Origin of the sequence: Haloferula sp. A504 (assembly GCF_044385805.1) — a bacterium.
Classification (GTDB): Bacteria; Verrucomicrobiota; Verrucomicrobiia; order Verrucomicrobiales; family Akkermansiaceae; genus Haloferula.
Map to the genome: position 1 here is coordinate 1 of NZ_JBISBU010000009.1, position 115,343 is coordinate 115,343.

General features: G+C 64.8%; 91 protein-coding genes (1 of these 91 running past the window's edge). 42 read left to right on the forward strand and 49 right to left on the reverse strand.

Annotated elements, in window-relative coordinates; translation table 11 throughout:
* Positions 1 to 53: 53 nt before the first annotated feature.
* Positions 54 to 536, reverse strand: a complete 483-nt coding sequence (locus ACG2LG_RS06555) for a hypothetical protein (RefSeq protein WP_396257423.1) — start codon at positions 534 to 536, stop codon at positions 54 to 56.
* 9 nt (positions 537 to 545) lie between these two features.
* On the opposite strand from ACG2LG_RS06555, the gene ACG2LG_RS06560 reads away from it, so the two are divergent.
* A complete protein-coding gene (locus tag ACG2LG_RS06560) occupies positions 546 to 1,145 on the forward strand; it encodes a hypothetical protein (RefSeq protein ID WP_396257424.1) in 600 nt (199 codons plus the stop codon).
* 28 nt (positions 1,146 to 1,173) lie between these two features.
* Here ACG2LG_RS06560 and ACG2LG_RS06565 read toward each other — a convergent pair whose 3' ends face one another.
* The 5 genes from ACG2LG_RS06565 to mutL form a co-directional block, all read right to left on the reverse strand.
* A complete protein-coding gene (locus tag ACG2LG_RS06565) occupies positions 1,174 to 2,211 on the reverse strand; it encodes a hypothetical protein (RefSeq protein WP_396257426.1) in 1,038 nt (345 codons plus the stop codon).
* On the reverse strand, positions 2,208 to 2,759 hold the full coding sequence (locus tag ACG2LG_RS06570) for a hypothetical protein (RefSeq protein ID WP_396257427.1): 552 nt from the start codon (positions 2,757 to 2,759) through the stop codon (positions 2,208 to 2,210). The genes ACG2LG_RS06565 and ACG2LG_RS06570 overlap by 4 nt, the downstream gene beginning before the upstream one ends.
* Before the next feature lie 23 nt (positions 2,760 to 2,782).
* Positions 2,783 to 3,703, reverse strand: coding sequence for a hypothetical protein (locus ACG2LG_RS06575; RefSeq protein WP_396257428.1), 921 nt, complete (start codon positions 3,701 to 3,703; stop codon positions 2,783 to 2,785).
* A gap of 276 nt (positions 3,704 to 3,979) precedes the next feature.
* A complete protein-coding gene (locus ACG2LG_RS06580) occupies positions 3,980 to 4,756 on the reverse strand; it encodes a hypothetical protein (protein ID WP_396257430.1) in 777 nt (258 codons plus the stop codon).
* A 445-nt stretch (positions 4,757 to 5,201) separates the two neighbouring features.
* Complete coding sequence (gene mutL, locus ACG2LG_RS06585) at positions 5,202 to 6,920, reverse strand: DNA mismatch repair endonuclease MutL (RefSeq protein ID WP_396257431.1); 1,719 nt, start codon at positions 6,918 to 6,920, stop codon at positions 5,202 to 5,204.
* Between the two features lie 237 nt (positions 6,921 to 7,157).
* On the opposite strand from mutL, the gene ACG2LG_RS06590 reads away from it, so the two are divergent.
* Together ACG2LG_RS06590 and ACG2LG_RS06595 are read left to right on the forward strand one after the other, a co-directional pair.
* Positions 7,158 to 7,532 (forward strand): HesB/IscA family protein, encoded by a 375-nt coding sequence (locus tag ACG2LG_RS06590; RefSeq protein WP_396257433.1) that lies wholly within the window; start codon positions 7,158 to 7,160, stop codon positions 7,530 to 7,532.
* Positions 7,532 to 8,275 carry a hypothetical protein gene (locus ACG2LG_RS06595; protein ID WP_396257435.1) on the forward strand — a complete coding sequence of 248 codons (744 nt, stop codon included), beginning with the start codon at positions 7,532 to 7,534 and terminating at the stop codon, positions 8,273 to 8,275. Before ACG2LG_RS06590 ends, ACG2LG_RS06595 begins: the two co-directional genes overlap by 1 nt.
* A 6-nt stretch (positions 8,276 to 8,281) precedes the next feature.
* Here ACG2LG_RS06595 and asnS read toward each other — a convergent pair whose 3' ends face one another.
* Entirely contained in the window at positions 8,282 to 9,649 is a 1,368-nt protein-coding gene (gene asnS / locus ACG2LG_RS06600) for an asparagine--tRNA ligase (protein WP_396257436.1), read from the reverse strand.
* 152 nt (positions 9,650 to 9,801) lie between these two features.
* On the opposite strand from asnS, the gene ACG2LG_RS06605 reads away from it, so the two are divergent.
* The 5 genes from ACG2LG_RS06605 (at position 9,802) to ACG2LG_RS06625 (ending at position 25,162) form a co-directional block, all read left to right on the forward strand.
* A complete protein-coding gene (locus tag ACG2LG_RS06605) occupies positions 9,802 to 11,127 on the forward strand; it encodes a UDP-glucose dehydrogenase family protein (RefSeq protein WP_396257438.1) in 1,326 nt (441 codons plus the stop codon).
* Between the two features lie 119 nt (positions 11,128 to 11,246).
* Entirely contained in the window at positions 11,247 to 12,464 is a 1,218-nt protein-coding gene (gene rsmB, locus ACG2LG_RS06610) for a 16S rRNA (cytosine(967)-C(5))-methyltransferase RsmB (protein ID WP_396257439.1), read from the forward strand.
* A 112-nt stretch (positions 12,465 to 12,576) separates the two neighbouring features.
* Positions 12,577 to 17,961, forward strand: coding sequence for a hypothetical protein (locus ACG2LG_RS06615; RefSeq protein ID WP_396257440.1), 5,385 nt, complete (start codon positions 12,577 to 12,579; stop codon positions 17,959 to 17,961).
* Between the two features lie 107 nt (positions 17,962 to 18,068).
* Positions 18,069 to 21,380: a hypothetical protein gene (locus tag ACG2LG_RS06620; RefSeq protein ID WP_396257442.1), complete on the forward strand. Its 3,312-nt coding sequence runs from the start codon at positions 18,069 to 18,071 to the stop codon at positions 21,378 to 21,380.
* 110 nt (positions 21,381 to 21,490) lie between these two features.
* The gene (locus ACG2LG_RS06625; protein WP_396257444.1) at positions 21,491 to 25,162 is read left to right on the forward strand and encodes a hypothetical protein; all 3,672 of its coding nucleotides are present in this window, start codon (positions 21,491 to 21,493) and stop codon (positions 25,160 to 25,162) included.
* Between the two features lie 445 nt (positions 25,163 to 25,607).
* Here the strand turns inward: ACG2LG_RS06625 and ACG2LG_RS06630 are convergent, their stop codons facing one another.
* The 9 genes from ACG2LG_RS06630 to ACG2LG_RS06670 form a co-directional block, all read right to left on the reverse strand.
* Positions 25,608 to 27,761: a polyribonucleotide nucleotidyltransferase gene (locus ACG2LG_RS06630; protein ID WP_396257445.1), complete on the reverse strand. Its 2,154-nt coding sequence runs from the start codon at positions 27,759 to 27,761 to the stop codon at positions 25,608 to 25,610.
* 173 nt (positions 27,762 to 27,934) lie between these two features.
* Positions 27,935 to 28,192, reverse strand: a complete 258-nt coding sequence (gene rpsO / locus ACG2LG_RS06635) for a 30S ribosomal protein S15 (RefSeq protein ID WP_396257447.1) — start codon at positions 28,190 to 28,192, stop codon at positions 27,935 to 27,937.
* A 99-nt stretch (positions 28,193 to 28,291) separates the two neighbouring features.
* A complete protein-coding gene (locus ACG2LG_RS06640; RefSeq protein ID WP_396257449.1) occupies positions 28,292 to 29,512 on the reverse strand; it encodes a 1-acyl-sn-glycerol-3-phosphate acyltransferase in 1,221 nt (406 codons plus the stop codon).
* A 75-nt stretch (positions 29,513 to 29,587) separates the two neighbouring features.
* On the reverse strand, positions 29,588 to 29,815 hold the full coding sequence (locus ACG2LG_RS06645) for an SsrA-binding protein (RefSeq protein ID WP_396257451.1): 228 nt from the start codon (positions 29,813 to 29,815) through the stop codon (positions 29,588 to 29,590).
* A gap of 349 nt (positions 29,816 to 30,164) precedes the next feature.
* Positions 30,165 to 31,061: a hypothetical protein gene (locus tag ACG2LG_RS06650; RefSeq protein WP_396257453.1), complete on the reverse strand. Its 897-nt coding sequence runs from the start codon at positions 31,059 to 31,061 to the stop codon at positions 30,165 to 30,167.
* A 14-nt stretch (positions 31,062 to 31,075) separates the two neighbouring features.
* On the reverse strand, positions 31,076 to 36,349 hold the full coding sequence (locus ACG2LG_RS06655; protein ID WP_396257455.1) for a hypothetical protein: 5,274 nt from the start codon (positions 36,347 to 36,349) through the stop codon (positions 31,076 to 31,078).
* A gap of 193 nt (positions 36,350 to 36,542) precedes the next feature.
* Positions 36,543 to 37,001 (reverse strand): SsrA-binding protein SmpB, encoded by a 459-nt coding sequence (gene smpB / locus ACG2LG_RS06660; RefSeq protein WP_396257457.1) that lies wholly within the window; start codon positions 36,999 to 37,001, stop codon positions 36,543 to 36,545.
* 43 nt (positions 37,002 to 37,044) lie between these two features.
* Entirely contained in the window at positions 37,045 to 37,251 is a 207-nt protein-coding gene (locus ACG2LG_RS06665) for a DNA-directed RNA polymerase subunit omega (RefSeq protein ID WP_396257458.1), read from the reverse strand.
* 162 nt (positions 37,252 to 37,413) lie between these two features.
* Positions 37,414 to 37,809 carry a DUF3147 family protein gene (locus ACG2LG_RS06670; RefSeq protein WP_396257459.1) on the reverse strand — a complete coding sequence of 132 codons (396 nt, stop codon included), beginning with the start codon at positions 37,807 to 37,809 and terminating at the stop codon, positions 37,414 to 37,416.
* Positions 37,810 to 37,852: 43 nt separating this feature from the next.
* Between ACG2LG_RS06670 and ACG2LG_RS06675 the strand changes: the two genes are divergently transcribed.
* From ACG2LG_RS06675 to ndk, 6 genes are read left to right on the forward strand one after another with little or no spacing between them, the layout of a single operon-like run.
* Entirely contained in the window at positions 37,853 to 38,677 is an 825-nt protein-coding gene (locus ACG2LG_RS06675; RefSeq protein ID WP_396257461.1) for a hypothetical protein, read from the forward strand.
* A gap of 5 nt (positions 38,678 to 38,682) precedes the next feature.
* Complete coding sequence (locus ACG2LG_RS06680; RefSeq protein ID WP_396257463.1) at positions 38,683 to 39,339, forward strand: paraquat-inducible protein A; 657 nt, start codon at positions 38,683 to 38,685, stop codon at positions 39,337 to 39,339.
* Complete coding sequence (locus ACG2LG_RS06685) at positions 39,336 to 39,950, forward strand: paraquat-inducible protein A (RefSeq protein WP_396257465.1); 615 nt, start codon at positions 39,336 to 39,338, stop codon at positions 39,948 to 39,950. Before ACG2LG_RS06680 ends, ACG2LG_RS06685 begins: the two co-directional genes overlap by 4 nt.
* Positions 39,947 to 41,584 (forward strand): intermembrane transport protein PqiB, encoded by a 1,638-nt coding sequence (locus tag ACG2LG_RS06690; protein ID WP_396257467.1) that lies wholly within the window; start codon positions 39,947 to 39,949, stop codon positions 41,582 to 41,584. The genes ACG2LG_RS06685 and ACG2LG_RS06690 overlap by 4 nt, the downstream gene beginning before the upstream one ends.
* 42 nt (positions 41,585 to 41,626) lie before the next feature.
* Positions 41,627 to 42,244, forward strand: a complete 618-nt coding sequence (locus ACG2LG_RS06695; protein WP_396257469.1) for a membrane integrity-associated transporter subunit PqiC — start codon at positions 41,627 to 41,629, stop codon at positions 42,242 to 42,244.
* A 58-nt stretch (positions 42,245 to 42,302) separates the two neighbouring features.
* Positions 42,303 to 42,734 (forward strand): nucleoside-diphosphate kinase, encoded by a 432-nt coding sequence (gene ndk / locus ACG2LG_RS06700; protein WP_396257471.1) that lies wholly within the window; start codon positions 42,303 to 42,305, stop codon positions 42,732 to 42,734.
* Positions 42,735 to 42,795: 61 nt separating this feature from the next.
* On the opposite strand, the gene ACG2LG_RS06705 is transcribed toward ndk, so the two are convergent.
* The 4 genes from ACG2LG_RS06705 to ACG2LG_RS06720 all read right to left on the reverse strand — a co-directional run bounded on the left by ACG2LG_RS06705 (position 42,796) and on the right by ACG2LG_RS06720 (position 48,667).
* Positions 42,796 to 43,749 (reverse strand): bile acid:sodium symporter family protein, encoded by a 954-nt coding sequence (locus tag ACG2LG_RS06705; RefSeq protein ID WP_396257473.1) that lies wholly within the window; start codon positions 43,747 to 43,749, stop codon positions 42,796 to 42,798.
* Positions 43,750 to 44,190: 441 nt separating this feature from the next.
* On the reverse strand, positions 44,191 to 46,605 hold the full coding sequence (locus ACG2LG_RS06710; protein ID WP_396257475.1) for a CapA family protein: 2,415 nt from the start codon (positions 46,603 to 46,605) through the stop codon (positions 44,191 to 44,193).
* Positions 46,602 to 47,945, reverse strand: coding sequence for an NADase-type glycan-binding domain-containing protein (locus ACG2LG_RS06715; protein WP_396257477.1), 1,344 nt, complete (start codon positions 47,943 to 47,945; stop codon positions 46,602 to 46,604). The genes ACG2LG_RS06710 and ACG2LG_RS06715 overlap by 4 nt, the downstream gene beginning before the upstream one ends.
* Before the next feature lie 185 nt (positions 47,946 to 48,130).
* The gene (locus tag ACG2LG_RS06720) at positions 48,131 to 48,667 is read right to left on the reverse strand and encodes a class I SAM-dependent methyltransferase (protein WP_396257479.1); all 537 of its coding nucleotides are present in this window, start codon (positions 48,665 to 48,667) and stop codon (positions 48,131 to 48,133) included.
* A 143-nt stretch (positions 48,668 to 48,810) separates the two neighbouring features.
* Here ACG2LG_RS06720 and ACG2LG_RS06725 point away from each other — a divergent pair, with 143 nt between their 5' ends.
* Together ACG2LG_RS06725 and ACG2LG_RS06730 are read left to right on the forward strand one after the other, a co-directional pair.
* Entirely contained in the window at positions 48,811 to 49,581 is a 771-nt protein-coding gene (locus ACG2LG_RS06725; RefSeq protein WP_396257481.1) for a hypothetical protein, read from the forward strand.
* A 218-nt stretch (positions 49,582 to 49,799) separates the two neighbouring features.
* Entirely contained in the window at positions 49,800 to 51,431 is a 1,632-nt protein-coding gene (locus ACG2LG_RS06730) for a fumarate hydratase (RefSeq protein ID WP_396257483.1), read from the forward strand.
* A 54-nt stretch (positions 51,432 to 51,485) separates the two neighbouring features.
* Here ACG2LG_RS06730 and ACG2LG_RS06735 read toward each other — a convergent pair whose 3' ends face one another.
* Both ACG2LG_RS06735 and ACG2LG_RS06740 read right to left on the reverse strand, forming a co-directional pair.
* On the reverse strand, positions 51,486 to 52,736 hold the full coding sequence (locus ACG2LG_RS06735; RefSeq protein WP_396257485.1) for a Gfo/Idh/MocA family protein: 1,251 nt from the start codon (positions 52,734 to 52,736) through the stop codon (positions 51,486 to 51,488).
* A 42-nt stretch (positions 52,737 to 52,778) separates the two neighbouring features.
* Positions 52,779 to 53,522, reverse strand: a complete 744-nt coding sequence (locus tag ACG2LG_RS06740; RefSeq protein WP_396257487.1) for a DUF1080 domain-containing protein — start codon at positions 53,520 to 53,522, stop codon at positions 52,779 to 52,781.
* 199 nt (positions 53,523 to 53,721) lie between these two features.
* Here ACG2LG_RS06740 and rpmI point away from each other — a divergent pair, with 199 nt between their 5' ends.
* Together rpmI and rplT are read left to right on the forward strand one after the other, a co-directional pair.
* Positions 53,722 to 53,931, forward strand: coding sequence for a 50S ribosomal protein L35 (gene rpmI, locus ACG2LG_RS06745; protein ID WP_396257489.1), 210 nt, complete (start codon positions 53,722 to 53,724; stop codon positions 53,929 to 53,931).
* A 149-nt stretch (positions 53,932 to 54,080) separates the two neighbouring features.
* Positions 54,081 to 54,458 (forward strand): 50S ribosomal protein L20, encoded by a 378-nt coding sequence (gene rplT, locus ACG2LG_RS06750; protein ID WP_396257491.1) that lies wholly within the window; start codon positions 54,081 to 54,083, stop codon positions 54,456 to 54,458.
* A 187-nt stretch (positions 54,459 to 54,645) separates the two neighbouring features.
* On the opposite strand, the gene ACG2LG_RS06755 is transcribed toward rplT, so the two are convergent.
* The 9 genes from ACG2LG_RS06755 to ACG2LG_RS06795 form a co-directional block, all read right to left on the reverse strand.
* Positions 54,646 to 55,053, reverse strand: coding sequence for a PIN domain-containing protein (locus tag ACG2LG_RS06755; protein ID WP_396257493.1), 408 nt, complete (start codon positions 55,051 to 55,053; stop codon positions 54,646 to 54,648).
* Positions 55,040 to 55,294: a ribbon-helix-helix protein, CopG family gene (locus ACG2LG_RS06760; protein WP_396257494.1), complete on the reverse strand. Its 255-nt coding sequence runs from the start codon at positions 55,292 to 55,294 to the stop codon at positions 55,040 to 55,042. Before ACG2LG_RS06760 ends, ACG2LG_RS06755 begins: the two co-directional genes overlap by 14 nt.
* Before the next feature lie 102 nt (positions 55,295 to 55,396).
* The gene (locus tag ACG2LG_RS06765; protein ID WP_396257496.1) at positions 55,397 to 56,251 is read right to left on the reverse strand and encodes a hypothetical protein; all 855 of its coding nucleotides are present in this window, start codon (positions 56,249 to 56,251) and stop codon (positions 55,397 to 55,399) included.
* Entirely contained in the window at positions 56,245 to 56,643 is a 399-nt protein-coding gene (locus ACG2LG_RS06770) for an SUMF1/EgtB/PvdO family nonheme iron enzyme (protein WP_396257498.1), read from the reverse strand. Before ACG2LG_RS06770 ends, ACG2LG_RS06765 begins: the two co-directional genes overlap by 7 nt.
* Positions 56,644 to 57,684, reverse strand: a complete 1,041-nt coding sequence (locus ACG2LG_RS06775) for a reverse transcriptase domain-containing protein (protein ID WP_396257500.1) — start codon at positions 57,682 to 57,684, stop codon at positions 56,644 to 56,646.
* On the reverse strand, positions 57,681 to 57,896 hold the full coding sequence (locus ACG2LG_RS06780; protein ID WP_396257502.1) for a type II toxin-antitoxin system HicA family toxin: 216 nt from the start codon (positions 57,894 to 57,896) through the stop codon (positions 57,681 to 57,683). Before ACG2LG_RS06780 ends, ACG2LG_RS06775 begins: the two co-directional genes overlap by 4 nt.
* Positions 57,874 to 58,092, reverse strand: coding sequence for a type II toxin-antitoxin system HicB family antitoxin (locus ACG2LG_RS06785; RefSeq protein WP_396257503.1), 219 nt, complete (start codon positions 58,090 to 58,092; stop codon positions 57,874 to 57,876). The genes ACG2LG_RS06780 and ACG2LG_RS06785 overlap by 23 nt, the downstream gene beginning before the upstream one ends.
* A 69-nt stretch (positions 58,093 to 58,161) precedes the next feature.
* Positions 58,162 to 58,443, reverse strand: a complete 282-nt coding sequence (locus ACG2LG_RS06790; protein ID WP_396257505.1) for a GIY-YIG nuclease family protein — start codon at positions 58,441 to 58,443, stop codon at positions 58,162 to 58,164.
* A 145-nt stretch (positions 58,444 to 58,588) separates the two neighbouring features.
* On the reverse strand, positions 58,589 to 59,530 hold the full coding sequence (locus tag ACG2LG_RS06795) for an SUMF1/EgtB/PvdO family nonheme iron enzyme (protein WP_396257507.1): 942 nt from the start codon (positions 59,528 to 59,530) through the stop codon (positions 58,589 to 58,591).
* Between the two features lie 216 nt (positions 59,531 to 59,746).
* On the opposite strand from ACG2LG_RS06795, the gene pheS reads away from it, so the two are divergent.
* From pheS to pheT, 3 genes are read left to right on the forward strand one after another with little or no spacing between them, the layout of a single operon-like run.
* Positions 59,747 to 60,763 (forward strand): phenylalanine--tRNA ligase subunit alpha, encoded by a 1,017-nt coding sequence (gene pheS, locus ACG2LG_RS06800; protein ID WP_396257509.1) that lies wholly within the window; start codon positions 59,747 to 59,749, stop codon positions 60,761 to 60,763.
* A 45-nt stretch (positions 60,764 to 60,808) separates the two neighbouring features.
* Positions 60,809 to 61,192, forward strand: a complete 384-nt coding sequence (locus ACG2LG_RS06805) for a GxxExxY protein (RefSeq protein ID WP_396257511.1) — start codon at positions 60,809 to 60,811, stop codon at positions 61,190 to 61,192.
* A gap of 52 nt (positions 61,193 to 61,244) precedes the next feature.
* On the forward strand, positions 61,245 to 63,620 hold the full coding sequence (pheT, locus tag ACG2LG_RS06810; RefSeq protein ID WP_396257513.1) for a phenylalanine--tRNA ligase subunit beta: 2,376 nt from the start codon (positions 61,245 to 61,247) through the stop codon (positions 63,618 to 63,620).
* A gap of 169 nt (positions 63,621 to 63,789) precedes the next feature.
* Here the strand turns inward: pheT and ACG2LG_RS06815 are convergent, their stop codons facing one another.
* From ACG2LG_RS06815 to ACG2LG_RS06830, 4 genes are all read right to left on the reverse strand, one after another.
* Positions 63,790 to 64,023: a hypothetical protein gene (locus tag ACG2LG_RS06815; protein ID WP_396257514.1), complete on the reverse strand. Its 234-nt coding sequence runs from the start codon at positions 64,021 to 64,023 to the stop codon at positions 63,790 to 63,792.
* A gap of 72 nt (positions 64,024 to 64,095) precedes the next feature.
* Positions 64,096 to 64,359 carry a 30S ribosomal protein S20 gene (gene rpsT, locus ACG2LG_RS06820; protein ID WP_396257515.1) on the reverse strand — a complete coding sequence of 88 codons (264 nt, stop codon included), beginning with the start codon at positions 64,357 to 64,359 and terminating at the stop codon, positions 64,096 to 64,098.
* A gap of 93 nt (positions 64,360 to 64,452) precedes the next feature.
* A complete protein-coding gene (locus ACG2LG_RS06825) occupies positions 64,453 to 65,085 on the reverse strand; it encodes a L,D-transpeptidase family protein (protein WP_396257517.1) in 633 nt (210 codons plus the stop codon).
* Positions 65,086 to 65,115: 30 nt separating this feature from the next.
* On the reverse strand, positions 65,116 to 66,612 hold the full coding sequence (locus ACG2LG_RS06830; RefSeq protein WP_396257519.1) for a cellulose synthase family protein: 1,497 nt from the start codon (positions 66,610 to 66,612) through the stop codon (positions 65,116 to 65,118).
* Between the two features lie 243 nt (positions 66,613 to 66,855).
* Between ACG2LG_RS06830 and ACG2LG_RS06835 the strand changes: the two genes are divergently transcribed.
* The gene (locus ACG2LG_RS06835; protein WP_396257521.1) at positions 66,856 to 67,692 is read left to right on the forward strand and encodes a hypothetical protein; all 837 of its coding nucleotides are present in this window, start codon (positions 66,856 to 66,858) and stop codon (positions 67,690 to 67,692) included.
* A gap of 24 nt (positions 67,693 to 67,716) precedes the next feature.
* Positions 67,717 to 68,529: a YgfZ/GcvT domain-containing protein gene (locus ACG2LG_RS06840; RefSeq protein WP_396257523.1), complete on the forward strand. Its 813-nt coding sequence runs from the start codon at positions 67,717 to 67,719 to the stop codon at positions 68,527 to 68,529.
* A gap of 30 nt (positions 68,530 to 68,559) precedes the next feature.
* On the opposite strand, the gene bamA is transcribed toward ACG2LG_RS06840, so the two are convergent.
* Complete coding sequence (bamA, locus tag ACG2LG_RS06845) at positions 68,560 to 70,920, reverse strand: outer membrane protein assembly factor BamA (protein ID WP_396257525.1); 2,361 nt, start codon at positions 70,918 to 70,920, stop codon at positions 68,560 to 68,562.
* Positions 70,921 to 71,128: 208 nt separating this feature from the next.
* On the opposite strand from bamA, the gene tig reads away from it, so the two are divergent.
* The 4 genes from tig to ACG2LG_RS06865 all read left to right on the forward strand — a co-directional run bounded on the left by tig (position 71,129) and on the right by ACG2LG_RS06865 (position 75,739).
* Positions 71,129 to 72,466, forward strand: a complete 1,338-nt coding sequence (gene tig, locus ACG2LG_RS06850) for a trigger factor (protein WP_396257527.1) — start codon at positions 71,129 to 71,131, stop codon at positions 72,464 to 72,466.
* Positions 72,463 to 73,158: an ATP-dependent Clp protease proteolytic subunit gene (locus tag ACG2LG_RS06855; RefSeq protein ID WP_396257529.1), complete on the forward strand. Its 696-nt coding sequence runs from the start codon at positions 72,463 to 72,465 to the stop codon at positions 73,156 to 73,158. The genes tig and ACG2LG_RS06855 overlap by 4 nt, the downstream gene beginning before the upstream one ends.
* 74 nt (positions 73,159 to 73,232) lie before the next feature.
* Positions 73,233 to 74,495, forward strand: a complete 1,263-nt coding sequence (gene clpX, locus ACG2LG_RS06860; RefSeq protein WP_396257530.1) for an ATP-dependent Clp protease ATP-binding subunit ClpX — start codon at positions 73,233 to 73,235, stop codon at positions 74,493 to 74,495.
* Between the two features lie 35 nt (positions 74,496 to 74,530).
* Positions 74,531 to 75,739, forward strand: a complete 1,209-nt coding sequence (locus ACG2LG_RS06865) for a S41 family peptidase (RefSeq protein ID WP_396257532.1) — start codon at positions 74,531 to 74,533, stop codon at positions 75,737 to 75,739.
* A 13-nt stretch (positions 75,740 to 75,752) separates the two neighbouring features.
* Here the strand turns inward: ACG2LG_RS06865 and ACG2LG_RS06870 are convergent, their stop codons facing one another.
* From ACG2LG_RS06870 to ACG2LG_RS06880, 3 genes are all read right to left on the reverse strand, one after another.
* Positions 75,753 to 76,496, reverse strand: coding sequence for a hypothetical protein (locus ACG2LG_RS06870; protein ID WP_396257534.1), 744 nt, complete (start codon positions 76,494 to 76,496; stop codon positions 75,753 to 75,755).
* An 87-nt stretch (positions 76,497 to 76,583) separates the two neighbouring features.
* Positions 76,584 to 77,573, reverse strand: coding sequence for a DUF4405 domain-containing protein (locus ACG2LG_RS06875; RefSeq protein ID WP_396257536.1), 990 nt, complete (start codon positions 77,571 to 77,573; stop codon positions 76,584 to 76,586).
* Positions 77,570 to 79,378: an FAD-dependent oxidoreductase gene (locus tag ACG2LG_RS06880; RefSeq protein ID WP_396257538.1), complete on the reverse strand. Its 1,809-nt coding sequence runs from the start codon at positions 79,376 to 79,378 to the stop codon at positions 77,570 to 77,572. Before ACG2LG_RS06880 ends, ACG2LG_RS06875 begins: the two co-directional genes overlap by 4 nt.
* A 227-nt stretch (positions 79,379 to 79,605) precedes the next feature.
* On the opposite strand from ACG2LG_RS06880, the gene tsaD reads away from it, so the two are divergent.
* From tsaD to nrdD, 5 genes are all read left to right on the forward strand, one after another.
* Positions 79,606 to 80,637, forward strand: a complete 1,032-nt coding sequence (gene tsaD / locus ACG2LG_RS06885) for a tRNA (adenosine(37)-N6)-threonylcarbamoyltransferase complex transferase subunit TsaD (protein WP_396257540.1) — start codon at positions 79,606 to 79,608, stop codon at positions 80,635 to 80,637.
* 58 nt (positions 80,638 to 80,695) lie between these two features.
* Entirely contained in the window at positions 80,696 to 81,331 is a 636-nt protein-coding gene (locus tag ACG2LG_RS06890; RefSeq protein ID WP_396257542.1) for an HAD hydrolase-like protein, read from the forward strand.
* Between the two features lie 50 nt (positions 81,332 to 81,381).
* Positions 81,382 to 82,668 carry an OmpA family protein gene (locus ACG2LG_RS06895; RefSeq protein ID WP_396257544.1) on the forward strand — a complete coding sequence of 429 codons (1,287 nt, stop codon included), beginning with the start codon at positions 81,382 to 81,384 and terminating at the stop codon, positions 82,666 to 82,668.
* A 472-nt stretch (positions 82,669 to 83,140) separates the two neighbouring features.
* A complete protein-coding gene (locus ACG2LG_RS06900; protein WP_396257546.1) occupies positions 83,141 to 83,629 on the forward strand; it encodes a 4Fe-4S cluster-binding domain-containing protein in 489 nt (162 codons plus the stop codon).
* A gap of 95 nt (positions 83,630 to 83,724) precedes the next feature.
* Positions 83,725 to 85,485, forward strand: coding sequence for an anaerobic ribonucleoside-triphosphate reductase (gene nrdD, locus ACG2LG_RS06905; protein WP_396257548.1), 1,761 nt, complete (start codon positions 83,725 to 83,727; stop codon positions 85,483 to 85,485).
* A 22-nt stretch (positions 85,486 to 85,507) separates the two neighbouring features.
* Here the strand turns inward: nrdD and ACG2LG_RS06910 are convergent, their stop codons facing one another.
* From ACG2LG_RS06910 to ACG2LG_RS06930, 5 genes are read right to left on the reverse strand one after another with little or no spacing between them, the layout of a single operon-like run.
* Entirely contained in the window at positions 85,508 to 87,022 is a 1,515-nt protein-coding gene (locus ACG2LG_RS06910; RefSeq protein ID WP_396257550.1) for a sulfatase-like hydrolase/transferase, read from the reverse strand.
* Between the two features lie 49 nt (positions 87,023 to 87,071).
* Positions 87,072 to 87,362: a putative quinol monooxygenase gene (locus ACG2LG_RS06915; RefSeq protein WP_396257552.1), complete on the reverse strand. Its 291-nt coding sequence runs from the start codon at positions 87,360 to 87,362 to the stop codon at positions 87,072 to 87,074.
* 54 nt (positions 87,363 to 87,416) lie between these two features.
* Positions 87,417 to 88,097 carry an SGNH/GDSL hydrolase family protein gene (locus tag ACG2LG_RS06920; RefSeq protein WP_396257554.1) on the reverse strand — a complete coding sequence of 227 codons (681 nt, stop codon included), beginning with the start codon at positions 88,095 to 88,097 and terminating at the stop codon, positions 87,417 to 87,419.
* 30 nt (positions 88,098 to 88,127) lie between these two features.
* A complete protein-coding gene (locus ACG2LG_RS06925; protein WP_396257556.1) occupies positions 88,128 to 88,298 on the reverse strand; it encodes a hypothetical protein in 171 nt (56 codons plus the stop codon).
* A gap of 35 nt (positions 88,299 to 88,333) precedes the next feature.
* Positions 88,334 to 89,509, reverse strand: coding sequence for a prepilin peptidase (locus ACG2LG_RS06930; RefSeq protein WP_396257557.1), 1,176 nt, complete (start codon positions 89,507 to 89,509; stop codon positions 88,334 to 88,336).
* A 231-nt stretch (positions 89,510 to 89,740) separates the two neighbouring features.
* On the opposite strand from ACG2LG_RS06930, the gene ACG2LG_RS06935 reads away from it, so the two are divergent.
* From ACG2LG_RS06935 to ACG2LG_RS06945, 3 genes are all read left to right on the forward strand, one after another.
* A complete protein-coding gene (locus ACG2LG_RS06935) occupies positions 89,741 to 91,051 on the forward strand; it encodes a CCA tRNA nucleotidyltransferase (protein ID WP_396257559.1) in 1,311 nt (436 codons plus the stop codon).
* Between the two features lie 144 nt (positions 91,052 to 91,195).
* Entirely contained in the window at positions 91,196 to 93,145 is a 1,950-nt protein-coding gene (gene acs / locus ACG2LG_RS06940) for an acetate--CoA ligase (RefSeq protein ID WP_396257561.1), read from the forward strand.
* An 11-nt stretch (positions 93,146 to 93,156) separates the two neighbouring features.
* On the forward strand, positions 93,157 to 94,026 hold the full coding sequence (locus tag ACG2LG_RS06945) for a hypothetical protein (RefSeq protein ID WP_396257563.1): 870 nt from the start codon (positions 93,157 to 93,159) through the stop codon (positions 94,024 to 94,026).
* Between the two features lie 21 nt (positions 94,027 to 94,047).
* On the opposite strand, the gene mpl is transcribed toward ACG2LG_RS06945, so the two are convergent.
* From mpl to ACG2LG_RS06960, 3 genes are read right to left on the reverse strand one after another with little or no spacing between them, the layout of a single operon-like run.
* Positions 94,048 to 95,430: a UDP-N-acetylmuramate:L-alanyl-gamma-D-glutamyl-meso-diaminopimelate ligase gene (gene mpl / locus ACG2LG_RS06950; RefSeq protein ID WP_396257564.1), complete on the reverse strand. Its 1,383-nt coding sequence runs from the start codon at positions 95,428 to 95,430 to the stop codon at positions 94,048 to 94,050.
* A gap of 3 nt (positions 95,431 to 95,433) precedes the next feature.
* Positions 95,434 to 96,315: a haloacid dehalogenase-like hydrolase gene (locus ACG2LG_RS06955; protein WP_396257566.1), complete on the reverse strand. Its 882-nt coding sequence runs from the start codon at positions 96,313 to 96,315 to the stop codon at positions 95,434 to 95,436.
* A gap of 52 nt (positions 96,316 to 96,367) precedes the next feature.
* Complete coding sequence (locus tag ACG2LG_RS06960; RefSeq protein WP_396257568.1) at positions 96,368 to 97,252, reverse strand: TIGR01777 family oxidoreductase; 885 nt, start codon at positions 97,250 to 97,252, stop codon at positions 96,368 to 96,370.
* Between the two features lie 83 nt (positions 97,253 to 97,335).
* Here ACG2LG_RS06960 and ACG2LG_RS06965 point away from each other — a divergent pair, with 83 nt between their 5' ends.
* The 6 genes from ACG2LG_RS06965 (at position 97,336) to ACG2LG_RS06990 (ending at position 107,043) form a co-directional block, all read left to right on the forward strand.
* On the forward strand, positions 97,336 to 99,834 hold the full coding sequence (locus ACG2LG_RS06965) for an LPS-assembly protein LptD (RefSeq protein WP_396257570.1): 2,499 nt from the start codon (positions 97,336 to 97,338) through the stop codon (positions 99,832 to 99,834).
* 121 nt (positions 99,835 to 99,955) lie between these two features.
* Positions 99,956 to 100,594 carry an NAD(P)H-dependent oxidoreductase gene (locus ACG2LG_RS06970; RefSeq protein WP_396257572.1) on the forward strand — a complete coding sequence of 213 codons (639 nt, stop codon included), beginning with the start codon at positions 99,956 to 99,958 and terminating at the stop codon, positions 100,592 to 100,594.
* Between the two features lie 82 nt (positions 100,595 to 100,676).
* Positions 100,677 to 102,374 carry a hypothetical protein gene (locus ACG2LG_RS06975; protein ID WP_396257573.1) on the forward strand — a complete coding sequence of 566 codons (1,698 nt, stop codon included), beginning with the start codon at positions 100,677 to 100,679 and terminating at the stop codon, positions 102,372 to 102,374.
* Between the two features lie 46 nt (positions 102,375 to 102,420).
* Positions 102,421 to 103,326, forward strand: coding sequence for a 30S ribosomal protein S6--L-glutamate ligase (gene rimK / locus ACG2LG_RS06980; RefSeq protein WP_396257575.1), 906 nt, complete (start codon positions 102,421 to 102,423; stop codon positions 103,324 to 103,326).
* A 118-nt stretch (positions 103,327 to 103,444) separates the two neighbouring features.
* Positions 103,445 to 104,518 carry a succinylglutamate desuccinylase/aspartoacylase family protein gene (locus ACG2LG_RS06985; protein WP_396257577.1) on the forward strand — a complete coding sequence of 358 codons (1,074 nt, stop codon included), beginning with the start codon at positions 103,445 to 103,447 and terminating at the stop codon, positions 104,516 to 104,518.
* A 113-nt stretch (positions 104,519 to 104,631) separates the two neighbouring features.
* On the forward strand, positions 104,632 to 107,043 hold the full coding sequence (locus ACG2LG_RS06990; protein WP_396257579.1) for a glycosyl hydrolase family 95 catalytic domain-containing protein: 2,412 nt from the start codon (positions 104,632 to 104,634) through the stop codon (positions 107,041 to 107,043).
* 75 nt (positions 107,044 to 107,118) lie between these two features.
* On the opposite strand, the gene ACG2LG_RS06995 is transcribed toward ACG2LG_RS06990, so the two are convergent.
* Complete coding sequence (locus ACG2LG_RS06995) at positions 107,119 to 108,012, reverse strand: amidohydrolase family protein (protein WP_396257581.1); 894 nt, start codon at positions 108,010 to 108,012, stop codon at positions 107,119 to 107,121.
* A 53-nt stretch (positions 108,013 to 108,065) separates the two neighbouring features.
* Here ACG2LG_RS06995 and ACG2LG_RS07000 point away from each other — a divergent pair, with 53 nt between their 5' ends.
* A complete protein-coding gene (locus ACG2LG_RS07000; RefSeq protein WP_396257583.1) occupies positions 108,066 to 109,436 on the forward strand; it encodes an MBL fold metallo-hydrolase in 1,371 nt (456 codons plus the stop codon).
* On the opposite strand, the gene ACG2LG_RS07005 is transcribed toward ACG2LG_RS07000, so the two are convergent.
* Positions 109,421 to 115,343, reverse strand: the 3' portion of a protein-coding gene (locus tag ACG2LG_RS07005) for an SDR family NAD(P)-dependent oxidoreductase (RefSeq protein ID WP_396257584.1). It continues 2,423 nt past the right edge of the window; only the last 5,923 of its 8,346 coding nucleotides appear in the window; its start codon lies off the right edge, out of view — the gene reads right to left on this strand; the stop codon is at positions 109,421 to 109,423. The genes ACG2LG_RS07000 and ACG2LG_RS07005 overlap by 16 nt on opposite strands.

The following is a 115,343-nucleotide window of genomic DNA, read 5'->3' on the forward strand; positions in this document are numbered from 1 at the left end:
CAGCAGGGTGTAGCCACCCCGCCCTTTCCGTGTTCCGTCTGGTGCGTGGTTCCTCATTGCGATCTCACCACCGTCCGGCTCTTCACGTAGTCACGGCCGCCGATCTCGTAGACCAGCAGGCTCTGAAAGTTCCACACCCTCATTCCCGCCGGGTTGTCCGCCGTCGTTCCGCTGCCACCATCCACGGGAAAGTTGTCCGAGTTGGGGACCCGGGTGCGGATCACCCGCCCCTCGACCGGAGCCCCCCCCGGCAGCTTGCCCAGCGAGACCATCAGCTCGCTTTTGTCCGGGTAGGCCGGCCAAGGGGAGTCTTCGTCCAGCAGGTCGGCGAAGGGAAGGCGTTGGGCCAGGGCCTTCTCGTAGGTCAGGTAGGCGTCGGTCACCGTCTGCTGCAACGTCCACTGCCGGGGCGCGGTGATGTTGATCGACAGCTTCAGCAGCACCAGCGACAGCGCCGTCAGGAAACTCAGCGCATACGCCGCCTCCATCATCACCCAGCCGCGGCGACGCTTGTTTCGCCGTCGATTTGCAGGCATGTTGCCCGCATGTCCAAAGCCCTGCTTCTGCTGTGGCTCCTGCTGGCTTCTCCGCTCGCCGGTCAGGCCGTGCTGGAGCCCCCGTTCGGATTGAAGTGGGGCGACTCGCCCGAACGGCTCCTCACCTGGGCCGACCGGCACAAGCTCGACATCCACATCGACCTTCCCGCAAAGGCTCCCGCGATCCGGATTTTCCGGATCGACCGCAAGGGAGCCCCGCTGCCCGACTCTCCCGCCCGCGCGGTCGAGGCGCGCTTCCACGACGGACGGCTGATCGAGGTCACCGTCCACTACGGCATGCCCGGCGACAAGGCCGAGACGGTCGAAGCCGACTTCAACCGGCTGAAACGCGAGCTGGGAAAGGAACACGGAAATCTCTCCGCGAACCAGCAGGAGCGGAGCGTCGAGGACAACTTCTCCACCCGTACCCTCTCCTTCCATCGCGAGCCCGTGAGGGGGCTGTTCCTCCTCATGGCCTTCACCGAAATCGAAGACCTGCTGCGAAAATCCCGCCGCGCCACCTTCTCGGTGATCTACCGCAACGACAACCTTCGGATAAGGCTCGAAAATGCGGCCCGCCCTTCCGGCGGACCATCCCTGGGGGAATGACGGCCGGATTTTCATCATGGGATTGGGATTACTCGACGGTGGTCACGCTGCCGTTGACCTCGATGTCGCGGTTGATGTTGAAGGTGACGTAGTCGAGCCGGTCGACGCCGAAGGGCGTCGCCGTCAGCAGTTCCATCGTGTAGTCGCCGCTGGCGGTGATGATGTTGCCCCAGTCGTCGATCACGAGCGTCTTGTCGTGCGGCACCGAGTCGTAAACCACGTAGCCCGAGCCGGGAATGACCGTTCCCTCGGTGCCCAGTGACGGTCCCCCGGGGTAGATCTGCACATAAGTCCGCGAGTCGGGATAAAGGTCGTTGAGGGTGATGGTCAGGTTCGGCGTGCTGAACCGCAGCTTGTCACCCTCCTCGATCCCGCTGATCGCGCCATCCGCCACCGGCCAGATCTGCACGAACATCGATGCAAGCTGTGAAGCCGGGGCCTGGTAATCGTCCAGTGAGAAGACCGAGAACCGCTCCTCGCCCCGCACCTTGGACCGGTCGGGCCCGGGGATCGAACTCACCGTGTAGCTCAGCCGGTGGATCGCGTTGTCCACCAGCGAGACCTGATGGAAGAGGGTCGCCTGGGTGCGGTCGATGTTCTCGCCGGTCCCGCCCTCGCCGTAGGACTGCACGTGCCGGAGCAGGTTCACGCTCTTCGACGCGACGGGATCGTCCTCGCCGTTGAGCAGGCCGGAAACCTCCACATCCACGATGAAGGGCTGGTCGGCCCGGGTGCGGGGAATTCCTCCGGTGTACTGGTAGGAGTCACCGGTGCGGATCATCACGTTCGCCACCGGGACGTAGGTGCCGACATACCTGGTATCGAGCAGATAGACCTGCAGCGGGTCGTTCTGGATCGTCCAGAGCTCGAATCGGGCACCGCCGGGATCGATCGGGAGCGGGGAAAACTGCTCGCCGGCCGGGTCGATCGTAACGTCCCAAACCACGCCGCTGGGCAACTGGACCTGGCGCAGGAAATTGGTGAAGTAGTCCTCGGCCTGGCCACGGACATCCGACGCGGTGCCGAGCAACAAGAGCAGAAGGGAGAGTGAATGATGCGTTTTCATGGCTGTTCCTGGTCGGCGATGGAAGGTTCCTCGGGTTGTTTGAGGGGCAGCACCGAGATCGGCCCGCCCCGGTGGGTGGCGACGATGAGATTGGAGCTTTTCGCAATCTGCTCGCTGGTTTCCTCGGGTAGCGGCTTGTTGCCCTCGGCCTCGATCCGGCTCACCTCGATGGTGGAAATCCACCCCCGGTTGCGGGACAAGAAGTCGGCCCAGCCGATGATGCGGGCCTTGGGATCGAGCGTCATGTAGCGCCGGTAGTTGTCCGGCACCGAAAGAATCGCCCGCTTCGGCACCAAGGTGGCGAAGCCTCCGAAGCTGATGATGTCGGACTGCTCCAGCAGATCGACGGGGCGGTTGACCTTCGAGGGATCCTCACCCGTCACCGCCTCCCGGTTTTTCATCGGATCGCGGTTCTGCATCTTCCGCAACTCGAGCGCGAGTTGATCATGCGTGGCCGCATCCCGGTAAACCGGCTTGTCCTTCTCCGCGGCTCCCGCGATCGAGATGCACCCGGCGATCAGGCAGGCATGTCTGATGATTGCTTTCATGATGGTGGTCAGGTCCCGGGATTTCACGGATTGCTCGGTGCCGCGCCGCCGCCGGAGCCCTCGTCATCAACATTGGGGTCGGTGTCGAGGTTGATGAAGGGCGCGCTGCCCGGGTTGCTCGAGTCGATCCCGTCGATGTTGTTTCCGTGTCCGTTGTTGGTCCGGGCCTTGGACTTGAAGGTGCACAGGATGACCATGTCCTGCAGGTCGTAGCCGGGGTCCGACTTCTGGGAGTCGTAGTGCGTCAATTCCATGAACACGATAACGTCCATCGGACCGATGTTCACCCGTCCGTCCGGCCGCAGGTAGGGCTGGAGGAAACTCTCCAGCGACGGCGCGCCGTAGTCGGGAACCTTGTCCGGCGGGATGTCGCCATTGACCAGCGTCCGCACGTTGTCGCCGCCGCTGTCGGACCAGAAAAACGGCCCCCACCCGTTGTAATAGTAGCGCCCGCCGAACTTCAGCTCTTCATTCTTCCTGAGCGTGAAGGACTCGACGACCTGATTCGGGTTGACGTCGAGGTTGGTGCCCCAGAACAGACGATCCCAGCCGTCGATGTACATCCATGCCTCGGTCGGAACGAACTCGAATCCGGCCTGGTTCGAGCGGGTGACGGTCACGCCGGCACCGAGGATGCGGATCTCGCACTCGATGTCCTCGTCCGCCTGGATCGTCGCCGGCTCCTCGATCGTCACATAATCTTCGACGATCGAGGGATAGTTGATCCCCCAGGTCAGGGTTGGGTGGGTTCCGGTCTGGACCATGACGGGGAAGGCGGTCAGCCAACCCGAGGGCATCTCGGGATAAAGCTTCGCGGTTTTCGGGTTGCTCTTGTGGTTGCCGTCGTCCGTGTCGCTCTTGCGCTTGGCGGCGCAGGGTTCGATCGCGATGACCGCAAGGGTGACAAGGGTCGCGGACACCGCGACGCGTTGGCTGGTTTTCATGGCTGGTTTGGGTGTGGGATTGGGAAGCGAAGCGCTTCACGGGTCGGGCGATCGGGACGGATCGCCCGGGAAGACGGTCCGGAGGAGATAAAGGCAGAGAGCTTTCCTGGCTGTGGAACTCGCTCTGCCGGTTCGGGACAGAACCTCTCTCCGGACCGCCGGAAACACCGCTCGGGACTGCGAGCTTCCGGACATCTTCGCTATGGGTGTGGGATCGGTTGGATCAGTAGTGGGCGGGTGTAAGGGTTGGTGGTTGAACAGCAGTCAGGGTGAAAATCACGGGCGCCAGTCCTTCCACGGACCGGGCGGCACGTCATGGGACTCGACGAAACGCCACTGGACGCGCTCGCCGCTCTTCAGTTGCAGGTAGTCGCGCACGGCCGGGCTGAGATCGATGCCGGCACCGCCGTTGCGGTTGTCGCGCGGCTCGGCACCTCGGAAGACGTACTCCCAGTGGTCGGTGTCGAAGGGGCCGACATCCTCCCACTGCGCGTAGCAGACGCGGCCGTCGAGGTGGATCGCGATCCAGCGCCCCTTGCAGACCGACACGCCGTCGCCGCGATAGTCGCGCCAGAACCACGGGATCACTTCCGAGGCCTCGGGCTTGTGACGCCAGTCCGAGCCGATGTCGTTGTAGGGCAGCGCGATGTAGAAGGGATTCAAGCGGGGAACGAAACCGGCCGGCAGGAATCCGTCGCGGCGCTTGGGGTCGTCGTAGCCTCCGAAGTTCGACTCCCAGTTGGGATCCCAGGCGCTGACATCGTTCGGTGTGGGATTGTTTTCCGTGGGCTGCTCGCCCACCCAGAAGATGGTGGCCACCACGTTGCCGCGCCAGGCGGCGGCGCGACGATAGATCTCGTTGTCGTTTTCCAAGACGACCTTGGCGGCCTGCGGAACCCCGAATGGATCACTCAAGGAAGGGAAGGCCTCACGCCGGTCTTCGAGCAGGGCCTCATGACGCTCCGACAGCCGGTCCTCGATCGACATCGATGCCGCCAACTGTCCGATGGACAGGATCAGGGCAAGGGCCGAAGCTGGAACGGAAGCACTCACAGTTTTACAAAAACTTCGCAGATCGTGTGACCTACGTGATCGAGTATGTTTGATTCAGAAATCTAAACAAGAAGTTTCTGATAAAAATTTGAACGCTTTGAATTTCAAGCGGTCTAAGGGGTCGCTCTCAAGGCTGGACGCCCGTCAAATCGGGCTCTTCCGCAAATTCCCGCGAATTTTCAGGCAGACCCCGAAGCCGAAAAACCAGCGAGATCCTTGCAAACTCAAGGATTTCCGGGCTTCGACCGAGGAATCACGGCCGCCCGCCCGGAAAGACCCCCTCATTGCTTGCTGCATTCAACCAGATCCGGCGGGAGGGCTCAATAAAAATTTTAGAAACTCAAACCAAAAACCTTTCCAAACAGAATCCGCCGAAAATTTCTCGCCGACCGCACCGACCCGGTGGATCTCACACTTTTTTGAGAAAATGCGGATTCCCCACCCCTCAGCGCGAAAACCGTTTCTCCAGTTCACTCAGGGAAAACTCGCTCAGGGTCGGTCGGCCATCCGCCGCGCAGTAGGGCAAGTCGCAGGCGAAGAGTTGCTCGAGCAGGGCCGGGGCCTCATGCGGCCCGGGAGATTCCCGGCGTGCCGCCCGGCGGGCAAGGACCGCCGCCACCTTTTCCGAGGCGAACCGCGACGAGCCGCTCGCGCCCTCGGCGAGGTCGTCGACCACCTCCAACAGCAAGGACGCCGGATCCTCGTCGTGCAGAAAGGCCGGAGTCGCCCCCAAGCGGATGCTGCCGTTTCCAAAATCCTCGATCTCGAAACCGGCGGCATCGAAAAGCTCGCGGTGGCGCAGCAGAAGATCGACCTCCCGGGGGCCCGGCTCGATCACCCGCGGAACGAGCAGCGCCTGGGTGGCCACGCCCTCGGTGCCCGCCGCCAGCCATCTTTCATAGAGGATGCGCTCCCGCGCCGCCCGTGGATCGAGCATGACCAGTCCGTCCTCGGATTCCATCAGCGCGAAACGACCCAGCAGCTCGCCGATTTGCCGGAAACGGGGTGCCCTCGGCCCGGGTTTCGCGGTCTCCTCAGCCGCCGGAGCCTCCAATGGCAGGGGCCGCTCGATGGCAGCGACGGGACGCGCGACAAACGATGGAGAAGATGCCGCCAGAGGCTTGGAAGGCGCAGGTTCCTGCCTCGGGCGTTCGATCGCCGCCAGGCCCCGGCGCACCGACTCGGCGACGGCTTCGCGGAGGTCGTGCGGACGATGCAGCCGGATCTCCCGCTTGGCCGGGTGGACGTTGACGTCGACCAGTTTCGGGTCGAGTTCGATCCACAGCCAAGCTGCCGGATGCAGGCCGTCATTCACCGCTCCACGGAATCCCTCGGCAAGTCCCCGGGAGATCGCCGGGTCCTCCACCGGCCTCCCGTTCAGGAACACGCACTGGTGTCGCCTGCCCTTCCGCGCATGGCGGGCCGGCAGCACGAATCCCGACACCCGCAGCCCGCGTCCGCGTTGCTCGGGCAGGTCGATCAGCTCACCGGCCAGCGATGTCCCCACCGCCCAGCGCACCCGGTCCCTGCGCGAACGCCCGGCCGGAAGCTCGAAAACCTGTCGCTCATCCTTCAGAAACCGGAAGCGCACCCCGTCGGCCGCGAGCGCGTGAAGCCTGAGTTGGTGCTCGATGTGTGCCGACTCCGTGGTCTCGGTCCGGAGGAACTTCCGCCGGGCCGGCACGTTGAAGAACAAGTCGCGAACCTCGATCATCGTTCCCTCGGCGCACCCCGCCTCGCGGACCTGCGCCTCCGCTCCACCGTCCAACCGGATCTCGGTTCCGGCCAGATCACCCCGCGGCCGGGTCACCATCCGGAACCGCGACACGCTGGCGATGCTCGGCACCGCCTCGCCACGAAAGCCGAGCGTCTGGATCCGGTGCAGGTCGGCCGCCTCCGCGAGCTTGCTGGTCGCGTGGCGCTCGAGGGAGAGAAGCGCATCCTCCCGCGACATCCCGCAGCCGTCGTCGCTCACCCGCATCAGCGCCGCGCCACCCCGCCGGATCTCGACCAGCACTTCACCCGCACCGGCATCGAGGCTGTTCTCCACGAGTTCCTTGATCACGCTGGACGGGCGTTCCACCACCTCGCCGGCCGCCACCTGGCTGGCCAGAACGTCGGGCAGAATCCGGATCACGGGCACGCCTGTAGTGGAGAGTTCCAAGTTCCAAGTTCCAAGTTCCAAGTTGAGAGTTCGGAGTTCGGGCGGTCCCGGGGGTGGGTCACCAACATTCCGCCTTCCGCCTTCCGCCTTCCGCCTTCCGCCTTCCGCCTTCCGCCTTCCGCCTTCCGCCTTCCGCCTTCCGCTTTCCGCCTTCCGCCTTCCGCCTTCCGCCTTCCGCCTTCCGCCTTCCGCTTTCCGCTTTCACCGGCGGGCATCCGACCGTATCAGTCTCCCGCCATGATCCGCATCAGTGAACCCGCCACCGAAGCCCTGCGCACGCTGCTCCAGAGCAAGAATGCCGGCCCCGAGGCCGGACTCCGACTCGCCGTCACCCGCGGCGGCTGTGCCGGCTGGCAGTATGAGATGAAAATCGCGGAACCCGGCGAAGGCGACCAGGTCTCCGAGACCGAGGGTGGCCGCCTCATCGTCGCGGCCGACAGCCTCGAAAAACTCAACGACTGCGTGGTCGACTACGTCGATTCCCTCTCCGACGCCGGCTTCCGCATTCGCAACCCCCAGGCATCGCGATCCTGCGGCTGCGGCACTTCCTTTGAAACCGAAGACGAGCCGGCGCCCGACCCCTCCGAGGTCGAGGACTGCGGAAAGAACTGATGCCCAAAGAAGCTCCAGTCCGGAGAAAGCGCCGGGGCCACTACTACTGGTGGACCCTCGCCAACGTCCTCGCCGCTTGCGCGGCCATTCTCAGCTGGGTTCTCTGTCTCCATGTCTTCGGGCATCCCGAAATCCCCCGCAACTACGACCTGATCCGCAAGCTCGGGCGGACCGAGCCGGCCGTGGCCTTCACCCTGCAGCAGGCACCGCCCGGCGAGGCGGCCGACCCGCGGGCCCTCTACCGCCGCTACGCCGAGCTCGGGGACGCGGCCACCTCGCGGCTCAACCGGGCGCTGATGCGCAACTATCTCACCGGACTCGAGGAGCCCGGACTCATCCAGTACGTCGAAGGCGACTTCGAGATCACGATGGTCCGGGAACTCGACGCCGACGACCTCTTCGCGCCCGGCTTCGCCGTGAGGGCCCGAGCGATGGTGCGCCCGGATGAGTTCAGCGAAGCCGCCCCATGGCCGGTCACCATCGACTACCTCTTTCCCACCCGCAACACGGTCGCTTCCGGCTGGTTCAACCCCGGCGACCGCCTTGAAGTCTCCAAGGTTCCCAACTGCGCGATGCTCCTGCACGTCGGCCGGAGCGAAGGAGGAGATACGCCCCTCGTCCGGCTCGTGGTCGTGCCCATCGCCGTGGGCGAATACCGGATCGGAAGCGATCGCTCCTTCACCACCATCGCCCCCGAGGTGCTGAATCCCGCCGCCCGCTTCCCGGTGTTTCCGGAGGATTGACCCCGTTCAAAACTCACAGTGCCCCGGCGTGCGGGCGAAGGGAATGACATCCCGTATGTTCTGCATGCCGGTGACGAACATCAGCAGGCGCTCGAAGCCCATGCCGAAACCCGCGTGCGGCACGGTGCCGAATTTACGGGTGTCGACGTACCAGCCGTATTCTTTCTCCGAGAGACCGTGGCGCTGCATGTTCGCGCGCAGCACCTCGAGGCGCTCCTCGCGCTGGCTGCCGCCGACAATCTCCCCGATCCCAGGCACCAGCAGGTCCATCGCAGTCACGGTCTTCCCGTCGTCGTTGAGCCGCATGTAGAAGGGTTTGATCTCCTTCGGGTAGTCGTAAACCGTGACCGGACGCTTGAAGTGCTCCTCGGTCAGCCAGCGCTCGTGCTCGCTCTGGAGGTTCTGGCCGTACTCGACCGGATAATCGAACTTCACCCCCGACTTGCCGAGGATCTCCACCGCGTCGGTGTAGGCGAGTCGCTCGAAGGGATTCGACGCCACGAACTCGAGCCGCTGGCGCAAACCCTTGTCGATGAACTTCTCGAAGATCGACAGGTCGCCGTCCTGATTCTCCAGCGCCTCGGTCACCAGACACTTCACCATCTCCTCGGCGAGGTCCATGTCGCCCTCGAGATCGCAGAAGGCCATCTCGGGCTCGATCATCCAGAACTCCGCGGCATGGCGCGAGGTGTTGGAATTCTCCGCCCGGAAGGTCGGACCGAAGGTGTAGATGCTGCCCAGCGCGCAGGCGAAGGTTTCCCCCTCCAGCTGGCCCGAAACCGTGAGGTGGGTCGGCTTCTCGAAGAAATCGTCGTCGTACGACTGCTTCGCTCCCGAGGTCGGATCGAGGGTCGTCACGCGGAACATCTCCCCCGCTCCCTCGCAGTCGCTGGCGGTGATGATGGGCGTGTGGATGTAGTGGAAGCCGCGTTCCTGGAAAAAACGGTGCACCGCGAAGCTCATCCGGCTGCGGATGCGGAACATTGCACCGTAGAGATTGGTGCGCGGCCGCAGGTGGGCGATCGAGCGCAGGAACTCCGGCGAGTGACCTTTCTTCTGGAGCGGAAAATCGTCGGGCGCCGTGCCCAGCAAGGTCACCGCCGAGGCCTGCACCTCCCATCGCTGGCCCCCGCCCTGCGACTCGACCAGGCGACCCTCCACCAAGACCGAGGCCCCCGTGGCCATCTTCGAGAGATCCTCCGAGCCCGGCGTGCCCTGGTCGACGATCACCTGCAGGCTGCCGAGGCAGGAGCCATCGTTGATCTCGAGAAAGGAGAAGCCTTTCGAGTCGCGGCGGGTGCGAACCCACCCGGCGGCCTGAATCGAGCCGGAAGCCTCCTTGGAATCCAGTAGGTCACGGATCATTGTGCGCATGCCCTTCCCTAGCAAGCGTGGGCCCGGCAGCAAGGGCGGAAGCCCGCTTCCCGCCGGATCGCATCGCCGCCAGAAACTCGGGCTTCCCGGCGGCCCGGCCTTGAATGGCCGGATCCGCACTGCTAAACGCCCCCCCGTTCCCCTCAGCGTCCATGAACATCACCATCATCGGCACCGGCTACGTCGGGCTTACCAGCGGCACCTGCTTTGCGGAGGTCGGTCACCACGTCACCTGCGTCGACAACAACCAGGAAAAGATCGAAACCCTTCTCCGCGGGGAAATTCCGATCTACGAGCCGGGTCTTGCCGACCTCGTGAAGGCCAACGTGGACAGCGGACGCCTCAAGTTCACCACCTCCACCGAAGACGGGGTCAAGTCGGGTGACATCATCTTCATCGCGGTGCCGACCCCGCCCCAGCCGGACGGCTCGGTGGATCTTTCCTTCATCGAGAAGGTCGCCCGTGAGATTGCCGAGTGCCTCACTCCGGAGCTCGGCTACCGCGTGATCGTCGACAAGTCCACCGTGCCGGTGAAGACCGGCGACAAGGTCAAGCAGACCGTCCGGCGCTACGCCCCGGATGGCGTCGAGTTCGGCGTCGTCTCCAACCCCGAATTCCTGCGCGAAGGCTGCGCCGTCGAGGATCTGCTTCACCCCGACCGCATCGTCATCGGATCGAACGACGAGAAGGCGCTGGCCCTGATGCAGAAGCTCTACGAGCCCTTCGTCGCGCCCGTGCTGGTCACCGACATCAATTCGGCCGAACTCATCAAGCACGCGGCGAACTCGTTCCTCGCACTGAAGATTTCCTACATCAACGCCGTCGCGAACATCTGCGAGGCCTCGCACGCCGACGTCGAGAAGGTCGCCGAGGGAATCGGCATGGACAAGCGCATCGGTCGGGCCTTCCTCAACGCCGGCCTCGGCTATGGAGGCTCCTGCTTCCCGAAGGACATCAAGGCCTTCATCGCCATCTCCGAATCGCTCGGCCAGCCTTTCGACCTGCTCAAGGAGGTCGAGCGCATCAATGCCGACCAGATGAACCGCTTCCTCGACAAGATCCGCGAAAAGCTGTGGGTCTTCCGCGACAAGAAAATCGCCCTCTGGGGACTGGCCTTCAAACAGAACACCGACGACGTCCGCGAGTCGGTCGCCATCCGAATGGCCAAGGTCATGCTCAAGGAAGGCGCCCGCGTCATCGCCAACGATCCCCAGGCAATCGCCACGGCCAAGAAGTTCGGCGAGTTCGAGGGTGAGATCGACTACACCCCGGACATGTATGCGGCTCTGGATGATGCCGATGCGCTGGTCATTGCCACCGAATGGCCGCAATACGCCAACGCCGACCTCACCGAGATCGCCCGGCGCCTGCGCACGCCGCTCGTCTTCGACGGCCGCAACCTGCTGGATCCGGCAGACACCAAGGCCGCCGGCCTCGAATACGAGTGCATCGGTCGCGCCGCGGTTGACGCGAGTTGAGAGACAGAAGACTTCAAGACAGAAGACTTGAAGACGGAAGACGGAAGACGTGAACTGTCGGTCCTTGCCGGAGATCTCCAGTCTTCTGTCTTTTCATCTTCCGTCTTCAGTCTTTTTGAATGAAATCCCCCCGCCGCGCCGCCGTCTCCATCCTCCGGGCCTGGGGCAAGGGCCATGCCTACGCCGACAGCCTGATCGAGCGCCACGCGTCCCGCAACGAGCTCTCGGCGGCCGACCGTGGACTGCTCAATGCCATCGTCCTCGGCGTCTTGCGGCACCGCCGCCTGCTCGATGAGTGGATCCGTCGCCTCCGAAAGGGCAAGCTCGACCACGAAACGCGCGACATTCTGCGGGTCGGGCTCTGCCAGCTCTTGATTCTCCGTCTGCCCGATCACGCCGCCGTCTTCGAAACCGTCGAGCTTGGAAAAGCACCGGTGCGAGGGCTGATCAATGCCGTGCTCCGGCGCGCCGTCGCCCAGCGCAACAAGCTCCTCGAGCTCGACGAGCTCCCGCCCGCCGTCGCCTTTTCGCATCCCGACTGGCTCTTCAACCGGTGGAAGAAGCGCTTCGGCAAGGACAAGGCCATCGAACTGATGGCCTTCAACAACGCCCCACCTCCGACCATCGCCCGGGTCAATCCACTCGTTCGGACCGCCGATGATGAAATCGGCATCCCGACCGGCCTCGAAGGCTACTTTGAGATCGAAGGCCCCGTTCCCCGCGATCTGCTCAAGGATGGCGCGATCTACATCACCGATCCGGCCACCCGGCACTGCGTCGAATTGCTCGACCCGAAACCCGGCGAGCACATTCTCGATGCCTGCGCCGCCCCGGGCGGCAAGGCCTTCCTGATCGCCGCGGCGCAAGGCTCCGGCGAGACGCTCACGGTCACCGATTCCAACGAGAAGCGCCTGCCACGCCTGCGGGAAAACCTCGAACGCCTCCACATCCGGCCGGCCGAGGTGGCCTGCCACGACTGGACGCAACCCGCCCCCGAAAAGTGGCACCAGGCCTTCGACGCGATCCTGCTCGACGTGCCCTGCTCCAACACTGGAGTGCTTCGCCGCCGGGTCGATGTCCGCTGGCGTCTCCAACCCGAGCAGATCGACGAGCTGGTCAAGATCCAGCGCAACATTCTCGAAGCGGCCCTTCCCTGCCTCAAGCCCGGGGGGCGTCTCGTTTACTCGACCTGCTCGATCGAGCCCGAGGAGAACGAGGAGCAGATCGAGCGATTCCTCGCCGGTCACCCGGGGCTTGAGCCAGCCGGCACTCGCCAGGCCCTGCCCCAGCGCGACGGCACCGACGGAGCCTTCGCCGCGATGCTCCGGCGACTCTGAGCGATCCCGGTCGGGCGACCGACCGATCGCCGCAAGGGCCAATTTGGGCTTCCTCCCTCCACGTGAAGCCCCTTAAATGGAGTGATACTGCCGTCAATCATTGCTTTTCCGCATGAAACGCCTCGCTCTCTTCACGTCCCTCCTTCTCTCGCTGCCGGCACTCGCCAGCTTCACTGAAACCATCGTCAGCTTCTCGATCACCAGCGGCGACTACCTGATCGATTCCGACGCCTCACGCGGGGCCACCTACGATCGCGACGAGATCGCCGTCCAGGCGAGCATCAACTTCACCAGCACCGGACCGGGCAGTTCCAATTACCGCTGCGACTACCAGCTCTATGACTTCAACGACAACCTGGTGATGCTCGACGACGGCGCCGGCAACCCGGTGGCCTCCGTGCAGGGAACCTCGTTTGCGGTCACCGCCAGTTCGGGCCGGGTCGTCTTCGACCGTATCAAGCCGGCCGCCACGCTTGAGTCCGGCAAGCTCTACTACGTCCGCCTGCTGCTCAAGGAACAGACCGCCCCGCTGGTCTACGCCACGGTCGCCCAGGAGGACACGGCGTGGAAACGGATCATTCATTTCACCAACACCACCTCGGCCGACGCCGCCGTCAACGTCCGTTCCTACATCGATTCGGTGCAGTGGGTGAAGCGCTTCGCCTGCGACACCGATCCGGCCAACGACCGCTTCGTCGCCTCGGCCACGCTCAAGCTCCACCGCTACGACGCCTATCTATCCGCCTCGCCGACCACCGACATCATCCCCCACCACATCACCTACGAGTTGGTCGAGGCCTTCACCCAGAACGTCGTCGCCATCGCCGGCACGACCACCGGCCCGGGCTACAACCTCGACCAGCACGACAACTCGGGCACGATCGAGGCCCCCGCCATCCGCACCGTCACCCGCGAGTTCAACGTCAATCCCGACGTCCAGCTCGATCCCATCAACAAGACCTACTACGTCCGCTGCACGTTGAGCCACGAGGAGGTGCCCGGCGACCCCTACGTCACCGACGACGGCCCCTACGCCGGCCCGGCTTCGACCCTCCTCCACTACAACGGCCGCGTCGTGGCGAACAACGACACCGACGAACTGGTCCTGACCTCGATCACGAACGACCCCTTCACCCGCGGCTACACCGACCTCGGCGACCACTACGCCACCATCGTCGAGGTCGGCGAGTCGCACGTTCTCAATAACGACGACTTCTCGGTCGATTGGGGAGGAATCGAGCATTTCCTGCTGCTCTACGACGACGGCACCGCCTACTACGACAGCGCCACGGCTCTCGACGTGACGGCTCCCGACGACCCCGACGTCGGCTCCACCGCCAACGTCCGCTTCCGCCGCGAGGCGATGTTCTTCGACATCAACGGGCTGCAGGGCAACGTGAAGGTTTTCCTCCCCGCGGGCATGGGCGCCTACCTCGGCGATCCGACCGCCCCGTCCAACCATGTCCTCGAGTCCATCCTCGACACCGGTGCCCGCCACTTCACCCAGGAACTGCGGCCGGAAGCCACCGCGATCTCCATTCCCTCGCCGAACCCCGGCGAGGTCTGGCACCTCCGGGAAGAATCAAAACCGGTCGAGATCACCTGCCTCAACGTCCTCTGGAACGTCGACACCGGCGAGTTCGCCGGCGGCGTGCCTGTCCCCGGCAGCGACCGCTGCCGCTACGTCCGGCGCTTCGAGATGGACTTCCTCGACGCGACCCCGATCCCCGCCGCCGACAAGGAACTGCATTCCAACGAACTCTACTACAACCACGTCGGCCCGACTCCGACCGCCGCCACGACCTGGGCCGCCGACGCCGACGGCGTGGCCGAAATGACCACCACCCTCGCCATCGATCCCGGCTCGTTCTCGACCCACTTCCCTTTCGACGCCGAGCTGTCCTGGTCATCGCAGGGCAGCATCGAGATCGCCGGTGATCTCGTCGTTCCCGCCACCTCCTCCCTCCCCGGCGCGGCGATCGTTTCCATGCCCTACGCCCGCGACTGCGCCGAGGCCTGCGGCACCATCGGCGACGCCACCGTCAAGCTCGACCCCGGAACCGCCGCCTTCGGCTTCACCCGCGACGGCGGCCTCGGGCTCGGCGGCACCTACATCAACGTCGGCTCCCGCCGCGACGTGGTCATGGGCTACATCGACGCGCTCTCGCCCGACGGCTCCGGCAATCCGGTTTATGCCCACGACTCGACCATCTTCCTCAACGGCCGCTTCCTGATGGCCGGGCACCATCTCGACGCCGCGGACTTCACACAGATCAACGACGACGGGCCCGGCGTGCTGCTCAACACCGGCTTCGACCCCGCCAACCTCGACGTCCCCGAGCGCCCCGGCCAGGCGGCCTACCTCGACGGCCTCGGCGACTACCCGGGCATGAACTACCGCGTCTCCGCCGAAACCACGGCGCCGACCGCGGTTTCCGTCCTCGGCGGCGAAACCACGCCGGCCTACACGCTCTCCTCCCGCTCGAAGTACTACACCCGCCAGAGCGGTGTGTCCGGCATCCACGAACCCGACACCAACCCCTTCACCGGCCCCGTCTTCATCTACGGCTACGAGTTCCAGTTCACATCCTACGGCCTGTCCTTCCTAGGCAGCGAGGTTCACGAATCGATCACCGCCGGCAGCCTCGACGTCCCCACGCCGTCGAACTTCACGCTCGCCTTCGACCCGCTCTACTTCAACTGCCTCGGCGGCCTGACCACCGCCGAGATCCCCGGCGGATCCTTCGAGGACGACCTCGATTTCTGGAGCGCCGACTTCACCGGGATTTCCGCCCACTTCCAGCCCGCCATCGGGGCCGACTGCGACCCGTCGGAGGCCAACCTGGTCGTCGGGGTCCGCTCCTTCGCCTCGAACATCGCGCCCGCCCTCGCCGGCTCGCTCGGCTTCCACCCCGACGGCAACCTGATCACCGAGGCCGACGGCCGACTGGAAGGCATCGACTCCCGGCTCAACCTGCCCTCCACCCTCGAGATCGCCGGTCCCGGCAACGAGGTCTACACCTTCTTCCCGACCCACGACGCCTACTACGAGAACTTCGAGCACTCCTCGGAGGTGCAGGGCGACCTGTCCTTTGCCGGCCTGCTCGACGTGCCCTTCTTCGAGGACCTCGAGGTCCATTTCCACACCGGCACCACCGAGGGCAACACCACCGACGCCATCCACATGATGGGCGGCTGGACGTCCGGCGGCGGCGACATCACGGCCTCGTCCTTCGACACCGACAACCGCTCCTACCCGACATCCGACACGCTGGCGAACTACCGCGACCTCGCCAGTGCCGACTATCGGGTCCACGCCGTCCACAACTGGCTCGGTGTGGTCAACTTCGACTACCCGCTCGACTGGGACACCACCACCCGCTCGTTCCGCGCCAGCGCACCGGTCGAGAACGACCTGATGGTCCTCACCACCGAGCACGAGTTGACCTACCTATCCGCCGAGAACGCCGAGCTCGACTTCGGCGCCTCGCTCGACCTCGACGTGCCCGAAATCAACCTTTCCAACATCTCGATCGACCTGGTCGAAAACACCGGCGTGCTCAGCGCGGTGGAGACCGCCATTTCGGAGAATGTCACCGATGCGCTGATCGACGGACTCGACGCCTCGGCGGAGTTGCTCAATGATCGCATGGACGACTTCTACGACCGCCTGTTCGCGGTCTCGGTCGACCCGGTCGTCGACACCCTCCACGCCGAACTCGCCGCCATTCCCGAGGGTGCCGGCACCCTCGCGGCCCGCCAGGCGCTGGTCGAGGACTACCTCTGCACCCGCGTCGATTCCGTCCAGCAGGCGCTCTACGCCATCGACGGCTCGGTCGGCGAGGCCGGCACCATCATCGACGAGGTCGATCAGGCCCTCGCCCGCCTGCAGATCGCGATCCGCACCATCATCGGCCGGGTCGAGGTCTCCGGCGGCGAGGTGGTTCTTTCCACCGGAGAAATCACCGTGCCGGAAGACGCCGTGATCACCGCCGGCGGGGTGCTGGTCGAGGGCATCTTCGCCGATGCCGACGGCGACGGCTACGATCTCGCCGAACTTCTCACCGCGGCGCTGATCGAGGAACTTGCGCCCGACATCGCCGCCTCGCTTTCCTCCGTGCTCAGCGACATCGCCGGCGACCTGGCCGGCCAGCTCGAGGACGAGCTCAACGCGCAGTTCGATGACGCCGGCCCGAGCATCGAGCGGATCAAGGAGGTCCTCGCCGAGCTCCACAACACCATCCAGCAGATCCGCGACGCCGGCACCTTCTACACCGAGATCTCCGACGTCATCCTCGCCGCCACCGGGGACATCGACGCTCTCTGCATCGCCGCCAAGGACGAGGTGAACGGCTTCCTCGGCGACATCGACTTCGAGGAATACACCGCCGACGAGATCAAGACCGTCATCCGCGAAGCCATCCGCGACCAGTTCAACGCCTCGACCGTGATCGCCTCGGTCCAGGCCACGCTCAAGGGCTACGTCTACGACCTCGACGCCGCGATCAACGAGTCCATCTCGTCGGCCTTCGGCGAGGTCAACCGCATCATCACCCGGCTGCTGCAGAACGCGTTGCCGACCGACGGCGCGCTGGCCGACATGCTTGGTGACGTCGCCGACATCTCCGCCGCCGGCGAAATCGACGGCTACGCCCACATCAACGGCGACGCGTTGCGCACGCTGCGCCTCGACGCCGCCCTGCAACTCAAACTGCCCGACGATTTCGAGTTCAATGGCTACGTCGAAATCAACCAGCTCGACTCCGACGGCGACGGCTCGTGCTCCTTCGCCGGCGAGGGTGAATACGCCGCCGAGGTCAAGATGGGGGCGGTCGATGTGCCGGTCGGCTGGACCGGCGACGGCCTGCGTTTCGACGTCGAAACCAAATTCACCTTCGACACCGCCACCGACTTCCGGCTGCGCGGCTTCGGCGGCTCATTCGAGATGACCCAGGGCGAGATTGGCTTCGAAAGCATGGGCATCACCTCGCTCGGAGCCGCCGCCATGTTCGGCCTCGACGAGAACTACCTCGCCGCCCAGGTCGGCCTGAAGTTCGAGTCCTACCAGCTCGACGGCGGCGTCTTTTTCGGCCGCACCTGCACCGTCGACCCGCTGGAACTGGTCGACCCCGACGTCACCAAGGTCCTGGGCAGCCCGCCCTTCACCGGCATCTATGCCTACGGCGAGGCGCAGATCCCCATCGTCAACGCCGGCTGCTTCTTCAACCTCTCGGCCAAGGCCGGCGCCGGCGTGTTCTGGTTCGAGGAGGGCAACACCTACGGCGGCAAGATGGTCGTCGGCGCCACCGGCCGCGCGCTGTGCGCCGTCGGCGTCGGCGGTGACCTCACCCTCATCGGCTCCAAGTCCGGCAACAACTACTCCTTCTTCGGCAAGGGCCGCGTCTTCGGCGAGATCGGCAAGTGCAAGCTCTGCACCCGCTTCGAGGAACAGGTCGAGCTCACCTACAAGAACAACAAGTGGTCCTACGACTTCTAACGGAGCGCCGAATATGAATTCGGCACGCCTCGCCCCTTCACTTCCTCCCGAGAGCACGCTCCGCACCTCACACGCCCAGCCTCAACTCCTTTTCACTTTCCACTCCCATGCGCCTCCTCCTCACCCTGCTCGTGTTCGCCACGGCCGCCTTCTCCCAGGACGACCTGCGTTTCCTGTCCTCGACGACCTACCACGACCCGGCGACCTCGACCAACCACGCCTATTTCATGTGGCAGGCCGAGAACCTCGAAGCCCTGCGCGATCTCTCGCTCGAGGTCTACGCCAAGCCCGGCCAACCGGGCGCCACCGCACCTTTCACCCGCCGTGGCCGCATGGCCTTCCAGACCAACGTCGCCGTCCTCGAGGCCCTGCTCGACAGCCTGCCCGACGCACTCATCGACGCCGACCTGCTCGAAGAACGCATCGACGGCCTCTTCGGTTCGCTCCTTCCCGCCGACGATCTGTCCCTCGCCATGAAGGTCTCCGGTGTGCTCCAGGTTGCGCAAACCGACCCCGCCGTGTTCCGCCGGCTGGTTTTCTTCTCCCGAGCCCATCCCTTCGTCGGCATCGCCATGGGCACCGGCGCCAGCTTCCCTCTCAGCACCCCGGTCACCACCTTCGAGCTGCGCAGCGCCAGCGGCGACGAGGCGGTCGTCGAGGCCCGCTTCACCCTCGATCTCAACAATCCGCCTACCATTCCCGAGCCCGGCCCACCGGTGCACGTGATCGATGAAAGCGCCAGCGGCCACCTCAACGCCAAGATCCGCTGGGGGATCCCCGACGACCTCGCCCGCAAAACCGCGCTGACCTACGGCTTCAACCTCTATCGCCTCGACCGCGCCTTCGCCGAGGGCGCCGGCTACCACACCACCCCGCCCGCGCCCGCCGCGATGACCGCCCTACTGACCTCGAACCCCGCCGAGGCCGCGCTCGTCAATCGCGTCCCGCTGATGCCCATCGCGAACCTCTCGCCGGTCGAAGCCGCCGACCTCGTCGCCGATCCCGACACCGCCTTCATCACCGACGACCGCGGCGTGATGCTCGACAACGCCACCACGCCCTTCAACGACGGCGATGCCTTTTACTACTTCGTCGCCGCCCGCGACATCCTCGGCCGGCCCGGCACCATCTCCGACGGCACCCTGGTCACGATCTGCGACCGCCAGCGCCCGCAACCGCCGATCCGCGCCCGCGTCGCTCACATCCACGACGGCTCGGCCCCGGTCACCGATTTTCTCCGGGTCTCGTGGGAGGGGCCGCGCGACGGCGACGCTCCCGACTTCTACTACGTCTATCGTTGGGAAAACCCGGCCCAAATGCTACAGGCCGCCCACCCCTTCGTGCCGGCCGACCACCGCGTCTCGGGCGTGATTCCACACGATCCCGCGGTCACCCGCTACAGCTTCGATGACAACGGCTCCGGTGCCCCGCAACTCGTTCCCGGCGGCTACCGCACCACCGGCGACGACGGCAAGACCTACTGGTACTCCGTGCGGGCCGTGAAGAACACCGCCTGCGGCCCGCTCTACAGCGGCAACTCCAGCCCGGCCTGGGGCGTGCTCCGCGACCGCATCGGACCCAATGCCGCGGGTGCCTCCTCGGTCGTCGCCACCCGCAGCTTCCCGGAGGTCACCCACAACGACCCCTACACCCGCAACCCGCTTCCCGGCGAAGACCCCGCCTCCTACACCGGCCCCGGACCCTACAAGCTGCGCATCACCGTCACCCGCCAGGACCCCCGCATCGAAGGCGCCATCCTCTATCGCTACGCCCAGGACAACAGCCCCAACGGCTTCTCCCTCACCAAGATCGGCCAGAAGCTCTTCTCCACCGGCAACGACGTTCTCGAGGTCAAGCTCGACGCTCCGGCCGACCTGTTCAGCGGCGACAACGAGGGCTTCATCGCCGTCGCCCGCGACCTCCAAGGCCGCATCGACTACGATCTCGTCCTCGACGCCCAACTACCCGACCCCTCGCCGACCGTCGTCACCGAACTGCCCTTCCTTGCCGACGTCGTCCAGAAAACCACCACCATCACCGGTGGCAGCGTGGGCGACGATCCGGTGCACGACAGCATCGACGAAACCACCGGCGACACCAACCCGGTCGAGGTCACCTTCGATCCCTCGAACGACGCCCGCGAATACAAGCTCTACAAGCGCATCGACGGCGGTGCGCTGCTGCTCGTCGACCAGGGCGAGGTCGAGGACCCGGCGGTGGACATCACGCTTGAGGACGGGGCGCTGCCGGCCAACTCGTCGCAGGTCTGCTACTTCGTCCAGTATTTCGATGAACACGGCAATCCGAGCCCGCTCGCCGATCTCGGTTGCGTGCGCACCACCGCCAAGGTGGATCTGCCCGTGCCCATCCTCGCCCGACCCGAGAAGGCCGGCACCGAGGTCGACCCGCAGGTCACCCTGCGCTGGTTCAGCGAGACCGAGGGCGTCGAACGCTTCCGGGTTTACATCGAAGCCGGCGACACGCCGGTCGCGGCCGACTACTCGCCCGACCTTTCGCCCGTCCTCATCACCAGCCTCACGGCGACCGCGACCACGATTCCGAGCATTCCCACCCTCGGCAGCGGCCGCGCACCGAGCAGCTCCTCCTTCGCCGGCGCGGCCGCTGGCTTCCGCGCCTATCAGACCGGTCGCGTCGGCGGCAACTTCGGCGATCCCGCCGAACCAAACCAGTTCGAGGTCACCTTCAGCATCGCCAGCGGCGTTGATTACCGGTTCTACATCGAAAGCGTCTCCCCTGCCGGCGACACCTCCGGCCCGTCCAACACCGAGCCCTTCACCTGGTCGCCGTCGCCCGCGGCCGTCGGTCCGCTCGTCCCGTGGCCGGCCCGCTCACTGCCGCCGGTCGACGACGCCTTCATCTCCGAGGTCAAGGCCCAGTATGTCGAGAACAGCACCGAGGATCGCTACTACCCGGTGGTGAAGATCGGCGAGATCACCGGCAGCACGGCCCAGACCGGCGCCCAAGTCTCGATCAGCGGTTCGGAGGCGGGCCAGGCCTTCCGTCAGGATCCCTTCTACTACAACGAGAGCGTCACGCTGAACCTCTACACCAGCTCCGGCGGAGAAACCGCGCTGCCCTTCGTCCTCTACCGCTACCAGGTGGCCAACGAGTATTTCCCCGAGGTATCCGGCGATGTCCTCCAAGTCTCGCCGCGCATCGACCGCATCCGCACTGTCGACGGCGACCGCGACGGCATCTCCATCGTCACCATCGTCGATCCGTTCTTCGAGCTTCTCCACGACCCCGAGGAAGGTCACTTCGGTGTCTACGTGAAGGATACTCAGGGTGCCGTCCGCGGCGCGACCTACAAGTACGTCCTCGTCCGCTTCAAGGACGACGGCGAGATCGACCGATCCTTCCCCACCAACGAACTCTTCATCCCCTTCGTCGATCCCTGAAATGAGGAGCGCGGCTTTCCAAGCCGCCGTCTTTCATCGCCCCAACCAACGGAGGTCCCGCAGCTCACCCGCTCCCACCAAATCTTCCCCACTGATCACTGATCACTGCCATGAAACTCCCGCTCATCCTGATGGCGACCGCCCTCCCCGCGGCGGCCATCAACCCTCGCCACACCTACACGACGCCCGCCGAACTCCAGGGATTCGGCGATTTCAACGCCGACAGTCGGCTCGACGTGGTCGTCATCGACCGCCCGACGGGGCTCCACCGCGTCGGCCTCGGCCAGCCCGACGGCTCGCTGATCTGGCAGGCGCCGAAACCCACCGGCTGCCCCGACGCCGAAGCGCTCGCGGTCGGCCCGGTCGTCTCGGCCACCAGCGACCAGATCGTCGTCACCGGCAAGTCCGCCAACCAGCTCTTCATCATCGACCCTTCCGCACCCTACGTTCGCCCGTGGGTCCACACTCCCCAAGGCATCGGCCCGGCCGCCGTCGCCGCGGTCGATCTCAGCCTTCCCGGCAACGACCCCACCCTGCTCGACCTCGTCACCGCCACGCACTGGAACTCCGCCCCCAACACCCACCAGCGCCAGCTCGTCCAGTCGCTTTCGAGCGGCCCCGTCGATGCTGGCACCATCAACACCGGCTCGCCGCTGGCCGACCTCGCCCGCGTCCAACTCGACACCGCCGGACCCGAACACTTCGCCGCCGTCCTCCGCGGCGGCACCGACCAGTTGCGCCTGATCGACGCCACCGACCCCTTGCTTCCGTTGCTCGGCTCCCTGCCGGGCCTCTCCCTCGGCAGCGATTTCGTCCACGCCCCATTCCTTGGCAGCGCGCTGTCGCAGTTCGTCCTCTTCACCCCGGGCACCGAGGACATCCTCTACTCGCCGTGGAGCGGCACCGCCCTCGCCAGTCCCGTTTCGAAGAACACCGGACCCGACCCGGTGTTCGTCGTCAACCTGATCGACGACGGCACGCACCTCGGCATCGCCGTGATCTACAATGACGGCTCCCACGCCGGACTCTTCCACTTCGACGCTTCGGGAAACCTCATCCCCGACGGCGCCATCCACCCGCCCGCCGGCGAAACGCTCAACGGCATCCTGTGCCACACCCCGGGGCACTTCGCCGCCCTGTCCGGCCCGCCGGGCACCGGTTCTACCACCACCACGCCCTACTCGCACGACGGCTCCGACTGGGTCGCCGGCACCCCCGAATCGCTCGACCCGCTCGACACCGTGAGCACCCGCGCCAACGTCTTCGTCTATGACAAGGAGCCGCTGGTCAACGACGACGCCAGACTTGTCGAGACCTTCCAGGTCCCCGACTGGAGCAGCACCTTCACGCTGACCCTTTCCGGCGGCGGTGGTCCGGCGGGCATGGCACTCACCGTGGAAACCTTCGACGGCGAAGCCAGCGGACTCGACAACCCCGCGACCACCAGCGTCCCAGGCCTGCCGCCGGCCGGGCTTTCATCGAAGGCCCTCATCAACCAGAACCAGCCCGAGGTCGCCGTCTCGTCGACCTCCGGCACGCTCGGCATCGTGCCCATCCAGATCTCCATCGACCCCCCAGCCGGCACCTACACCCGCTACGTTGCCCCCGAACTCGTCGTTCCCGACCCGACCGGCATCGACGCCTTCTACCGCACCAGCCTTGCCGATCCCTGGACCACCTACACCTTCGGCACCGCCATCACGCCGCCCGGCGACACCCTCGAACCCTTCACCGTCTGGTTCTACGCCGAGGACAGTAGTTCCGGCAGGCGCTCGCCGGTTCACCAGGCCGACTACGCCTTCACCGGGGAACCGGGCGAACTCGACTCCGATGGCGACGGCGTGCCCGACTTCGTCGAAATCCAGAAGGGCCTCGATCCGCTCGCCGGTCCCGACTCCGACGAAGACGGCCTCACGGACCTCGAAGAACTGCTCTACGGATCGGACCCTGCCAACGACGCCGAAACCGCGACCTACGGCGGCGACGTGCTCGACCTCCCGCCGTCCCGAACCAACGACGAGGATGGCGACGGCCATTCCGACTTCGCCGAGTGGACCGCCGGATCGAATCCCTTCGACGCCGGTGACACGCCCGCCGCCGACGCGCTGGCCGAGTACGGCAACACCTTCGATCTTAACGTCCTCCCCCTTTCCCACTCGGGCAGCCCCGGCGATCCACCGGACCGCAAGTCCTTCGCCATCGGCGACCCGACCTTCTCCCCCACGGACGTCCGCGCCCACGACCTCGGCGCCCGCCTGCTCGCCACTGCCCCGACCGGCAATCACGGCGGCGGCACACTCGCCGACCCCCATGCCCGCCTGACATCGCTGCCGGCAACCGGTCGCGACGAATTTGTCATCGTTTCCACCCCGGCGACCTTCGACTGTGAGAATCCGGACGACAGCCCGGGCACCGGCCGCGAACTCATCGGACTCGTCCCCATTCCTTCCCTCGACGCCGGACCCGTCCCCTTCACCGGCAGCGCCAGCTCCACAGCCGCCGACTGGATCAGCGCCGCTCAGGCCCACTACGCCTCACTGCCCCGCGCGACCATCGACCAAACGCTCGATCTCCACGACACCCTTGCCTACCTGCTGTGGGAACGCCTCGCCGGCGAACTCCTCACCGACCGCGGCCTACTCACCGGTCCGCTGCCGCTCGGTCTCGCAACCTTCCGTGACACGGTCGAGGACGAGTCCCAGACCGCCACCGCCGACGATCTGCTGCAGCTCCAATCCTACGTCGATGCCGGCGATCCGGGCATCCTTCTGCAACAGCTCGCCGCCGCGATCACGGCGGAAATCGACAGTCCGACCAGCGTCACCACCAGCGCCCTCAAACAACTCGCGAACCAGATCTATCAGCTCTCCGCCGCCCAAGCCGACGAGGATCGCGGCCTGTTCCCCTCGCCTTTCGAAACCCTTCGCGACATCGTCCGCCACCTGCCCACCGATCCCGGCGATCTCGACGGACTCATTCCCCTTCCCGGAGACGATCCGACGACTCCGATCAGCTACGCCGGTGGCCACACCCTCGGCACCGCCGGCATCGTCCGCGCCGAACAGGCACTCATCCACCTGCTCACGCTCGTCCCCGGGCGCCCGACCGCGACCTACAGCGCCGAGGTTACCGCCACCAGCTTCGCCACCCCGGTGCCGGTCCTTGAAGACAGCACCAGCGGCGCCGGGCTGCGGCTCTTCGACGCCGACGGCGACCCCTTCGTGTTCCCGCAGTCGCTCGACCTGCCCGCCGGCACGACACTGGAGGTTCTCGCCTTCACCGACCGCACCGACCTGCCCGCCGGCGACGGCACCGCCCTGGAAACCATCAGCGCCACCATCACCGGCTTCCCCGAGGGCACGCCCGGCGACCTGAACCAGAATGCCATCGACGACGAATACGAGGACTACTTCTTCGGCGGCCCGGTGGATCCCTTTGGCGACGAGGACGGCGATGGCTACATCAACCTCCAGGAAGCCCTCGACGGCACCCATCCCGCCGACGCCGCCAGCACGCCCGGCGGCACCCCGCTGCCCGACGCCCCGCCGCCGGTCGAGGTCGCCGTCAGCGGGGGCGACCTCGTCTTCACGCTCGAGTTCCCCAGCGAATACGGTGATCGGATCCACTTCCTCCTGCAGGGCTCCGGCACCAGCCTCTCGGCCGCCTTCATCGAAAGCACCGATGCGGCCACCGACTCCGGGTCGAATGAATACACCCTCAGCATCCCGAAGCCGTCCGAGACCCGCAGCTTCTACCGTTTCCGTCTCGGCCTGCGCCCGTAGCTGCGGCGACCCACCACGGGTCTGGCAGCTATCCGGACCGCAGGCTTGAAATCCACGGCACGCCCTCCGAAGCTCCGCCCATGAAGTCCTGCCTCGGCATGCTGATTGCCATCGTCCTGCTGGTCGCCGTCCTCGGCACGCTGGGCGGCATCTACTACCTCAGCACCACCGCCGAATTCTCGCGGGTGGAAGCACCCTGAGGCAGCTCAGTTCTGTTCGTAGTTCCCCCTTCAGGGGGTCTTCGGTCCGTTCGCTTTGAGCGGGCGCAAACGTTCAATTTTGTGGTCGGGATACGCCGGGCTGAAAGACCTCCTAAAGGAGGAACTACCTACGCCAATGGCGTGCCAGTTGGGGTTGCCGTTTCCGTGAGAGGTGCCGACCTTTCCGAAGGAAGAAAAAAGGCCGCCACCCCTTGCGGAGTGACGGCCTTGAAACGGGATAGGGATCAGTCTTCCGAAGATTCCGCATCATCGGATCCTTCGGACTGTTCGGCCTTCTGGTCGCGGAGGTAGGAGCGGCGGCTCATCTTCACGCGGCCCTTCTCGTCGACGCCGATGCACTTGGCGGTGACGATGTCGCCCTTCTTGAGCACGTCCTCGACCTTCTCGGTGCGGCCTTCCTGCAGCTCCGAGATGTGGATGAGGCCGTCCTTGCCGGGCAGCACTTCCATGAAGGCGCCGAAGTTGGTGACCGAAACCACCGGGCCGGTGTAAACTGTGCCGACCTCGATCTCCGCGAAAATGCGGTCGATGAGTTCCTTGGCGCGCTGCAGGCCCTCCTCCTTGGAGGCGTAGATGTGCACGGTGCCGTCATCCTCGATGTTGATGTCGGCGCCGGACTCGGCCTGGATGCCCTTGATGTTCTTGCCGCCGGGCCCGATCAGTTCGCCGATGCGGTCGGCCGGAATCTTGACCGACACGATGCGCGGGGCATTCGGGCTGAGTTCCTGCGGACCGGGGATCACCTCGTTCATCTTGGCGATGACCTTGGTGCGGCCGTCCTTGGCGATGCGCACGCCCTCCTCGAGGATGGACAGCGGAAGACCGGGCAGCTTGAGGTCGAGCTGGAAGCCCGTCACGCCCGCGTCGGTGCCGCAGAGCTTGAAGTCCATGTCGCCGTAGAAGTCCTCGGAGCCGATGATGTCGAGCAGCACCTTGTGCGCCTTCAGCGTCCCGTCCTCGTTCCACTCGGTCACCAGACCGGCGGAAATGCCGCCAACGGGTGCCTTGAGCGGCACGCCCGCTGCCAGCAGCGCCATGCTGCCGGCACAGACGGTGGCCATCGAGGTCGAGCCGTTGGACTCCATGACCTCCGAGGAGATCCGCATCGCGTACGGGAACTCGTCCTCGTCGGGAATCACCGGTGCGATGGAACGCTCGGCGAGCGCACCGTGACCGATTTCGCGGCGGTTCATGCCGCCCATGCGTCCGGTCTCACCCACCGAGAACGGAGGGAAGTTGTAGTGGAGGATGAAGCGCTTGCTGTCCTCGCCACCGGCATAGTTGTCGAAGAACTGCTTCTCGTCGGCCGGAGCCAGCGTGCAGATGCCCATCGCCTGGGTTTCGCCGCGGGCGAAGATCGCCGAACCGTGAACGCGGGGCAGCGAGTTGGCTTCGGCAAAGAGCGGACGGAGATCGCCGACCTGGCGACCGTCGGCGCGCACGCCCTTCTCCATGATCGAAAGGCGGAAGGCCTTCTTCTGAATGTATTCGAAGACCTGCTCGATCTCGAAGTCGGTCGTCTCGGGATACTTCTCCTTGATCGCGGCTTCCACCTCGTCGCGGAGGGCGCCGACCTTCTTGCCGCGCTCGACCTTCGACGCCGCGTAGATCGCATCCTCGATGCGGTCGCCGGCGACGGCGTAACCCACTTCGAGAAGCTCGTCCTTGGCGACGGTCACCTCGTATTCACGCTTCGGCTTGCCGGCGAGCTTCACCAGCTCCTCCTGGGCTTCGACCAGCTTGGTCACGCTCTCCTGGGCGAAGTGCAGCGCCTTGATGAAATCATCCTCGGGCAGCTCGTCGGCGGCGCCTTCGATCATGATGACGTCCTGCTTGTTGCCGACGTAAACGAGGTCGAGATCGCTCTCCTCGCGCTCATCGAAGGTGGGGTTGATGACGAACTCGCCATTGACCCGGCCCACGCGCACGGCGCCGATGGGGCCGGCAAAGGGAATGTCGGAAACCGCGAGGGCGGCGGAAGCACCGTTCATGGCGACGATGTCCGAGTCGTTGATCTGGTCCGCCGAAAGCAGCAGGGCGACGATCTGGGTGTCGTAAAGGTAGCCCTTCGGGAAGAGCGGCCGCAGCGGGCGGTCGGTCATCCGGCAGGTGAGGATTTCCTTCTCGGTGGGGCGGCCTTCGCGCTTGAAGTAGCCTCCCGGGAACTGGCCGGCGGCCGATGCTTTCTCCTTATACTCAACGGAGAGCGGGAACCAGGTCTGGCCCTCGCGGATCTTGGTCTGCGAAACCGCCGTGCAGAGAACCACGGTCTCGCCGCAGGTCACGACGACAGCGCCGTCCGCCAGTTTGGCGAGCTTGCCGGTTTCGAAGGTAATGGGGTTCGAGCCGACCTGGCCCGTAACGGTATGGATGTTCATGATGTTGTTTGCTGTCTTGCATTGCCCCGCCGGCACGGCAGGGACTTGGTGGGTTTCGGACAGTCCCTCGAAGAAAATGACTAGGAGGTCTTTCCCGGGGAACCCGCAGAGGCGGGAGCACCGTTTCAAGCGAAACGGCCACGGGGATTTCCCGTGGCCGTTCCGTAGAAAGTTTAGCGACGAAGGCCGAGGCCCTTGATCAGCTTCTGGTAGCGCTCCTCGGAATGCGCCTTGATGTAGTCGAGGAGCTTGCGGCGCTGGGCCACGAGCTTGAGGAGTCCGCGGCGCGAGGAGTTGTCCTTCTTGTGCGTCGCGAGGTGAGCCGTCAGGTGGACGATTCGCTTGGTCAGCACGGCGACCTGATAGTCGGCGCTGCCGGTGTCGGTTTCGTGGACCTTGTAATCGGCCGGATTGATGGTGCTTTCGCTCATTGTGGTGGTTTGATTCGGTCCAGCCACCTTGGCCGGTCCGCCCTTGCTCGGGACGGCGGAGAAAAGCGGGTTTCGCCCGATTTGCAAGGACAGAATGACTTAAACAGGTGTTTCAGGCCCGCCCGGGGATGACTGGATCAGGGCCGTGAGTCGCTTTTCGAGCAGCGCCGTGAGCCGGGTCGGGCCTCCCTTCTTCGGCAAATCCCCGGCTGCGATCATCGCCGTGACGTCAATCGGCTTTCCGGCCCGCACCAAGCCACGACGGGCGACGGGATAGGCGGGAAATCCGAAAAGATCCTCCTCTAGCTTCATGATGGTCTCGGCGTGACGGTCGAGCGTGGGCTCCGCGAGGAGGTAATCGCCGATGTAGCTGTGGGCCTGCAGCGCGGTGAACACCCGGTCGAGGTCGTCGAGCAGCATCTCCCGTTCCGCCTGCGCCGGCGGGTCGTCCTCATCGAGGAGGCGGCGTCGCAGCCGATAGCGCATCGCGCGGACCCGTTCCGGCGGATTGCTTGCCTTCGGATCCGAGCCCATCCGCTCCTCGACCTGCCCCAGCAGGCGCTCGCAGAGGCTCGTCAATCGCTCCTGGAGCTCTCCACGACCGGCCTCGCCGAGGTATTCCACTTCCTTCAGCGCCATGATGCCGGTGCCGAGACGGATGATGCGCTCGCGGACGGGCATCGACGGCTTCGGCGTCCATCCGATCCGGTCCTCCAGCCGGTCGAGCCGGCCACTGAAGGTCGCCTCGACCGCCGGATCGTGATGAAACCTCATGCCGACCGGCACCAGCCACGCGGTCCGCCCCTCCGGCAATCTTGCCGCCGCCTTCATCAGGATCGACGCCACCCCCTCGTGCAGCGGGTCGAGACGCTCGTGGTGGTGGTAGATTTCCCCCTCGGGATAGATCACCATCGGCACACCGTCGCCGAGAAGGGTGATCGCCGTCTTGATCGCGGCCAGGTCCGGCCCGTCGCGATCCACCGAGAAGATCCCCATCGACTGCAGCGCCCAGGTCCGGATCGCCTTCTCTTCAAAGATCTCGCGCGCCGCCATGAAATGGAGCCGCATGCCGTGCCTCCGGCCGACCTCCATCATCAGGTGCGGGTCGGCATGATCGGCGTGATTCGGTGCCAGCAGGACGGCATCCCCCGCCGCCACCTTCGCGGCAAGGCCGCTGAAACCCTGCTCCTCGATTTCCGCAATCCGGTACTTCCGCTCGAGGAGGGAGCGCCGGTTCAACCACAGGGCGAAGGGCCGGAACCAGGCTTTCGGCAACGGCGGGCGGAAGGTGTAGGGCAGGTCGTTGCGAAGGCGGCGCATGGGGGTTTTTAGCGGTCCGCACTCCGCGTCGGAAGCTCTGAATCCGAAGGCGCGGCCGACATGGAAGACCGTGCCCTACTGCCGGTTGAACCGCGCCACCTCGCGCTGGGCCTCGCGGAGTTCGACCTTCTTCTTCAGGTCGTGGCGTTGGTCGCGGTGGCTCTTGCCCTTGCCAACGCCGATCTCGACCTTCACCCGGCGGTTCTTCCAGTACATCCGCTGGCACGGGAGGGTCGATCCCTTGGACTTGAGTTCTTTTCGCCCGAAATCCGCCCGTTTCGCCCGGCCCAGAACCCGCGACAACCATTGATATTTCAACGATTTCTCCTGCTACGACGACTGCATGCCTGGCGTTTTGTCTCGCGGTCCGAGATAATCGCTCAGGGTGTATCCAAAGAGACTGTTTTCCTTTCCGCTCCCAATCCGTTCCCAATCCGCCCCCCTGCGCCCGGCCCAAGACCCGCGAAAACCATTGATATCTCAAAGATTTTTCCGCCTACCGTCACTGCATGCCTGGCATATTGTATATTGTGTGTATTGTGTGAAAGAGAGGCCCGGTCTGATCCGGTTCGAACTTCCCATGGTGGCGTCATCGGAGGCCTCGGTGTCAAGCGCCGGCGGCAGACAGCCCACAAGCGATGGAGCCCGGAAGTCACTCCTCGGCCTTCGACCATGCTCCGCTTGCGATGTGCCGCTGGCGTTGGATGAGGAAATGATCACCATTGTGCACGCCTTTGGACTCCTCCGTCAGGAGTTCCAGGAACCGTCCATGGTCATCGCCGTTCCACTTCTCGCCCTCACGCAGGATCATCTCATGATCCAGCGCGAGTCTGGCATGGAAGGAGAGCTTGTCGGAGAACCGATGCTCCCGGGCAAAATCGGCGAGCAAGGTGCCGTCCAATTTCGCGAGGAAGTGAACCGAACTGATCGCCACCAGCGGGTTGCGACTGAAAATCCCCTGACGAACCCGCATTCTCAGATCCTCAGGGTCCTTGATCAGGGTCAGCGACCGTACGTATTCGCCCCACTGCTTCTGACGCCCGAGGATCTCAGGAAAACGGACGCCATACACCCTCATCCTGGGTTGCTCCAAAAGGAGATAGAAGCAGGAGAATTTCGGGAAGTTGTACGGGTTGAAATTCCGGTTTGAGGGATCGAAATCCTCGCGGGGAATCACCGTGAGCACGATCTCGGCACCGACAGGCAACTCATCTTTCATGGCAAAGCCTCTAAACGATACATCCGTGTGAGTAAGTCTTGCCGGATTTCCAGGAAAATAGGGCGGAGGCGTCAATCGAAACACCCGCCCTTTCAGGTGTCGATCACCAGAATAGACCTCTTCAACAACTCCCTGCCCATTATGCACCATCAGGGATGTTCGTCCGAGTCTTCGAGCAACCGCTTCTTCCACCGAAAGAGGTTCAACACTCAGCACTTTAATCAGAACTAGGTTCTCATCGAACTTAGGGAAACCACCGTCTTCTTCTGCAGCACGACCGATGAGGAAGGTCGCCGCCACAAAAAAAACCACGAGATTCTCGATTTTCATAACACTAGCTGCTTCTATTCGTCAGTCCAATCTTCATGGGCTGCATTGCCGCCGGGCAACAAATCCGGATACTCCTTAGCGATAAGGTGCTCTCCAACCGCCTCCTTCACAAGCTCCAATCTTTGACCAACTCGAACACCAAACATTGTCAGTGCATATCCACCAAACAACTCTTCCGGAATCCGCCCATCGATAGACGCGTTCGGAGGTTGTAGGTCGCCATCAATAATCCGGCCAAAATTTGTGTATCGCCACGACTGAGTTTGATCAGCCAGAATGAAGAACCGAGAGTCAGCTGCCGGCATGCCCGAGTCGGTACAAGTTGCCAGTGCAAGATCGGATTTGAGTTCCAATCGGAAATTGGTTGGCTTGTTTCCATTTATTTCGAACTGATCAGAGAGCATTATCCCCGGCCTATCTCCGCCATACGGGATCTTTCCTCGTCTAAAGGCATAGTGAAACGCTATCGTATTTGGGCCAATGCGCTCGTTGATCTCGCTCTGATGGTAAGATTTCCTCAAATGAATCGATGAACCAGGAGGTGGGTCGCACATCTCATCCTCCAGCCACGGAAGCCTATCTGGAGGGAGGTAGCTATCCACATGCCAATCCATTCCCTCCAACGAGGAGACTCGCTGGCGATCTGGGTAAATTGCCCTCTTCGAAATCCACTTTGAGCGTTGAACAAACCCAAACCGAACTCTATCCACGCCTCGGTTCGAAATCCCTGCACGGACTGGACCTTGAAGCTGCTTGACTTCGATCCAAGCTCGCAGTGCTGGCCACGTGTTTGCACTCGTCATCACGGCAGGCTCGTTGCCGGACGGTTGTGATCCAAGAGTGTCTGTATCCCACATATTACCCAAGACACCTTCACTAGCCAACACGTTTTTTGGTCGAAGCTCGTTTTCGCCATCACCCTGAGTGGCAGGGAGATCAATCGAAACGATATCCACTTCCCGACCCCATGACAATCCCTCGATTGGCGAGTAAGCGACACATCCGTTCATGCCCATGCCTAGTGGATCGGAGTCCCAGAATACATTACTAACAGAGCTCGGATTTTCAGGCTCTCCAAACACACCGTGGTACACCTTGTCCCATCTCCCGCCGATGTTCTGAACCCCAGAAGCCGAGTACTCATAATTCGTGCTCGCTACAACCGATGTTGGGCCTTCAATATCAAAGATGCTTACCTTCACCTCTGCCTCGGCCTCGATAATTCCACCAGTTGCATCCTGAATTTCAAAAACTATGTTGAGTTTGGATTCACCCACTTGAACGCCTTCCACGTAGATCGTAACGACCTCTGAAAGATTTATGCCGTCTGCGGGAGTCCCTTCTTCACCGAGGCCCACCACGCGACCAGTTCGGTTGGAGGATCGCCAGAGCCGAATGTTGTCGGGAATATCAAATGCAGCGCTGATTGCAGAGAAGTTGAGGCCAAATTCCCCATCGATTCTGATTGGCAAGAGATCGGTTTCCGCGACCTCACCATTGGGTCCGGTGATTGGCCGCCAATCGCCGTCCAGGCCAACATCATCCTTATCAGGGGTTCCCGAATAGTCATCATCATCGCTGTTCAAAAGGACGGCAATCCCTTTCTGCATGACCACATCCGGTGACACACAATCGTCAAAATCAAATTGGTTCTTGTCATCGCTCCAACTAACTTTGGGGATCTTCAATCCCACCGGATGAGCCAGGATCGTTCTGGACGCCCCGGAACCGCCTTGGTCTGAGACCAAGAGAAACGAGCCCTTGCTGTTGCTATCCACAACCGTAAGAGCCTCGGCGCCCTCTCCCCCAAGGCCCGAGCACCACTCTGACGGCGCGATCAGCTTCCCATTGCACCAAAGCCAGTTGTCCCGCGTCACAGCCGTTCCGTTTGCGGCGAATCGGACGATTCCGTGCTGGGACAACTTCTCAGCCATCCTCATTGAGGAGGATGAACTTTGTCCGTCTGTCGAAGTTACAAGTACAGACGAATCCCCACCGTCTTGGGTGGCACAAATGATGGCGGGACCATCGGGAAGAGTCTCTATTGCCAGGGTTGAGTAATCACCCATCAGGCTGCCCGGAAGGCTGACAACCTCTCCGGAGCTGCTCCATGCGGACGGGCGCCGTGGCGAGACAGGATCATGCAGATCGGCGATCGTGTTGAGGACGACCCAGCCGCTCTGACTTACATCGAAAGTCTGACGATCATCGGTCGGTGCAGGATGCCACTGGTCCGGCACCTCATACTTCACTGATTGCGGATTGCCCGGGGTGAAGGCGAGGAGTTCGGAGAATGAGTCCCCTCCCATTCCCTGTTGCCAATACACCCATTCGGTATCGACACAGAACTGGCGACCGCTTTCATCGACACCACGTGGCGCGATTCCGAACGGATCGGAATAGGGAGTCTCCGAGAAGATACCGAGGAAGCCCGGACTCTGGTTTGCCGGCCAGCCAATGCTAATATTCCATGGAGGAGCTCCGTAGGGTCCCTCACACTGGCCCTCGCCCAATAGATCTCCAGACGAATTGAAGTGTGCCCATGACGAGTGAGTGAAGGTGTACTGCTCGCCAAGGAAGTCATACTCAATTGGTTCTACTGGTCCGCATTCGATCCACGCTCCCGCCGACCATTTGCCGTTCTCGAAGAGCACCTCACCAAGATCGTTGACCTCCAGTCCGACGCCCAAAGCGGAGGGATGCTCAATCTCAAGGAGGACGTACGCCGCTGCTGTCGCAGGCGGCCAGGTGACGTCGGGATCGGCGGGGTCGGAGTCATCATCGTTTGTGACGCCGTCTCCGTCGTGATCTTCGGGTGTGGCGTCCGGCAGTGGTTGCACGCCGGCCTGGTACGCCTCCAGATTCGTCAGGGGACCGCCTTGGAACAGACCGGCGGCGTTGTCGGCGAGCGGATCGAGACCAAAGAACGCCGCCCAGCCGTCGGGGATGCCGTCGCCTGAGGTGTCGGGATTTGTCGGATCGGTGCCGAGGGCGAACTCTTCGGCGGCGGACAACCCGTCGCCATCCGCGTCGTATGAGTTGGCCAGTCCGTAACGCAGCCGGAAGAACCCGCTCGGGCTTGGCAGACCGCCAAGCCACTGGTCGATATCGACCACCAGTTCGTGATTGGTGCCGATGAAGCCGTATGGGAAGACCTGCCAGTTTGCCAAGTCAGTAGAAACCTCGACCGTATACCAGAAGTCACTCCGGCCAAACCACTGAAGTTTGTTCGTGTATCTGAAGTCGTCGGGATCAAATTTCTCATGCTTGAGCGCCGCCACTCTTCCGACATCGTGCTCGTCCTTGTTCGACATCCCGTCGTTGTCAAAATCGCCGGTCGGTGCCTTGCTGGTTCCCAGTTCCAGCGACAGCGGCGAGAACCCGTGCCAGTTCTCGTAGCCGTCCTCCATCCCGTCGCCATCGGTGTCGGGATTAAGCGGATCCGTCAGGTAAGTGTCGATTTCAGCGCCGTTGCTCAGCCCGTCGCCATCGGCATCAAGGAGCGGATCCAGCTCAATCTCGAAGCTCCAAGGAGCCGACATCGCCTGCACGCCGTCGTGGTCGGTGACCACGGCCACCGCATTCCCCGCTCCGGCAGGCAGCTCCCCGACCGCCAGCTGCCAGGGCGAACTGGTCGCCGAGCCGGCAAACTCTCCATTCACATGGAAATCGACCCGCGCGATGTGCGCCACGCCGAAGGGACCGCTGTGCGAAGGAGACGCCGCGAGGACCATCCCACCCGGCTCGACCGGTTCCACCACCATGCCTGTAAGGGTAACCGAGGGCGCACCCTCGTCGATGATGTTCTCCGTCTGGGCATCCGGGAGCTTGATGCCCCACCAGCTGCTGTACGACCCGTTGCCGAGCTGGCCCTGGTCATTGCGGCCCCACACCCAGATGACGCCATCCGAATCAATCGCGGCGCTCGCACCCTGGATGCCGACGCCGCCTGCGGCGACCCGCACGATATTCTGAAGGTAGCCCGTGCCTGCCGCGTCCTTCACCCGGGCGGCCGCGCCGCGCAGCGTGTTGGTATTGTCGCCCAGTTGTCCGTAAATATTCGACCCCCACGCCCAGACCTCGCCGTTGGCATCCAGGGCGAGCGCATGCACCCCGCCACAGGCCACCTGCACGATGTTCTCAAGCGGGAGTCCATCATCCGCCCGGATGACCTTGGCGGGATCGGTCACCGTGCCAGAAGAGGTCGATCCTTGCCCCAATCGACCGTTCGTCTGCCGTCCGCAGGTCCACACGGTGCCCTGCAGGTCCGGATCGGTCGGGTGCCACCGGACCACCGCCGAGTAGTATTCGCCAGCCTCGATGGACCAGGCATCGGTCAGCGGCGTGGTCGCATCCAGCATCATCGGGACCGCGCGCGACCGCGACACCAGATCACCCTGCCCGAGCTGTCCCTGGTTGTTGTAGCCCCAAGTCCAGACCTCGCCGGTCCCACCAGACTCCTCAAGCTGATTCGGACTCCGGGCGATCGCATGGTAGTCCCCGCCCGCGACTTCACGAATCCCCCCGAGTGCCGGATAGCCCGGCGACTCGGAAAGTTCGACCCGCATCGCGTAGGTCTGCGAGCCGGTGGTGACACCTCTCCCGGTTTGTCCGTATTGGTTCCATCCCCACGACCACAGATCACCATTGGAACCGACGGCGTACGAGCCTTGAATGCCACCGGCCACGTCCACCACATCCCGCAAGGGCGCACCGGGACCCGTGAGCACCTGGTCTGGAACGTAGGCATGCTGGGTGGCTCCGTTGCCCACTGCGCCATAACTGTTCTGGCCCGCGACCCAGACGTCGCCCGCGTCGTCGATAAGCAGGGAATGGGTGAAACCGGCGGCAAGTTCGCGTCCATTGTCGAAGTTCGACGCTCCATCCGGTGCCAGGACGCGAAGCGGCAAGACTTTCCGCACGAGCGAGCCGTAGCCGTTCCCCAACCGCCCGTGTTGCTGATACCCCCAAGACCAGGCCCGTCCCCCCACACTGAGGGCGAGACCATGCTTGTCGCCGAGTGCCACCGATCCGGTGATCCGGTAATCGCCCGTGGTGACATCGCTGGCCTCGGACCCAGACCATGCGCGAGCCTTCACCATGGCGGTCCGGGCGACCGTAAGCGTCTCCCCCGCCCCAACCAAGGGGTCGAAAGTGTCTGGATCCCGTCCGTCGAGCGTGTAGCGAATCACCACCCCTGACTCCGGCGAATCGACCAGCACCTCAAGGCCTGTCGGCGAATCCGCCACCAGCGGCGTGAGAATCGGGGCCTCCACGGCCCAGAGCATGCTCCCAAAAGCTCCCAAGCTCCACGAAATCAACCCCGCTGCAACCCGCTGCAACCCGCTGCAACCCGCTGAAACGCTTCATGGCGGTGAAAGCAAAGCTTCGCGTGACTCGCGGCTCAAGGCCAAGCAAGGGAGGCGAAGTTTTCCACAATCGGTGCCCGCCCCTCCGACCATCTGAGTGACGCGAGCCTTTCTACTGCCGGTTGAAACGCGCCACCTCGCGCTGGGCCTCGCGGAGTTCGACCTTCTTCTTGAGGTCGTGCCGCTGATCGCGGTGGCTCTTGCCCTTGCCGACCCCAATCTCGACCTTCACCCGGCGGTTCTTCCAGTACATCCGGAGGCACGGGAGGGTCGAGCCCTTGGCCTCCAGTTCGTGCTCGAGCTTGTTGATTTCGGACTTGTGCAGCAGCAGGCGACGCGAGCGCCGGGCTTCATGCTGGAAAAAGGCCCCGGCCGTTTCCCACGGCTGGATGTGGCAGCCGTAGAGGAAGATCTGGCCGTTCTCGATCCGCGCGAAGGCGTCGGAGATGTTGATCTTACCGGCGCGCACCGACTTGACCTCGGTGCCCTTCAGCTCGATGCCCGCCTCAAAGGTCTCGCCGATGTGATAGTCCCGGCGTGCCTTGCGGTTGTTGGCGATCTCGTTGCTCATCGCCGGCGATGCCCCGACGGGCGCTGGACGCGAAACGCGTCGATCACATGTTCGCCGCCTCGCCGGACAGCTTGATCTTGCCCTCGATGATCTCCTGAAGCGCGATATCGGCCGCACCCATGCTGGGCACCGTCGGGATCAGGGGGGACCGGCCGCTGTTCAACTGGCGGACCCGCTTGGAAACCATGTTGATGAGAACCAGGGGATCGGTGATGATTTCGGAAGCCTTTTCGACAAGATCGCTTTTCATGGGTGTGCCTGCAAACCGGGTAGAAGTCGTCGGCTGCTCGAAAGGAATGATGTTTTCGCGAGACATGCCGGACCTTCCGGCCCTCCACGACCGGGAGGCGCGACAGAACACGAAAACATCTGTTTGACAAGCCGAAACTGGCGACTTCGAAAGAAAAAATGGCTATTTCGGCATCAGGTCGATCCCAAACTGACGCAGAACCACCACGGTCAGCCAGAAGCAGCCGACGGTGATCAGGCAGTTCAGCCCGAGCGCCGGCCAGAAACCCCAGCCCGCCCGAAGCATCCACGGCAGGATCAGGAACATCGGCAGGGTCGGCAGCACGAACCAGAAGGTGCCTTCCGCGTGGTTGGCGATGCGCTCGCTGCCCTGCTTGCCGGCCTGCATCCACACCATCGCGATCAGCGAGGTGAGCGGAAGGGCTATCAGGAGGGCCGAAAGCCGGTCGCTGACGACCTGGATCTTGGTCACGAAAAGGATCACCAGCGCCGTGACGACCAGCTTCACCGCGTCCATTGCCGAGAAACTGAAGACTCTTTCCCAATCGATCTTGCTCATGGTCCGACTTGCGACGGGCCGAGCCTGAGGGTAGGGCTGGGGGATGCAAGCTCTCGGTTTACCCGCCCTGCTCCTTTTCTCCGCCCTCGCCGTGACCTCCTGCGGCCCGTCCGCCCCGGCCGCCGATTCACCGTCGGGCGTGGGTGGAAACCTGAGCGCCGCCGAGAAGAACAAGATCGGACGGAAAATCTGGCAGAACGAATGCGGCGGAACCATCAACGGACTGACCACCTGGAATGACGGCGAGGAATTCCCCTCGCTCGGCATCGGCCACTTCATCTGGTATCCGGCCGACTTCCAGGGCCGCTGGGAGGAAAGCTGGCCGAGCTTCGTCAGCTACGCCCGCTCGCGCGGGGCCACGGTGCCCGCCATCGGCACCAACCCGGACGCCCCCTGGCCCAACAAGGCGGCCTTCCAGGCCCAGTTCAACAGCCCGCCCATCACGGAACTCCGCCAGTGGCTGGCCAATCGCGTGACGCTGCAGACCGACTTCATCATCGCCCGCTCGCAGGCCGCGCTGCCGAAGATCCTCGACGCCGCGCCGGCCTCCGACCGGAACCGGATCCGCGACAACTACCACAAGGTCGCGAGCACGGCGAACGGCACCTATGCGCTGATCGACTACGTCAACTTCAAGGGCGACGGCACCAAGGCCACCGAGCGCTACAACGGCCAGGGCTGGGGGCTGCTCCAGGTGCTGCGAGGGATGAAGAACGTGCCTTCCGGGCAAGCCGCCGCCCGGGAATTCGCCGCCTCGGCCAAGCGTGCCCTCGACCGCCGCATCGCCAACTCGCCCCCGGCACGCGGCGAGTCACGCTGGCGCGCCGGCTGGCACAACCGCTGCGATACCTACGCCCGCCCGCTCTGAGGACCATGCGCCTGATCCAACATCACCCCGGACTTCCCTGGCCGCGCCTGCAGCGGGACGAAAAGGTGGCGTGCGAGTTCTGCGACGCCGTCCAATCGGCGCCGCGACTTCGCGAGGGCGAGGCCGCCTTCTGTGTCCATTGCGGCGAACTCCTCTACCAGAACCGCCCCAACTCCCTCTCCCGCGCCACCGGTTTCTCCATCGCGGCCCTGATCTTCATGGGAATGGCGCACAGCTTCCCCTTTCTCTCGATGAGCGCCGCGGGCAACCGCAACGAGTTGACTCTGATCGGCTGCGTCGAAGCCCTGGCCGCGGATGATGCCCCGCTGCTGGCATGCCTCTGCCTGATCTTCACGGTGATCGCCCCGCTGCTTCTCACCACGGCACTGCTCTACCTCTGCGGACCGCTGATGATCGGCCGCGCGCTCCCCGGCGCCAAGCAGGTCGCCCGGGCCCTGCAGGCTTCCGAACCGTGGTCGATGCTGGAGGTCTTCCTGCTCGGGTTCATCGTCTCGCTGATGAAACTCGGGGATGTCGCCGAGATCCAGTTCCACATCGGCCTCGCGGCACTGGTCGCGGTCGTGGTCTCGATCGCCGGTGCCACCGGCGGCATCGACCGGCGGGAATTGTGGGACCGTCTCGAACTCGCCAACGCCCGATGAGCACGCCTTCCTTCGCGGCCGACCAGGGCCTCGCCTCCTGCCACACCTGCGGTCGGCTGAGTCCCGCCACGGATCACCACTGCCGCCGCTGCGGTGCCAAACTCCACCTGCGCAAGCCGAACAGCCTCGCCCGGACCGTGGCCCTCCTGCTGGCCTCGATCGCCCTCTACGTTCCGGCCATGTCGCTTCCGGTCATGAACGTGTCGGGCATCGGCAGCGAGGACGGCGGCACCATCATTTCCGGCGTGATCACCTTCTGGGAAATGGGCTCCTACCCCGTGGCAATCATCATCTTCACCGCCAGTGTCATCATTCCGGTCCTGAAGATCGTGGCCCTGGCCTGGCTGTGTCTCGCCGCCACCGGCAAGGTCGGCGGCACCGGCCACCGCCTCGCCCTCACCTACCACGTCACCGAAATCGTCGGCCGCTGGTCGATGATCGACGTGTTCGTCGTCGCCATCCTCGTCTGCCTCGTCCGGCTCGGCACGCTGATGACGATCACCCCGGGTCCCGCGGCTTTATCCTTCGCCTCGGTCGTCATTCTCACCATGCTTGCCGCGATGTCATTCGATCCCCGCCTGCTCTGGGATCGCCAACGCCGGACCTCATGAGCGACGAAACCCCGAAACCCAAGGTGCGACCGAGGCGCCGCATCAGCTCCGTGTGGCTGGTGCCGCTGGTGGCCCTTGGCCTCGCCTCATGGCTGGTGTGGCAGGATCGCACCGCCCGCGGACCGCTGGCCACGGTGTTCTTCGAGACGGCGGAAGGCATCTCCACCGGCAAGACCGAGGTCCGCTGTCGCTCGGTGAAAGTCGGCATCGTCGAGAATGTCCGGCTCTCCGACGATCTCGACGGCGTGCGGGTGGAACTGCGCATCGACTCCGATTACGAGGATCTGCTCAAGCGGGACAGCCGCTTCTGGGTCGTCCGCCCGCGGGTCTCGACCAGCGCCGTCTCCGGCCTCGGCACCCTGATCACGGGTGCCTACATCGAACTCGACCCGGCCGAGTCCGGTCCGCGGACGGACTACTTCGCCGGTCTCGAGGAGCCCCCCGTCACGCCGGCCAACGTCCCCGGGCTGCGGCTTTCCCTGGTCGCCGAAGACGCCGGCTCGCTCAGCGTCGGGGCACCGATCTACCACCGAGGCTACGAGGTCGGACGGGTCGAGCGAACCACCCTCGATGCCGAGGCCGACGGGGTCCGCTTCGACATCTTCATCGAAAAGGAATACGCCAGCCTGGTGCGCTCCAGCAGCCGCTTCTGGAACAACAGCGGCATCGAGGTGAGTGCCGGGACCGAGGGCTTCAAGTTCCGCACGCCCACCGTGCAATCGCTGGTCACGGGCGGCGCCTCCTTTTCGACCCCGTCGAAATTCCTCGATGCGCCCCCCGCGGAGAACGACATGTCCTTCGCCCTGCACCGGGATGAAGAGGCGGCCCTCTCGACCTTCGAGGCGGATCTTCGTCTGCTGCTGCTCTTCGCCCAGTCGGTGCGCGGCCTTCGCGCCGATGCCCCGGTCGAGTTTCGCGGGATCCCGCTGGGCCGCGTGGTCGACATCTCCCTCGACGAAGTGCAACCCGGCGACCGGCGGATTCCGGTGATCATCGAACTCGACTCCAATGCCTTTCGGCGGGCATCGGCGCTCGGCAGGAACGATGAAATCGACCTTGCCGGCGCGGTCGAGGCCGGCCTCCGCGCCCGTCTTGCCACCGCGTCGCTGATCACCGGGGCTCTCTACATCGATCTCGATATCTTCCCCGATGCCCCCCCGGCGACGGTCGGTCAGCGGGGCGAATACCAGGTAATCCCCACGATATCCTCCGGCCTCGCGCAGTTGGAGGTCCGGGTGAACGCCATCCTGGCGAAGATCGAGAAACTGCCGCTCGAGGAGTCCCTCGCAAGCTTCCAGGAGGCCGCGGACGAAACGGCGCTGACCCTGGCCGAGTCGCGCAACACCATGACCGAGCTGGAGAACACCCTCGCCGAGGTGCGCGGGTTCATCGCCGACGACTCCACCCGCGAGATCCCCGAGAACCTCAACAAGACCCTCGCGGAACTTCAGACCTCCATCGAATCCCTCGGACCGGGCGGCCCCGTCCAGGGCGATCTGCGCCGGACCCTTGACGAACTCCGGTCCGCCCTGCGGGCCTTCGAGACCCTTTCGAACACCATCGACGAGAAACCCAACTCGCTGCTCTTCGGGCGCGAATCGTCGGGTGATCCGATTCCCAAGGCCCGTCGCTGACGCTCCTCGCCAATGCCAAATGCTCCAATGCCGAATGCCGAAATGAGATCCTCCGCACCCCTTGCCACGACACGCCGACCGCCTTCGTTTTGGCATTGGTGCCTGGTCATTGGAAATTCCTGCCTGCTCGTTCTGGCAGCCGGATCGATCACTTCCTGCGCGCCTTCCAAGTCCTACTATCTCCTCACCCCCGAGGGCCCGGCCCCTTCCGGCGGCGGGCGCGGGATCGGCGTCGGCCCGGTGGCGGTCGCCGCCTACATCGACCGTCCGAATCTCGTCTTCCAGGAAAGCGGCAACCGCCTGGCCGTCGCCGAGTCCCACCGCTGGGCCGGCGACCTCGAGGACAATGTCGCGTCCGTCCTCGCCGCCAATCTCGGAAGACGACTCGGCACCGGCAACGTCCGCACCTATCCATGGTCCGACGACGGCGACCTGACCCGGCAGATCAGCATCGACATCCGCCAGATGCACGGCACGGCCGATGGCGATGCCTTCCTCGAGGCGGCATGGCGCGTTTACTCGCTCCCCGACCGCCGCATGACGGCCAGCAGGAGTTGGTCGGGTACCGAACCGCTCGAGACCGACGGCTACGACGCCCTTGCCGCCGCCCACTCCCGGCTTCTCGCCCGGCTTGCCCACGAGATCGGCGGATCGCTCTGAGGAGCCCGGTGCCTCAAAAGTCTTGCCTACGGGTCTCCCCCACCCTACCTCCCCGCGCATGGCCACCGAGACCACCCTCATTCTTTTCAAGCCCGACGCCGTCGCCAAGAACATCGTCGGAACCGTGCTTTCCCGCTTCGAGAAGGAAGGCTTCAAGATCCGCGCCCTCAAGATGATGTCCCTCAGCGACGAAATCCTCGCCGAGCACTACGCCCACATCGCCGACAAGCCCTTCTTCCCGGACGTCCGTTCGTTCATGCAGGAGACTCCGGTGATTGCCATGGTGCTGGAAGGCGAAGACGTGATTTCCAAGGTCCGCGACCTGCTCGGGCCGACCGACTCCAAGGAAGCCGCCGCCGGCACCATCCGCGGTGATTTCGGCGACAAGGGCGGCGACGCCAAGATGCGCAACGTCTGCCACGCCTCCGACGGCCCGGAAACCGCCACCGCCGAGATCCGGCGCTTCTTCCACGAAGGCGAGGTTTACTGAGTCGCACTTACTTCTTTCCTCAAACGGCTGGCCCCAACCGGGACCGGCCGTTTTTCGGCAGTCACGGCATTCCCGCCGGCGGCTTTCTCCGCCACCACGCCGCCAGCACACTGCCGATGATGCAGTGATACACCGCGGAGATTGCCGCCGGCACCGGTGCCAGGGCGAACTCGGCGAAATGCTTGGTCGCCAGGGCCGCACCAAGACCGCTGTTCTGCATCCCGACCTCGATCGAGGCGGTGCGGCGCATCCCCACGTCCCGCCCCATCATCCCCATCACCGCATAGCCCACGCCAAACCCCAGCGCGTGCAGCGCGAAGACCGCTACAAACAGCGGCACCCCCGCGGCGGCGATCAAATCACGCTTCAGCGCGACGATGCAGCCGACGATCAGGACGATCACCAGCACGCTGATCACCGGGCCGATGGCATCCACTCCTTTTCGGACCACCTCGGCCCGCTTGAGCCTGCCGACGCCTGAATTCACCGCGATCCCCGCCACCAAGGGCAGCAGCACGATCACCAGCATCGACTTGAAAAGCTCGAGGGCATCCACAGGCAGAACCTTTCCCGCCAGCAACTTGGTCAAGAGGGGCGTCAGTACGACGGCGGCGAAGGTCGAGCACATCGTCATCAGGACGCTGAGCGCCACGTTCGCCCGGGCCAGATAGCAGATCACGTTGCTCGCGGTTCCACCCGGACAGCAGGCCACCAGGATCAAGCCCAGTGTCAGCTGCGGCTGCAGGGCGAAGGTTTTCGCCACCAGCCAGCCACTGACCGGCATGATCACGAATTGCGCGGCCACGCCGGCAAACACCGCCTTCGGCTGCCTCGCCACCGCCGCGAAGTCCGCCACGCGCAGGGTCAGCCCCATGCCCAGCATGATCAACCCGAGGCCCGGGCGGATCCACGGAGCAAACCACGTCCACGCCTCCGGCTGGATCCACGCCCACGCGCAACCCAGCACGATCCAAAGCGGGAACGCCGCTGCAAACCATCCGCACCACTTCGTCACCGGGCGTTTCTAAGCATTCCCCCCGGCAAGGGAAGCAAGGAGCGCCGGTGCTGAAACCGGCACGCATGCTCATCGGCTCCTGATACCCCTCAAAACCCGACCTCACGTCCAAACGGCACCCCCGGCAGGGTGCAACTGAAAATGGTGGGCGGAGCGAGTCGGCGTAATCGGCATGCGGCGGACTGTGGCCGGGCCTTCCAGGCCCGTGGCCCGGATCGACATTCGTGATGCCGGGCCTGAAAGACCCGGCCACCTGCCGCTGCCCGCCACTTCCAGTTGCCCCCCCGGCACCCACGGCACCCACGGCACCCACGGCACCCTTCCTTGACATGCCGGTTTCACAACCGGCGCTCCACCCTCAGCCCACAACCATTGCTGCTAAAAAATTAGCAGCAATCCATCCGCACCCCGATGGGGCATTCCGTGGCTCACTCCGTGGGCTCACTCGGGGGTTCGGGGCGTGCCGGGGACGGTCCACTCTCCAATCCTGCCTCCGTCGGCACCTTTCAGCTTCTTGGGGAAGACCGCGTTGCCAAGCGAGTGCACGACCACCGCGCCGCCGTGAGCTTCCTCGCGCTGCACCACATGCGGACCCGATCCAGCCAACAGCCGCGCCCCGCGCGCGACCAACCAGCGCGCCCAACGGCGCTGATCGTCGTTGACCTCCCGGCGGTACTCGTCGCCACCATGCACGAGGACCACGACCGACTCGCCCCGTGCCCGCGCCGCCGCGATTTCGTGCTCGATCAGGCGGGCGTGCCGGGGAACGGCCGCCACCCCCGGTCCGTCGCCCGCCGCCATCGACGGCACGAGCGAAACCCCGAAACACGCAACACCTTCAGACACCCAGGGACGGCAAGCCTCCGCAGCGTCCCGGCCCGCACCAAACACCCCGATGCCCGCCTTGCGAAGCTCCGCCAGTCCGTCGACGAGGCCCTCCGACCCCGCGTCGCCAGCATGGTTGTTCGCCAGCGAAACCGCGTCCACTCCCCGCTCCCGCAACCAGCCCAGCCGCTCCGGTGGAAAACGAAAATCGTGGCGCGCCGCGCCGACGGCCGGCAAACGGGTCGGCACGCCCTCCAGATTCGCGACAAACAGGTCGGCCCCTCCCTTTTCAAATCCCGCCACTGCCGCGACATCCCCGACCGGCACCACATCTCCAGCGACCCTCACGACGACCTCCTCCCGCTCCGGAAGCACCCAAACCCGGAACGGCGGCCGGCCCTCCTGCAGTGCTGCAACGGTGGTGATCTCCGCCCAACCCCCGAGATGATGGAACACCCGGTCCTCCGGGCCGATCCATCCCCAAGGCTCCCGGTCCTCGAACAAGGCCGCGACGTGACTCCCGAAGTCGATCATCACTCCCCGCTCGATCGCCTCCGGTGCCAAACGGCCCGACCACTCGACCAACTGCCGCCGCAATCGGCCGGGATCGCCCCACTCCATCGGCACCCCGCAGCGACGCCAAGCATGCACCAGCACGTTGGAACAATCCGCACCCCAACCGGATTCCACGCCTGTCAGATCATCCTCCTCCACCCCGGCGATGCCGAAGACATAGGGCATGCCCATCGTTTCCGACAACGCCCCACGGAACCCGGCACCATGCTGAAATCGCATCTCGATCACGCCCGCCGGCAGCCAGTGTCCGTCCTTCTCATACGACGCCTCGATCCGGATCCGAGACTTGCTGGCCAGCCATGGCTTCCAGGACAGCGCAAAGTCCTCCGTGGTGGCCAGCGGCACCGGGCGCTCGTAAATCCACCGTCCGGCACCTCCCGAGAACCCCTTGCCAAGGCCGGTTTCGGGGAGCAGGTCGTAGGCCTTGCGCGCCGGCCTCAACTCGCGCCAGCGCACCCGTCCGCTGCCCTCCGCCCCCCGCAACCGCAACACCGGCACGAGGTCCGGCGGGATCCGCCAGACGCCGTCGAGATCGGTCTCCAAACCCTCGACCTCCAGCCGCACCGGCAGCGCCGGGAACGCGTGGCGACGAACCCGGTCAAGCACCCCGCACCGAGATCCGAGCCGCCCGATCCAACCCTTCACCTCCGGCGAGGCCGCGGCGAGGTCCCACCGTTTCACACTGCCCCGGCGGGAGTGGAGCGAGTCATCAGGCCGGTCGTCGATCGAGGCGTCGATCTCCAGCACCGCCCCCCGCGTCCGCGAAACGGCGGACAGCAACATCGCCACCAACCGGTCGGCCTGCGCGTCGCTTTCCAGCCATGGCCGGGAAACCGAGACCCCCACTCCACACAGCCCCGGCCAATCCATCGCCGCCACCCACATCCGCTCGAAGGACGCCGCAGCTTCCATTGCGTCCATCTCCGCGAAAAAGTCGAGATCGAGACTCCACACCACCGGCCTCATCCCGGGCTTCCATGACTCCATGGCAGCGAGGTCAGTGACCCGCCACCGCTCTCCCAGCGTGCCGGCCGACCGCGGCTCGACCTCGAGGCGCCCGTCGCAAGCCCGCCGCGCATCCGCCAGCATCGCACGCAGGTCGCCGCCCGGCGCCACCCACAGCACCTGCCCGAAGGGCCGCGGCATCAGCGGCTCGATCCAGTTGTAGGCCTGGATTCTTCCGCCCGACCGCCAGGCCTCAATCCTCTCCGCCCGCTCGTCCTCGCTCGCCACCCTCCGCAGCCGCTCGCGGATCTCCCCGGAACGCTCGACCGCCGATGCATCCGAATGCGCATCGGTCAGCACCAGCACGTGCTCCGCATCGAGATCAAAGGTCCGCGAGATCCAGCCGAAATTCTCCGCGTGGTTGTCAGCCAGAAACACGGGAAGAGCTTCCCGCGGCATGACCGTCCCGGTCATGACTCCCAGCAGCAGCAGCACCCCGACAGCTCTCACCGCTGCGGCGTGATCTCCGGCTTCCGCTCGAGCGCCACCTCCAACCGCACTCCACTCACGCACAGGTCGTCGAAGCGCGAGCCCGGATGAACCTCCTTGAAGGTCAGTCTGACGGTCTTCACCGGCTTGTCATAGCCCCGAACCCGGATGCTTTGCGCCCCTTTCGCATCCTCGATCTCCGCCTCGAAGCGATGCTCACCGTTGAGCAGCACCTCCACCCGCTTCGGGCGCGCGTTCGCGGCGAAGAGGTCGTCGCTCTTGTCGTATCCCGGCACGATCTCGATCGCCTTCAACGGTTTCGGCACGTTCGGCGTAAGCTCCAGCCACTCGCCCGCGCCGTTCCCCTCGACCCCCTCGCTCCACGCACCCTCCCACTCCCTCACCTTGGCGGGCGAGTAGGAAATGTCGCCGTCATCCGCCAGCGTCGAACTCGCACGGACCTCGTAATTTGCATGGCTCATCGACCATTTCCCCGCCCGGGATCGGTAACTCACATGGCTGGTCGGATCATCCCAATCACCAAGCGACCGCCCGTAGCTGTATTCCTCGGGCTGGACCTCGATCGAGAGGTCGTCGTCGAGCGTCGGCTCGAGGTTTTGAAACTCCCACACCCACTTCGCCCCCTCGCGGCGGAACCGGTTCACCGGCTTGATCACCCGCAGGTCGGCGGGATCGATGTCCACCGGCACCAACTCGATGCGACCGCGGGCGATCGTCCCGCCCCACACCGCCGCGGTCGAGAGCCGGTAGGGAAATACGACCGCCTCCACGTGGCCGTCGTCGCTCACTCCCGTCTCCGTCCGCGGCAGCCGGCTGCGGAACGAGATCCGCACCGGTTTCTCCTCGTCCCCCGCGAACTTCACCTCGGAAACGAGCCAGCCCTTGATGTTGTCGAAGCGCGTCACATCCCAGTCCTCGTGCACGTCCGGGTTGCGCTTCGGCTTCGGCTCGGGCTCCCACCTCGCCTTCACCGCCCGGCCCGCGGCCTCGATCCGGTAGTTCTCGCAGTAAAGGAGATCCTCGCGCCCCTCCGGTCGCTTCATCGCTGGCGAGCCACCGGGATCGGTCCCGGCGTCGTAGCTCTCCTCCACCGGAAACCCGAAACGCACCGTCACCGCGCGGCCGGTCAGGTTCTTCATCAGGTAGCGCACCTCGACATCCGCGAAGCTCTCGTGGCACTCGAACCGCAGCAGTTCGTCGACGATCCGCACCTTCTCCGTGTTTTCCGGCTCGAAGCCCGCGACATCCCCCATGGCCTCGACGCCTCCGCGACGATAACCACCGCCGTTCGCAAGCACGACGGTGCCGATGCCGAGCAGGATCAGGATGGCGAGCTTCATGATGTTCATGCTGACGGAAAAAGCGACCCGGTGAAACTCATTCGTCTCGCCGATCAGGTGCAGCGCCAAGAGCCAAAGGAGCGCCGATTATGAAATCGGCACGCCAGATCACCCGCTCTCGATCCGCCTCAACATCGACCTCCCGTCTCGAGGTGCCTCAACCGCTCCTCATGCGGATGCCGATTTCACAATCGGCGCTCCCACACCACCAGGAAGGGCGCGCCCTTCCGGGCCTGCGGAAACACCTGGCCACCACGCGCTTCGACCCAAGCCTTCACCGCCGCCGCTTCCTCGTCTCCACCGGGATGCCCGGGATAGCACACCACCGTCAGGATGCCACTCGTCCGCAGCAGACCGACCGCGACCTCCAACGCCCGAAGCGTTTCATCGGTCCGGGTGATCCGCGCATGATCCCCGCCCGGCAGGTATCCGAGGTTGAACATCACCGCACCCACGCCCGGCTCCACCCTCTCGGCCATCCGGATATGGGACTCGCACCACAGGTCGATGCACCCCGCCACCCCCGCATCCTCCAAGCGCCGCCGCGTCGATTCAATCGCCGCCTCCTGCACGTCGAACGCCACCACCCTGCCCGACTCCCCGACCAAACCGGCGAGAAACAAGGAGTCGTGACCATTTCCCGCCGTCGCGTCGACCCCGGTCTCGCCCTCCTTCACCACCCCGCTCACGATCTCGTGTGCCTGCTGCGTCGGCCGTTTCATCACGGGAATTCTCCGCCATCCGGCCTGGTTTGGAACCCGGAAAGCCCTCGATTAATTCCTTGTCGGCCCCGGAAAATCAAGTTATTCACAACGACGACGGGCGTCGCACCCACGACGTGACGGAATTCCACCCTCTTCCTTACATGTCCCCCAGACTCATCCTGTTCGTCAGCGCCATTGGCACCGGCCTCTTGCTGCCCTCGTTCGGCCAGACCTTTTCGGCCGACCAGACCTTTCCCTACGGCCCGAACACGTATCGAACCGAGGGTGTCTACACCACGGGAAACATCACCTTCAACGATGTTGCCCAGAAGAGCGGTTCGCCAACCTACGACGTCACTCCCGACTTCAAGGAGACCACGCTGACCTTGTCCGACCTCAGCGAGGTCGAGGTCTTTGACATCTGCGCCGAGATGTTCGTCGGGCCGACAGGCTCGTCGACCTACTCAGTGAGCGAGGGCTTCGGACCGCTGACCGGCAGTCAGGAAAGCGCCGCCCGTGCCCTGTTTTCGAATGCCATCTCGGAGTTTGTTCTGGCCCGCGACACGCTCGTCCAGGACCCCGATGTCGTCGGAGTCGCCATCCAGATCGCCTACTGGGAGATCGTGGAGGATCCGGTCATCACCTCGAACTTATCGCTCGACGACCTCGGAGCATTCCCTGGCGATCTTTCCATCGTCGATTTCGCCAGCGGCTACAGCGGCGTGACCGCCGACGCCGTGAGCCTCGCCGAAACCTACCTCGCAAACGTGCGCAGCGGCACCTGGACCGATCAGGGCGGCCTGACCTACTACTATGCCGATGCCACCGGCGAGCAGGACCGCCTGTGGATCACCACCGGGGTCATACCTGAACCATCCGTCGCCCTGCTCGGGCTGCTGGGTGGTGTGCTTCTTCTGCGGCGCCGTCGCTAGCCCGAATGCCGCTTGCTTAAGCGGGTTTCCGAGGGGAGACGACTCGGAGGGACGGAGGTCCAAAGGTCTGAAGGTCCAAGGTCGAAAGTCCCTTCTCTCTCTATTGCAGCCCGCCCTCCCGCATGGACGGCGGGCTTTTCGTCGCTCCGATTCTATCCGCTTCCACGCGTTTCCTCCGATGCGCTGGACCTGCGGCGGGCTCTCCGTAGAGTCCCCGCATGTCCGAAAAGCCGTTCCACTATCAGGACCCCTTCCCGCTCGGCCCCGACACCACGGAGTACGAGAAGATCAGCTCCGAGCATGTCTCCGTCGGCGAGTTTGACGGGAAGCCGATGCTCAAGATCCAGCCCGAGGCCCTCGCCCTCCTCTCCAACGAGGCGTTCAAGGCGATCAATTTCATGCTGCGCCCCAGTCATCTGAAGCAGGTCGCCGCGATCCTCGACGACCCCGAGGCGACCGACAACGACCGCATGGTCGCCGCAATGCTGCTGAAGAATGCTGAGATCGCCGCCAACGGCATCCTCCCGAACTGCCAGGACACCGGCACCGCGACCGTGATCGGCAAGAAGGGCCAGCAGGTCTGGACCGGTTGCGACGACGCCGAATGGTTGTCGAAGGGCATCCACAAAACCTACACCGAGGAGAATCTCCGCTACTCGCAGACGGCCCCCCTCTCGATGTTCGAGGAGACCAACACCAAGACCAACCTTCCCGCCCAGATCGACCTCTATGCGACCGAGGGCGATGCCTACAAGTTCCTCTTCGTCAGCAAGGGCGGCGGCTCGGCCAACAAGACCTTCCTCTACCAGGAAACCAAGGCCCTGCTGAACCCGAAGCGGCTCCGCGAGTTCGCCATCGAAAAGATGCGCTCGCTCGGCACCGCCGCCTGCCCGCCCTACCACCTCGCCTTCGTCATCGGTGGCACCTCGGCGGAGACCTGCCTCAAGACCGTCAAGATGGCCTCGACGCGCTACTACGACGAGCTTCCGACCACCGGCAACGAGCACGGTCGTGCCTTCCGTGACCTCGAACTGGAAAAGGAGTTCCTGGCCATCGCCCGCGAGGTCGGGATTGGCGCGCAGTTCGGCGGCAAGTATTTCGCGCTCGATGTGCGCGTGATTCGCCTGCCCCGCCATGGTGCCTCCTGCCCGGTCGGCATCGGCGTCTCCTGCTCGGCCGACCGCCAGGCCAAGGCGAAGATCACCAAGGACGGCATCTTCCTCGAGAAGCTTGAGAAGAACCCGGGCCAGTACATCCCGGACGAGTACCGGAACTGGAAGTTCTCCGGCGTCGAGATCAACCTCGACGAGGGCATGGAGAAGACCCTCGCCACCCTGAGCAAGTATCCGGTCACCACCGCGGTATCGCTCAGCGGCACCATCATCGTCGCCCGCGACATCGCCCACGCGAAGCTCAAGGAGCGGCTCGATGAAACCGGCGAGCTGCCCGAGTATTTCAAGCAGCACCCGGTCTACTACGCCGGCCCGGCCAAGACCCCGGAAGGCATGCCCTCCGGCTCCTTCGGTCCGACCACGGCGGGACGCATGGACCCCTACGTCGATCTCTTCCAAAGCCACGGCGGATCGATGGTGATGCTGGCCAAGGGCAACCGCTCGCAGCAGGTCACCGATGCCTGCAAGAAGCACGGCGGCTTCTACCTCGGCTCGGCCGGAGGACCCGCCGCGCTGCTGGCCAAGGAGCACATCCGCAGCCAGGAGGTCGTCGAGTTCCCGGAAATCGGCATGGAGGCGGTGTGGAAGATCACGGTGGAGAATTTCCCCGCCTTCATCCTGGTCGACGACAAGGGCAACGACTTCTTCGCCCAGATCAACCAGTGCCCGGTCTGCTGAAGGAGCGCCGGTTATGAAACCGGCACTCTAGGAGCCAAAGTCTTCCGCGGCACCTCAGATCGTAAACGGCGCCCGCCGCTCGTAGGAGCACAGCGCGTTCGCCTCGTCGTCGCCGGTGAAGGTCTCCTTGACGGGATCGAACTTCAGCCGGCGGTCGAGTTTCCAGCTGATCGCCGACGCATGGCAGGCGACCTCGGTATGGCGCACCACGGTGGAGTTGCAAGCGGTCGGGCGCCTCGACTTGATGGAGTCGATGAACTCCCGGACATGCTTGGCCGGGTCGATGCCATACATCTCGGCCGGCATGTCACCATCGTGGATCGAGGGGTCGCTGAAGGCGATCTCGCTGTTGTCGCCGGCCTCGACCCATCCCTTGTCGCCCTCGAAACGCACCGGGCAGGATCCAAGTCCCAGCCAGTCGCCTTCCTTCCCGAAACCCGCCAGCCGCATCACCAGGTTGACCCCGTTGGCGTAGCGCGCGCAAAGCCTGTCGTCTTCGGTCCAGTACTCGACCGGCGCCGTGTCGTCGGCGTCGATCGCCCACTGGCACATGTTCACCGTGTGGGAGGCCCAGTCGTGCAGGCCCCACCCGGCGGAAAGCCCGGCGTGGTGCCGCCACCGGCCGCGGACATACGCCTCGTTGTAGGGTCGGTCGGGCGCCGGGCCGAGCCAGCGGTTCCAGTCGATCACCGCGGGGTCCGGTTCCGGTTGACCCGGAAGGTCGGGCTTCACCGGCACCGGCAGCCAGATGCCCGCATGCAGGGTGTGCAGCTTGCCGAGTTTGCCTGAGCGCGCGAGCTCGGCAGCGAGCTGGAAATTGTCGACGTTGCGGCGCTGCATGCCACCCTGGTAGATCCGCCCGTGCTTGAGGACCGCCTCGTCGAGCTGGCGGCATTCCTCGATGCTCATCGTGCAGGGCTTCTCGCAGTAGATGTCCTTGCCGGCCTGTGCGGCGAGAATCGAGGCGGTGCCGTGCCAACGATCCGAGGTCGCGATGATCACCGCATCGATGTCGTCCCGCCCGAAGATCTCGCCCATGTCGATGAAGGAGCGGCATTCCTCGTTTCCATAATGCCGGTTCACCGTCCTGCGGATGATCTCGCGCCGGGACTCCTGAACATCGGCGATGGCGACGAAACGCACCGCCGGATGGTCGAGAAAGGGTTCGAGCACCTTGCGACCCCGGGGGCCGAGGCCGATCCCGGCCACCGTGATCTGGTCATTGGGGCCGACGCGGCGTTTCCCGCCGAGGGCGATCGAGGGAGCAAACGCGGAGACGCCGGTGAGCGTGGCGGCCCGCTTCATGAAGTCTCGACGAGTGGATGTCATAGGATCGAATGGTTTGGTTCAGGGTGCCGGCGTGGCGTTCAACGACGTCAGGTGGAGGTTCTTGAACTGCACCTTCATGGGCGGACCCGGATGCATCTGAAGTCCGATCCACCCGCTTTTCGCGGCCGTGGCGGAACCCTGGTCGGCGATGTGGCACATCTCCACGCCGTTGAGCCAGACGGTGATTTCACCGCCCCGGCAGAGGATGCGGTAGTGATTCCATTCGCCCGCCTTGTAGTGCCTGAGAAGGTGTGCGGGCTTGTCCAGGGCCTCGACGTGCCGCTCGCCCCCGGCATCCAGGGTGACCCGCTGGCCCCGCTCGGCGACCAGCCCGTGCTTGTGGTGGTAGATGTAACCGATCAGCTTCCCCTCACCCGTCATGTCCGCCTGGTAACCGAACATGTCGAAGTTCGGCCGCCTTTCGGAGCGGATCTGGATTCCCGAGTTGCCCTGCCCGCTCAGCTTGAAATCCAGGTCGAGTTGGAAATCCGCGGGCTGTCCCCCGGTCCAGACGAGATAATTGGCCTTCTTGCAGGGCTTTTCCACGGTGCTCTCCGAGGTCAGCGCCCCGTCCTCGACCGTCCACCAGCCCGGAGCGCCCTCCCAGCCGGTGAGGTCCTTGCCGTTGAAAAGGGCGATCCGTTCACCCGCCTGATCCGCAAGGGAAGGGCCCGCAAGGAGGCCGAGGGTGATCGCCAGCACCACGAGTCCAGGGAAGGAATTCCGTCCCGGCCATATCACCCACTCCACGCGCGAGTTCATCACCAGAGGCTACGCCTGCGGGTCCCGCATCTATCAGCGATTGCGGGGAACCTGCCGACTGCGGAAGCCGCTCTTGCGCCCGCGGCCGGGCCAGCACCGGGAAAGGCGACGACCGGGAGGACCCGCCACCACGGTTTTCCCTCGTTTCCACCCACTTTTGCCTTGCCAACCCGGCCCTGAGTCCTAGTTTCGCCGCCCCATGGCTCGAACCGCAGGAAAAGCAAAGACCCGCAAGGCTGTCGCCAAGCGCTTCAAGGTGACCGGCACCGGGAAGGTCCTGCGCCGGAAGCAGGGCAAGCGCCACTTGCTCCAGAACAAGAACCGCAAACGCAAGCGGAATCTGGGCAAGGCCACGCTTGTTTCCGACGCCGACATCAAGAACGTGAAGGAAAACCTTCCCTTCGCCTGAACCGGGTCCCGAGACATCACCACGCCCCCGTCGGCGTCAAACGACGGGCCTCCATTGCCGCCAGATCCCGCCAACGCGAGATACCACCGGACGAGCGAGACGGCAGGAGGAAGACGAAACCAACGGCCCGTCCGACCTGATACCACACCATGCCACGCGCAACCAACAGCCCGGCCTCCCGCGCCCGCCGCAAGCGGGTCCTCCAGCGTGCCAAAGGCTTCCGCGGATTCCGCTCGAAGCTCTACCGCTACGCCAAGGACGCCGTCCGCAAGGCCCAGGAATACGAATACCGCGACCGCAAGAAGCGGAAGGGGCAATTCCGTCGTCTCTGGATCCAGCGCATCAGCGCCGCGACCCGCAACGAGGGACTCACCTACTCCCGCTTCATCGAGGGACTCAACGCCGCCGGCATCGAAGCCGACCGCAAGATCCTCGCTGACCTCGCCGTGAACGACGCCGAAGCCTTTACGGCCATCGTCGAGCAGGCCAAGGCAGCGCTCGAGAAGAAGAAGGAAGCGGCCGCCTGAGGCGCTTTCCCCCATTTCCCTTCCCAACGCCGCCCGGCCCTCGTGCCCGGCGGCGTCTTTCGTGGTGCGTGGCTGCCCCGGCCCGGGGCAGGCCGTGGTGGCGGCGGCCCGCCGCAAGCCGTCTTTCGTGGTGCGTGGCTGCCCCGGCCCGGGGCAGGCCGTGGTTGCGGCGGCCCGCCGCAAACTGTCACGCAAAGGGATTCACCACCCGCACACCACCGTAGTCCTGTCCGTCGGCCAGATCCTCCGACCAAAGCTCCTCGCACTCCATTTCCCGCGCCGCCTCCAGAATCGCGGCATCCCAGTAGGAGAGCTGCCAGCGGACCTTCGCCGCCAGCGCCCGATCCAGAATTCCCACGGTCAGCTCCTGCACCGGATACCGCTTCCAGCTCTCGATCAACTCCACCGCCTCCTCGTGGGTCAAGGCATCGGACCGCCCGAGTCGGGTCGCCTGCACATAAAACTCCTGCAGCACCTGCACCGAGAGAAACAAATCCTCGCGCTCCAGAATCTCCGCAGCCTTTTCCTGCTTCGCCGACTCTCCCCGATCGCCACTCACCAGGTAGAGCAGCACGTTGGTATCAACGAAGGGCATCGCGATCATGGAGTTCGTCCCGACTCAACCGCCTGCCAGCCGAGAACCGAGCCGATCGCTTCTTCAAGCGTGCCAGCACGGCCTGCTGCCGCCGTTTCAAGCGCTCGAATTCGGTCTCCTCGGCGGCAAATTTGCCGAGCATTTCCCGCACCACCGCCGACACCGAAGACCGCTGCTCCGCCGCCCTCACGCGCGCCCTGTGGTAAGTTTCATCATCCACAGAAACTGTGACATTTTTCATGCTCACAGGATAGATGGATTCGTTTTGCGATCAAGCGGGAAACGACCGAATTCCCCGCCACCGAGGCGCGGAGAAGCGCGACCCATCGCACGGGCGCGGACTTCAGTCCGCCTCTGGCCGCTCCGCCCAGATCTCCTCCACCGGCCGCTCGCCCTCGATCCAGCCCACCGCCCGGCACTTCACGATTTCAAACAAGGGCTCCCCCGCCCCCTCGTGCCGCACCACCTCGAGCACGAAGCGCTGACGATACCGCGCCGATCCCAGTACCACTTTCTTCATCATCTCCTCGCGCACCGTCCCGATCTCTGCGAAACCGAGCGCCACACGCCCCATATCGGGACTGCTCAGGCGAAAAGTCGTCCACCGCTCCCAGTCGTCGAAAGGCTCAGGATACTCGGTCGAAGGTTCACAAAACACCCTTACCACCGCACGTTCCGCCTTGCCCGACCAAAGGTCCTCCCAGGTCGCCGTGCCATGCCGCGCATACGCGTCCCAATCGACCCGAGGCCCCTCCGGCGTGTCCACCACCTCCAGCAGCCGCACCTCTCCCGAGGGCAGCGCCACCGCGAAGGCCGTCGTGCCGCCGCCATGCCCGATCATCTTCTCGATCTCCCCAACCTCACTCCGCGCCGCGGAGGGATAGTCGGCGACTCGATTTCGGACTTCCTCCGCGTTCCTCACCCACCGCAGGCGCTCCTCCATCCCGCTGCCGGCAAGGAACGCCTGCGCCACGGCTTCCGCCTCCTCCAGCGCGTTTCGCACCTCCGCGACCGGTGCCGCCGCGGCATGGATCTCTCCCTCCCCGCGCGGCCACAACATCACCGCCAGCCCGATTCCCAATACCAGCACGACCCCACCGACCATCCATCCGACCCACCGAGGCGTCCGCTTCGGCGGTGGCTTCTCCCACCCCTTCTCGGGCTCACCCCTCCGCCCCTGCCCCATCCGAATCAACATGACGAAACAATCCTGCTGGGTGATGCGCCGGTGACCCCGCCACGGCTTTCGCCCGAAAGGCTACTCACCGCGACGGAGCCGTGGCTGATTCGCCGGAGACTTCCGTGGAGGTCTCCCGCCGGAATCTCCGGTGGTTCCTGAGCGCGGCACGGCCGCGGACGGCACCCGCCCTCCGCGATTCTGGCCGCAAGCAGTGGCTTGTCCGGGGCCGACCCGGAGGCCCTCCCCGGCCGGGAGCCTGCGACACGGAAACCGATGTTGTTGTTCTCGTTCGTGGGGCTGTTGTTGTTGCGGTTCGACGACGCCAGGTTGTTGGAGTTGTTGTTCCAGTTGCCGCCGCGGATCACCCGCGACTCACCAGCCGTTTTTCGCCCGGACATCCCGCCGCACATTCAAGGCCCCAGCACCGCCCGGCGCAAGCCCCAGCTCTGCGCATGCTCCGCATGCGCCACCCAGGCCCGCACCGAGGCGGTCAGCTCCGCCGGGTCGAGCCACCCCATCCGCACCTCCCGCCGCATCCAGCGGAACTTCCTGCGGAATCGCCGCGCATTCGCCGAGCGCACCCGCACCCGCCCATCGGCACGCACCACGTAGCCGCAGAAATCCACCCCGTCCGCCGTCGGGATCAGCCGGTACTTATCCGGGTGGATCTCGAGCCGCTCCGCCGCCAGGAACTCCCGGCAGGCCGCTCCCCATGCCTTCAGCTCGCCCCGGCTTCCACCAAAGAGCAGGAAGTCGTCCACGTAGCGAAGGTAGCCCTTCACCCCCAGCTCCTGCTTCACGAAATGGTCGAAGCGGTCGAGGAAGATGTTGGCGAAGAACTGGCTCGTCAGGTTCCCGATCGGCAGCCCCCGCCGTCGCTCCTCCACCGCAAAAAGGTCTCCGCCCGCCGGCCACACCTGCTCGGTGCGCTCGAAATGGCTGGCGAGAATCAAGTCGATGAGCGCCAGCACCCTCTCGTCGCCCACCACCCGCGCGATCTTCTCACGCAGCAGCCCCTGGTCGATCGAGGGAAAGTAGCGCCTGATGTCGCACTTGAGCGCAAAGGGGTGCCGCCTCGCGAAGTGGAGCGCCCGCCGCATCCCGGCGTGAGTCCCACGCCCCGGGCGGCAGGCGTAGCTGTCCTCGATGAAGCGCGGCTCGAAGATCGGCTCCAAGACGCGCACCAAAGCGTGATGCACCACCCGGTCGCGGAAGGGCGCCGCCGCCACCACCCGCTCCTTGGGTTCGTGAATCGTGAAATAGTGGTAGGCCCCCGGCTGATAGCTCCCCTCCTGCAGCTCCCGCTCCAGCGCGATCACCTCCGTCTCCCACTTCCCGAAAAACTCCGCTCCGGCCCGCTTCCCGCGCTTGCCCCGCAGCGCCTCACAGGCCGCCGCAGCGAGATTCTCCAAGCTCGCCACCTTCTCCCACAGCCGCTTGTGACGTTTCACAAGGCCTCAATGAAATCCTTTGCCGCAACATCCGCCTGTTTGAGGAGACCAGCCAAGGTGCCCGTCTTGATTTCCTTGTGCATCGGCACCGTACAGCCCGATTCACCCCGGCGCATGATCACGTGGCTGCCGCGCTGCCGGACCTGCTCAAAGCCCAGTTTCCGCAGCGCCTTGCAACACTGCCTCCCGCTAACAACCGGCAGTTTCGGCATCGCTCAGTTCAAAGCTGGTCATCATGGTTCCACTCTTCAGCGGGCGGGGGAATTCCTCCAGATACAATGCCGTAGCCTCCCGCAAGTTTGCCAGCGCCTCGTCCCGCGTCTCTCCCTGCGTCGTGGTTCCGGTTTCCGGATTGAAGGCAATGAATCCACCCTCTTCCGCCTCGGTGATGACCGCACTTAGAATCATGTCCGCATCCTAGCCCCTTCCCCGCCGCTTGTCGAGTCGCCCAGCGACCTCACCCAGCCCCCGACCCCGTCAGAGGCCCGAGGGTCTCTGACGGGGCAAGCCACCGAGGAATGCCTTGAGCCGGTTCTTCAGGTAGCGCTTGCCCATTCCGGTCTTGAGATATTTCTCCCGCGCCGCTGCATCGACCCTGCTCGGGCAGGCTTCATAGTACACCAGTCGGAAGGGCGTCCGGTGTTTCGTTGATGGAACCTCCCCGCTATTGTGTTCTTCAAGTCGCCGCCTCAAATCCGACGTCAGGCCGGTGTAGAACTGCCCATCCGTCTCACTCAAGAGAACATAGACATATTGCATCGATCACTTGCCCCGTTTGAGGCGCAAGACTCAAATGGGGTCACGAAATAATTTCGACCGCCTCCGGCGGTATCCCTTTCCCGAGGCTCCGCCGCGCCTTCGGCGCGAAGAGGAAAAGGACAAAGAACCAAAGAGCAGAGGGAAGTCAGACACGCTTTCTTCTGAGTAGCAGCCCCATCATACCCACAACTGTGAGGATCGCTCCAGACGGCTCAGGAACAGCTGCGACACGGAAACCGATGGCGCTGCTCCCGCTCGTGGGGCTGTCGCCGAAGCGGTCCGACGACGCCAGGCCGAAGGAGCCGCTGTTCCAGCCGCCGCCGCGGAACACCCGCGACTCACCAGCCGAGTCGTTCGGAGCCGTGAAGCCCGACTCGCCCCACTCCCACACATTGCCGTTCTGCGCCATCGTGCCATACGGGCTCAGGCCACCCGCATTCGTGATGTCCGCAGGACCTGGTGGATTGGGATTCACGCCGTCGCGATACACTGCGGTGCCAGCCGTTGTCCCTCCGCTCGTTGTCGTCGGTGCCGTGTCACTCCCAGTCGCATAGTCCCAGTAGCCACCGCTTCCCCCATTTGCACTCGGATCGTAATACGCCGCCTTGTACCACTCGTCCTCGCTCGGCAGGAAGTAATACGCATTGCTGTTCCGGAACGGATTGCTCGCATCATACCCAGCATCCGCTCCCGTCCACAACGCGATGTTGTCGTTCCCTCCCCCGGTCTCGAACTTGTAGGCCGCGCTGTATCCGCTGCTCGTGTTCAGCCAGTTCACAAACCGCGCCGCCTCGTTCCAGCTTACCGAGGTCGCCGGCTGGTCCGCGCTGAAAGGCGCGTAACGCGTGATCGCCGGCCCGCCGCTGAGCACGTTGTAGCTGTCGATCATCGCCCCGCTGATCTCGTAGGTGGACATCCGGTAGGCGTAATCGACCCCGCCGTAGCCGGTGTTGTCATCCGCATTTCCGGCATCGCCGATATCGACGAAGTCGATGGTGAATTCATTCGCCCCGCTGCCGAAGGTGTCGGCAAGCACGGGGACAGCGAGAAACGGAACGAGCGGGAGGAGGCGCAGCGGGGAGGTCATGGCGAAGCGAAACACTGCACAGTAAAAACCATGCCCAACCATTCGAAGGCAAGCCCCAATCTGCGTATTTTCCGTCACCCGCCTTGGGGACCGCGGTTCTGCAAGCCGCTCGCGCGGTCCGGTTCAACCGCTGACAAAGCCGCCCTCTCGATTGACCGCAAGCGCCACAGCCGCTATCCCCGCCCCGCCTTTCCATCGATTTCCCATCCGCAGCCCATGAAGGACCAGATCACCGCCACTCAGACCGAGGCCCTCGCCCGCATCGGCGAGGTCGAGGACGCCCGCAGCCTCGAAGACGCCCGGGTCGCCATTCTCGGCAAGCAGGGCAGCCTGACCCAGCTCTCGGCCGGCATGCGCGATGTGCCCAAGGAAGAGAAGGCCGAGGTCGGCCAACTGCTCAATGCGGCCCGCCAGGCCATCACCTCGGCCCTTGAGGAAAAGAAGGCCGGCCTCCAGGCCATCGCCGACGCCAAGGCGCTGGAAGGCATCGATCTCACCCTCCCCCCCCGCCCGCTCCACGGCGGTTCGCTGCATCCGCTCACCCTGATCCGTGACGAAGCGATCCAGATCCTCCGGCGCATGGGTTTCGCCCTGGCGGAGGGTCCCGAGATCGAAGACGAGTTCCACTGCTTCGACGCACTCAACACCCCCGAAGACCACCCGGCGCGCAACGAGAAGGACACTTTCTATTTCGACTCCGGCAAGCTGCTGCGCACCCACACCTCGAGCGTGCAGGTCCGGACCATGGAAACGGAGAAGCCGCCGGTGCGCATCATCGCCCCCGGCTCGGCCTACCGCCGCGACGAGATCGACGCCACCCACCTCTCGGTCTTCAATCAGCTCGAGGGCCTCTACGTAGACACGGACGTCTCACTGGGCGACCTCAAGGGCACCCTGGAGTATTTCTTCCACGAACTCTTCGGCCCCGAGACCGACGTCCGATTCCGCCCCCACTTTTTCCCCTTCACCGAGCCCAGCTTCGAGATCGACGTGAAGCTCCACGTCAAGGGTCAGGCCCCGAAGTGGATCGAGGTCGCGGGCTGCGGCATGGTCGATCCCGCCGTCTTCGAGTCCATCGATGGCAACCGCAAGGACGACGCCTTTGATCCCGCCGCGGTCACCGGCTTCGCCTTCGGCATGGGCCTCGACCGCCTCGCCATGATCCGCTGGGGCATCAAGGACATCCGACTTCTGATCGAAAACGACGTCCGTTTCCTCAAACAGTTCGCCTGAGAAATCGGATTCACCGCAAAGACGCGAAGAACGCGAAGTTGAGTGATGAATATCGAAGAAGTCGCCAAACAGGTCGTCGACGCTGCCTACACCGTCCACGTCGAACTCGGCCCCGGGTTACTCGAGAGCACCTATGAAGCCTGCCTTGAGCATGAACTCAGAGAGCGGGGACTCAACGTGCAGAGGCAACTTGAACAACCTGTCCACTACAAGGGTATCACGATTAATGCAGGCTATCGCCTCGACCTGCTTGTTGAAGAGGGCGTTGTCGTCGAGTTGAAATCGGTGGAGCAACTCTTGCCGATCCATCAGGCGCAGGTCCTCACCTACCTCAAACTATCCGGCAAGGAACTCGGTTTCCTCATCAATTTCAACGTTCCCCTTCTCAAGCAGGGCCTCCGCAGACTCATTCAATCATCCACGAAGTAACTCAGCTTCCCCAACTTCGCGAACTTCGCGTCTTTGCGGTGAACCCACCACCATGAACGTCTCACTCAACTGGCTCGCCACCCATGTCGACCTCAAGGGCAAGTCGCCCGAAGAACTGGACAAGCTTCTCACCTTCGCCGGCGTCGAGGTCGAGGACATCCGGGTCAAGGGGGTCCCGTCCGATACGATTGTCGTCGCCCAGATCATGGAAGCCGTCCAGCACCCGAATGCCGACAAGCTCAAGGTCACCCAGGTCGATGCCGGCGAGGGCCAGCTCCGCCAGATCGTCTGCGGAGCACAGAACTACAAGGTCGGCGACAAGGTCCCCTGCTGCCTGCCCGGCACCGACCTCGGCGGCTTCGTGATCAAGGAGACAAAGATGCGTGGCGAGGAGTCGAAGGGAATGCTCGCCGCCGCCTCGGAGATCGGCCTGACCGATGCCGAGGACGGCCTCATGATCTTGCCCGAGGACGCAGAAATCGGCAAACCGGTGAAGGAAATGTTCGACGCCGACGTGCTGCTGGAGGTCGAGGTCACGCCCAACCGACCCGACCTGCTCAGTCACTACGGCATGGCCCGTGAAATGGCGACGCTGCTGGAGGTGCCCCTCAAGGACCTGAAGATCCCGGCGCGAACCGAGACCTGCCCCGAGGGCATCCAACTCGAGGCCGCCGATGCCTGCCCCTACTACACCGCCGTCCGGATTTCCGGAGTGGAGGTCAAGGAAAGTCCGGCCTGGCTCAAGGAGCGCCTCGAGGCGATCGGGCTTCGACCGATCAACAACATCGTCGACATCACCAACTTCGTCCTCCACGAGCTGGGTCAGCCGCTGCACGCCTTCGATGCCGCCAAGGTCTCGGGCGACATCGTCGTCCGCAGTGCCAGGGACGGCGAGGTCTTCAAGGCTCTCGACGAGGCCGACTACCCGCTCGAAACCGGAGACTGCGTGATTTCCGATGAATCCGGTGCGGCGCTGGCCCTCGGCGGCGTGATGGGCGGGCTCGACAGCGGGGTCGTGGAAGGCACCACCGACATCCTTCTCGAGTCGGCTTACTTCACCCCTTCCCGGATCCGCCGCACCTCGCGCCGCACGGCGCTGATGTCGGACTCCTCGTATCGCTTCGAACGGGGTGTCGATCCCGCGGGTGTCGACCCTGCCTCGGCCCTGGCCGTGAAGCTCATCCTCGAGCTTGCCGGCGGCAGCGCCGAGGCCGCGAGCCGGGTTGCCGGCGAGGCTCCGACCCTCACCGGTCCGGTCGCTCTCGACCTGGACCGCCTCGACCAGCTCAGCGGCGGCAGCATTTCCCACGCCGACGCCGAATCCATTCTCACCCGTCTCGGGTTGGGCAAGAACACCGACGGGCTGTGGGAGGTTCCGTCCTTCCGGGCGGATCTCCAGCGGCACATCGACCTGGTCGAGGAAATCGTCCGCGTGAAGGGCCTCGATGCCGTGCCGTCGCGGCTGCGGGGCAGCTTCGTGCCATCGAGCCCGGTCGACCACGCCTACGATGCCGACATGCGCCTTCGGCAGCGTCTGACCGGTCTGGGATTCCACGAGTGCCAGACGATCAAGCTGATCTCCGACGCCCAACTCGCCGACGCGCTGCCGCTCAAGCCGCTGCGCGACGGTGACACGATCCGCGTGAGCCTCCCGCTCAGCGAGGATCACGCCGTGATGCGCCCGAGCCTCGCTCCCGGCCTCCTCAGCTCGGCAGCCCGCAACATCCGTCAGGGTGCCACCAGCCTGCGTCTCTTCGAGATGGGCCGCTTCTTCCGCAACGCTGGCGGGGGCAAGGCCACCGACCTCGAAGCCGACGCACTCGGAATCCTCCTTTCCGGACCTTGCCAACCCGCCGGCTGGGATGGCTCACCGTCGAGCGCGGACGGGTTCGACCTGCTCGCCGCCATCCAGGCACTGGTTCCGGGCACCAAGGTGCGTCTGTCGCCGCGCGAGCGCGACGGCTGGGCACTTGGGGCGGACATCCAGGCGGCAGGACAGAACCTCGGCTCTTTCGCCATGGTGGCACCCGCCCGCCAGCGCAATCTCGACGCACCCAACCCGGTCTTCCTCGCCGAACTCGACCTGGCCAAGCTGCGCAAGCTTTCGGCGGTTTCGAACGACATCGAGGAGCTTCCGCTGTACCCCGGCTCCAGCCGCGACGCGGCGATCGATGCCCCCATCGATCTCGCGAATGCCGAAATCGAAAAGGCCCTCTCGAAGGTCAACGAGCCGCTCCTCACGGGCTTCGAGTGCTTCGACCTCTTCACCGATGCCAGCGGCGAACGGCTTGCTGCCGACCGCAAGTCGATCGCCTACCGGCTTCACTACCGTTCACCGGAAAAAACGCTCAAGACCAAGGAGGTCGACAAGGCGCACCAAGCGATCCTCGATCATCTGGCCAAAAGCCTGCCGATCCAGTTCCGCTGACGATCGGCTCGGGGGTGACACGCTCCGAGCGCCATGACTTCGGGCGGTCGGCTGTCGGCCGACACGGAGACGCCGGGCTTTTCCAAGCCTCCCGGAGCCGTGGCTACACAGCGAACCCACTCACGGCAGCGTGGACGTCGCCCCGCCCCGTGGCCGGAGCCACTCCATCTCACCCGAGGTCCTCGCTCGTCACCGAGGTCTGCTCGCGGGAACCCAGCAGCTCGGCCTGCTCGATGACGCGCCGCGGCGCGTCATCAAAGCGGTAGCTGTGGCAATTCGGACATAGCACGACCTGGCTGCCGACGATCGAGTCGCAACCCTCACAGACCTTGTATCCCCGGGGATTTTCGGCGATCTGCCGGGCTTTCTCCCGGCGGCTGTCGATGGGTGTGGAATCACTCATGGGTGGAAAGAGAAGAGGCGGCCCCGGAACAATCCAGCGCCGCCTCGGAAAGAGGTTGGTCTCCCGGGCGGCTCAGCCCACCGAAGCCACCGACTTCGCGGCACGGCTCTTGAGGTTGGCGGCCTTGTTCTTGTGAATCATGCCCTTCTTGGCCGCCTTGTCCACGGCCGAGGAGAACTTCGACAGGGATTCGGCCGCTGCTTTCGCGTCACCGGCCTCGGCGGCGGCAAGGGTCTCCTTGCGGAGCGTCTTGATGGTGCTCTTGCGCTGGCGGTTGCGCTCGGTGCGGACCTTGGTCTGACGAACGCGCTTGAGGGCTGACTTGTGGTTGGCCATGGATGCTGAAAATCGGTTCGGGAGCGCCTTTTCCGGCGCGGGGGCGGGACTTTAGGACCTTGGCCCGCCTTGTCAAGCTCGTGAGCAACAATCTCAGGGCGAGGAAACGAGGCCGTAGAGCCTGGCGGCGCCCCGGTTCTTGTTCACGTATTCCCGGCCTTCCGAGGTCTGGAGCAGCGAACCGCGGAAGACGCGCACCTCGGCGCCCTCCCCGACCCGGTCGTAAAGGTCCACCACGTCCTTCATCCCCATCCGGATGCAGCCATACGAGGCCGGCCGGCCCAGGCGCCACTCCTCCGGGGTGCCGTGAATGTAGATCAGGCGGCGGAAGGTGTTCTTGTTGTGCCAGTCCTTGCCGCTCAGCCACATGATGCGGCTGACGATGGGATCGCGACCGGGGGCGTTCGGCTTGAGAATCTCCCCGGTGGGACGCCGGCTCTTGAAGACCATGCCCTTGGGCTCGCCGCTTCCGATCTTCTTCGCGACTTCCATGCGGCCCAGAGGCGTGCGGTTGCTGCCTTGCTGCGAGCCCAGACCGAATTTCGAGGTCGAGATCGCGTAGCTCTTCACCGGCTTGCCGTCGCGAACCAGAAGCATCCGCTGGTCACGGACGCTGACGAGCATCTTGTTCCGGGTGTCCTTCCCGCCCCCGCAGGAGCTCAGGAGCATCCCGCCGCCGACCAGCAGCAGCGAGAAAAGGAGGTTGCGCAGAATGTTCGGGTGCATGGCGGTGAAGTCCAATGGACACCCCCGGTCTCACGCCGACTCGTCGCCGGCCTCGCGGCCGCTCGGCAGAAGGCGGGCCAAGGATGATACGGAAGTGTAAAAGAAACCGACCGGGAAGGGAAGCAGAAGAATCGAGGCGGGCCAGCGTCCGTCGAGGGCCGCTTCCACGACCACGAAGAGGAAGAAAAAGCCGAACAGAAGCTCGACCACCGGCGTCAGCGTCTTCATCGCCTTGTAGCTGCTCTTCTTCCAATCCGAGCGCTTCTTCTTGTGCTCGATGCCATACTTCGGCGTGCGTACGAAGCCGGACTGGTGGTTGAAGATGGCCTCGATCACCGCCTTGGCATTGTTGATCGACATGCCGATGCCCAGCGCCAGCAACAGCGGCAGGTAGGGCACTTCCTTCCACCAGCTCTGGGGACGCAGCGCCTTCTGCGCCGTCACGTAGAAGACGATCACCGAAACCGAAGCGAAGAAGAAAATCGGGATGTTGACGATGTAGTAGGTCAACGGTCCGAAATCGGGTGCCGCATGCTGGTTCGGGTAGATTAGGAAGCACAGGCAGATAAGCAGCAGGTAGGCGAAATTCGAGGTCAGGTGGGCCGTCGCCTCAAGCTTCGCATAGATCGGAGCGTTGCTGCGCCAGATCGCCGGAAGCACCTTCTTGCAGACCTGGATCGACCCCTTGGTCCAGCGGTGCTGCTGGCTCTTGAAGCCATCCATGTCGACCGGAAGCTCGGCCGGAGTCTCGACTTCCTTGAGGAAGATGAAGCGCCACCCCTTGAGCTGGGCGCGGTAGCTGAGGTCCATGTCCTCGGTGAGCGTGTCGTGTTCCCATCCGCCGGCGTCGGCGATGCAGGACTTCCTCCAGATGCCGGCCGTGCCGTTGAAGGTGAAAAAGCGACCGCTGCGGTTGCGCGCGGTCTGCTCGAGCTCAAGGTGCCCGTCGAGGAACATCGCCTGGATCCGGGTCAGCAGGTTGAAGGTCCGGTTGAGGTGACCCCAGCGGGTCTGGATCATCCCGATCCGGTCGTCCGAGAAATAGTGGATCGTCTTTTCGAGCACGTCCGGATTCGGAACAAAATCCGCGTCCAGGATGAAGAGATACTCGCCCTTGGCGAATTTCGTGCCGTTCTCCAGCGCACCCGCCTTGTATCCGGTCCGGTCGGTGCGGTGGATCATCTCGGCATCGAAACCCTGCGCCTTCAGGCGCTCGACCCCGGCGCGGCAGATGTCGGTCGTCTCGTCGGTCGAGTCGTCCAGCACCTGGATCTGGAGCTTGTCCTTCGGATAGTCGATCTTCGCGACTGAATCCAGCAGGCGGTCGACGACGTGGAGTTCATTGAAGACCGGGAGCTGGACCGTCACCAGCGGCCGCTCCTCGAAACGGCGAAGCGGCTCCGGCTTCTTGCGGGAATGCTTGAGGTAGAGATAGACGATGCCCAGGCGGTGCATGCCGTATCCCGAGAGACCGAGAAGCACGAGGATGTAGGAGGCATACCAAAGGGGTGAGGACCACAATTCCATGACGTTGGGCGGGTGGGGGTTGGGAAGGCGCGGCGGCGAGGGCTCGACTGGAGTTTGAAAGCAAGCGGCAGGCCGATTCGGGAATCGCCATCAGAGGCTGGAAGGCCGACGATTTCCGGGTGGTGGATGGTTTTCCACCCGGCCGGAGGCCAACACGGAAAGGATCCCGGGTCAAGCTTCGAGAATCCGAACCTTTCGCTCATTCCCGTTGCTCTTGCGGCTTCCTGCTGCCAGATTGGGCCCATGAAGACATTGCTGGCATTGGTTTCCACGCTGGCCCTCGTAGCGCCCGTCACGGCCCAGGAGGAAGAGCCGGACTTCCGGAAGGAGATTCCACCGGATCTTCTGGAAGATCCCCATGTCCGGGAGGAACTGGCGATCAACGAGTTCACGGCTCCGTCGATCTCGAGGATCTTCGATTCGCTCGATTCGCTGGCCCCCCTCCCCTTGGGCGATCATCCCCGGGAGATCCCGGAAAAGATGCCCCTCAACCGCGCCGATCTCGCCATCGAGCTCGGCTTCCTGATCGCCGACGGCTTCCTGGTCGTGCAGGTGGGCGAACTCAGCAAGGTCGAGGATTTTGCCTCGCAACTCACCCGCTACGCCAAGGCCCTCGGGGCCGGCGAGCGCATCAACCGCCACGCCGCCAGCCTGCTGGAATCGGCACGGGCCGGCAAGGTGGACCAGCTCAAGAAGGAGCTCTCCGCGACCCAGAAAGACGTGGAAAGGGAGCTCGTCACGCTCCGCGACGCCGATCTGGCCCACCTGATTTCCCTCGGAGGGTGGATCCGGGCGCTTCACGTCGCTTCCGGAGCGGTCGAGAAGCAGTTCAGCGATGAACGGGCACGCGAAGTCATGCGCGAGGACATCGCCGACTACTACTCGTCCATCGTCGGTTCCCTGGAGCCCAGGATCGCCGAACGCCCGACCTTCATCGAGATGCGGAACGTTCTCGCCGGCATGCGCAGCGCCATGCTCATCGAGGTCGGGGAATCCCCGACCGAGGAAGACATCGCCGAGATCCACAAGCAGGCCGCCCGGCTCGCCAAGCTGGCCCTGACCCGGGAGGAAGGCAACTGAGCCCCGGGGCACCGCCCGCGCCTCATGACACGACGCCTCCCCACCGAGTCGCCCGCGCTGCTCTCGTTTCGCGGCCCGGATGCCGTCCGCTACCTCAATGGACAGCTCACTCAGGACGTCCGTGACCTGGGGAACACCGCCCTGCCCTCCTGCGTCACCGATGCCAAAGGGCGCCTCCAGTTTCTCGTCTCCGTGTTCCGGGGGCCGGAAGACGACGAGATCCGGATCGCGGGCGACTCCGCCCGCGCCGAGGAACTGCGGGCGCGCCTGGAGCGCTACCTGATCGCCGACGACGTCGAAGTCGAGGACCTCAGCGGTCAATGGATCCGCGTGCATGCCGAAGGCCCGCTGGACGGCGCGGAGATGGCGCGGGATGCCGGGGGCCTCTTCGGCTCCGGCATCGACCACTGGTTCTCCCCGGATGCCGAGCCTCCCGGTGAAATGATTCCCGATGCGGAAGCCGAGTCGCTGCGGGTCGCCGCCGGCATCCCGGCCTGGGGCCGGGAACTCGAGGAAGGCATGCTGCCACCCGAGGCGGGACTCGATCGGACCGCCATTTCCTACCACAAGGGCTGCTACATCGGGCAGGAGGTGCTTTCGCGGATCAAGTCCATCGGACGCGTGAACCGCCGCCTCGCTCGCCTGAGCACCTCGGCAACGGGCCCGACCTCCCTCCACTTGGCCGGCCGGGAATGCGGCACCCTCACCAGTGTCGACCCGGCCGCCGCCGAGGATGGAACCCGGCTCGCCCTCGGCTACCTGCGGAAGTCCGCCTATGAGGAGACGGTCTTCGAATCGCCGGAGGGTCACCGGACCCGGCTCCTCGGCTGGGCTTGAACCCAGCTCCGCCCTCTGGCAGCGACCCGATCAGTACTCGTACTGCAGCGAGAACTGGAATCTTCCTCCCTGGTCCGCAACCGGATCCGGGCTTTCGATCGGAATCGCATAGTCGAGCGCCAGCGGCACCGGACTCATCGGAAGCTTGAGCCGGACACCAAAGCCAAGGTCACTGTAAAGATCGCTCGGATCGGGATCCCATGCCGAGGCATTGACAAAGCCCATGTCGTAGAAGGCGGCCACCCGGATCTGGTCGATGACCGGGACGGTGTACTCCACGGAGAAGAACCCGAGCGATTGTCCCCCGACCACTTCCTGCGTCACCGGATCCCGCGGGCCGACGTCGCGGAAGTCGAAGCCCCGCAGGGTGCGGGCACCACCGAGATAGAGCCGGTCGAAGACCGGAACGGTTCCACTGGTCGCGTCGACGAAGGCAAGCTCACCCTGGACGGAAAGGATCGTGTCCCAGCGGAGGTTCCAGTACTGCTGGCCGCGCATGGTCAGCCCGATCGTGTCCACATCCCCGCCCAGGAAGGTCCCGGCGACACTGATTCCGATGTCCACCTTGGCTCCCTCGCGGGTTTCGATGAGGGCGTCGCGGGTGTCGTAGACCCAGTTGGCGCTGATCGAACTGCGCAGGTAATCCCCGCCCTCGCCGGTCAGCAGCGACGGCGGCGTGCCCGGGGGCAGACCGGCGTTGAGGATCGCCACGCTGTTCAGCAACTCGATCTCGACATTCTCGAGCCGGTATTCGGCGCTGATGTAAGTCCGCTCGGTGAGCGGCTTGCGGATCCCGATCGCTCCCCCGGCGTTCGTCTGTTCGTAGAAATCCGAGAAGAACTGGGAGTCGCGGTAGAACAGCTCGCCGGTGAGCGCCAGCTGCTGGCCCATGAACCACGGCTCCGTCAGCGAGATCGAGAAGTCGGTCCGCTCCGAGCCGATGCGCAGGTTCGTCGCGAAACGCTGCCCGCCACCGGTGAAGGACCAGGGGTTGGTGATGTCGAAGTTCGACTGCTCGAGGCTGACGAAACCGACCACGTTGTCGATCGAGCTGAAGCCGATGCCCGCGGAAATCGACCCGGTCCGGCGCTCGCTGACCAGGATGTCCACGTCGCGGTAGTTGCCGCCGCGCGCGCTCGGTGACGAGGAGACCGAGACGTTGTTGAAGTATTGCAGGCCGTTCAGACGAGAGGTGGTCGTGTCCAGTTCGACCGAGTTGAACTCATCCCCGGGCTTGAGCGGCACCTCCCGCCGGATCACCCGGTCCTGGGTCTTGGTGTTGCCCTCGATGTTGACGTTGCCCACCCGGAAGCGGCGACCCTCGGTGACCCGGTAGATCACGTTGACCTGGTTGGGACCCGCATCGCGGATGTCCGGAGTCACGGTGGCATCGGCATAGCCTCTCGAACCGTAGTAGCTGCGGATGGTCGTCATGTCCGCCCGCATCTTCTTCGAGTTGTAGGCATCCCCCCCCTGCAGGGTCAGGGCCGGATACAGCTCCTCCTCGTTGAAGACGGTCATCGGCCCGAAGCCGACACCCTTCACGGTGTATTTGTCGCCTTCGTTGATCGGAATCACGAGATCGGTGCGGCCATCCCCCACCGGCTCCCGCCGGACGCCCGGACTGCTCGCCCGCAGGTAGCCCTTCGAGCGGTAGTAATCGAGCACCGCTTCCAGATCCTCGTCCAGCTGGTCGACCTCGAAACGTCCGGAGTTCGTGAAGAAGGAGAACAAGCCCTTCTCCTTGATGCTCATCTGACGACGCAGCGTCCGGTCATCGAACACCGAATTCCCTTCGAAACGGATGTCGCGGATCTCGTTCTTCGCCCCTTCCTCGATGACGAAAATCAGTTCCGATCCGTTGCCCGACGGGGACGGCTGGACCCGGTGACTGATCAGCACGTCCGGGTAGCCGGCGTCCTCGTAGTAGTTCTCGAGGTTGTCCCGGGCATCGAGAATCATCTGGTCGCTGAGGGCCCCGCCCGCCTTGAGCTCGGAGGCCTTGGCCAGCTTGTTGTCGGAAAAGACCGAATTGCCAACAAAACCGACGCCGACGATCTCACTGCGGGGAACGATGGCATAGACCACCCTCACCCCGTCGGCACCCACCGGCTCGGCCAGCACGCGGACGTCGTCCACGAAACCGGACTCGTAGAGCGAGCGGATGTCATTGTCGATGGTGTCGGTCCGGTAGTCCGAACCGGCCCGGAGCTGGATGTTGTTCCGGAGCCGCGCCTCGTCCACCGCACGGCGGTCGCCCTCGTAGCGGAAATCCACCGAGGAAACCCGCTTGCCCTCGAAGTCCTGCGCGGACGCTTCGTCGGCGCCGATCCCCAGAAAAACAGCCGTCGCCAGAACCACTCCGCTTGCTCGTGCGAGCCCGCGCCTCATGCGTGAAAGGATTGAAATTCCCATGTGTTGGTGCGTTGCGTGATGAAACCTGCCGGACCCCCGCTCCGTCAAGGCCCATGTCGGGCGGGTAGGCGCCGCCCGCCGGTCGATCTACTTCGTTTGACAAGCCCCGGCCCGACTCCTTAGCTTCCCGCCCCCTGCCCGCGGGACCGTGAGGCGGATCGTGAGGCCTTTCCCACTCCAGAACATGAACATCACCGTCGACAAGCAGCCGAACTGCACCGCAACCCTCAAGGTGGAAGTGCCCACCGACGATGTCCGCGCGGAGCGTGACAGCATCGTCAAAGTCTATGCCAAGCAGGCCCGGATCCAGGGATTCCGTCCCGGCAAGGCCCCGCGCAAGGTGATCGAGAAGCGGTTTGCCCCCCAAATCTCCGAGGAACTCGAGGAGCGCCTGACCCGCAAGGCCTTTGACGAGGCCATTCGGGAGCAGGATCTCAAGGTGCTCAATTTCGGCAGGCCGACCGCTTTCACCGAAACGCCCGACGGTTCGGTCACCTTCGAGTCGATGCTGACCCTCGCTCCCGAAATCGACCTTCCGCAATACAAGGGCATCAGTGTCCGCATTCCGCCGGTCGACCTGACCGACGCCGAGCTCGACCAGCAGATCGAGCAGATGCGCGAACGCTTCGCCGACTACGCGGATATCGAGGATCGCGGTGCCGCGGAGGGCGATCTCGCGGTGATCGACTATTCCTCCACCCTCGACGGCCGGCCGCTCGAGGAGGCCCTCGACAAGCAAGTCGGCTATCTGGCGGGCCGCGAGGGATTCTGGCTGAAGATCGACGAGGAATCCTTCCTCCCGGGATTCGCCCTGCAGCTCGTCGGCGCCAAACCCGGCGACGAAAAGGAGATCACCGTCACCATTCCCGACGACTTCCCGGTGGCCGAGATCCGTGGCAAGGAGCTGGTGTTCGCCGTGTCGGTGAAGGAACTCAAGGCCGTCCGCCTTCCGGAACTCGACGACGACTTCGCCGCCAAGCTCGGCGCGGAGAGTTTCGACAAGCTCAAGGAGATGATCGGCGAGCAGGCGGCCATGGAAAAGCGCCGCCGCATCGACGACCTCAAGGTCAACCAGGTCGTCGAGCACTTCAACAGCCTGGTCGACTTCGAACTGCCCGAGGACCTGGTCCGCCAGGAAACCCAGAGCCAGGCCGACTCGCTGGTTCAGCGCGGCGTGCAGTCGGGCATGAGCGAGGAGGAGATCGCCGCCCAGCAGCAGGAAATCTTCGCCACCGCCGGGATGCAGGCCCGCACCAACCTGAAGACCAACTTCATCCTCCAGGAGGTCGCCCACGCCGAGGGCATCGAGGTCAGCGACCAGGAACTCGTCCAGCACCTCGCCCGGGTGGCACAGTCGCGGAACGAAAACCCCAAGAAGGTCATCAAGGAGATGCAGCGTCAGGGCCGCCTGCCCGGCATCCGCAACTCGATGCTGGTCGGCAAGGCCATTGACTTCATCCTCGAGCACGCCACCGTCGAGGAAGTCTCCGAAACACCGGAGCCAAGCACCACCGAATCATGAGCGATTTTCCCACATCCCTGCCCCGGATGGCAGGCCCGCAGAACAACTACTACGTCCCGACGGTCATCGAGCAGGACGGCCGGGGCGAGCGCGCCTTCGACATCTACTCGCGACTGCTGAAGGACCGCATCATCTTCATCGGCACGCCGATCGATGACTTCGTCGCGAACTCGGTGATCGCCCAGCTTCTTTTCCTGCAGATGCAGGACCCGAAGAAGGACATTCACATCTACATCAACTCGCCGGGCGGCTCCGTGACGGCCGGTCTGGCGATGTATGACACGATGCAGTTCGTCACCTGCGACGTGAACACCTACTGCATCGGCATCGCCGCCTCGATGGGCTCGGTCCTGCTGACCGCCGGCACCAAGGGCAAGCGCTTCTGCCTGCCGAATTCCCACGTGATGATCCACCAGGTCTCCGGTGGCGCCCAGGGCACCGCCTCGGACGTCGAGCGCACCATCGGCTTCATGTTCAACCTCAAAAAGCGCCTCAACGGCATCCTTGCCAAGCACACCGGCAAGTCGGTCGAACAGGTCGAGACGGATTCCGACCGCGACAACTACATGACCGGCGAAGAGGCCATGGAATACGGCCTCGTCGACAAGGTCCTCGAAAGCCGCAAGGAGCTGCCCGATGCCGTCAAGGACGCCGCCGGGGGCGACGATGACGGAAAAAAGAAGGACGACTGAGCGAAAATCCGCTATCATGACGGGGCGGCGCGGGTGTTTCCCGGCCGCCCCGTTTCCATTTCCAGAACCAAGCCATGGCACGAGCCTCCAATCTCACGATGTGTTCTTTCTGCGGAAAGAGTCACTCGGAAGTGAAGAAACTGATCGCCGGTCCCGGCGTCTACATCTGCAACGAATGCGTCGAGGTCTGCTCGAACATCCTCGACAAGGAATTCGCCGACGCCGAAGGCTCGTCGCCGACCCGCCGTTCACCCTCGTCAGCGGCGCGGTTGGTCCCGCCCACTGACATCCGCCGACGCCTCGACGATTTCGTGGTCGGCCAGGACCTGGCCAAGAAGGTCCTCGCCGTGGCGGTCTTCAACCACTACCAGCGCCTCCGCCAGGAGGAGGCCGACGGCGAGTTTTCCGAGGTCGAGATCGAGAAATCCAACGTCCTCCTGCTCGGTCCCACCGGTTCGGGCAAGACCCTCCTCGCCCGCACCCTCGCCCGCGTCCTCGACGTCCCCTTCTGCATCGTCGATGCGACCACGCTCACTGAAGCGGGCTACGTCGGCGAGGATGTGGAAAACATCATCCTCCGGCTCCTGCAGGCGGCCGACTTCGACGTCGAGCGGGCCGAGCAGGGCATCATCTACGTCGATGAAATCGACAAGATCGGCCGCAAGACCGACAACGTCTCGATCACCCGCGACGTTTCGGGTGAAGGCGTCCAGCAGGCGCTGCTGAAGATTCTCGAGGGCACGGTCTGCAACGTGCCGCCACAGGGTGGCCGCAAGCACCCGCAGCAGGAATACATCCAGATCAACACCGAGCGCATTCTCTTCATCTGCGGCGGTGCCTTCGTCGGACTGCCGGATATCATCCAGCGCCGACTCGGCAGGAGCGCCCTCGGTTTCCACGGCATCAAGGACAAGACCGAGAGCGAGGAACGCGAAGTGCTCGAACTCACCGAACCGGAAGACCTCCTCCACTTCGGCCTGATCCCGGAGTTCATCGGTCGCCTGCCCGTCATCTCCTCGCTCCGCCAGCTCACCGAAGACGAGCTGGTCACGGTTCTCACCGAGCCGAAGAACGCACTCGTGAAGCAGTACGCCAAGCAGCTCTCGCTGATGGACGTGAAACTCAAGGTTACCAAGGACGGCCTGCGCGCCCTCGCCGAGGAAGCCGTCCGCCGCGGCACCGGAGCCCGGGCCCTGCGCTCGATCTTCGAGCGGATGATGCTCGACATCATGTACGACCTTCCCTCCCGCGACGACGTCGAGTCGGTCACCATCAATCGCGCCGTCGTCATCGGCGAGAAGCCCCCGCTGATCCGCAAGCGCCGCAACGCGGCGTAGCTGCGGCGTCCCGTCGCAGGCTCCTCAATCCGCTCATGCGTCCCCTGCTTCTCCTGCTCTGCCTTCTCCCTGCCTTCGCGGACGAGAAAGCCCCGGCCCTCCCCGATCCCGACGAGGCCGCCTACCCCGCGATCGAGCGATTCGTCGAGGTCCTCGAGCAGGTCCGGCAGCGGCACCCCGACGTCGACAAGCTGGCCTACGATCGACTGGTGAACCATGCCCTCGAGGGCATGCTCGGATCGCTGGATCCCCACTCCTCCTTCATCCACCCGGAAATGGCCGCCGCGATGGCCGCCCACCCGGACCTCGACCCTCACATTCCCTCGCTCGGTCTCACGCTCGGCCTGCGCCAGGGCGGTCCCTACATCGCCAATGTCCTCCCGGGCTCGGCCGCCGCGGAACTTCTTCCCGGCTCCGCCCTCCAGGAGATCGACGGGCAGCCCACCGCCGGGCTCGAACTGCCCACCCTGCTCTCCCGGCTCACCGGCGAGGCCGGCGCGACGGTGACCCTCAAGTTGAAGTCGCCGGTCGAAGCGAAGCCGCTCGAGCTCACCCTCACCCACCACGCCATCGATGAACGCGCCGTGGCCGAATCACGCCTCCTCGACGACGGGCAGACGGGATACCTTCGGCTCTCGTCCTTCACCGACGCCGCCCCGCGCGAAATGGAGGCCGCGCTCGACGAGATGGAGGACGACGGCATGAAGCGCCTCATCCTCGACCTGCGCGGGAATCCCGGTGGATCGCTGCCGGCCACCGTGCGGATCCTCGGGCTCTTCCTCCCCCCGGAGACCGAGGTCGTCACTACCCGGGGCCGCGAAATGGAAGACGAGGTCCTTTCCACGCCGGAACGCCAGCGCCGCCAGCGCGACTACCCCATCGCCGTTCTGGTCGACCGCATGTCCGCCTCCGCGTCCGAACTCACCGCCGGCGCCCTGCAGGACCTCGACCGCGCCGAGATCGTGGGCGAGACCTCCTACGGCAAGGGCTCGGTGCAGAACATCATCCCCATGGGTGGCGGCACCGCCCTTCGACTGACCATCGCCACCTACCACACTCCTAGTGGCAGGACGCCCCATCTCACCGGCGTCACTCCGGACGTCGAGGTCGAGATCACCGAAGAGATTCGGGAGAATACCGCCCTCAGCTTCCGCCGCGACACCCTCACGCCCGAGGAGATCAAGGCCCTCGAAGGCTGGACCGACCCGGTCCTTGCCGCGGCTCTGGAAAGGTTGGCCCGGTAGTCTGGCGCGACGACTATTTGGCCCCGCCTTTCGCCCTTGCGGCGTCCTTCTCCATGTTGGCCTTGATCCAGTTCGCCAGCGTGCTGCTGCCCTGGCCATAGCCACCTGGCAGTGGTCGCAAATCGCGGGTCTGGACGCGCGGTGGATCACCCCAGTGGGCCGGAAAGCGTCCGCCGGCCCCGGCCTTCGCTCCGCCCTTGGCTGGCTGGCCGTAAACCATTTCGTAAACTTCCTCGGCGGACCGGCGCTCGCCCTTCGTCTCGTCGAACCACGGCGTGCCCCCCGTCCACATCCGATCCTCCGGCAGAGGTTTCCCCGCCTTCACCCACTCCTCAAAGCTCGGGACCTTCGGCTTCCCGCAACCCTTGCGGGCCACCAAACCCGCCACCTCATCGAGTTTCTCCACCGGCTCGAACTTGTCGGCCCGCAACCAGTAGCGGCCCTCGTGCTTGTCCCCGAGCAAGGCGATTCCGCGGGCCCCTTGCTTCGCATCGTAGACCTGGAAATCCCCCACCCGCTTGCGCCAGATCACTTTGATCTGTTGCTTCTCTTCAACTCCGCGCAGGGCGGTGTCCACGCGCAATTCGCCGCGCACCCAGTCACCATCCTCCACGCGGTCCATCAGCGTTCCCAGGAAGACCTTCTCGGCCTCGGCCACCCGCTCGGCAAGCGGCCGGGGCGGTGCCATCGAGAGACAAAACGCCCGGTCGGCGACTCCCAGAAGAACCGCCATGCCGACGAGGAGTAGGATTTTCATTCGTTTCATGGCCGCAGTTTGCCGGAAGGACGCCCGTTGTGACACGAAATTTGCGACCGCAGGGAAACGCGGACCCCGAACGCCGGATCATTGCGAACCATCCGAATCACGGGAAACCGGGCCAAGCTTCGCCAGCAGGAGGTCCACCAGCTTCATGGCGCTGTCGATGCCCTCGAAGTCGTATTCGAGGGTGCCCCCCTGCTGCGCACCGCCACCGTGGGCGGTGAGTTCGAGCAGCGCGTAGCCGCCTCCCGTCGCCGGCTCGAAATAGGCGGTGTAGAGCAGCGACGGCTGCCCGAGTTCCTCATCCGGCCACGCCGCATTCGGATCGCGCACCGCATTGACCTCGACGCAGATCACGAACTCCTTTTCCTCCTTGAGGTGTTTCTCGAGCTTGAAGGAATGCGTCTGCGTTGCCGCCGAATAGAGATCGACCTCGCCGCTCGGTTCGACGCCGGAGACCAGCGTGTAGCGATGACGCCAGATCGGCAGCAACTTGTGTCGCTCCGTTTCCACGCCCTGCCACTCGACCTGCTCCGAGTATCCCAGACCCTCATCGAGATAAAGCGTCTCGATCATGGTGCCGGTGGTGCTTTCGACCCATGCCGCGACCGCCGGGGCCGGCCCCTCGGGATCGGCGAAGCGGATGGCCAGTGCCAACGAGGGAAGCCCGGGCTCCTCGGGTTCCCGGACGATCCAACGCGTGCTGCCGGTATCGAGAAATCCGGCGGCGGGCGACTCCCTCACGATCGCCGCCCGGTTCCTCGATTCGTAGCCGAGCGCAATGGCGGCGTCGGTCGGCCACCATCCGGCAAATGCCGCCACCGCCAGCAAGCCGACCGCAAGCATCACCGCACCGACCATTCCACGGGATGCGCCCCTCCCCTTCAGCTTGCCGGAAAAGTACCGCGTGCGGGAAACGAGGTGCGCGACCACCAGCAGCAGCGTCAGCGCCCCGAAGATGATGTGGACCCGCGTCGTCGTGATCGAAAACGGCAGCGTGAAGGCCATCACTCCGGTCACCGTTAGACCGAGGAAGGCGAACAGCAGGCCGAAGTTGACGATGTGCCTTGTCACGCTTCGTAGCCAATCAGCTTACGAAGCTCGGTGACATGCTTTTTGCCGACCTCGCGCGGCATCGCGCCGTGCTTCTTGCAAAGCGCTGCGGCATACCCGGTGGCGATGCCCATCTGGCCGCAGGTCAGCATCACCCGCGGTCCGGAAAGGCCGATGTGCGAGCAACTGAAGCAGCGTCCGGCCATCATCAGATTGGAGATGTCCTTCGAGTAGAGGCAGCGGAAGGGCACGTAGTACAGTCCCCCCGTCTTGCGGAAGATCGCCTTGGAGAGAAAGTCGACCGGCGAGCCGGTTTCCTTGAGCTGGTAATGGGTGTCGAGTTCGCGCTTCTCCTCGACCACGGCGTCGGGAAATTCCCGCCGCTCGGTGGCGTCCTTCATCGTGTAGATGTAGTCGCCGACGAGCCGGCGCGAGCATCGCTTGCCGCCGACGTAGGCGACCCACTCGAGCTGCACGGTCGCGTTCTTGGGCTGCTTCTTGGCATTCGAAAACGACCCGAAGATCGCGCGCAGGACGTGGTCCCGGATCTGCTCGGCATCCTTGATCTGGTCGAGGTGATCCGCGGAGTATTCCCAGTACCATTCGCCGTTGATCGCGGAGTGGCGCTTGGCCACCGGCATCGCCCAGGGCACGTCGGGGAACTTCACCGGCTGCTTCGCCTTGCTTGAGTTCCACAGCACACTGGTGCCCATCACCTTGCCGTCGGCCTTCTCGGGACTCCAAAGGTCGCCGTATTTCTCCCAGCCCTCGTCGAACTCGCTCCTCGCCTCGCGGCCTTCCCGATACTCGGCCCCCGCCCAGAATCCCAGCCAGCCGTCGCCGGTCGCATCGACGAAAACCGGCGCGAGAAAACGGCGGATCAGACCGGTGGTCGCCTCGCGGGCCTCGACGCTGGTGATCCGGTCACCGTCCTTGCCGAGACCGACCGCGGTGTGGTGCGGGAACAACTTGACCCCGGATTCCTTGAGCGTCTTCTCGCGCTTGATCTGGTCGAGCTTTGCGTCGGCGTGGCCGTTGGGCCAGTGCCCCGTGTCGATCTGCTTGAGGATGTCCGCGCCCTTGCCGTGAATCCCGATCGTGTGGACCCGGACCTCCTGGCTGGCATTGCCGCCGAACAACGGGCGGTCCTGCACCAGCGCCACCTTCAAGCCCTGCGAACGCGCGGCCAGCGCAGCGCCGCAGCCCGACATGCCGCCGCCCACGATCACCACGTCGAAGCTCTCCTCGGGAACCTCGCGGTCCGCCCGGCCGGTGAGCCGGTCCTTCCACGCGGTCAGCTCCGCGAGGTCGTCGTTCGGCAGCGCAGGCTGGTCCTCGCGGGTGAAAAACACCGCATCGAAGCGTCCATCGAAGCCGGTCAGGTCCTCCATCTCGAGCGACTGCTTGCCGGCCTTGGAAATCTCCACGGTTCCCCCGTCCTGCCAGGCCCATCCTTCCTCGGTGCCGAAGTCCTTGCCCAGGTCCGTGCCGTTCACCTTCACCCGGAAACGTCCCGGCGCCTCCCACTCGCCCGGACACCAGTCGCGCGTCCGCACCCACACCCGCCAGGTCCCGGCCTCTGGAATCTCGAAGGCCGTCCTTGCGTTCGCGACCGGCTTGCCCATGCCGTGCGCCAGCAGCTGCACGCCGCCCATCTGCTGGTAGAATTGGGTGTCGAGCACCCAGCCGCCTGGATCGTCAAATCCACAGGCCTCGACCAGCACCCCGGCCGCACCCTTGCCGGAGCCACCGAAAAGCTGCCCAGGAGCGACCGCCGAAACGAAGGTCGAACCGCCGATCACACGAAGAAAATTTCGTCTTTGCATGGCGCTTCTACGCCCGGATCCCGCGGCGGCTTTCATCCCCGCGGCGGACACCTTCTAGACTGCGGCGCTTCAGCGCCGCTCTACGCCGGCCGGGCTTCAGCACGGGTCGGCCACTTCGCCCCCCTCGGCGACAACCCGGCGATGAATCGCCTCGCCCAGAGCGGCGCTGAAGCGCCGCACTCAAGGGCACTCTTGCCAACTGCCGGCACGCGAAAGAGGCTTGGGCCGTGCCCCTCATCCTCGCCATCGAGAGCTCCTGCGACGAGACCGCCGTCGCGATCCTGCGCGGCGAGCCCGGTCGGCCCGCCGAGGTGCTCGCGTCGGAAATCGCCAGCCAGATCGACCTGCACCGGGCCTACGGCGGCGTCGTCCCCGAGCTGGCCTCGCGCAATCACTCACTGCACCTCCGTCCGCTGATCGAGCGGGCGCTTGAAACCGCCGGAGTCGGCATCCGGGAGATCGACGTCTTCGGTGCCACATCCGGCCCCGGCCTCGCGTCGTCGCTGCTGATCGGCTCGACGGCCGCCAAGGCCCTCGCCGCCGCCACCGGCAAACCCTTCGTCGCGGTCAACCACCTCGAAGGCCACCTGCTCTCGCCCTTCGTCGATCGGGGCGAAATCCCGCCGCATCTCGCGCTGGTCGTCTCCGGCGGTCACACGCTCCTGCTCGACGTCGCCGGCGCCGGTCACTACCGCAGGATCGGATCGACCCGCGACGATGCCGCGGGCGAAGCCTTCGACAAGGTGGCCAAAATGCTCGGCCTTCCCTACCCCGGCGGCCCGGAGATCGAACAAACCGCCGCCGCCGGCAATCCCACCGCTTTCGATTTTCCCCGCTCGATGCTCAAGGAAGCAAACTTCGACTTCTCCTTCTCCGGGCTCAAGACCGCGGTGCTCTACACGCTCACGGATCGCGATCCCGATCACGGCACCCCGCAGCCCGCCGACCTTCCCGACCTCTGCGCCTCGTTCCAGCAGGCGGTCGTCGATGTCCTGCTCGCCAAGACGCTCCGGGCCGCCGCCGATCTCGGCCGCGAAACGGTCGCCCTCTCCGGCGGCGTTTCACTGAACGCAGTCCTGCGAAACGCCTTCCGGGAGGGCTGCCAATCGAGCGGCCGCCAACTCATCCTCGCCAAGCCGCAACTCTGCACCGACAATGCCGCGATGATCGGATTCGCCGGCCTGCACCACCATTTCAAAGGCCACCACGCGCCCCTCGACACCGGCATCGATCCGAATCTCCCGCTTGCGCTCGGGTGATTCCGCCGCCTTTGTCCTTGGCCCCCGCGCCCCAACCGCCTTTCTTGACCCGCCCCGCATGGCCTACCGGACGATCATTTTCGATTTCGACGGCACCCTCGCGAACACCCTCGAGGAAAGCCGCCGCATCTTCAACCAACTCGGTGCCGAGTACGGCCTGCGCGAAGTGACGGCGGAAGAACTCCCGACGCTGCGTCACCTGTCGATCAAGCAGCTCATTTCCCACCTCGGCATTCCCAAGCGCAAGGTGCCCGCGATCATCGCGAGGGGCACCTCCATGATGCGCGGCAACATCGTCCGCCTGCCGCTGATCGAGGGCATGGCGGAAGTGCTCCCGGTGCTGCGTTCCCGCTGCCACTCCTTCGGGGTGCTCACCTCGAATGCCTCGACCAACGTCGACCTTTTCCTCCGGGCGAACGGCGTGCGCGGCCACTTCAACTTCATTTCCTCGACCTCCAAGCTCACCGGCAAGGCCAAGCACCTCAAGGCCATCCGCAAGACCTTCTCGCTGAAGTCCGAGGAAATGCTCTACGTCGGCGACGAGATCCGCGACGTGAAAGCCTCGCAGAAGGCCGAGATTCCGGTGGCCGCCGTCACCTGGGGATTCAACTCGCCGGAGGTTCTCGCCGCCGAGAAGCCCGACCACCTCCTGACCCACGCCACCGAACTGCTCGATCTGGCGCCCGGTGCCTGAGCTGATTTCCGGCTTCGACAAACGGGCCCGTTCCGCTTTCCTCTGAACCCATGAACGACGAAACAACGCGAGACACCGACGCTCCCGAGACGCCTCCCGAGACGCCTCCCGAGGCACCGGCCGGGGAAACGCCAGCAGCCAAGCCACCGGTCTCACCCGTGGTGCTGACGATCGGCTTCATCATCGTCGTGCTGCTCGGCATCATCATTTTCCAGAACCTCTTCAATCGGCCCGGCGGAGGAGGAAAAGAAGACAGTCTGGCCATTCAGTCACTCCAAGCCGACATCAAGACCCGACAGGCCCAGCTCAACCGCGAGCGCCTCGCCCTTGGCCTGGAACCACTGCCCGGAACCACCGGCGTGGAAACCACCGAGGAAGTGGCCGAGCGACTGACCGAGGATGCCGCCACCCTCGCCTCCTTGGCCACCAGCTTCCAGGACCTGCTCAACCGCAAGGAAATGGAACTCGACGAACTGCGCAGCGAATCCATCTCGGCCCTCAAGGAACAAAAACGCCTGCGCGAACTCCTCAATCAGACCAACGCCGAGCTCCGTGCCGCCATGGTCGATGCCTCGATGGCCACCACCATCAAGGGCGAGCTCGATCGCGCGAATGCCACCATCAGCGCCCTCAACGAGGAGATCGCCCGCCTCCAGACCGAGCCGGGCGAGCTGCGCGCCCAGCTCGCCGAGGTCACCCTCCGCCGCAACGAACTCGAGGCGCGCGTCGCCGAACTGGAAGAGCAGCTTCGCAAGACCAACCTCTTCGCCGCCTCGGAGAACGAACTCATCAAGGAAGCCGTCGCCCTCTTCAAGGCCCTGCGAAAACTCGAGGGGTCGTCCGAACAGGAACTCGCCGCCGCCTACAGCCGCTTTGGTGCCGAACTGCGCTCCGAAGTGCTCGACACCTGTGAGTTCGCCACCGGCTCGTCCGAGGTCCGCGCGGATCTCGAATCCCGCCTCCGCCTGCTGCCCGGCGAGGCCCCCGAGAACGCCATGCTCTTCGTCGTCGGATACGCCTCGGAAACCGGCAACGTCGACAACAACCGCACGCTCTCATCCGACCGCGCCACCGCCGTCGCGCGCATCCTCGATACCATCAAGCGCCCCGGTCAACGTGTCCAGGCGGTCTATCTGGGGCAGACCGACCGCTTCAGCGCCGAAACGCCGGTGAAAAACCAACGCGTCGAGGTCTGGCAGATCCTTCCCAAGGCCGGGACCCCGGACGCCGGTTTTTCACCGGGCTCAAATCCGCCGCCACCCGCTCCCTCGGCACCCGATCCGTCCGTCTCCGACGACGGCGCTCCCCCGCTGCGCCCGCTCCCGGACCTCCAATGACCCGCCGTATGGCGCTTCCTGGAGCATGTTTTCGCGAATCGAGGTGCCCCAGGTCGGCGCGGTCGAAGGTCGAAAGGTCCAAGGTCAAAAGTCCTCTGTTTCGAGAGTTCGCGGGCGTCCATCCCGCGTGGTTGGTTCTGACCTTCGACTTTGAGACCTTCAGACCTTCCGACGAAGGCACCCCTCCAAACAAGTGCCGCCCCCAATAAGCCGGGCGGACAAATGTTCCGCCCGTCCGCTGGGGCCGCCCCAGCTCCCCCGGGGCCCGAGGGCCCCAACATTTTGGGGCTCCCTCCCTGGCCCTCCCCGGGCACTGCCTGCTTGCTGGCTGAAACTCAGTCACTTCAGCCCAGGAATGACCGATGCCATCCCCTTCGGCTTCACACCCTAAAATCAATATGTAGTATGAGATGAAATTTTTCATACAATATGTTTGCGCCAGCAAGCAAGATATGCACAGTATCAGGGCGCTGTGTTAACCTCACTTCGCTACGTCTGCCACACGGTCGGAACCCTCGAAGTCCCCGACGAAGTCTCGCTCATCTACACCGTTTCCGGCTGCCCGCTGCGCTGCCCCGGCTGCCACTCGTCGGACCTCCGAAATCCCAGCCTCGGCCAGCCGCTTGATCGCTCCTCCTTCGGCGCCGCTCTGGACCGCTACGCCGGTCTCGCCTCATGCGTGTGCTTCCTTGGCGGCGAATGGCAGCCCGACGCCCTGATCGAACTCCTCAAACTCGCCCGCGACCGCGGTCTCGCCACCTGCCTCTACAGCGGCCTCGAGGAAATCGACGACCGCATCGCCGTTCATCTCGACTATCTCAAGCTCGGCCCCTTCATCGCCGCCCGTGGCGGTCTCGACCAGCCCGGCACCAACCAGCGCTTCCTCGACCTGCGCAGTGGCCGCGACCTCACCCACCGCTTCCAGCGCCACGCCGCCCCCGCCTTCGAACTCGCCGCCTGATCCCGGCCAAGGGAAGTCAGACACTCCTGTCTGACTCTTCTCCATCTCCATCTCCATCTCGATCTTCACCTGAACTCTGAACTCTGAACTTCTCCATGACCACCCAACTCGACTTCATCGACCACTACATCTCGGCCGGCAACTCCGCCGACGGATCACTCGTTGACGCGAACGCCAACGTCTCCTGCAAGAACGCCGCCGTGCTCGCCGCCGAGATCCACAAGCAGTCCAACATCCGCATCCACCGCGAGCTGATGGATCGCAAGCTGCGCGAACTCTTCGGCGACGCCACCGCCGACCGCTACCGCGAGCAGCTCGACAAGCACGAGATCTACACCCACGACGAGACCGCTCCCTTCATGCCCTACTGCGCGTCGGTCAGCCTGTTCCCGCTGCTTCAGCACGGCTGCGTCCCGCTCGGCGGTGAAAGCAAGGCCCCGAAGCACCTCGCCTCGTTCTGCGGCTCGTTCATCAACTTTGTCTTCGCCATCTCCGCCAACCTCGCCGGTGCCTGCGCCACGGTCGAGTTCCTCAACTGCTTCGACCACTTCGCGCGCAAGGACTACGGCCCCGACTACCTCGCCACCCACCGCTTCGAGATCGAGAACCACCTCCAGCACGTCGTCTACGCCCTCAACCAACCCGCCGCCGCCCGCAGCTACCAGAGCGTGTTCTGGAACATCTCGGTCTTCGACGAGCACTACTTCACCAGCATGTTCGGCGACTTCGTGTTTCCCGACGGCGACCGGCCTTCATGGAAAAGCGTCAGCCGACTGCAGGCCTTCTTCCTCGAGTGGTTCAACCACGAGCGGGAACGCTCGCTGCTTACCTTTCCCGTGGTCACCGCCGCACTGGTCCACGACCGCGAGGAACCCCGCGACAAGGAGTTCTCGGAAATGCTCTCCCTCCAGCTCGCCGCCGGGAACTCCTTCTTCATCTACACCAGCGACAGCGTCGACTCGCTGTCGTCCTGCTGCCGCCTGCGCAACGCGCTCGACGAGGACAACGACTTCTCGTTCTCGCTCGGTGCGGGTGGCGTGATGACCGGCTCGATGCAGGTTATGACGATCAACTTCAACCGCCTCATCCAGGACCGCCGCGACCTCGCCGAACAAGTCCGCGACCTCCACCGCTACCTCGTCGCCCGCCGCGCCATCCTGGCCGAATTCAACGACGCCGGACTGCTGCCGATCTACACCGCAAAGTGCATCGTCCCCGAAAAGCAGTACCTCACCATCGGCGTCAACGGCCTGGTCGAGGCCGCCGAGTTCCTCGGACTCGATCCCTCGAACAACGAGGACTACATCGAGTGGGTCTCCGGCCAGCTCCGCACGATCAACGAACTCAACCGCGAGGCGACGAAGGAATACGGTGCCCGCTTCAACACCGAGTTCGTCCCGGCCGAGAACCTGGGCGTCAAGTTCGCCCGCTGGGACCGCGAGGCGGGCTACCAAGTGCCCCGTCCCTGCTACAACTCGTACTTCTATCCGGTCGAGCGCGACGACATCCACATCCTCGACAAGCTCATCCTCCACGGCGAGCGTGTCACCCGCTACCTCGACGGCGGTTCGGCGCTGCACCTCAACCTCGAGAGCTACCCGACCGAGGAGAGCTTCGCCAAACTCATCCGCGCCGCCATCCGCACCGGCTGCAATTACTTCTGCACCAACGTGCGGGTGACCTGCTGCAACGACTGCGGCCACATCGACAAGCTCACCCGCGACCACTGCACCGCCTGCGGTTCCCGCAACGTCGACCACGCCACCCGCATCATCGGCTACCTCAAGCGCGTCTCCTCCTGGTCCGGCGAACGCCGCGACGAGCACGAGCGACGTGCCTACCAGACCACAGGGTGAGCCTGAGACGCGCCCCCCATCGTCACTCGTCCACGACCCGGTAGAAGGCCCGGTCGTCCGGAGGCGCCGGGTCGCGGAGAATGATGACGGGATCACCGTTGTCGATGATCTCCGCGCCGGGCACGGCTTCCCACCCAACAAGATTCAATCCCCGCTCCAGCGTCAGCGACGCGTTGGCGAACCATCCCAGTTCCAGGTTGAAACCCCCCTCGCCGTCGAAATGCATCCGGTGCACCTCGGGTTGGTTGGCATACCCGGCGAGCCGCGCGGTCAGGTCATCGTAGGCCGCCTGCTGGCTGGCGTTGAGAGTCCCAGCGAGAAAGTTCACCGCCTCCCGCGGATTCGCATCGACCCGGTACAACTCCCCGGCCCCGCCTTCCCGGAGGATGAACTTGAACTCCTGACCCACGATGGTCCGGTCCCCGTCCGCAGTGCCGGCTGACGAAGGGGTCAGGGCCATGACATCGGCCGGATCGCGGGAATAGGCGCCCGTATCCAGAAGCGGGGCGAACGAGCGGGAGTCGAGGACGAGTTCCTGCGGCACCACATCCGCGGCCACCACGCCGAAGAGTTCGAGAATGGTCGCATAGAGGTCGCAGGCATGGATGATCCCGTCGTAGGCCGTGCCCGCGAGTGAAGGATCCACTGCGGCTCCCGCGATCACCATCGGCACGCGGATGCCGCCCTCGTAGAGCGAGCCCTTGGCATGGTCGCTGGCAAAGGGCGGCTGGATCACCCTGCCCGAAGTCCCGTTGTCGCCCATGAAGATGACCGTCGTTTCCGCGAGGTCGACCGCCCCGAGCAGGCGGCCGATCTCCGTGTCCATCGCCTGCACCATTGCCTCGTAGTGGTCCCGCGAGCCAGGAGCCCCGTCGTCGGAAATCGAGTCGTAGTCGTGAAGGTCGTTCGGAGGACGGTGCAGCGGGGTGTGGGGGGCGTTGAAGGCCAGCCACAGGAACCACGACTCGGTGCCGCGGGCGTCGATCCATGCCACGGCGTCGTTGACGTTCTCGGTGGTCGCATACGCAGAGTTGGGGACCGTCACGCCATCGACCACCTTGTCGAAGCTGTCATAATCCAGGAGCGCCCCTCCGAGCGTGCCGACGAAATGGGGCCAGCCGCCGATCTCGTTCGGCGAGTCCGCGTCGTTGCCGAGGTGCCATTTGCCGATGCACGCCAGCCGGTCGCCGATCACGCCCGAGGCGACCAGGGCCTCCGGAAGGGTGAAGTCGTTGGGCTGGAGTTGGTTGATCTCCGGCGCGAGCACGCCGGTACGGAAGGCATGCCGGCCGGTCATGATCGAGGCACGTGTCGGAGAACAGGTCGGGTAGGCGTAGAAGCGCCCGAAGGCGAGACCTTGCGCCCGAAGCCCGTCGATGGTCGGGGTCGGAGGAAAGGAGGCGGTCGGATTCACGTTGAAGCCGGACAGGCTGTCGGTGCCGAGGTCGTCGGCGATGATAAGCAGCACGTTGTCGGCGCGGACCGAACCCCACGCCACGACAAGGCAGGCGAGGCCGGTTGCACGAAGACGGGACATGGCGGAACGAACCCGACCACGCCGGAAAAGTCGCGGTCGCCGGGAACATTCAGCCGATTGGATCCATCTCGTAAACCGCCACATCCGCCACCATCTCATCCGCCTTCGCCTGGAACTCCCGGATGTGCGGCGCCTCCATGTGCGCCAGCCAGTGGTCCCGCGTCTCCCAATTCTCGTAGAACAGGAAATGCGCCGGCTCGCCCTGGTCCTGGTGGAGGTCGTAGTTGAGGCATCCCGCCTCGGCCCGGGTGGCCGGCACGAGCTTCATGAGTTCTTCCTTTACCAGCCCGACCTTGCCGGGCTTGGCCGTGATTCTTGCAACGATGGTCAGCTTGGACATGGGTCTTCCAGTTCGTGGTTTGGGAACGTCCCCGGGGAGCCAAGCAAGCCGGGCTCAATCCGGCAAGGGCACATCGGCTTCCCCGAACAGCGGCAGCAGCGCTTCCAGCCACTTCATCGCCATCTTCCTCGCGCCCTCCACATTCGGATGCACCTTGTCGGCCAGGGTGTCGGTCCGCCAGTCGAACCCGTCCGCCTGGTCGACCAGAATCACCTTCGAATTCTCCTCACGCAGGAGCCCGGCAAGCCGACCCAGCTCCCGGTTCAGCTCCGGAATGTAAGAATACTTCGGCAGCTTGCCCGAGGGAATCACCTGCGCCAGCAGCACCGTGACCCCGGGGTTGATCTCCCGGAAAACCCCGATCATCGCCGCCGTGTCGCGCACGATTCCGGGAACCGGCCGGTCCTTGCTGAAAGAGTTGTGACCCGAGTGGATCAGCACGATGTCGGCCGGGTACTCGCGGTAGATCTTCCTCGAGGCCCCGAGCAGCCACTCGGTGTTCCTGCCGCCGTATCCCGCGTGGCGGGAATGGGCATCCTTCTCCGGCCCGATGAACTCGACGGCCAGGCCCCGCTTGCGCAATTCGGGGCCGAGAAACTGCCGGTAAGACGGAAAACCCTTCCCGCCCTGCGTGATCGAATCGCCGATCGCGAGGATGGTGGGCACTTCGCCGGCTGCCGCGGTCATGCCGAGCATTCCCAAGGCGACGATCCAGAGACTCGTGAACCGTTTCATTTCCAGACGCATCGACATCACAAGGCCGGACTAATCCCCGGAGCGCATCAGGATCAGCCAGGCAATGAAGCTGGTGCCGCCGATCACCAGCGCCAGCGCCGCCACCGGTTTGTGCAAATATTCATAGTCCGGCGCCGTCGCGGTCCCATGCCACAGGACGGCAGCCGCAAGGACCATGATTGCCGAACTGATCGCCTTCATCGTTCTCGCCTTACGCATCCAACGGCAAAGAACTCTCACCTCAAGCTCGCCACGTACCACTCGGCCAGCTTCCAGCCCCCGAAGAACCAGGTGAGCGCCCCGAGGACGAGGAAGGGACCGAAGGGCAGGCGCATGCCGAAACCGATGCGTCCGAGGATGGCGGCGGCAATCGCGTAGAGCGAGCCGGCCAGCAGCGAGAAAAACACCCCGAAAGGACCGAAGAAGGCACCGATCACGCCCATCAGGTGCACGTCGCCCATGCCCATCGCCTCACGGGGAACCACCGCCTTCTTCGCGGTGCCACGCAGGGCCTTGAGATCCTCGAGCTTGATCTCCCGCCCGTCCGGCAGGATCAGGCCTTCCTCGTGCAGCTTGAGCGTGCCGCCCTCGATCCACTCGCCGTCGACTTCGAGCGTTTCGGCCTCGATGATGAGACGGTCGCTCTTTCGGTAGAAGATGTCCCACCAGGCGAGCCTGTCCTCCCCCATCTGGAAATGAATCGGGTCCTCCTCGTTGCTCGGCTCTTCCAGAAACCACTCGACCGGCTCGTCGTGCGCCCATTCGACCCGGCCGAAGGCGAGCTTGCCGAGGAGAACGACGATCCACAGGCCGAAGAAGCCGATCAAGAAGCCGAGGCCGGACTGGATCAGCCCGTCCAGCCATCCGGGTTCCATCGAGCGCCAACCGATGAGATCGGGGAGTTGTGGACAAAGCAGCGCCCCGATGAAGCCGGCAACCGTGCCGCTGATGGTCAGCTCGAGCGGAATCACGAGGTGCTCGGCATCGATGAAGGCGATCGCCACGAACGAGGCGATCAGGAACCACAACGGGATCACCGCGAGATGCGCGGGCTGGAACCGCGCTCCGCCGAGCCGGTCGGCCATCACCCACAACACCGCGGTGAAAAGCAGCGCGGTGAGCAGCTCGACGGCAAAATAGCGGGCGGAAATCCTTGTCCCGCAGGACCGGCACTTCCCCCGCAACCACAACCAGCTGACCAGCGGGATGTTGAGGCGGAGCGGAATCTCGGCCTTGCAACCGGGACAAAACGAGCGCTTGGGGTCGTTCACCGAGAGCCCGAGCGGCAACCGGTAGATCACGACGTTGAGAAACGAACCGATGCATGCGCCGACGAGAAATGCCGCCAGCAGCCACACCGGATGATCGAGCGGAGGGTAGATCACCCGCCCAGTGAAACCCAACTCAGGCATTTCGGAAATCCGAAACTTCTGCGGGGGCGAGGGCGCAGGGTGAGGCGGTCTCGAAGTGCCAAGTGAAAAGTTCCAAGTTCCAAGGGGAGCGCCGGCGTCCCGCCGGCTTCGTTCGGCATCCTGCCGAACGCCGAACCGCTGAAGCAGGGACGCCGACCTTCGTCGCCGCAGGCGCTGATCCTTTGGAACTTGGAACTTCTCACTTGGCACTTCGGAGCGCAGCTTCGCCCCGTGACTGCCCGCGATGCCGCCTGCGACCTGGCCGCCCGCCTTTCGGCGGCCGGTCACCGGGCCTTGTTTGCGGGTGGCTGCGTCCGCGACGGATTGCTCGGGCACGAACCGAAGGACTACGACATCGCCACCTCGGCCACGCCGCGGGAAATCCTCGGGATCTTCCCAGGAGGCAACGAAGTGGGAGCACACTTTGGCGTGATCATCGTCCGGCACCACGACCATCCCGTGGAAATCGCCACGTTCCGCACCGATGGATCCTACCGCGACGGGCGTCGACCGGAGTCGGTCGAGTTCTCGACCGCCGAGGAGGATGCGCAGCGTCGCGATTTCACGATCAATGGCCTCTTTGAGGATCCGTCGACCGGCGAAATCATCGACCACGTCGGCGGACGCACCGATCTCGATGCCCGCCGGCTTCGCTCCATCGGCGATCCGGCGGCCCGCTTCGCCGAAGACTCGCTGCGCCTGCTGCGGGCGGTGCGTTTCGCGACCACGCTCGATTTCGAGATCGAGCCTGCCACCTGGCAGGCGATCCGCGACCACGCCGGTGGCCTGACCCGGATCGCCCCCGAGCGCATCCGCGACGAGTTTTCCAAGCTGATCACCTCGCCCCGCCGGGCGCACGGACTCGACCTGCTGGTGCACTCCGGGCTGCTCGCGCATTTCCTGCCCGAGGCACTCGCGATGATCGGCTGCGACCAACCGCCCGAGTGGCATCCCGAGGGCGACGTTTACACGCACACCCGGATCATGCTCGACCTGCTCGGGACCGGGGCGCCGCTGGAACTCTGCCTCGCGGTGCTGCTGCACGACATCGGCAAGCCGCCGACCCGCACCTGGGACGAGGAGGCCGGCCGGATCCGCTTCAACGGCCACGATGCGCTCGGCGCGAAGATGGCCGCGGAAATCCTCCGGCGCCTGAAGTATCCCAACAAGGTGATCGAGGAGGTGGCCTTCATGGTCTCGCGGCACATGCGCTTCATGCACGTGCAGGAGATGCGGGTGGCCAAGCTCAAGCGCTTCATGGATGCCCCCACATTCCCCCGCGAACTCGAGCTGCACCGGGTCGATTGCGCGTCGTCGAACGGCTTCACCGACAACTACGAGTTCCTGCTGGCCAAGCGCGACGAATTCGCCCGCGAGCCGCTGGTGCCACCGCCGCTGGTGACCGGCAAGGACCTCATCGCCCTCGGGCTCGAGCCCGGTCCGCGATTCAAGGAGCTGCTCGAGGGGGTCCAGACCGAGCAACTCGAGGGTCGGCTGGCGGACCGTGAGGCGGCGATCGAGTGGCTCCGCGACATGCTTTGAAGCGATCGCCGACACGGGGTCGGACGGATGCCCGCACCGGTCGAAAGCAAATAAAGCGGAGGATTCGCAACGAATGCCGCAAGAATTGGGTCGAAGCCGCGGTGCCATTCTCCCTAGGCTCTCGCCTGAAATCTCCCGCTACCCATGAGCACCAAACGCAAGAGCAAGTCACCCGAAGCCCAGGTCTTCAAACCGGACAAGAAGTTCGCCAAGACCACCCGCATTTCCAGCATGGCGCAGTACAAGCGCATGTGGAAGGAGTCGATCGACTCGCCCTCGAAGTTCTGGGCCCGCGAGGCCAAGGACCTCACCTGGCAGAAGAAGTGGAGCAAGGTGCTCGACTGGAAGGCGCCCTTCGCCGAGTGGTTCGTCGGCGGCAAGATCAACGTCTGCGAAAACTGCGTCGACCGCCACGCCGACGGCCCGCGCAAGAACAAGGCTGCCATCATCTTCGAAGGCGAGCCCGGCGATCGCACGGTGCTCACCTACGCGCAACTCAAGCGCGAGGTCTGCAAGTTCGCCAACGTGCTCGAGGCCAACGGCGTGAAGTCGAAGGATCGCGTGATCATCTACATGCCGATGATTCCCGAAGCGGCCATCGCGATGCTCGCCTGCGCCCGGATCGGCGCGGTGCACTCGGTCATCTTCGGCGGCTTCGCCGTCGATGCGATCGTCGACCGCCTCGAGGACTCGGGGGCGACCACGGTGATCACCGCCGACGGCGGCTGGCGCCGCGGCAAGGTGGTGCCGCTCAAGGACAACGTCGATGCCGCCCTCGAGAAGTACAAGGGGGTGAAGAAGGTGATCGTCGCCAAGCGCACCGGGCAGGACGTGACCATGAAGCGCGGCCGCGACCTGTGGTGGAACGAGGAATGCGCCAAGGTCCCCGGCACCCACAAGGCCAAGGCCTTCGATAGCGAGCACCCGCTGTTCATCCTCTACACCTCGGGCTCGACCGGAAAACCCAAGGGCATTCTCCACACCTCCGCCGGCTACCTGATGGGGACCTACATCTCCTGCAAGTACATCTTCGACATGAAGGATGACGACGTCTACTGGTGCACGGCGGACGTCGGCTGGATCACCGGCCACTCCTACATCGTCTACGGCCCGATGGCCAACGGGGTGACCCAGGTGATGTACGAGGGGGCGCCGAACCAGCCCGACTTCAGCCGCTTCTGGCGGATCTGCGAGGACCTCGGCGTGACCATCTTCTACACCGCACCGACGGCGATCCGCGCCTTCATCCGTGCCGGGGAGGAATTCATCAAGCCCTACGATCTTTCCTCCATCCGGCTGCTCGGCTCGGTGGGCGAGCCGATCAACCCCGACGTCTGGCTCTGGTACCGCGAACACATCGGCGGCGGCAAGGCCCCGATCGTCGACACCTGGTGGCAGACCGAGACCGGCTCGATTTTGATTTCACCCCTTCCCGGCTGCACGCCGACCATTCCCGGCACCGCCACCCTGCCCTTCTTCGGGGTCGACGCGGCGATCGTCGACGAGACCGGCGAGGAGTGCAAACCGGACGAATCCGGTCGGCTGGTCCTGCGCAAGCCGTGGCCGTCGATGCTGCGGACGATCTACAACGACAAGCCGCGCTACAAGAAAACCTACTGGGGCGACTTCAAGGGGCTCTACACCGCCGGCGATGGTGCCCGGCGCGACAAGCAGGGCAATTTCTGGATCACCGGGCGGATGGACGACGTCCTGAACGTCTCCGGCCACCGTCTCGGCACCGCCGAGATCGAGGGCGCGCTGGTGGCCCACGAGGCCGTCGCCGAGGCGGCCGTGATCGGTCGTCCCGATGACCTCAAGGGCCAGGCCGTGGTCGCCTTCGTCAGCCTCAAAGGAGGCAAGACGGGCGACGATGCGCTGCTCAAGGAGCTGCGGAATCATGTCGGCAAGCTCATCGGGGCCATCGCCAAGCCGGATGACCTGCACTTCACCCCCGCCCTGCCGAAGACCCGCTCCGGCAAGATCATGCGCCGCCTGCTCAAGGAGCTGGTCGCCACCGGAAATGTCACCGGGAACACAACAACGCTTGAAGATCCGACAGTTATCGACAATCTGAAGAGGATTCTCGGTCGCTGAGACGATCTTTCATGACCACCGCACAGTATTTCATCGCCCGCGTCGCGCTGGCTTTCGGCATCAGCCGGAAGCAGCGGCGGCGCGCCGAAGCGGCGAGTGAAACCCACCTGCTCCGCGAGGCCGAACAGCTGCTCGGCGAACGAATCTGGGAGCGGGTGGAATCGGTCGAGGAACTCGGCATCGAGTACTGGAACCTGCGGCGGTTGCACGTGAAGCGCGACGAACTGAAGGAGAAGCTTCACGAGGCCGAGGACCTGCTCACGCAAGCCCACGAGCAGCGGGCGGAACTGCTGGGAGCCAAATCGGAGATGACCGAGGATCTCGAAGAGGAGCGCTCCCGCATCCTCGCGGAGCTGGACCAACTGGCGAGGAAGCGCGACGACATCGTGCGCCGAGCCCGCGACATCCGGCGGCTTTACGACGGCATCAAGACCAAGCTCGAGGTCCTGCGGGCCGAGAAGCGCGACGATCCGGCAACCGAGGAAGCCTCCCGCAAGCGAATGACCGAACTGCGCGGCCAGTTCGATGCCCTGAAGGCCGAACGGACCGAGATCGCCGGAGAAATCGCGCGGCAGAACGCGAAGATCGACAAGCTCGACACCAAGCTCGACGAGGAACGCACCAGGCACCGGACGGACGCCGCCGAGGCATTCCAGATGATTGGCGAGGCGAACCAGAAAATCTCGTCATTCAAGGCGGAGATCGGCCTGATGGAGACCGAGATGCAGCAGCTCTACGGCGAAATCGGCCGGCACGTGAGCCGCACGATCAAGACCAATCCGGTGTGCCGCGACGCCACCCGGGACTGGTCGTCCATGGTCGACGTGATGGAGGCGCTGCGGCGCTCGATCCAACTCAACCACCGGCTCTCGGGAGGCTGACGCTCCCGCGGGAATCCCGCCTCAATCGGCGAGGGCCTCGAGCAGGAGTTGGTGGATGCCGCCGAAGCCCCCGTTGCTGAGCACCGCCACCACGTCCCCGGCCACCGTTTCGGCGGCCACCGCCTCGACAATCGCCTCGACTCCGGGAATGTACCTGCCCTTGCCGCCCGGCACATTCGCCGCCACCGCGGCCGGATCGAGCCGGTCCTCCGGCGGCACCTTTTCAGGATCGGGCAGGGCCGCGATGACCGCCACATCCGCTCCGGCCAGACACTCGGCCAGTTCGTTCTGAAAGATCTTCCGCTTGGTGGTGTTGGAGCGCGGCTCGAAGAGCACCCACAGGCGGCCCTCCGGGTGCTGCTGACGCAGCGCCTCGACCGCCTGGCGGATCGCCGTCGGGTGGTGCGCGAAGTCGTCGATCACCTTCACACCGCCGGCCACGCCGCGGAGCTCCTGGCGCCGGGCGATGCCCTGGAACGACGCCAGACCCTCCCGGATCTCCTCGTCCGAGAGTCCGGCGTGCCGCGCGGCCGTGGCCGCCATCGCCGCATTGCGGACATTGAACTCCCCGGGCATGGCCACCGAGAATCTCGTCGCTCCCAGATCGAACGCGCTGCCCCCCGGGGTGTATTCCACCGACTCGATGCGGACGTCGCAATTCGATCCGAAGCCGACCTTGGTGACCGGACACGGCGCACCTCCGGCGACATCGAGGCAGTTCGGGTCGTCGCCATTGACCACCGCCAGTCCGTTCCGGGGCACCACCCGCAGCAGGCGCTCGAAGCTCAGCTTGATCTGGTCGAGGTTGTCGTAGATATCGGCGTGGTCGAACTCGATGTTGTTGATCACCGCGACCTCCGGCAGGTAGTGGAGGAACTTGGAGCGCTTGTCGAAAAAGGCGGTGTCGTACTCGTCGCCCTCCAGAACGTTGAACTCCGAGTCGGGGAAATGGGCACCGCGTCCGAGGTTGCGGGGCAGCCCGCCGATCATCCAGCCGGGATCCCGCCCCGCCGACAGCAGCAGCCAGGCCAGCAGCGAGCTGGTCGTCGTCTTGCCGTGGGTTCCGGCGACCACCAGGTTGCGTTTTCCCCGCAGGAAATACTCCTTCATCACCTCGGGCAGCGAGACGTAGAGCAGGCGGCGGTCGAGCGCCTCCTCGGCCTCGTCGTTGCCACGGCTGATCGCATTGCCGATCACGATCGCATCGGCACCCTCCGGGATGTTGGAGCCACGGTAGCCCTCGACCACTTCGACCCCCTCGTCGCGAAGGAAGTCGGACATCGGCGGATACACGTTGGCGTCGGAGCCGGTGACGGTGAATCCCTTGCGCATCATGGCCGCGGCCACCGAGCCCATGGCCGTTCCGCAGACCCCGACGAAATGGAAGTGCTTCTTCTCTGGCATGAATCAGAAGGTCGGAGCCGAAACCGTGCCGCGATCCGTCTCTTCGCGACGATTGCGCAGGATGCGGTCGGCGATCTCGCGGACCATTTCGCTGAGCAGCAACCACAGGTGGCTTCCCTGCCGGTAGTCGGCCGGGGCGATGTGCTTCACCCGGTTGGCGTGGGCACAGAGCTGGAAGCACTTGCGGAAGCTGCGCCCGCTCTCGTCATCCGGATTGTAGACCGCGATGCCGTGCCCGCCATTCCGTGAAATGACCGTGAAGCAGGGCACGTCGGTCGGGCCGTCGCCGACATAGACCATGTTCTCGAAGGGAACCGGCCGCAGCTCCGGCGGCATGTGGTCGTTCACGTCCTGCGAATACTCCAGCATCCCCTTGTTGATGCGGAAAAGGAACTGCGTCTTGGTGGTGTGCGAGATCGCCCGCTTCGGGAACGAGATGTTCCCGGCATCGTCGACGCCGAACTCGCAGCCGAAGATCGCCTTCACCTTGTTGCGGAGCCGCGATCCCTCGAGCAGTTCCTTCAGGCCCGAGGAGATGATGTAGAACTCGATTTCGATGCCGGCCGCCTCGTGGTCCGGGGAAAGGATCGTGCCCGAGAGGTCGTCGAAGATCTCGGGAACCCCAGGGAAAAAGCGCAGGCCCTTGCCGAGTTCCCGCAGCCGCTCGTTGGTGACGCGGTCCATCTCGAGGTAGTCGAGCAGGCACTTGAGGTAGGCCAGCTCGCCATCCCACTGCGAGTCGGCGACCAACGAGTTGCACTTGCTCCAGAACTGCCCGGGGTCGATCCCGAACTCGGGAAACACCACGTCGTCCTGCATGTAGCGGGGACTCAGCGTCTGGTCGTAATCGAAGACCAGGGCGATCTTGTTCTGGGGTGTTGCCATCGGAGTGCCAAACCCAAGCCCGCCACCTCCCCGGCGACAAGTGCAATTCCGTTCAAAGCAGCTCTTCTAGCGCATCCTCGAGCCTCGGGAAGCGGAAGCGGTAACCGCTCTGGAGCAAGGCCTCGGGCATCACCCGCTGGCTTGCCAGCAGGGCGCCGGAAAATTCGCCCAGACCGACCCTCAGAGCCCACTCGGGAGCATGGAAGAACGCCGGCCGCTTCAGCCTTGCCGCGAGCTTGCGGGTGAAGTCCGCATTCCTCTCGGACTCGGGGGCGGCACCGTTCACCGCACCACTCAGTTCCCCACAGTCCAGCACATGCACGATCCCGCCGGCCAGATCCGCCTCGTGGATCCACGGCATCCACTGCCGCCCGTCGCCAAACCGGCCTCCCAGACCGAGCTTGAAGACCTTGCGCATCTTTCCCCAGGCCGCACCACCGGATCCGAGGACGATGCCGGTCCGGATCTTCGCCACCCGCACCCCTTCCGGAGCCTCGTCCGCCGCCGCTTCCCACTCGCGGCAGAGTTCGGCGAGAAACCCCTCCCCGGGTTCCGCCTTCTCGTTCAAGGGCTCCTCTCCCCGGTCACCGTAGATTCCCACCGCGGATCCATTCACCAGGACAGCCGGGCGATGCCCTTCCATCCCCCGGAGGAGGGCCCGCGTGACCCCCACCCGGCTCTCGCGCAGCCGCTCCCGCACCGCCGCCGTCCAGCGTTGGTCGACCGGTTCGCCGGCCAGGTTCACCACGGCGTCCAGCCCGGAAAGATCCGGCACATCCTGCCAGCGACGCCACTCGTCGACGGCCCCTCCCGCACGGCGCTCGCGGCGACTGAAGCCGACCACCCGCCAGCCCGACGCGGAGGCGGCCGAGGCCACTTCGCCCCCGATGAAACCCGAAGCTCCCACGATTCCAACCGTCCGCCGTGGCTTGTCCATGCCGAAGCATCAACCGGCACGGTTGCAGTGCAATCGCTTTCCAACTTTACTTGGCCGCCGCCAATCCCTGAGATCCAGTCCCGATGAGGTTCGTCCCGGTCTCCCTGATTCTTCTCCTTCCGCTGTTCGCCCAGGAGCCCGCACCCATCGCCCCGGTCGAGCCCGTCCCCCTGCCAACCGAGGCCGACCTCATCGACGCCGAAGAACTCGCGCCGGCCGAACCGGAGTCCGTATCCCTGAGCTTCTCGGGCGGGGCCGATTACAAGAAGGAGACACAGACGCTCACCTCGCGCGGCGCGGTCAGTGCGACCACCGATACCGGCATGGAGCTCCAGGCCAACCGCGGGCGCTACCTCGGCAAGGACAAGCGGCTTGAGGTCGAAGGCAACGTGAAGCTGCGGACCGAAACCGGCGTCGAGGTCTTCGCCGACCGCGGCGTGCTCGATGACGCGGCGAAGACGGTGACGCTCACCGGAAACGTCAGCATCTATCAGGGCCAGACCCTTCAGAGAGGTCAGCGGGTCGTCTACCTGATGGAGGAGCAGAAGATCGACGCCTCGAATCTCCGGACCGGCGTCGACCCGCTGCTGCTCGAGGCGGACGGTTTCACCGTCGAGGAGCGGAACGGCAAGCAGGTCTTCGTCGGCCGCGATGCCGGCATCACCACCCACGACGTCGAGGATCCCGGCTTCTGGGTGCGCGCCGACGAGACCACCGTCTATCCGGAAGACCGGGTCACCTTCAAGAACCTGAAACTCTATGCCGGCGACACCCCGATCTTCTGGCTGCCCTACCTGGCACAGCCGCTGGATGGCGACCTCGGCTATCACTTCATTCCCGGCGCCCGCACCAACTGGGGCGTCTACCTCCTGAACAGCTACGGGATCATGCTCGGCCAGGGCGACGGGGTCGCCGCAGACGACGCTTGGCTCCTGTCCCGCTGGCGATTCGACCTCCGCTCGAGACGGGGCGTCGCGGGGGGCCTCGACCTCCTCGACCGCCGTGTCGAGGACAACGAGGCCCTCACCGGACTTTCGCTCTACTATGCGAATGACCTCGATCCGACGATCAGCCGCACCGGGCTGCCCCGGCCGACCGTCAACGAGGACCGCTGGAAGGCGCAGCTCCGCTACCGGGTGCCCCTGCCGATGGAAGGAGGCGAGCGCTGGCGTTTCGACAGCAACATCACGGCACTGAGCGACAACTACTACCTCGAAGACTTCGATCCGCGCGAGTTCCGGATCGATCCTGCGCCGGACAACACCTTCGGCCTTTTCCGGCATGGCGACCAGTCGCTGCTGGGCGTCGTCGCCCGCGTCCGTCCCAACGATTTCTACCGTTCCGACTCGCGGCTCGAGCTTTCCTTCGAGCAATCGCGGCGGCCCATTTTCGGCACCTCCATCCTCCACGAGGGCCAGACGACCTTCGGCTTTCTGAATGAAAAGATCGGAGGACCGACGAACTCGATCATCCAGGCGATCAACGCCCTGCCACCGGGCAATCCGCGAATCCCGGTCCTTTTCAGCCAGCTGCCTCCCTATGAACGGCAGATTCTCCAACTCATCCGCAGCCTGCCTCCCGGCAGCCCGGCCATCCCGTCGCTGAATGCCCAGCTCTACGACCCGGGATACACCCGCTTCCACACCTACCAGGAGGTCTCGCTGCCGATGAAGCTCGGCGGATGGCTCAACTTCACCCCGGAGGCAGGGCTGGGCTACAGCCGATACATGTCGGTCAACGGTCCGGCCTCCTCGCTCAACCGCACCCACCTCTACGCCGGAGCCGAGGCTTCGGTGAAGTTCACCCGGGATCTCGGGGATTACCGCGATCGGGACTGGGGCATCGACGGCCTGATGCACGTGTTCCAGCCCTACCTGCGCTACTCGTTCCTCAGCACCGACGACCTCGACCCGCTGTTTCCCGCCATCGACCGGGAGTATTTCTCCACGCGGCCGCGGACCCTCGCCCCCAACCGCTTCACCGCCATCGACTCGCTACGCGACTGGTCGATCCTCCGCATGGGGATGCGCAACCGGCTCATCACCCGTCGCGATGGGCAGAGCTTCGAGTGGCTTTACCTCGATACCTACATCGACACCTTCTTCGAGGATCCCGAACTCTCCCGGTCGTTTTCGAACCTCTACAACGATCTTCTCTGGAACCCGCTGCCCTGGCTCTCCGTGCAGCTCGAAACACAGATCCCGGTCATCAGTGACGGCTCCGGCTTCTCGGAGGCGATCGCCCGCCTCCGTTTCATGCCCAACGAGAATCTCGAATTCTCGATCGGTGCCCAGTATCTCAACAACCACCCCATCCTGCTCGATTCCACGCGCCTCGACCTGCGGGGATACCTGCGCCTCAACGACAAGTGGGGCATCGGCGCCACCCACGTCTGGGAACTCGACGACGGCACGCTCGAACTCCAGCAGTACACGATCAACCGCGACTTCAACCACTGGGTGGGATCACTCGGCTTCACCACCCGGGACAACCGGATCGAGAACGAGTACGGCGTCGTCCTCGCCATCTCGCTGAAGGACTTCCCCTCGGCCTCGCTGCCGCTATCGCTCGACGCGCAGTAGGTCCCCCACGGCTCCCTCCGCTCCCGGCCCGCTGATTCCCGCACCCCTGCGAAAGGCCGGCCCGGGTTGACACTTGCGCCACCCGGACTCCCCGCCAGACTACCGGGAAAGCACGCTGCGCATGGATCCATCCAAACTCCTTTCCGCCCTCAACTTCCGCTACGCGACCAAGGCCTTCGACCCCGCCAAGACGATCCCCGCCGAGACCTGGGAGGCGCTGCTCGACTCTCTGGTTCTCGCTCCCTCCTCGTTCGGACTCCAGCCCTGGCGCTTCGTCGTGGTCGAGGACCCGGCGCTGCGCGCCGAACTCCGGAAGGTCTCCTGGGGCCAGTCGCAGGTCACCGATGCCGACAAGCTGGTGGTCTTCACCTCGCGGGACGACCTCACCCCCGAAGACACCGCCCGCTGGCTCGACCGGCTGGCCGAGGTCCAGGGACAGGACCCCGCCACCTTCGAGGGACTCCGCAAAGTCATCGACGGGTTTGCCAACAACATGACGGTGGAGGAGCGCCACTCATGGAACGTCCGGCAGACCTACCTTGCGCTCGGGCAGTTCATGACCTCGGCGGCCGTGCTCGGGATCGACACCTGCCCCCTGGAAGGTCTCGACCCTGCGAGCTACGACAACATCCTGGCCCTCACCGGCAGTGGCTACGCGACCTGCGTCGCCTGTGCGGTGGGCTACCGGACGGAGGACGACCATCACGCGGCCCGCCCCAAGGCGCGCTTCCCGCGGGAGGACGTCATCCAGGCCATCTGAACCATGCGGATCGAACGCCGGCAAGGTGCCGGAGAAGTCTGCTAGACAGACTCGTGGATCGAGCGTCATAGTGTTGGAACCGATGATGCGCCGGAGAACCCCAGGTCTGTTTTTCACGCTTCTGCTCGCGCTGCTGGCGCCCTTGGCTCTGCTCCGGGGCCAGGAAGAGGCCACCTCGCCGCCGGACAAGACGCTCGAAGCGCTGCAGTCCACCATTCCCCTGCTCAAGAGGGAGCAGGCCACGCTGGATGACCTTCGCCAGCGCCTGGAAGACACCGCCAGTGACGTCGAGCGGGAAAAGATCGAGGCGGAGATCGCCTCGGTTCGTCAGCGCATGGACGAACTTCGGAACAACTTCCGGACGATCGCATCAGGCGTGGATGAAGATGCCTATTTCGAGGACCAGACCGGCAGCACGAGCTTCAACCAGGAGTTCCAGGAGATCCTCAAGCCGGTCTTGGAAGAACTGCGCGACGCCACTTCGGCACCCCGCGAGATGGAGGAACTCCGCGACGGCCTTGCCACCGCGACCAGCCGTCGTGACCTGGCCGACTCCGCCGTCCGGCGACTCGATGAGTTGCTGAAGCGCGAGGATCTTGACGAGGCGATCGTCGGGCAAATCAAGAGCACCCGGTCCCTGTGGCAGGAACGCCTTGACGAGGCGGCAGGCCGGATCGCCGTGATCGAGGCCAAGCTTGCCGAGCGCGACCGGCAGGCCCCCTCCGTGCTCGAATCGATTTCCAACGCCATCTCCCGCTTCTGGAAAAGCCGCGGTCTGAACCTGCTGATGGCCATCGGGGCATTCATCGTCTCCTCGATCCTCGTGCGCCGTCTTTACCGCTTGCTCAAGCGGATGAGCCCCTTTCACCGCAAGGGCGAAACACGGCTGACGGCGCGGTTGGTCGACCTGGTGGCGGTGATCGCCGCGGTCGTTGCCGGCATCGGGGCCGCCCTGATCGTCTTCTATCTCCGGGGCGACTGGTTGCTGCTCACCGTCACGGCCATCCTCATCGCCGGGCTCCTCATCGCCTCGCGGAACTCGCTCGTGCCCTACATCGATCAGGTCCGCACCATGCTCAATCTCGGACCGGTGCGGGAAGGCGAACGACTGGTCTACGACGGCGTCCCGTGGCGGGTCGACAGGCTCGGCATCTACTGCCGCTTCACCAACCCCCTCCTGGGAGGCGCCGTTCTCCGGCTTCCGATCCGGACCGTCAACGGGCTGCACTCCCGGCCCTGCCACCGCAAGGAGCCGTGGTTCCCCACCAAGGAGAACGACTGGGTCATCCTCGGCGACGAGACCTACGGAAAGGTCGTCCAGCAGACCCCCGAGAGGGTCACGGTTCTGAGACTTGGCGGCAGCCGCAAGACCTATCCCACGTCCGAATTTCTCTCCCTCTCGCCGGAGAACCTGTCCACCGGCTTCCGCGTCAGCTCGACCTTCGGCATCGACTACGGACATCAGGCCATCAGCACCCTGGAAGTTCCGGGGGTTCTCGCCGCACGATTGGAAGCCACCCTGCTTGAAGCATTCGGCCATGAGGCCGTTCAGAATCTCAACGTCGAGTTCGAGGCGGCGGGTTCCTCCTCCCTCGACTATGCGATCCTTGCGGACTTCACGGGAGAGGTCGCCCACCGTTTCAAGGCCATCGGACGACTCCTTCAGAAGGTCTGCGTGGATGTCTGCAACGAACACGGCTGGGTGATTCCATTCACCCAGGTCACGGTGCATCAGGCCGGCACCGGGGTTTCCCTTGACGCGCCCGACCCGCAGGCCTAGCCGTCGTTCCCCGGCGAGAGAACATCCCGGGCCCAGCTGCTTTCCCATGAACATCGCCGTCCTTTCCCGCAACGCCAAACTCTACTCGACCCGCCGGCTGCTCGAGGCGGGCAAGGAACGCGGCCACGACATCCGGCGCATCGACTATCTCCGGTGCCACATGAACATCACCACCATGCGTCCGCGGATCTACCTCGGGGACGAGGAGATCTCGGCGGTGGACGCCATCATTCCGCGGATCGGCGCGAGTCACACCTTTTACGGCACCGCCGTGGTCCGGCAGTTCGAAATGATGGGAACCTACCCGCTCAACGAGTCGGTCGCCATTTCCCGTTCCCGCGACAAGCTGCGCTCGCTGCAACTCCTCGCACGAAAGGGCATCGGACTCCCGGTGACCGCCTTCGCGCACGACACCAAGGCCACCGGCCACCTGATCAAGCTGTGCGGCGGCGCGCCCATCGTCATCAAGCTGCTCGAAGGCACCCAGGGGGTCGGCGTCGTGCTGGCGGAAACCCAGAAGGCCGCCGAGTCGGTGATCGAGGCATTCCGCGGACTCGAAGCCAACATCCTCGCCCAGGAATTCATCGCCGAAGCCGGCGGATCGGACATCCGCTGCTTCGTGGTCGGCGACAAGGTGGTGGCCGCGATGAAGCGTCAGGGGGCCGAGGGCGAGTTCCGCTCCAACCTCCACCGCGGCGGCTCGTCGACGGTGGTCAAGATCACCCCCGAAGAACGCTCGACGGCGGTCCGCGCGGCCCGCGTCATGGGTCTGAACGTCGCCGGAGTCGACCTGCTGCGCTCCAACCACGGCCCGGTGGTCATGGAAGTCAATTCCTCGCCGGGGTTGGAAGGCATCGAACACGCGACCGGCAAGGATGTGGCCGGCAAGATCATCGAGTTCATCGAAAAGCGGGCCCAGGCCGGCACCACGCGCACCCGCGGCAAGGGCTGACCCGGATTTCTTCATCCGTGATCGGGTGCCCGACCGAGCGGGCCGAGCAAGGAAGAGCAAACGCCGCCCGGGCATCTTTAGGGTTTCATGTTCAGCCGATCGATCTTCAATCTCGCCCATGGCAAAGAGCCCCAGGGCCGAACCCTTTCAACTTGGTGACGTCTCGGTCGCGCCCGGCACCCGTGAGCGCGTCCAGCTCGACGTCGGCACCTATCTGACCTCGGAATCGCTACGGCTGGCGGTCCATGTGCTCCACGGGCGCCGACCCGGCCCGGTGACCCTGGTCACCGCCGCGATCCACGGCGACGAGACCAATGGCACGGAAATCGTCCGCCGCCTGCTCCGGGAGCGCCGCCTGAAGCGGCTGGCCGGCACCCTGCTCGCCATCCCCATCGTCAACCGTCCGGGCTTCGTCACGCGTTCCCGCTACATGCCGGACCGCCGCGACCTCAACCGCCTCTTTCCCGGCAGCCCGACCGGCTCGCTCGGCTCGCGACTCGCCAAGGTCCTCATCGACGAGGTGGTGAAGCGGGCGGATGTGGTGATCGACCTCCACACCGGAGCCGTCAACCGCCCCAACCTTCCCCAGCTCCGGATCAGCCCCGGTCGCTCCGCCGAACTGGAGCTGGCCCGCGTCTTCGCGCCACCCGTGATCCTCGCCGGGGAGCCCAGGGAGGGCACCTTCCGTCATGCCTGCCGCGCGCTCGGAAAGACCTGCCTGCTCTACGAGGCCGGCGAGGCGCTGCGCCTCGACACGCCGGCCATCCGCTTCGGTGTCCAGGGCGTGCTGTCGGTCCTGCGCCAGCTCCAGATGCTGCGCGGCAAGTCACCCATCCGCCGGCTCCCGCTGGTGTGCTCGCGCTCGTTCTGGGAGCGGGCGCCGGCCGGCGGCATCTTCACTCCGCTGGTTTCCCTCGGAAGGGCGGTCGAAGCCGGCACCCAGCTCGGTTTCGTCGCCGATCCCCACGGCACCGGCGACACCCCGGTGCTCGCCAGCAGGCCCGGGCTGCTCATCGGGCGCACCAACGACGCGGCCGCCGACGAGGGAGACGGTCTGTTCCACCTCGCGTCGCTCGAGGGCATCGACCAGGCCGAGTCGCGCATCGCCCGCACCGCGGAAAACCTGCCTTCGGCACACGACGACGAGGATGACCACCCGGTGCCCTACGATTCGTTGAACGACACCATCTGAGCAAATTCGGCGGAGGCTTTCCCATGAAAGCCACAGCTTGACGGGGCCCTCGAACGTAGCAACATCAAGGAGTCAAAGTTGAATTTCACCAGCCCCCCCGGAATCCTTCCGTCATGAAGACCACCCTGCACATCGCCCGAATTCTCGCTCTCTTCTCCATTTCCATGAGTCCCGCCCTTTCCTCGTCGCTTCCCGTGCCGGACCGGGGCTTTCTCAGCAGCAGGCCCGCCGCCAACTGGGAGGAAGGCCTGATCTGCGGCAACGGCACCCTCGGCATGCTCGCCTTCAGCCATCCCAACGACGAGCGGATCATCTTCACCCACGAGGAACTGTTCATGCCGATGGGCGATCCGGTCGTCCCGCCCGATCAGTCCATGCACCTGCCGGAAATCCGGAGTCTCATTGCCGAAGGCAAATACAAGGAGGCCGAGGCCCTGCAGGCGAAGTACTCCGGCCAGGATGGCTTCATGTACCCGGACTACTTCGTGCCGGCCTTCGACCTGCAGATCACCCAACCGGGCGGTGAGGCCCGGGACTATGCCCGCACGGTGGACTTCTCGACCAGCGAGGCCCGCATCAAGTGGACCAACGATCTCGGCACCTTCGAGCGCGGCCTGTTCTGCTCACGGAAAGACCGGATCGCCGTGGTCCGCTTGCAGGCTGAAAAGCCCGGCTCGCTCAACGCCACCCTCAAGCTCGTCCCGCGCAAGACCAGCGACGAGTTCAACAAGGACACCGACATCGCCAAGAAATCCAGCGACTCCTTCAAGGAGCACTTCGGCGACATCGAGAGCCGCTCCACCTCGGACTCCCTGTCCTACAGCATGCAGTGCCTCAAGGCCTACGAGGGCAGCATCACCGCCGTCAACGGCCACGCCCGCGTCATCACCAAGGGCGGCAAGGCCACTGCCAAGGACGACGGCTCGCTGGTGGTCGAGAATGCCGACGAGGTCCTGCTGCTCGTCGACATCGCCCTGCCCCGCGAAAAGGGCAGCGACCTTTTCGACGAACTTGCCGCCAAGCTGGACAAGGTCGAGGCCGACTACGACAAGCTGCTCTCCAGCCAGGCCAAACTCCACGGCGAACTCTTCAACCGGGTCAGGCTCGACCTCGGCGGCAGCGCGGAGGACCACAAGAAGAGCACCGAGGAACTGCTCGAGATCTCCACCTGGGAGGACATCAACATGGCCCTTCTTGAGAAGGAATTTGATGCCGGCCGCCACAACATCATCTCCTCCACCGGAAAACTGCCACCGAACCTGCAGGGCATCTGGGGCGGCACCTACGTGCCCAACTGGGCCAGCGACTTCACTCACAACGGCAACGTGCCCTCCGCCATCGCGGCCAACCTGCCGGGCAACATGCCGGAGCTGACCCCGGCCTACACCAGCTACATCGAGTCGCTGATTCCCGATCTCCAGCTCAATGCCAAGCATCTCTTCGGCGCCCGCGGGATCGTCCTGCCGTCGCGCACCAGCACCAACGGCTACAACAACGCCTACTCGGAGAACTTCGCCGGCGGCATGTGGGTCGCCGGTGCCGGAAAAGCCGCCCGCTTCTTCTACGACTACTACCTCTTCACCGGTGACGAGGAGTTCCTCGCCAAGCACGCCGTGCCCTACCTCGAGCAATGCGCGCTGTTCTTCGAGGACTACCTTTACGAGGACGAAAACGGCCAGTTCGTCTTCTCACCGACCCAGTCGCCCGAGAACTGGCCCGAGGGCAGCGACTCACAGGCCACCTTCAACGCGACCATGGACGTCGCCGTTGCCAAGGAAGTCCTGCACAACCTGATCGCGGCCTCCCGCACCCTGGACATCAACGCCGACAAGATCCCGAAGTGGAAAGGCATGCTCGCCAAGATGCCCCCCTACATGCTCAATGAGGACGGCATCATCAAGGAGTGGCTGACGCCCAAGCTCGGCAACAACGACAAGCACCGCCATTCCTCCCAGCTTTATCCTCTCTACTACGTCATGCCCGAGGAGATCGAGCAGGACCCGAAACTGGTCGAAGGTTTCCGCAAGAGCGTGGAGTTCAAGCTGGCCGAGCACTGGAAGGACCCGGAGGACCGCGGGTTCATGTCCTTCGGCCTGGTCCAGCTCGGTCAGGTCGTCTCGACCCTCGGCGACGGCGAACTCTCGCTGCTCTGTCTGCGCCACCTGGTGAACCGCTTCTGGCTCAACAACCTGGCGTCGATGCATAACCACCGCCACCTGTTCAACATGGACATCAGCGGTGGCCAACCCGCCCTGATCATCCAGATGCTGGTCGGTTCCGACGTCGGGGAGGTCAAGTTGCTGCCCGCCCTTCCGAAGGAGTGGAAGACGGGCACTCTGGAAGGCGTGCTCTGCCGCGGTGCGATCGAAATCAACCGGCTCCACTGGACGCCCGGCAAGGTGGAGGTCGCGATGACCTCGAAGGAAGCACAGACCATCGATCTGATCCTGCCGGGTCAGGAGCCCCGCAAGGTCGAGCTGTCGGCCGGCGAGACCGTCAAGCTGGAGCTCCCGCGAAAAGGCTGAGACAGGGGGAAAGGCGGACTTCCGTCCGGTGCCCCGAGCGTATGGGACGCGGGGCCACGGTCCGTATTCCCTCGATCAGAAGCCGTAGATCCGCACCGCGTTGCCACCCCAAATGGCCGCCTTTTCTTCCTCACTGAGTCCGGCGACCAGCTCGGTCACGCACTCGACCCACTGCCCGTACTCGGAGCGCAGCAGACACACCGGCCAGTCGGAGCCGAACATCAGGCGACCGGCGCCGAAGGCCTCCAGCACCGTCTCGAAGTAGGGCCGCAGCAAATCCACATCCCACTCCGCATCGCGGACCTCGGTCACCATGCCGGAGACCTTGCAGCTGACATTCTCACGGCGGGCGAGTTCGCGGGTGTTCTTTGCCCACGCCTCGTCGAACGCGTCGCGCCGGACCACCGGCTTGGCGATATGATCGACCACGAAGATCTGCTCCGGGTGGCGATCGACGAACTCGATCGTCTGCGGCAGATGCTTCTCGAAGATCAGGATGTCGTAAACCAGCCCGTAGTTCATGAGCCGCCGGATGCCCTCGTTGAAATCCTCGCGCAGGATGAAGTCGTCGTCCGGCTCGTCGTGCACCACGTGCCGCACGCCGCACAGCTTCGGATGCGGGGCGAAGCGCTCGAGGAACGGCTCGCCGGCATCCTCGAGCAGCGGCACCCAGCCGACCACGCCACGCATCCAGTCGTTCGCCTCCGCGAGCCCCAGCAACCACTCGGTTTCCTCGACAATCTGCCGCGCCTGAACGACGACGCTGCCACCGATCCCCGAGCTCTTGAAGTTCCGCGCGGCATCCCCGGCGAGGAAATCCCGGCGGATGACCGACTTCTCCTCGTCGATCCAGGGATAGTCGGTGTCGTTGATGGCCCACAGGTGGTGATGGCTGTCGATTTTCATGTCCCAAGGCAATCCGACCCGGTCCCGGCTGTCCAGCCCATCGAGGGCCGTGCGGGACTTCATCCATCCAAAATCCGCCATCGACAAAAGCTCCGGCCCGACCAAGGTCCGACGCCGTGCTTTTCCGCAGCCTCTGCCGCCACGCCGAAATCGGCTCGAACTCCTACCTCCTCGACACCGGAGAAGTCCGCATCGTTCTCGATGCCGGAATGCATCCGAAACACGAGGGACAGGAGGCCATCCCCCATTTCGAGTTGCTGGAGGAGGGCTCGGTCGATGCGGCGGTGATCACCCATTCCCATCTCGACCACATCGGCACGCTGCCCGTGCTGCTTCGCGACCAACCCCAGGCGCGGGTGTTCTTTTCCCAGGCCGCGGCCGAACTCGGCTTTGCCATGCTCCACAACTCGGTGAACGTGATGCAGTCGAAGAGGACCGAACTCGGCATCACCGACTACCCGCTCTTCCACCACCGCGAACTCGACGAGATCGAAGCCGCGATCGAAACCCGCGCCATCGAGCGCCCCTTCGATCTCGATGCCGACGGCGACGTCCGCGCGACCTTCCACGATGCCGGCCACGTCCTTGGCTCGGTGGGCGTGACCCTGAAAACGGGGGGCAAGTCCCTGTTTTACACCGGCGACGTGAACTTCGAGTCATCCACCCTGATCAAGGGCGCCATCTTTCCCGACGAGCCGGTCGATACGCTGGTCATCGAGACGACCCGCGGTGCCAGCCCGCGCGACCCCGCCTACACCCGCGACGCCGAGGAGGCGCGCTTCGCGGAGACCATCGAGCGAACCCTCCATCGCGGCGGCTCGGTGCTCATCCCGGTCTTCGCCGTGGGAAAGACCCAGGAGGTCCTGACGATGATCCACCGCTTCAAGCGCAAGGGCATGATCCCGGCCAGGGCTCCGGTCGTCATCGGCGGGCTCTCGACCAAGATGACGATCATCTACGACAAGTATGCGGGCGGCCTCACCCGGCGGACCGATGACGACTTCCGCATCCTTTCCGACATGGAAATCCAGGCCGGCAGCCGCCGCCGCAACCGTGCGCCCATCATTCCCCGGGCGGGCACGATCTACTGCCTGTCGAGCGGCATGATGACCGAGAAAACGGTCTCCAATGCCTTCGCCCGTGCCGGTTTCCTGGAGAACCCGAAGAATGCGCTGCTTTTTGTCGGCTATGCCGATCCGGACTCGCCCGCCGGCCACATTCGCGCAGCGGCCCACGGCGACAAGATCGTGCTCGATCCGGCACACCCATCGGCCCCCTTGCGGGCGCAGACGGACGTTTTCGATTTCAGCGGCCACGCCACCCGCGATGACCTGCTGGCCTACGCGAAAAAGGTCCGGCCCAAACGTACGTTCCTGGTCCACGGCGACCCCGAGGCCAGCCGATGGTTCCAGGATCGCCTGCGCGAGGAGTTGCCCCAGACCGAGCCCATCATTCCCGAACCGGGTCTGAGTTACGAACTCGACTGAACGAGTGCCGCGGAGACCTCGTCGGCCAGCGTCAGCAGGTGGTCGGGGCCGAAGAACTCGAAGTGCCCCAGATCCCTGACGGTCTCGCGGAGCTCGCCGTGGGTCAGCGGTTTACCGTCGACCGCCGCCGCCCATTCGTGGCTGCCGCGCCAGACGCTGACCGGTGCCTTCACCGGTGCCAGGGTGGCCGAGTGGGCCAGCAAGGCGTGATGCAGGTGAACCGAAAGGGCGAATTCGATGACCCGGGGATCGACAACCTCGGCCAGTTTCGGCCGTGACTTCAGCCAGCGCCGGATACGCGACTCGCGGGCCTTGGCCGATGCCCCCGCGAGATCCGCGACAAGATCCTGAAGGTCATCGCGGATGGTGGTATCCACCAACACCTCGTCGCCGTAGAGTTCGCCGAGCAGCACCAGGATGTCGTCGATGTGCCAGCGGTAGACTTCCTCGGCGCGGTCCTCGGGAACCGTCGCGACGGCCTCGAGCGGGTCGACCATTCCGAGCCAGGCGACCGTTCTCCCCCGCTCTTCCATGATGCGGGCGATGGCATGGGCCAGCAGTGCTCCGAAGGAGAAGCCGAACAGGTGAAGATCGCCCCTCGGCTGGCGCAGCGCGATGGCATCGGCATAGCCCGCCGCCATGGCTTCGAAGGCATCGAACTCGCCCCCTTCCGTGAAAAAGACCCGGGACTGCAGGGCGACGACCGGCCGATCTTCCGGCAGGCGCGCGGCGATGCCGTCATAGAGGGCCACCAGTCCTCCGGCCGGGTGGATCATGAACACGGGCTCGCGGGTGCCGGACTTCTTGAGGTCGATCAGGCACCGATCCGGAAGTACCAGCCCGGTGTCGCCCTCCTTGGTCGTCGCCGCCCCCGAGGCGGCGCGCCCGGAGCTCCCGGTCTCGACCTGCCCGCCGGAAATGGTTTCGAGCAGGTGCATCGAGACATCGGCGAGGGTCGTGCCCTCCTTCATCTTCGTCGGCGGCACCGAAATCTCGAACAGGCTCTCAAGGCGCATCAGCAACTCGAAGGTCATCAGCGAGTCCAGCCCCAACTGCGTGAGCGGGCGATCCTCGCGGATCTTCGAAGGCGACGAGCGCAAGACCTTGGCCACCTCTTCCTTGAGCATGGACGTCAGCAGGGCGCGCCGTGCTCCCGGGGCGGCATCCATCAGGATCTCCCGGGCCGAACGCGCCCCGGTGTCGGCGCCATCATCCCCGGCATGGCGGAAGACCTCTTCATAGCGGGACGATTTCTCCAGCTGCGGATGGGTCGCACGGAAGGCCTTCCAATCGATCGGAATGACTCCGGTGTGGACGTGACCATTCCCCATCAATCGCTCGAGCAACTCGAGTCCGCGGGCCGGAGGCAGCGGGATGATGCCCTGGCGCGTCAGCTTCTCGCGCAGCTTCTCGTCGGCCGCCGCCACGCCGACCTCGCCGAGCTGTCCCCAGTTCACGGTCAGGGCCGGAAGTCCGAGTCCCTTGCGGTAATGGGCCATGGCATCGAGGAACGCATTGGCCGCCGAGTAGTTGCCCTGTCCGGCGTTGCCCAGTGCCGAGCTGACCGACGAGAACATGATGAAGCAATGAAGATCCTCGCCGAGGGTGGCCTCGTGCAGGTTCCAGGTGCCCTGGACCTTGGGTGCGAGGACACGCTCCATCTGCTCCGGCTTCATCCGGCTCATGGTCTTGTCGTCGAGAACCATCGCCGAATGGACGATGCCGCCCAGCGGCATGCCGCTCCGCTTGATCTTCGCGACCAGGCGATCGACGTCCTTGCGTGAAGTCACGTCCACCGCATCAAAGTGAATGTACGCGCCCTTCACCTTCGCCTCCCTGGCGATCTGCATGAGCTCGTCATCGGCACGCCCGCTGCGGCTCACGAGATACACGTGGCGTGCGCCGCGGGCGATCATCCACATCGCCGCTTCGCGCCCGAATCCGGTCAGCCCCCCGGTGACCACGTAGGCCACGTTGCCGCGGAAAAGGCGCGTTGGATGGGCGGCCTCGGGCCGCGGCACGATCGACGAACCCTCGGCGCTGAGCACGATCTTGCCGATGTGCCGGGCCTGGGCCATGCAGCGGAAGGCATCCTTCGCCCGCGCCATCGGGAACACCCGGTGGGGCAGCGGCTTGAGCTTGCCACTCGTGAAATGCTCCGAGACTTCCCCCAGAAGCGTCTGCAGGCGCTCGCCGCCGTCGTTCATCGCCTGGCCGAGGTCGACGACCGACATCGTCAGATTGTGGCGGAACGGGCGCAATCCGACCGGGGTGTTTCCGTAAATGTCGCGCTTGCCGATCTCGACGAAGCGGCCGTACGGCGCGAGGCAGGACAGCCCCTTCTCGATCGCCGCCCCGGCCAGGGAGTTGAGCACCACATCGACGCCCCGGCCATCCGTCACCTCGCGAACCTGGTCGGCAAAGGCAAGTGAACGGGAGTCGAAGACATGCTCGACCCCGAAGCGGCGGAGGAACTCGCGCTTTTCCGGATTGCCCGCGGTGGCGATCACCCTGGCACCCAGCGAGCGGGCCAGCTGGATGGCCGCCATCCCGACCCCTCCACTGCCCGCCTGGACCAGCACGGTCTCCCCTTCCCGGATCTTGGCCATTTCCACCAGGGAATAGACCGAGGTCATGAAGGCGACCGGCAGGGTGCAGGCCTCCTCGAAGGTCATCCCGTCCGGAACCGGCAGCAGCAACGGCGCCGGAACCGTGAGGTGCGAGCCGAAACAACCGGCTCCGAGCGAGATCACCCGGTCCCCGACCTTCCAGTCCTTCACACCGGGGCCGACCCGCTCGATCACTCCGGCGCACTCGTCGCCGATCAGCATGTCGATGTCGCTGTCCGACGGGTAGATGCCGAGTGCCTTCATGACATCACGGAAATTCAAGGCCGCCGCCTTGATCGAGATCTCGACCTGTCCCTCCTTCGGGGTGCGGCGCGCCGCCTCGACGAAGGTCATCGAATCCAGCATGCCGGGCGAAAGCACGTCCAGCCGGTAGCCGCGACGACTCGAGGCCGAAGATCTCTTGACCAGATCCTTGGGCAGGAAGCGCAGGGCACGCCTTCCGGTCGACCGCAGCGCCACTTCCTCCTCCTTGGAGTCAGAACGGATCTCCGCCAGCAGGTCGCTGACCTCCCGCCGGTCGCCGGCCGGGGGCAGGTCCACCAGGCGCACCTTGATCCGTGAGTTTTCCGAAATCATCGTCCGCCCCAGACCGATCACGGTGGCACCGGCGGGATTGAGGGTCTTGTCTCCCACCTTCAAGGCCTGGGCACACCGGGTGAGGAGCATCATCCCCTTCGGCAGCTCGTCACGGGTCGCCGGCAGGGCACGGGCGATGGCCAGCAAGGGGGCCGTCGTCAATTCCTGGGCCGCCACCAGCGCCTCGGCGGACAAATCCTCCGCCGCCGGCAGATCGAGGCTCCAGCCAAAGATCAGATCGAGCCTGCTCAGCGAAAAACGCCGGTCCAGCTCGCGGAAAAGACGCGAGGCGTCCTGCAGATTCCCCGGCCGGATCTCATAGGCCCCGACACCCTTCTTCGCGAACCGCTGACCCCGATACACGCAGATGACGAGATCCTTCAGGTCGCCGGAAAGCTCCTCCACCACCGGGGCCAGCGCCCCACCCTCGTCGGTGAAGACGACCCGCACCATCGAGGGACGGTGGCGCAGGACATTCAGATCGAATGCCCCCTTCTCCCGCAGCGCCCGCTTCGCAGCAACGCGGGCGGCCGCAAAGACGCGTCCCGAAGGGCCGAAACGATGCGCTTCGACCGACTCGAAGCCGAGCGACTCGAGCGTCCCGGTCAGGTCCTCCACCGATTCCGACCGCGCCGGCAGGAAACGCTCCGCGGACTCCTGACCGAAACCGAAGGCCAGCTCCGCCCACAGAGGAGGACTCACCGTGCCCTCGACCAGGCACAGCCCACGCGACTTCATCGCCCGCAGGAGACGTCTGGAACCCTTCTCCGTGCGCGCGGCCTCGGCTTCCCGCCCGAGCACGATCGCCAGATCGTAGCGCTGCGGATCGAACACGCCGGCAGCCTTTCCCTGGGTCAGCCCGCTGGAGGCATACTCGACAAAATGATGATCGAAGAACTTCTGCTCGGCCATCACCGCCCGCTTTTCGTCGGGCTCGGCAAAGACGACTTTCGTGCATTCGGGATCGAAGCACGCCAGCAATTCCGAGACGGCACCCCCGCTCCCCCCGCCCAGCACGAGAACCTCGAGCGGAGTGTGGTCGGGAATGGCGTCCAGCGATGCCCGGAGCGCGTCGCGCAGTGCCAGGTGCTCATGGCGGACCGTCGGCGAATCCTGCGAGAAATGTTCCTCGAGCGAAATCGAGCCGGTCGGCATCAGGACCTCGCCGACCTTGCGGCGCCCGCGCAGGACGGCCGGCAGGTCGGAGCCGATCCGCTCGACGAAGAACGCCTCGGGGTAGGCGTCGGGATACGACGCGAGCAGCTTGCGAAAGGCTTCGCCGGATCGAGAGGGCGACTTCGGCAGGTTCGCTCCGCTGATCAGATCCTCGAGACGCCGGCGGGCCGACTGGCTGATGCCCGCGGGCATCGACAATTCCGCGAGATGCGACAGGGCGATCCGATCCAGGGCCCGGTTCAGTCCACGAAGCCGCCGGGTCACCGGCGCCTCCGGCTTCGGCCATTCGGGTGCCGGCAGTTCCACCGGGCCGTCCTGCACCGCCTCGAGCGGCGCCTCGATCCAGCCGTTCTCGTAAAGACACTCCTCGGCGCTGGTGGCGCGGAACTCCTTGGTCCGGACCACCGCCTGGCTTTCCAGCCCCTTGATCTCGGCGACCAGGCGCCCCTGCTCGTCCTGGAGATCCATGTCGCCCCTCAGCGTCTTGCCACCGCAGTGGACGATGCGGATGCGGCAATAAAACCGACGACCCTCCGATGGACGGAAAATCCGGAAGGAGTCGCAATACACCGGCATGAATCCGGTCTCGCGGATCAGCGCAAAATCACTCGGCGCCGAGGACGGCATCGCCTGGAAGCAGCAGTCGAGCAATGCCGGCACCAGATGGAACTTCTTCGCCGAGCGCTCGACCGCGGGTGGGATGTCGATCACCGCCAGCGACTCGTGCTCGCTGTGGTAGAGATTGGAGATCCCCCGGAAGGTGGGCCCGTAGCGAAGCCCGACGAAGTCACAAGTACGATAGATGACGTAGCCCGGAATCTCGCGGTTCGCCCGCTCGATCATCGTCTGCGGGTCGAACCTTCGCGACGGCTCCGGCATCGTGTCGGGGCGGAAGTTGCCCTTCACGTGGAGCGTCCAGTCGTCCGACGATTCATCGGACCGGCTGTGGATCTCAAAGGAAGCGGTCGCCGGCTGGTGCCGAAACTGCATTTCCGTCGACTCGCCCGCATTTTCCGGCAGGAACAGCGCCTTGACGAAGTCGACATTCTCGACCCTCACGGGCACATCGCCATGCATCTCGTGGGCGGCGGCGGTGGCCGACTCGAGATAGCCCGCGGCCGGAAAGACGGGGTGGTCCTGGATCACGTGGTCCCGCAGGAAATCGTAGACCTCCAGATCCAACCGGGTGCTCCAGGTCGGTGCCGCGGAACCGAGACGGTCGGCCAGCAGCGGGTGCGGCACGTCCTCGACCCGGATCTGGCGGTAGCGGGGCGGCTCATGCCAGTGGTGGACCCGCCGGAAGGGCATGATGGGGAAATCCTGTTTCCCGCAGGCCACCGGGTAGAGCGCCCCCCAATCGATGGCCTGGCCCAGGATGTGGAGACGACCGGCCGCCGCGAGCATCGTCAGGCGTTCGTCGGTCCGGCGCTTGAGTGAGTGCACCACCGTGCCGTGGCTTTCCTTGTGCTCGAAGCACTCGGAAATCGATGCGGAAAGCACCGGGTGCGGCGCGATCTCGAGGAAC

Bases quoted from the DNA above. Each gene is read 5' to 3' on its own strand.
- ACG2LG_RS06555 (WP_396257423.1), bottom strand. From the start codon at position 536: ATGCCTGCAAATCGACGGCGAAACAAGCGTCGCCGCGGCTGGGTGATG.
- ACG2LG_RS06560 (WP_396257424.1), top strand. From the start codon at position 546: ATGTCCAAAGCCCTGCTTCTGCTGTGGCTCCTGCTGGCTTCTCCGCTC.
- ACG2LG_RS06565 (WP_396257426.1), bottom strand. From the start codon at position 2,211: ATGAAAACGCATCATTCACTCTCCCTTCTGCTCTTGTTGCTCGGCACC.
- ACG2LG_RS06570 (WP_396257427.1), bottom strand. From the start codon at position 2,759: ATGAAAGCAATCATCAGACATGCCTGCCTGATCGCCGGGTGCATCTCG.
- ACG2LG_RS06575 (WP_396257428.1), bottom strand. From the start codon at position 3,703: ATGAAAACCAGCCAACGCGTCGCGGTGTCCGCGACCCTTGTCACCCTT.
- ACG2LG_RS06590 (WP_396257433.1), top strand. From the start codon at position 7,158: ATGATCCGCATCAGTGAACCCGCCACCGAAGCCCTGCGCACGCTGCTC.
- ACG2LG_RS06595 (WP_396257435.1), top strand. From the start codon at position 7,532: ATGCCCAAAGAAGCTCCAGTCCGGAGAAAGCGCCGGGGCCACTACTAC.
- asnS (WP_396257436.1), bottom strand. From the start codon at position 9,649: ATGCGCACAATGATCCGTGACCTACTGGATTCCAAGGAGGCTTCCGGC.
- ACG2LG_RS06605 (WP_396257438.1), top strand. From the start codon at position 9,802: ATGAACATCACCATCATCGGCACCGGCTACGTCGGGCTTACCAGCGGC.
- rsmB (WP_396257439.1), top strand. From the start codon at position 11,247: ATGAAATCCCCCCGCCGCGCCGCCGTCTCCATCCTCCGGGCCTGGGGC.
- ACG2LG_RS06615 (WP_396257440.1), top strand. From the start codon at position 12,577: ATGAAACGCCTCGCTCTCTTCACGTCCCTCCTTCTCTCGCTGCCGGCA.
- ACG2LG_RS06620 (WP_396257442.1), top strand. From the start codon at position 18,069: ATGCGCCTCCTCCTCACCCTGCTCGTGTTCGCCACGGCCGCCTTCTCC.
- ACG2LG_RS06625 (WP_396257444.1), top strand. From the start codon at position 21,491: ATGAAACTCCCGCTCATCCTGATGGCGACCGCCCTCCCCGCGGCGGCC.
- ACG2LG_RS06630 (WP_396257445.1), bottom strand. From the start codon at position 27,761: ATGAACATCCATACCGTTACGGGCCAGGTCGGCTCGAACCCCATTACC.
- rpsO (WP_396257447.1), bottom strand. From the start codon at position 28,192: ATGAGCGAAAGCACCATCAATCCGGCCGATTACAAGGTCCACGAAACC.
- ACG2LG_RS06640 (WP_396257449.1), bottom strand. From the start codon at position 29,512: ATGCGCCGCCTTCGCAACGACCTGCCCTACACCTTCCGCCCGCCGTTG.
- ACG2LG_RS06650 (WP_396257453.1), bottom strand. From the start codon at position 31,061: ATGAAAATCGAGAATCTCGTGGTTTTTTTTGTGGCGGCGACCTTCCTC.
- ACG2LG_RS06655 (WP_396257455.1), bottom strand. From the start codon at position 36,349: ATGCTCTGGGCCGTGGAGGCCCCGATTCTCACGCCGCTGGTGGCGGAT.
- smpB (WP_396257457.1), bottom strand. From the start codon at position 37,001: ATGAGCAACGAGATCGCCAACAACCGCAAGGCACGCCGGGACTATCAC.
- ACG2LG_RS06665 (WP_396257458.1), bottom strand. From the start codon at position 37,251: ATGAAAAGCGATCTTGTCGAAAAGGCTTCCGAAATCATCACCGATCCC.
- ACG2LG_RS06670 (WP_396257459.1), bottom strand. From the start codon at position 37,809: ATGAGCAAGATCGATTGGGAAAGAGTCTTCAGTTTCTCGGCAATGGAC.
- ACG2LG_RS06675 (WP_396257461.1), top strand. From the start codon at position 37,853: ATGCAAGCTCTCGGTTTACCCGCCCTGCTCCTTTTCTCCGCCCTCGCC.
- ACG2LG_RS06680 (WP_396257463.1), top strand. From the start codon at position 38,683: ATGCGCCTGATCCAACATCACCCCGGACTTCCCTGGCCGCGCCTGCAG.
- ACG2LG_RS06685 (WP_396257465.1), top strand. From the start codon at position 39,336: ATGAGCACGCCTTCCTTCGCGGCCGACCAGGGCCTCGCCTCCTGCCAC.
- ACG2LG_RS06690 (WP_396257467.1), top strand. From the start codon at position 39,947: ATGAGCGACGAAACCCCGAAACCCAAGGTGCGACCGAGGCGCCGCATC.
- ACG2LG_RS06695 (WP_396257469.1), top strand. From the start codon at position 41,627: ATGAGATCCTCCGCACCCCTTGCCACGACACGCCGACCGCCTTCGTTT.
- ndk (WP_396257471.1), top strand. From the start codon at position 42,303: ATGGCCACCGAGACCACCCTCATTCTTTTCAAGCCCGACGCCGTCGCC.
- ACG2LG_RS06715 (WP_396257477.1), bottom strand. From the start codon at position 47,945: ATGAAGCTCGCCATCCTGATCCTGCTCGGCATCGGCACCGTCGTGCTT.
- ACG2LG_RS06720 (WP_396257479.1), bottom strand. From the start codon at position 48,667: ATGAAACGGCCGACGCAGCAGGCACACGAGATCGTGAGCGGGGTGGTG.
- ACG2LG_RS06725 (WP_396257481.1), top strand. From the start codon at position 48,811: ATGTCCCCCAGACTCATCCTGTTCGTCAGCGCCATTGGCACCGGCCTC.
- ACG2LG_RS06730 (WP_396257483.1), top strand. From the start codon at position 49,800: ATGTCCGAAAAGCCGTTCCACTATCAGGACCCCTTCCCGCTCGGCCCC.
- ACG2LG_RS06735 (WP_396257485.1), bottom strand. From the start codon at position 52,736: ATGAAGCGGGCCGCCACGCTCACCGGCGTCTCCGCGTTTGCTCCCTCG.
- ACG2LG_RS06740 (WP_396257487.1), bottom strand. From the start codon at position 53,522: ATGAACTCGCGCGTGGAGTGGGTGATATGGCCGGGACGGAATTCCTTC.
- rpmI (WP_396257489.1), top strand. From the start codon at position 53,722: ATGGCTCGAACCGCAGGAAAAGCAAAGACCCGCAAGGCTGTCGCCAAG.
- rplT (WP_396257491.1), top strand. From the start codon at position 54,081: ATGCCACGCGCAACCAACAGCCCGGCCTCCCGCGCCCGCCGCAAGCGG.
- ACG2LG_RS06755 (WP_396257493.1), bottom strand. From the start codon at position 55,053: ATGCCCTTCGTTGATACCAACGTGCTGCTCTACCTGGTGAGTGGCGAT.
- ACG2LG_RS06760 (WP_396257494.1), bottom strand. From the start codon at position 55,294: ATGAAAAATGTCACAGTTTCTGTGGATGATGAAACTTACCACAGGGCG.
- ACG2LG_RS06765 (WP_396257496.1), bottom strand. From the start codon at position 56,251: ATGTTGATTCGGATGGGGCAGGGGCGGAGGGGTGAGCCCGAGAAGGGG.
- ACG2LG_RS06770 (WP_396257498.1), bottom strand. From the start codon at position 56,643: ATGTGCGGCGGGATGTCCGGGCGAAAAACGGCTGGTGAGTCGCGGGTG.
- ACG2LG_RS06780 (WP_396257502.1), bottom strand. From the start codon at position 57,896: ATGCCGAAACTGCCGGTTGTTAGCGGGAGGCAGTGTTGCAAGGCGCTG.
- ACG2LG_RS06785 (WP_396257503.1), bottom strand. From the start codon at position 58,092: ATGATTCTAAGTGCGGTCATCACCGAGGCGGAAGAGGGTGGATTCATT.
- ACG2LG_RS06790 (WP_396257505.1), bottom strand. From the start codon at position 58,443: ATGCAATATGTCTATGTTCTCTTGAGTGAGACGGATGGGCAGTTCTAC.
- ACG2LG_RS06795 (WP_396257507.1), bottom strand. From the start codon at position 59,530: ATGACCTCCCCGCTGCGCCTCCTCCCGCTCGTTCCGTTTCTCGCTGTC.
- pheS (WP_396257509.1), top strand. From the start codon at position 59,747: ATGAAGGACCAGATCACCGCCACTCAGACCGAGGCCCTCGCCCGCATC.
- ACG2LG_RS06805 (WP_396257511.1), top strand. From the start codon at position 60,809: ATGAATATCGAAGAAGTCGCCAAACAGGTCGTCGACGCTGCCTACACC.
- pheT (WP_396257513.1), top strand. From the start codon at position 61,245: ATGAACGTCTCACTCAACTGGCTCGCCACCCATGTCGACCTCAAGGGC.
- ACG2LG_RS06815 (WP_396257514.1), bottom strand. From the start codon at position 64,023: ATGAGTGATTCCACACCCATCGACAGCCGCCGGGAGAAAGCCCGGCAG.
- rpsT (WP_396257515.1), bottom strand. From the start codon at position 64,359: ATGGCCAACCACAAGTCAGCCCTCAAGCGCGTTCGTCAGACCAAGGTC.
- ACG2LG_RS06825 (WP_396257517.1), bottom strand. From the start codon at position 65,085: ATGCACCCGAACATTCTGCGCAACCTCCTTTTCTCGCTGCTGCTGGTC.
- ACG2LG_RS06830 (WP_396257519.1), bottom strand. From the start codon at position 66,612: ATGGAATTGTGGTCCTCACCCCTTTGGTATGCCTCCTACATCCTCGTG.
- ACG2LG_RS06835 (WP_396257521.1), top strand. From the start codon at position 66,856: ATGAAGACATTGCTGGCATTGGTTTCCACGCTGGCCCTCGTAGCGCCC.
- ACG2LG_RS06840 (WP_396257523.1), top strand. From the start codon at position 67,717: ATGACACGACGCCTCCCCACCGAGTCGCCCGCGCTGCTCTCGTTTCGC.
- bamA (WP_396257525.1), bottom strand. From the start codon at position 70,920: ATGAGGCGCGGGCTCGCACGAGCAAGCGGAGTGGTTCTGGCGACGGCT.
- tig (WP_396257527.1), top strand. From the start codon at position 71,129: ATGAACATCACCGTCGACAAGCAGCCGAACTGCACCGCAACCCTCAAG.
- ACG2LG_RS06855 (WP_396257529.1), top strand. From the start codon at position 72,463: ATGAGCGATTTTCCCACATCCCTGCCCCGGATGGCAGGCCCGCAGAAC.
- clpX (WP_396257530.1), top strand. From the start codon at position 73,233: ATGGCACGAGCCTCCAATCTCACGATGTGTTCTTTCTGCGGAAAGAGT.
- ACG2LG_RS06865 (WP_396257532.1), top strand. From the start codon at position 74,531: ATGCGTCCCCTGCTTCTCCTGCTCTGCCTTCTCCCTGCCTTCGCGGAC.
- ACG2LG_RS06870 (WP_396257534.1), bottom strand. From the start codon at position 76,496: ATGAAAATCCTACTCCTCGTCGGCATGGCGGTTCTTCTGGGAGTCGCC.
- ACG2LG_RS06880 (WP_396257538.1), bottom strand. From the start codon at position 79,378: ATGCAAAGACGAAATTTTCTTCGTGTGATCGGCGGTTCGACCTTCGTT.
- ACG2LG_RS06890 (WP_396257542.1), top strand. From the start codon at position 80,696: ATGGCCTACCGGACGATCATTTTCGATTTCGACGGCACCCTCGCGAAC.
- ACG2LG_RS06895 (WP_396257544.1), top strand. From the start codon at position 81,382: ATGAACGACGAAACAACGCGAGACACCGACGCTCCCGAGACGCCTCCC.
- nrdD (WP_396257548.1), top strand. From the start codon at position 83,725: ATGACCACCCAACTCGACTTCATCGACCACTACATCTCGGCCGGCAAC.
- ACG2LG_RS06910 (WP_396257550.1), bottom strand. From the start codon at position 87,022: ATGTCCCGTCTTCGTGCAACCGGCCTCGCCTGCCTTGTCGTGGCGTGG.
- ACG2LG_RS06915 (WP_396257552.1), bottom strand. From the start codon at position 87,362: ATGTCCAAGCTGACCATCGTTGCAAGAATCACGGCCAAGCCCGGCAAG.
- ACG2LG_RS06920 (WP_396257554.1), bottom strand. From the start codon at position 88,097: ATGAAACGGTTCACGAGTCTCTGGATCGTCGCCTTGGGAATGCTCGGC.
- ACG2LG_RS06925 (WP_396257556.1), bottom strand. From the start codon at position 88,298: ATGAAGGCGATCAGTTCGGCAATCATGGTCCTTGCGGCTGCCGTCCTG.
- ACG2LG_RS06930 (WP_396257557.1), bottom strand. From the start codon at position 89,509: ATGCCTGAGTTGGGTTTCACTGGGCGGGTGATCTACCCTCCGCTCGAT.
- acs (WP_396257561.1), top strand. From the start codon at position 91,196: ATGAGCACCAAACGCAAGAGCAAGTCACCCGAAGCCCAGGTCTTCAAA.
- ACG2LG_RS06945 (WP_396257563.1), top strand. From the start codon at position 93,157: ATGACCACCGCACAGTATTTCATCGCCCGCGTCGCGCTGGCTTTCGGC.
- mpl (WP_396257564.1), bottom strand. From the start codon at position 95,430: ATGCCAGAGAAGAAGCACTTCCATTTCGTCGGGGTCTGCGGAACGGCC.
- ACG2LG_RS06955 (WP_396257566.1), bottom strand. From the start codon at position 96,315: ATGGCAACACCCCAGAACAAGATCGCCCTGGTCTTCGATTACGACCAG.
- ACG2LG_RS06960 (WP_396257568.1), bottom strand. From the start codon at position 97,252: ATGGACAAGCCACGGCGGACGGTTGGAATCGTGGGAGCTTCGGGTTTC.
- ACG2LG_RS06965 (WP_396257570.1), top strand. From the start codon at position 97,336: ATGAGGTTCGTCCCGGTCTCCCTGATTCTTCTCCTTCCGCTGTTCGCC.
- ACG2LG_RS06970 (WP_396257572.1), top strand. From the start codon at position 99,956: ATGGATCCATCCAAACTCCTTTCCGCCCTCAACTTCCGCTACGCGACC.
- ACG2LG_RS06975 (WP_396257573.1), top strand. From the start codon at position 100,677: ATGATGCGCCGGAGAACCCCAGGTCTGTTTTTCACGCTTCTGCTCGCG.
- rimK (WP_396257575.1), top strand. From the start codon at position 102,421: ATGAACATCGCCGTCCTTTCCCGCAACGCCAAACTCTACTCGACCCGC.
- ACG2LG_RS06985 (WP_396257577.1), top strand. From the start codon at position 103,445: ATGGCAAAGAGCCCCAGGGCCGAACCCTTTCAACTTGGTGACGTCTCG.
- ACG2LG_RS06990 (WP_396257579.1), top strand. From the start codon at position 104,632: ATGAAGACCACCCTGCACATCGCCCGAATTCTCGCTCTCTTCTCCATT.
- ACG2LG_RS06995 (WP_396257581.1), bottom strand. From the start codon at position 108,012: ATGAAGTCCCGCACGGCCCTCGATGGGCTGGACAGCCGGGACCGGGTC.